The sequence below is a fragment of the Luteolibacter arcticus genome (assembly GCF_025950235.1).
GTDB classification, from domain to species: Bacteria; Verrucomicrobiota; Verrucomicrobiia; order Verrucomicrobiales; family Akkermansiaceae; genus Haloferula; species Haloferula arctica.
Genome location: NZ_JAPDDT010000001.1, coordinates 973,518 through 1,088,860, shown reverse-complemented (window position 1 = coordinate 1,088,860; position 115,343 = coordinate 973,518). Strand labels below are relative to the sequence as shown.

Genomic DNA, 115,343 nt, shown 5'->3' with positions numbered 1-115,343 from the left:
CATGCCAAGCCCGGACCGATGGGCTAGCCATTCCAATCAGAGCCGTCGATAGCACTGGCAGACGGAAAGCTCCATGTGAGATAGCCCGCCCATGCTGATGGCCATCCTCCTTATTCTCGCCAGCTGCGGATTTCTGTTTCTCGGCGCAGAACTGCTTGTCCGCGGTGGCTCCTCGCTGGCTTTGAAGCTCGGGCTCACGCCGCTGGTCATCGGCCTCACGGTGGTCGCTTATGGCACCTCGACGCCGGAGTTGCTGGTCTCGCTGAAGTCCGCGTTCGCCGGGCGTTCGGACATCGCGATTGGCAATGTCGTTGGTTCCAACATTTTCAACATCGCTGTGATCCTGGGGATCTCGGCCATGGTCTATCCGATCAAGACCAACCTCCAGGTGCTGAAGTGGGACGCTCCCGTGGTGCTGCTCGCCACCCTTCTAACGCCGCTGACCTTTCTCGATGGCGTGGTCAGCGCCACTGAAGGCGCGGTGCTGTTAACCCTCGCCGTAGCCTATACGATCTGGGCCGTGCGCATGGCCAAGCGTGATGAGAAGCTTGGGCACGAAGCGCATGTGGATGTGCCCGAGATCCGCCTCAAGCGCAGTCCGCTGGGAGATCTGGTAAAGATCGCGGGAGGGATGGCCGTGCTGATGCTCGCTTCCCGCCTGCTGGTCGACAATGCGGTGTTCGTTGCCAAAACCTTCGGGCTTTCAGACACGGTGATCGGACTGACGATTATCGCAGCCGGCACTTCCATGCCGGAGCTTGCCACCTCTCTCGTCGCCGCTTGCCGTGGCCAATCCGACATCGCGCTAGGCAACGTCCTCGGCTCTTCTTTGTTCAATCTGTTCTTTGTCCTCGGCGGGGCGGCGGTCATCTCTCCAATCAGCACCTCAGGCCTCCAGGCGTTCGACGTCTACGCCTTGATCGGTGTGACAACCCTCATGGTGCCATTTCTGATCACCGGCCAGCGCGTGAATCGCTTCGAGGGGGGCATTCTCTTCGCCTCCTATATCGCCTACGTGGTCGTCATGTGGCCGAAGTGAAGTGGCGACCACCGGCCGCCATTTTGCGCCGGTCCTCTGATCAATGGGCGCGTCGGGTGACGTCGTCCGACTTGGGCCCGAATCCATTCTTCTTGTAGAAGGTGGCAGCTTCTTTTTCGGACGCGGTGTAGAGCGGCGTGGTTACGACCAAGCCTTGGCGATTCACGTAGGCGATCTTTCCGATCCTCCAGGCTTTCCCTTCCCATGTAATGAGCGTCTCGCCGTAACCGTCCGAATCGACATGGACCCCCGCTTTGGCTCCCTTCGTGCCGGCGACGATCCCTCCTATCGCGCGATTCCGGTAAACCCAGACCGGTTTCTGTCCGACGGTGCTCCCCATTTTGCTCTTCACGGGCTCGGTGGTCAGCGTGCCTTCGCGAATGTCTCCGATCAGCCCGCTCCTGGCGTTCTGAAAAGCCTCCACGCTCACCATCATCGCTGCCTTCTGAACCTTTTCCGCGAACGCCTTGTCCGCTTCGGCTGCAGCGTGGGTGGCAGCGGCATCCTTCTGCTTTTTATTGGCGGCTCGGTCGGCGGCGTCGCGTTGGCGTTGGGCTTCGGCCAAGCGCTCCTGATGCTCCGCCGCCGTCGCCTTGTCATATCCATACTTTGTCTGGAGATCTTTCGATAGCATCTCGAAGGGGATCTTGGCGGTCCCCGAGTCGTGGAGGATGGAAAGGCCATCCGGCTCCACCTTCCGGATCGTCACGCCGGTGTACAGCTTCGCGTCCCGGGTGACGAGTTCCGCCAGTTTCTCTTCCTCGGCGGCCAACAGCACCGGAAACAACAGCAGGAGGGGGAGGAGGATTTTCACGTTCCAGTAAGACGACGTTTGTGCGTCCCCATTCAATCAGAAAACGCGTTCCGGAAGGGCCCGGGAACCGATGTCTTGACCCACCGGGGAGGTCCTCCATTTTGGATGAAACGACGAACTGCGAAGTGACCATGGCTAAGCTCGTGTTTGGAATGAACCAGTCCTTGGACGGCTACGTCGATCATATGGAGTTTGGGCCGAGCCCCACGCTCTTCCGCCACTTCATCAAGGAGGCTGAGGGGCAGGCGGGCAGTGTGTATGGCCGCCGGATGTATGAGATCATGCGTTACTGGGACGACGAACATCCTGAATGGGATGCGGATCGACGAGCGTTCGCGGCGGCGTGGCGGAAGCAGCAGAAATGGGTCGTCTCGCGCTCGTTGAAGTCGGTCGGCCCCAACGCCAGCCTTGTGGGGGATGATCTAGAGGGCGCGATCCGCGAGCTGAAGGCCGGTCGCGAAGGGGAGATCGAAGTTGCAGGCCCGGACTTGGCGCGGAGCCTCACCGAACTCGGCCTGATCGATGAGTATCGAATCTACTTGCATCCCGTGGTGCTGGGTCACGGCACGCCCTATTTCGCCGGACCCCGGCCGCCACTCCGCCTCGTGGCGCATGACCGGATGGACGAGGACGTGATCCGTTTGACCTACGTGCCTGCTTGATCTCGCGACTCGCGGGGTGGAAAGCGCAGATGGTCGCGGGAATGGCCTTTTTTGGGTCGCGAACCGCAGCGGCTGGAGGACTACCCAGCGTAGTAAAGAAGGTGGCGGACCGGGAGGGATTCGAACCCTCGGTACCCTTGTGAGGTACGCACCTTTAGCAAAGGTGTGCTTTCGACCACTCAGCCACCGATCCAGACTTGCGTCGCGCGGAGGTTGAACACAGCCGCCGGAGGTCGTCAACCATCCCGAAGCAGAAATCTCCGGCATCTTGGCAAGGCTTGAACGGGCAGGGGACTCGTGGCGCTATCTCTTCCATGAGACTGCTCCTCTTGCTGCTGGCCACCGTCGGGTTCTCGTCGTGCTCCCTCTTCAAGGATGACGAGGAAGAACCGGCGATGTCGGAGACCAAGCCGAGCCTGGTCGGTCGCATCGCCTCGGTGCAGGAGGGCAGCGGTTTCGTCCTGATCGAGGCCTATGGACCGTGGAAAGTTCCGGACGGCGGATTGCTCTCCGGGATCGGCACCGAGGGCCGGACTGCCAACCTGGTGGCGACCGGGGAGAAGCTCGGGCAATTTTCTGCGGCGGATATTCGTTCAGGGGTGGCGAAAGTTGGGGACTCGGTATATTATCGACCAATTAAGGAAGAGAACGCGACCGGGGGCTCCGTAGAAACCCCTAGTTCCAGTCCGTCTGCGCCAGAGCTTGAAACAAAAACGACTGCCGGTGAATTCCCGCCAAAGCCATGAATTTCAAAACGATCGGCCTAAATCGAGGGTGTTAGGCGATAAATTTGAAATTTGGTCTTGCTTACAGTCCGGCATCCTTGTTAGGTTCCTCTCCGCAAAGGCTGTGCTCCCTTACATGTCCCGAAAGATGAATACTACAACCAGCCATGAAACTGAGCACCTCGGGCGCCCCCGGCGCCTCCCTGCATGCCGATGCCGATCGCCTCGCTGACTTCGTCCTGTTCACGCAGCGTAGCTGCATCCTGAACCTCTCCAACGAACTCAACAAAGGCAACGTGTCGTTCCCCCAGTTCTTCCTTCTGACCTACCTTTCCAGCGAAGAATATCTGACGATGTCGGATATCGCGAAGAAGATGGGTCACTCGACCGCCGCGGCCACTGGCCTCGTCGATCGTTTGGAAAAGCTCGGATACGTCGAGCGCGTACATGCCGCGGAAGACCGACGCAAGATCATGGTCCGCATCACTACCAAGGGTGTGGATCTGGTCGGAAAAATGCGGAAGGAAATTGCCGCGGACCTCGCCAACATCCTCTCCGAAATGGACGAGGACCAGGCCGAGGCTGTCGAGCACACGAAGCGTGCCATTCGGGCGCGCGCTATCGCGTGAGCGACGAGTCCGCCGACGTCCCCCTTGGCGGATCGATCGCGCCTCCGTTACGATTTGTGCCCGTAACGGGGGCGCTCTCTTTCCTCAAGTCTCTCAATAGCCTGCCCGGCATCCGGGCAGGATGGATCGGTCGTCTAGAAGGTGTCGAGGTGACGACCGACCGTGATGAAACCCTCGGCAACTTGCGCCCGCTCCATGAGGAGATGATCCGGCGCGAGTTCGGTCGTGCCCAGTGGTGGCGGGCCGAGCAAGTTCACGGAAATGGCGTGGCCGTGGTGCCCGTCGATTCCGTGCCGACCCGGATGGCCGGGGACGGCCTGCCAGTGGTGACCGGCGTGGACGGATTGGTGACGGTGGCGCCCGGAGAAATCCTGGGCATTTACGTGGCCGACTGCGGCGCGATCTGGATGGCGGACCGCAAAACGGGAGCCGTCGGGCTGCTGCATTCCGGGAAGAAGGGCACCGAGCTGAACATCCTGGGCGAAGCGATTCGCCTGATGGGCGACAGATTTGACACCCGCGCGGAAGATCTGGTGGTGGTGCTGGGGCCCTGCATCCGGCCGCCGGATTATGAGATCGATTTCGCTGCCGAGATCGCCCGCCAAGCGACGGCTGCCGGCGTGGGAGAATTTCACGACGAGGGCGAAAATACCGCCTGCGACCTGACGAGGCACTACAGCTACCGCGTCGAAAAAGGCTGCACCGGGCGGATGCTTGCGCTCATCGTGCGCGAGGAAATCGCATGAGCGCCTTGACCGTCGAAGCCCCCGCCAAACTGAACCTCACCCTGCGCGTCCTGCGGAAGCGGGAGGATGGTTTTCACGAGATCGATTCCTGGATGGTGAGGCTGCCCGGCCTGCACGATTCGCTGACTCTTGCCGCCGCGGAGGCCGATGCTTTCACCTGCAACGATCCGGGTATCCCGGCTGACGGCTCGAATCTGGTGCTGAAGGCGTTAGCGGCCTATCGCGCTGCGACCGGTTTCGTCCAAACGCTGGCGATTCACTTGGAGAAGCGCATTCCTCACGGTGCCGGGCTCGGTGGCGGCAGTAGCGATGCGGCGGCAACGCTGGCGGCGCTCGACCGGCTCCACGACCAGCCGCTTGGCACGGAGCGTCTGATGGAAATCGCGGCGACGTTCGGCTCCGATATCCCGTTCTTCCTCGGCCCGCCGTCCGCCCGGTCGACCGGACGTGGGGAGGTCAATGTTGCGGCCGAGGTGCCACCGCCCTTGCCGGTGCTGCTCTTGAAGCCTTCCTTCGGTGTGGCCACCCCGGATGCCTATCGCAACTGCATGGAGGCGAAGCAGTTGGATGGGGTGCGCTATGACGCGCAGGTCTTCCCGTGGGGTGAATTGGTCAATGACCTCGAGCGCCCGGTGTTTTGGAAGCACCTCTTTCTGGCGGAAGTGAAGTCCTGGCTGCTGGCACGTCCAGAAGTCGCGGGTGCGCTGATGAGTGGCTCGGGATCTACCGTGTTCGCCGTACTTCGCGATCTGGCGATGGCCGATGCGGTGATCGCTGCGGCCCGTGCGGAACTCGATCCAACTCTGTGGGCGTGGAGTGGAGAGGTGGGGAGCTAGAGTTATACTGGCTCTCTGATCCCGGAAGGATCAAAGCGAGTAGCCGGTGGTCGAAAACCACCGGTTCGCATGGAGCGCGAAAGGAATCCCGGAGAGGATTCCAGCAGGGCGCGTCGGACACCGCAGCTTCTTGTAATCCCCATCGGAACGAAAGCGAGGATGCCGGGCGCGTCCGTTGTTCATACCCTGCTTGAACCCCATCCGGGGTTCCCTTCATGCGGCCTTCTATCCGGGGGTGGCGCTCGTGCCGAGCTTACCCCCGGCTACTGACTTTGATCCCTCCGGGATCGCGGAAGATATCTGCGACTTTCATCAGGGCTTGATCGGTGGCCGTTAGAGCGGGTTCGACCGCACGCGGAGCGTGCGGACCACGTTCATGCGTGATGCAGGAGGATCGAATTCGCTGCGAAGTGATCGGAGAGGATGTCCGACACGATCACCAGCGGCGTGCCGGGGCGGACCAGATCCGCGGCGCGGAGCATCTCGATGGCGCGCTGGATGGTCTCGTCGATCGTCGCGGCGAAGGGTAGCTTGAAGGCTTCGACATTGCGAGTCAGGGCGAGCTGGCGGCAGACCCGGTCCTTCGGGGTGAAGGCGTAGAAACCGTTGGTCCGCGGGCGCAGCATGGCGGTGTGGTTCGCCATCACGCCACGGCGGGTGAGCACGATCAGGCGCGCATCCGGCAGCGAATCCACCAGCATGACTGCGGCACGGGCGGCTTTCTGGCGCTCGTCGCGCAGGAGCACGCATTGGCCGAAGCCGAGGCCGCCGGTGCGCTCGATGCGCATGCTGATTTTCACCAGCGCCTCCACGCAGCGCAGCGGGTGCAGGCCCACGCTGGTCTCTCCGGAAAGCATCAGGCAGTCGGCCTCCTCATAGGCCGCGTTGGCCACGTCGGTCACTTCGGCGCGGGTGGGCGTCGGATTCTGGATCATGGACTCCAGAAGCTGAGTCGCCACGATCACGCGCTTGCCGAGCTCGTGGCAGCGTTTCACGAGGCGGCGTTGAAGGATGGGCAGTTCCTCGAACTCCACTTCCACGCCGAGGTCACCGCGCGCGACCATGATCACGTCGGTGGCCTGGATGATGGCGTCGATGTTTCGGATCGCCTCCTGGTCCTCGATCTTGGCGACGATCTGCGCGCCGCCTTCGAGGGCTTCCACCGCCTCGCGAAGCTCGCGGACGTGGGCGGCATCGCGGACGAAGGAGCCGGCGATGTAGTCGGCGTCGCACTCGACGGCGAGGGCCAGGTCGGTGCGGTCCTTCTCGGTCAGAGCGGGGAGATTGAGGCGGGTGCCGGGAAGATTGATGTGACGCCGCGAGCCCATTTTGCCGGCGGTTTTCACCTCGCAAATGATGCGGTCGTCCTTCTTGGTCTTGATCTCCATCAGCATGGTGCCGTTGTCGACGACCAGCGTGCGACCTTCGGCGACGTCGTCCATCAGGCCGCCGTAGTTGACCGTGGTGGAAAGCTCGATCGAGGGGGCGGCATCGCTTTTGCGAAACTCGACCAGATCGCCGATCTTCAGCTCGTAGGGCTTTTCCAGATCGCCGGTACGGATCGAGGGGCCGGTCAGGTCGAAGAGCACCCCCACGTGGGCGGAGCGTTCCGCGGCGGCCTTGCGGACCCGGCGGGCCATCTCGCGGGCCCACTCATGCTTGGCGTGGCTCATGTTGAGCCGGAACACGTTGGTGCCGAGGTCGATCAGTTGGCCGATGGTTTCCTCCGCCTCCGTTGCCGGGCCGAGGGTGATGATGATCTTGGTTCTGCGAGACATGAGGTCGGGGAGGAGCCTGAGATGAGGGCGGGGGAGAGTCCAGCCGTGAGCCGTGCATCTTCCGTGCCGGTTTCGTGGCCATCGTCTGCCCGCCTTTCCCGTGGACGGAGGAGGCTGCGTTGTCGCCTTCACGTCCCGGCCGGGAAGCTCAGTTTTAACCTTGGGTTCCGAGCCTTGGGCATCTCACGGTGCGGAAATGACCCGCACGCGGTAGAATCGTTTCCCGGGTAGCCCGCTGGTCAGGCTGCCGTCATCGGTCCATTGCTTCGCCGAGCCGTCGCCGGTGACCGCCGCCGGGCCGGAGGGCCACGCTCCGAGGGTATTGCTGTATTCGACCTGGTAGATCCTCCCGGCCAAGGTCGGGTAGCTGACAGTGACGTGGCCGTTTGCTGCTCTGGATGCCGTCCATGCGTAGCGGTCGCTTGCATTCGGATTCAGGCCGAAGAGGTATTCGGCCATGGTGTCGTTCCCGTCGTGGTCGTCATCGCCGTCGTCGGGAGCATTGGCGTTGCCCAGATTCTGGAGCTTCCAGCTTTGATAGGCGGTGAGGCTCAATGCGGTTGCCGTGACTGAGGGATCGGCTTCGATCAGCCCATTAACCGCGACGATCCGGTAATCGTAGGCGGTGGCGGGCACGGCCGTGGTATCGTCATGCGTCGTCGCGCCGGGACCTAACAGCACCAGCGAAGTCCACGCTCCGGCACCGGCGGGTCGCCGCTCGACGCGGTAGCCGGTTTCGACGCCGGAGTCATCGGTCCACTGGAGTTGCACGCCATTTGCGGGTTGAGCTGTGAGGTCCTTCGCCTTGCGGGGGCGGACGGGTTCGGCCGTATGCGTGTAAGTTTTCCACGTGGTGACGTCGGTCGCCGTGTCTGCGATTCGACCACGGTAGGTCACGCTTACAGTGCCGCCCGTATCACTGACATCCATGGTGCCGTAGCGGCCATCGCCTGCGCTGGTGCCACCGGAGTAAGGGCCTCCTTTGGTAGATCCGTCGCGGGCAAGCGCGGCCGCGTGGAATACGGGAATGCGGACACCGGCGACGTAGTTCGCGGTCGCCCCTCCATCATCGTAGGCCAAAGCATGCATGTCGCCGGAGAAGACGACCACATTCTGGATGCGCTGGTCGCGGATGAATTCCAGCAGTTCCGTGCGCTCGGTCGCATACGATCCCCAGTTGTCGCGGTCGTCGCCTTCTTGAATCAGCGGCACGCCACTCATCCACATGATCATCGGACACTCGGCGTCCCGCGCGGCGAGAAGCTGGTCCTTGAACCACTGCTTCTGGACGTCGCCCATCATCGACTTGTCCTCGTCGTCGTCGTCTGAATCTTCATCGCGCTCCGAGCGCAGGTCGGAGAGGATGAAGTGAATGCGCCCGCAATCGAAGGATTGATAGATGGCGGCATTCGGCCCGCCAGCTGGCAGCGGGAAATGCGGGACACGCTCGCGATAGACCTGTCGCGCCGCCTGGCGGCCGGTGCTGGTACTATCGGAGCCGTTGCCGGAGAAATCGTGATCGTCCCAAATGTAGAAGGTTGGCACATTGCGGAACAGGTTCGATTGTTCCGGCGACTCGGTGAGGACTTTCGTGTAGTTGGTCCGGTAGGGGGTGGGATTGTTCTGGTTGGTGTCCTCGTAGTGGAGGTCGCCCATGTGAACGAAGAAAAGCGGGTTCTCAAGGCGGACCGCGTCGTAGGCCTGCTGGGGATTGTCCCACTCACCGCAGGAGCTGAAGGCGAAGCGGAACGAAGCGGCCGCTCCCAGAGCGGGGAAGGTATTGAACTTGCCGCCATGGGCCGGCAGCAGCGTGCCATTCAGTTCGATCGCGTAGTAGTAGGTCGTATTCGCCGTGAGCCCTTCGAGCGAGAGGCGGACAGCATTTCCCGCAGCGGCCTGCGATACCACCGATGCGGAGAAGAAGGGTGAAGTCAAACCTGCCACCGTACTTACCCCGAGCCTCGTGGTGACACCGGCTTGGCTAAGCGGCACGGTCACGACGACCGAGCTATCGGTCACCGCTCCACACCATGGGGACGCGATCGGCAATTGGCCGCTGGCAATGGCGGCGACGAAAGTCCAGATGAGGAGGGGGAGTCGCATCGGTGGGGTGGACCGATTGCTGGCCCGCCCGGACTATGGACCCGGGGGCTGGCGAATCAAAGCAATCGTAACAAACCCCGCAGGTCGGGAGGGTCAGGCCATGAGATCTTTCATGACGTGGCCGTGCACGTCCGTGAGCCGGAAGTGGCGGCCGGCGTAGAAATAGGTGAGGCGCTCGTGATCGATGCCGAGGCAATGCAGGATCGTGGCCTGCAGGTCGTGGACGTGGACCGGCTTGTCGACGACGTGGTAACCGAGTTCGTCGGTCTCGCCGTAGCTCTGGCCGCCCTTGATGCCGCCGCCGGCCATCCAGACGGTGAAGGCGGAGGGATGGTGATCGCGGCCGAGGGCGCGGCCGAGCGTGGGATTCGTCTCGACCATCGGCGTGCGGCCGAATTCACCGCCCCAGACGACGAGGGTTTCATCCAGCAGGCCGCGTTGCTTGAGATCGGCGACGAGGGCGGCGCTGGCCTGGTCGGTGGCCTTGCACATGGTGCTGTGATTGCCCGCAAGGTCGGAGTGGGCGTCCCAGCCTTCGTGGTAGATATTGATGAAGCGCACGCCGCGCTCGACCATCCGCCGCGCGAGCAAGCAGGCGCGGGCGTAGGACGGCTTCTTGATGTCATCGATGCCGTACATCTTCAGCGTCGCCTCGGTCTCGCCGGAGAGGTCGGTGAGTTCCGGCGCGCTGTGCTGGAGATTGAAGGCCATCTCATGGGCGGCGATGCGGGTGGAAATCTCGGGATCGCCCACGCTCGCGAGCTGCAGGCGATTGAGCTTTGAAACGACGTCGATGGTTTCGCGCTGGAGCCGGTCATCGACGCCGCGCGGGCTGGCGGTATTGAGGATGGGGTCGCCGGAATTGCGGAAGCGCACGCCGGAATGCACGGTGGGCAGGAAGCCGCTGGACCAATTGGCCGCGCCACCGCTGACGCCGGCACCGGTACTGAGGACGACGAACGAGGGCAGGTTGTTATTCAGCGAGCCGAGCCCGTAGGTGACCCAGGAGCCGATGCTTGGCCGACCGGGCTGGAGGAAGCCGGTATTGAAGAAAATCTGAGCGGGAGCGTGATTGAACTGGTCGGTCTTGACCGATTTCACGAAGCAGAGGTCATCGGCGATCTTCGCGGTGTGCGGGAGCAGCTCGCTGACCCATGCGCCGCTCTGGCCATGGCGGGCGAACTTGAAGCGCGACGACATGACCGCGGCGTCCGGCCGGATGAAAGCGAGGCGCTGGCCATTGGTCACGGACGGGGGCAAGGGCTTGCCATCGAGCTTCGCCAGCTCGGGCTTCGGGTCGAAGAGATCGAGCTGCGACGGCGCGCCGGCCATGAACAGATGGATCACCGACTTGGCCTTGCCGGGGTAATTCGCGCCGATCGGGACGGACGATGTGGAAGTTGCGGCGGCAGCGCTCTGGATGAGCGCATCGCCTAACAGCGAGGCGAGTCCCATCTTGCCGACGCCGAGGCCGCACTCCCTGAGGAACCAGCGGCGGCTGACGTCGCTGCCCGGGAGGTGCTGTCGCGCGAAGAGTGAATCGTGGCAATTCATCGGGTCAGTTCCGGGTGATGGTTTCGTCGAGATTGAGGAGGATGCGGGCGACCGTCATCCATGCGGCTTCATCGTCGGTGGAGCCGGCGGGCATCAGTTCGCCGGTCTTGAGCTCGCCCTTCTTCAGCCGTTCAAGCTGGCTGTTGTAGAAGGTGACGAGCATGTCGACTTCGCCGGGCTCTGGCGGACGGATCAGGCAACGCTCGAAGATGTAGGTGGCTTTCTCCGCAGGCGTGGTGGAGAGGGCCGCGACTTTCTTGCCGAGCACTTGGGCGGCTTCGAAGAAAACCTCGTCATTGAGAAGCACCAGCGATTGCAGCGGGGTATTCGCCATCTCGCGGCGGGCGATGCAGGCTTCCCCGGTGGGCGCGTCGAAGGTGATGGAGGAAGCGAAGGGCGCGGAGCGCTTCGCGAAGATGTAGAGGCCGCGGCGATAGCGATCCTCTCCCTGGCTGACGTTCCAAGACATCCCGCCATAGGCGGCCTCCGTCACGCTGTTCGGCTGCGGTGGCCGGATCGGCGGGCCATACATCTTGTTAGACAGCAGGCCGGCGGCGCTGAGCGCGAGGTCGCGGACCATCTCGCCTTCCACGCGGACGCGCGGGCCGCGGGCGAGCAGGCGGTTCTGCGGATCCTTTTCTAACAACTCGGGTGTAACTTTCGAGCTCTGCTTGTAAGTGGCGCTGGTGACGATCTGGCGATGGAGCTTCTTCATCGACCAGCCATTGTCCATGAAGTCCACGGCGAGCCAATCGAGCAGTTCCTGATTGCTCGGCATCTCGCCTTGGAAGCCGAAGTCATCGAGCGTCTTCACGAGTCCGGTGCCGAAGAAGGCCTGCCACTGGCGATTCACGGCGACGCGTGCGGTGAGCGGATGGCTGCGCGAGACCAGCCAGCGGGCGAAGCCGAGGCGGTTCTTCGGCTGCTTCGGATCCATCGGCGGCAGGAAGGCGGGGACGTCCGGCGAGACGGCTTCCGCGGGCTGCGTGAACTCGCCGCGATTGTGACGGAAGGTTTTCCGCGGGTGCTGCGGATCCCGCTCCGCCATCGCGAGGGTGGGCGTGGACGAAAGCGGCTTGAGTAGCTCGCGGATGGGGTTGGTGTGGCTCGTCAGCTCCGGGGCATTCAGGAGGAAGTAGCGGAAGAGAGCCGGGCGCTGGCTGGCGATCTTGCTGACATTGTCACTGGCGAGGACTTCCTCCAACTCCAGCGGCAGGAGTTGGGCCGGTGCTTTCGCGAAATCACTGGTGGTGGCGGCGAGGCGGAATTTCCCGAGGGTGGCGGCGTAGTGCCGGCCCATCCGCAGCTCCACTGTCAGCTCGCGGGCGGCGGGCAAGGGCTCGGCCAGATTGAAGACGGCCTGGCAATCCTCGCCGAAGCGCCCGGCGGGGCCCCAGCCGGTGAGATCATCTTCATCGATGGCGAGCAGCGGATTGCCGCCGCTGCCCGCATTGCTAGCGCTCGCGGTGGCCACCTTCAGCTCGCGACCATCCGCCTTCACGATGATGTCGTAGAGTAGGAAGTCGCCGCTCGGGCCTTCGTAGTAGGTCTTGCCGGGTCCGTAGGCAGGCAGGCGCTTGTCGGTCAGCGCCTCCAACCGGATGGCCGATGCTCCCGCGGGGACATCCTTGAAGGTGAGGACGAAGCGATCGTCCTTCGTGGTATCGCCGGAGACGAAGACGGACTTGTCTTTCTCCAGCGTCAGCACGGGCTCATTCGAGTCCATCTTCACCGGCTCCAGCAGGGTCCATGGCACGGTGGTGGCACGGGTCCGCTCCAACCATGCATCGTAGGCGTCTCTAACAGCTTCCTTGTTGTCGCGCTTGTTGTCGTCGTCCGGTCCGCTCACGGCGAGGCGGACGCGACCGATGGTGTGCGAACTGCCGTGGGCCTGGACCAGCTTCACCATGAAATGCGGCGTGTGGTTGGTGGCGACGGGAGCCTTGAAGGTGAAGGTGGCGTCCTTGTCCGCCTTGAGCGGCGCACCGTCCTTCTGAACGGCCCAACCGGTTTCCAGCTTGCCATCGATCGCCGCGGCGACCGGGTAGCCCGTCTGCTCGACAGCAGCGCTGGCGGTGGCCAGCTCGACGGGTTGCCACTCCGAGCCGGTGGCCCTCGTGCGGGTGAAGACCTGGATCTCGCTGAGGACAAAGTTTCCGTGAGACGTCCGTCCCGGGCCGCCGGAGACGATCCCTGGATCGGCGAGGGCATCGAGCCGGATGCGATCGACCGCGCCGTCCTTCGCATCGAAGAAAAGGGTGTAGGTGTCCTTGTTCGCTCCGGGCCCGGCGAAGAGCGCGGATTGATCCGGCAGGATCTTCGCCGGCTCTCCGGACTCGCTGGTGACGGAGGAAAGTGTGGCTGCGGGCGGCGGGGACGCGGGCCACTTGGACGGTAGCCCTGCGATGAGGTCGGCCACCTGCTGGTCGCGGGCGGCCTGGCGTCCGGCCAGGGTGGGATCGGGGAGTTCATATCGAATCTCCTCCGTATTGTTCATGAAGGCCATCAACTGGAAGTACTCCGTGTGCAGGATGGGGTCGTACTTGTGGGTGTGGCACTGCGCGCAGCCAACCGTCATGCCCAGCCAAGTGGTGCCGGTGGTGGCGACGCGGTCTGTCATCGCGTGGTAGCGGAACTCGAGCGGATCGATGCCGCCCTCTTCGTTGACCATCGTATTCCGGTGGAAGCCGGTGGCGATCACGTCGTCGGGAGTGGCCCCCGGCAGCATGTCACCGGCGAGTTGCCGGATCGTGAACTGATCGAACGGCATGTCGTCATTGAGCGACCGGATGACCCAATCGCGCCACGGCCATATGCTGCGTTCGCGGTCCTTCTCGTAGCCATTCGTATCGGCATACCGCGCAAGGTCCATCCAGCGGCGTGCCCAGCGCTCGCCATAGGCGGGTGAGGCGAGCAATCGATCCACCAGCCGGTCATACGCGCCCGGGGTGGTGTCATTGATGAAGGCGCGGGTCTCTTCCTGCGACGGTGGCAGTCCGGTGAGGTCGAAGGACACGCGGCGGATGAGCTGGTATTGCCCGGCCTCCGGAGAAGGTGTCATGTTCTCCGCTGCGAGGCGCTTCCCGACGAGTTGATCGATCGGATGCTGCGAGTCACCGGCGGGGAGCGGTGCTTTAACCGGTGCCACGAAGGCCCAGTGATCCTTGTATTCCGCACCTTGGGCGATCCACCGGCGGAGCACCTCGCGCTCGCTCTCCGGCATCTCCATCTTGGCGCTCGCGGGCGGCATGATCTCGTCGGGATCGGTGGAGACGAGACGCTTGATGAGTTCGCTCTCGTCGGGCTTGTGCGGGACGATGGCGAGGTGACCGGACTCGCCCTTGCCGATGGCGGAGTCTCGGAGATCGAGACGCAGGCCGCCCTTGCGGGTTCCTTCGTCCGGGCCGTGGCACTTGAAGCAGCGGTTCGAAAGAATGGGCCGGACATCCTTGCTGAAATCCACCGGTGCCGAGTCCTCGGCCCGGAGGCCGGAGGGAAAGGCAAACAGCGGGATCGAGCAGATGGGTAGAAGGGCTTTCAAGATGGCAGGAAAACGGGGTGGCGTGGTCGGCGTCTCGAATACCAAAAGGAGCGCAAATCCCTTTCAACTGCGAGCTTTTCGGAAGGGGCGGGAGGGAGAACTCCCCGAATGGGAGCCGGCGCGAAACGGGCTTCGTGGAGGGTGGGAGGAGGATGGTTTCCTTCGATTCGCGGAGGGCGGGATGGCGAGCAACGGAGAGGAGGATCGACAACGAAATGGGCGAAATTGACGAAAGGAATGTCGCTGGAACCAGCATTTCGCGGAGGTTTGTCAGGCAGGTTTCGGGACGGGTGACGGAGAAATTGGGGTGGCGTGGGAGGGGACGGGGAAGAGGTTGGGAATCCTTTGATTGCCACTGTGTTCCCGTGGTTTTTGAGGGTTTTCCGAGTGGGCTGGTGGGCACCTCCAATTATTCATAGGTAGCGCCCGCAAAGGGATGAGAGCGGGATTTCGGGCGCGGCTTCGCACTGCCACGGAAAAACCGGGAAGGCATGCTAACCTTTTGGAATTTCCCGTATAGGTGAGGGAGACCCATCCATGGCGGACGATCCGGACAAGGACTTTGTGAAGCTGCTGACCGAGCACCAAGGGGTGATCTGTTCGTTTGTGATCTCGCTGCTGCCCGGGGCTCCGGGAACGGACGACGTGATCCAGGAGGTGAACACGCTGCTGTGGGCGAAGCGGGCGCAGTTCGAACTCGGCACGAACTTCCGGGCATGGGCGCTGACGATCGCGCGCTTCCAAGTGATGGCGCACCTGCGCGTGTTGAAGCAGCGACGCTGGGTGACGCTGGATGATGACGTGGCCGGCTTGCTGGCGGACGAAATGGAGGATGAAGCCGAACCGGAATTCACGGAGCGCCGGCTGGAGGCGCTGAGCGCGTGTCTGGGAAAACTGCGGCCGGAAGATCGTGACCTGCTGATGCAGCGCTATTGGCGGAAGAGCCGCTTGCAGGATTTCGCGGTGGATCGCGGGCGTTCGCTGAGCGGCCTGAAGGTGCAGCTTTTCCGGCTGCGCGCGGCATTGAAGCGCTGCATCGAGGACCGGATCGGCGGGGAATGTCTGCCATGAAATCGCGCCTCCCCGATTCCCGGCGATTGGAGCAGGCCTTCCAAGATCTGGAAGACGGCATCATCAGCGCGGACGACCATTGGTGGCTGATGTTGCAATTGCGCGAGGATCCGGAGGCACGCCGGGCCTATCGCGAGCACATGGCATTCGCCACGCTCTTGCACTGGTCCGCCGAGGCGTCGATCCCGGAAGATGGGCAGGACGAAAGTAGCGTGGTGACGTTTCCAAAGCATTCGCGGGAACCGCGACCACGACGGCTTATTTATGTGGCGGCTGCGGCTATGGTCGCGCTGCTGGCAGTGGCCGGGAGCCTGCTGATGCTGCAGACGAAAGAGCAACCGCCTGCCCAAGTCACCGCGGGCGCGAAGACACTGTGGGAGTACACCAATGGCGGCATCGGGCCCGATGGGGAATTCCGGCCGGGCACGCGCCTAGTCGTGAACCGGGGGAGTCTGGAGATCGTGACGCGGAAGCGCACGCGCATCGTCGTGGAAGGGCCGGCGATTCTAGAAATCAGCGATCCGCAGCGGGTGAGCGTTTCGCAAGGCAAGGCGTGGTTTGAGACAAGTGAGCAGGATACGGATTTCATGGTCATGACGGAGCGACTGAGGGCGAGTTGTTCCGCGACTCGTTTCGGTGTGGCGGTCTCGACCGGCAGCGACCGCATTCAGGTGGAGGCCGGCGAAGTACGACTGGAATCGAAGTTGCCGGGAATCTCTCCCACCACGCTCCGCACCGGCGAAGCGGCGATCGCGGATTTGGTCGGTCGATCCAGGCTGGCGCCTGCGGATCCGGGGCTATTCGTGGAGGAACTGCAGCGTGAGCCGGCCTACATCCATTGGAGCTTTGATGAGGAATCTGCCGGTGCCTTTCCGGCAACGGCGCGGGGCATGACTCCCGCTCCATTGCAGGTCCGGGGACTGGACGGGCAGGCGGTGACGCCGCGGCTTACGGAGGGCGCGTTTGGCTCAGGGCTGGATCTAACAGATGGGAACGCATTCGCGGAAAGTGCCTTTGCCGGCATCTCCGGCGGCGGGCCGAGAACGATCGCGGTGTGGGTCAAGGGGGCACCGATTCCACGCCGCTACACTACCAGCAATGTGTACTACACTCCCTCGGTCGTGATGTGGGGGGATGAATCGATCGAGGGGGGCAGTTGGACCCTACGGGCTCACTGCATCTCAGGGATCATCGGCACCCAGTGGGGAGCAAACGGTTTCCTAACAGCAGGCAGGATCGGTAGCCGGCGGGTGCTCGATGGGAAGTGGCATCACATCGCCTGCGTCTTCACCGGGGAAGTCAGCGAGGGCGGCGAGGTGAAGGTCAACCACTACATTGATGGCGAGCGGGTGCCCACCACCTGGGCGACGATGGGCACGGACGTGGACACGCGGGTCGGCAGCGGACCACAGACGCGGTTGCGCGTGGCCTATGATAGCATGATGCCCGGTGGACCGGGGAATGTGCCGGTGATGGTGGATGAACTGTTCATCATGCGCAGTGCGTTGAGCGATGAGCAGGTGAGGATTCTCTATCAGGAGAACCGGTTCGTCGCGGCGGATTGAAGGGAGCCGGCGGAATTTTCCGGGAAATCCTGCTAACCGATCGGTGGTTTCCGCATTCCCTAATGCCGGCGTGCCCAAGCGCTTGGTGCCAACCCATGAAACCCATCAATCCATGATCTCCTCCCGCCTGATTTCCTGTGCCGCCGTATTGCATGCCCTCCCTGCCACGGCAGGCGTATGGGCTCACTACTCATTCGACACCGACTACTCCGACGTCTCCGGCAATGCCCGGCACGGGACGCTGACGGACAATGGAACGGTGGGGAACAGCGGGATCGTGAGCGCAGCGGGGGACTTCAAGTTTGGAAATGGCGCGATGAATTTCCATGCGGACCGCGATTTCATTTCCATCCCGTCGAAGACCTTTAGCTCGGGCATTCCTTACACGGTCACTTTTTGGGCGAGGAAGTCTTCCGGGGATACCGGAGGGGCGAGCCAGTGGGACATGGTCATCGGCCAGCGGGATAATACGAACCACTTCATCGGGTTGAATGATGCGAGCGGCATCGGCATGCGCTGGCGGGGGTCGTCCAATGCTGCCGAGAGGGAAGCCGACTTCGCGGTGGCGAGGGATTATGATTGGCACCATTATGCGGTAGTGGGCTACGGCACCACCATCGCGGTGTACGTCGACGGACAGCCTTTCAGCACCGCCAACGGCAAGCAGACTGGCTTTATCGTGGATACGATTGGAGAGGCTTACACCGCTGCCAACGACTTCGACTTCAATGGCCACATCGACGAAGTCTGGATCTTCGACGAGGCCCTCGGGCCGGCTGAGATCAGCTCTCTTTACTCATCGAATGACCGGGATGCCGGATCGCCGTATGCGGGCTTCCACTACCGTTTCGACGGGAACCTCAATGACAGCGGTTCCGGCAGCTTCCACGGCGCGGCCCAGGGAAACGCCACCATCACCACCGCTCCCGAGGCGGTGGTGGAGGGGAGCGGCGCGCTGGCCCTGGATGGCGCGGATACGTCGCGCGTGACGCTGCCCGCGCCGGGCTACTACACGGCCACCCAGCCATGGTCGGCCACGTGGTGGGCACGCCGCGACGGCATCGGCACGAACAAGGGGATGGTGATGGGCCGCTCGGACAATACCAACGACTTCATCTGGCTCAACGACAGCAATACCGGCCTGCGCTTCCGCTCCTCGACCGGGACGACGCTCGACTTCACCTCACCGAAGGACAGCGAACTTCGCCACTACGCGCTGGTGGCTGACGGGACGGGCAACCTCACGCTCTTCATGGACGGTCAGGTGAGTGAGACCCTGGCGGGCAACACCTCCTTTGCCATCGACAGCATCGGCAAGGCGTATCCGACGACTTCGATGCACTACAACTTCCATGGCACGCTGGATGAAGTGCGGGTAACGCCTGCCGCGCTCTCGGCTTCACAGGTGACGGCGATCTATGACGAGGAGAAGCCAGCCACCACGCCCTCCACGGTGACCAAGGTCCGCATCATCCTGCTCGCCGGACAATCGAATGCCGATGGCCGGGCCATGGTGGCGAGCCTGCCGGCGAACCTTCAATCCCCGCAGTCCGATGTGGACTTCTTTTATCGGGTGGAAGGTGGCTCGGGCAGCTTGACCACGCTGCGCCCGGGCTTGAGCGAGACCTCGCAATTCGGTCCGGAGATCGTGCTGGGACGGCGGCTGGCGGACCTGCACGCGCACGAGGCCGGGACCCGCGTGGCGATCATCAAGTATGCGAACGGCGGAACCGACCTCAAGACGCAGTGGAAGGGAGGCGGAGATGCCACCACCACGAACGATGGCCCGGACTACGTGACCTTTCAACAGACCGTCACCGAAGGACTCGCCGCACTGGCGGCCAAGCATCCGTCCGCCACGCTGGAACTCGACTCGATGGTGTGGATGCAGGGCGAGGGCGATGCCTCCGCGTCCTCGGCCGGGCTCTATCAGGCGAATCTAACAGGTTTCATCGCGGACGTCCGGACGACGTATGGCGCTTCGCTCGCATTTGTGATCGCCCGATTGTCCAGCCAGCAGACCGCGATCAGTGCCACTTGGCTGGATCAGGTGCGGGCGGCCCAGGATGCCGTGGCCGCGGCCGATCCGCGGACGGCGGTCTTTTCCACCGATGATTTTGGCATGAATGGTGATGAGCTGCACTTCAGCGCCAGCGGTCAGCAGGCGATGGGCGGCGCCTTTGCCGAGGAATCTGCCTACTACTCATGGATGATGGAGAAGTTCTCCGCCACGGACATCGATGCCCGGAAGGCGGAACCGGATGCCGATCTGGATGGTGACGGGCAGAGCAACCGGACCGAATTCCTGGGGGTAAGTAATCCCTCCACCGGGAACTCTCGGTTCATGGCCACCTTCATCCGCACCGGTCCCGGCACGGGCACGATTTCCTATGTCTCTTCACCTGCACGACTTTATGCGGTGGAGCACTTTGCCGAGGGGAGCGGACTTTGGGAAATCGCACTGCCTTATACACCCGGGCAGGAAGGAACGACGATCCGCGCGCTGGACGCCACGGCGAGCCGGGGAATTTTCCGGGTGAGTTCGAGGCTGCCGTGAAAGCCTTGTTTGTTTCTGCATGGCCCGGTGCCACGGCCGGGTAAGTTTCTCACGGTGCAGAGCTCTCAATCCGCGGATTCCGAGGGCCGCGCCCAGCCGGGCCTAGCCTTGGCGGAAGCATGGAACGTCGGTCCTCCGTAGTCTCCCAGCGTTTCCTCTTTTCTCTCCTTTCGGGGAGAAATGAGGTATGGCGCAGCTTGAGATTGGGAGTGCGGCGAGGGCGTGGGAGAAACCAGAGAGACGTGAAGGGAGTCATTTCGAGACAGGCGCGGCTGGAATGGGGACGGGCCGGGGAGCGGCGGGCCGCGGTTGCCGGATGGCTGCTGTTCGCGCTGGTCTCGTTGGCGACGGTCGCGCGGGGGGAGCCGATGTCGTTGCGGACGCTGTGGGAGCGCTCGGTGGAAGAGGGAGACGTTCGCATTCCGGCACAGATTTCCGGTGCGGTCCTGGCCGCGGATTCCGTCGGCGGCCGGTTGGCGCTGGAGGATGATTCGGGCGCGACGATTCTGGAGGTCGCGCTTCCGGAGGAGGCGTGGAAACAGATCGAAGTGGGGAAGGGGATCGTGCTGGATTTTCCGCCGAGCCGCTTCGTGCGTCGAGGGTTCAAGATCGATTGCGGGAGCGGTCCGTTGATCGAGATCGACGGCCGTCACCCGCCGCTTGAACGCAGCGGTTCCTTGTTCCTGGCGAAAGGGAAGCATCCGCTGGAGTTGGAGTGGTTCAATGGTCGCGCGGCGTCGATCTTGCAGCTCGCGCTGGAGGGTCCGGGATTCCGTCATGAGATCATTCCCGGAACGTGGCTGTGGCATGAGGAGGGGAAGGCACAGGGATTGAGCTACGAGCGTTTCCCAGTGAAGGAGATCAGCTCGCTCGATGATGTGCCGGCGAGCGGCGCTGGCGATGCGACAGGCGTGGTTTCGCAAATCGATGCGACGCCGGTGGGACGCATGGAGGATGTGGCGTTGCGGTTCTCCGGACAGATCGAAGTGCCGACGGAGGGTAACTACACGTTTCGTCTGCGATGCGACGATGGGGCGCGGTTGAAGATTGGCGGCACCCGGCCGGCATGGCGGATCCTGCCGGAGCGGCCGCCGGTGGCGACCTCGTCGTGGCGGCAGATCGCGGGCAGCATTACCTACGCGGCGCTGGAGGGACAGCAACTTCGCCTGGAGGTGGCCACCGATCAGAAGCGCTCCGAGGTAACGGTGCTGAATCCCGCCGGGCTCGATGTGTGGAAGCTGGTCGGCCGGCGCATCACCGCCTCCGGCGTGGCTTATGAGGGTGGATTGTGCGTGCTGGCTGCGGAGCAAGTCCACTTCGAGGCGCCCTGGACGGATCCAGCCCGGCAACTGACGTGGGCCGGGCAGGTCCGCGAATTGCAGCCGGAGGAGGCGGGGAAATTGCAGCGGGTGCTACTCCAAGGGGTGGTGACGATGGCGAACTACCGCTCGATTGTCCTGCAGGATGAAAGTGGCGGCATCTTCGTCCTCACGGAAGACGCGCCGCCAACCCCCTTGCCGGAGTTGGGCGAGCGATGGATCGTGGAAGGGATCACCGCGCCCGGCGATTTCTCACCAATCGTGGTGGCGGAGCGGTGCCGCTTCCAAGGTCCCGGCGCGCTGCCGCCGCCGCGGCGACCGAATTGGGAAGAACTTCTCAACGGCAGCCTTGATGCCGAGTTGGTGGAGATCGAGGCAATCGTGATCTCGCACGAGGCGGAGCGGGTCGAGCTGTTGACGCGCGACGGCACCGCGGTGCTGCAATCGAATCAATTCTACCCGTTGCCGGTGGAGTTGCTGCGTGTGCCGGCAAACAGTCTGGTGGGAGCGCGGCTCAAGTTTCGCGGGGTGTTTGCCACCAGTTGGAGCCGCCAGCTCAAGCGGCTGAGTCCCGGGGTCTTCTCGCTGGGCAATGCCAGCCTTTCGGTGATCGAACTGGCTCCTGCCGATCCCCGCGAAGTGCCGATGGTGACGGTGCCGGACTTGTGGCGCTTCACCTCGAAGTCCACCGCGCTGAACCGTGTGCGATGGCGTGGCCAGATGATGGCGCGCAATGACGACACCTTGCTCGTCTCGGATGGCACGTACTCTTTGCGGATCGTGAGCGACTCCGCCCAAGGCACCGTGCCCGGCGACCAGGTGGAGGTCGTGGGCTTCGCCCGCACTGGCCCGATCTCGCCGGTGATCGTGCAGCCGGTGGTGCGGGTGCTGGCTCATGAGGCACTGCCCGAGCCACGCATGCCGGAGCCGTCGAAGCTGCCGGACCTCGCGCAGGATGGGTTCTTCATAAGAATGGATGGCCGCGTGATCAGCGACACGATCCAGAGTGGTGAGCGGAGGCTTGAGCTGGAGTCGGGAGAGCTGCGCTACTTTGCGGTGGGGCCCTCCGCTTCTGCCAGTGACGCGACCTTTCTTCGCGACTCGGTGGTGCGGGTGGACGGCGTTTACTTCGCGGCGACTTCCGCTCCTCTTGCGATGGGCCCCGGGGATTTCGAGATTCGCACGGCGGGTGATCAGGCGCTGCAGCTCGTCTCGCGTCCCTCGTGGTGGAGCACGCGCCGCCTGCTGCTGTTGGTGGCGGTGCTCTTGGGCGGGCTGTCGCTGGTGCTGGCATGGGCGGCGATTCTCCAGCGATTGGTGCGACGCCGGACCTCTCAGCTCACCATGGAGATCGCCAAGAAGGAACACGCGGAATCCGAGCGGGCGCTCGAGATCGAACGGGCGCGGGTCGCCCGTGACTTGCACGATGAGCTGGGCGCTGGTCTCACGGAGATCGGCCTGCTCGGCTCTCTGATCGGGAATCCCGCCATTCCCGCGACGACGAAGTCGAATTATTTGGGGACGCTTGGCGATGTCTCGCGGTCGCTTGTTTCCGCGCTTGATGAGATCGTGTGGGCGATCAATCCAGACTACGACTCGGTCGATGACCTTGCCGGTTACCTCTGGCTTCATGCACAGCGCCTGCTGAAGCCGGCAGGCATCCGTTGCGACCCCGTGAAGCCGGTGGACATTCCCAGCCGGAGCCTCGGCTCGCGCTCGCGGCACTCACTGTTGCTGGCGTTCAAGGAAGCACTCAACAACGTGATCAAGCACTCCGGTGCGGACCGCGTGGACCTCGGCGTCCGCGTGGAGAAGGACAACCTCGTCGTCAGCATCGCGGACAATGGCAGCGGTATTCTTGCCGCGGACCCGCCGCAGCCCGGCAGCCAGGGCATCACCGGGATGCACGAGCGAATGCACGACCTTGGCGGCGAATGCGACATTGCCACCCGTCCCGATGGTGGCACCGTGGTAAGCCTCACGCTCCCCTTGAGATCCTCATGAACGAAGCCCAATCCCCAACCTCGAAAACTCCGGTCGCAGTGGTGGAAGACAGCCACACTACGCGCGATGCCCTGAAGACGATCATCGAGCTGGAGCCGGATCTCGAGTGCGTGGTGACGTGCTCGACCGGCGAGGAGGCGCTCAAGATCCTGCCGAAACTCTCGCCGGCGATCGTGCTGATGGACATCCAGCTTCCCGGCATGTCTGGAATCGATTGCGTGCGACGTCTCCGCGAGACGATGCCTGACGTGCTGATCGTGATGGTGACGGTCTACGAGGACCCGGTGCGGATTTTCAGTGCGCTGCGAGCCGGTGCCAATGGCTACCTGCTGAAGCGCTCGACGCCGGATGAAATGATCTCCGCCATTCGTGAGGTGCGGCGCGGCGGCGGGGCGATGAGCGGCGGGGTGGCGATGAAGGTGATCCAGTACTTCAGCGAGCAGCAACAGCAGAGCCAGGAGCTGGGGTCCCTCTCACGCCGTGAGTCGGAGGTGCTGGAACTGCTATCCTGCGGGATGGGCAACAAGGACATCGCGAACCGGCTGGGCGTCTCCGTGGAAGCGGTGCGCTGGCACTTGAGGAGTATCTATACCAAGCTGCACGTGCACAATCGCACCGAGGCAGCGATGAAGTTCAAGGGGCTGCAGTGAGGGGAGTCTCGTAGCGGATGCTCCCGGCGGAGGCGGGTCCGCATCGTGGGGACGGATGCGCTCTCGGGGTGAATCCGCCGTCCTCAGCAGAAACGACGAGGTCGCTCCGCTACGAAGCTAGCCATCCAGGAGGCCGCGCTTTTCTCTCCGGTTGGAGAGGTAGGCAGAACGCGTTGGCGAGATACTGTCGGGATTGGTCGGGGACCAAATGCCGGCCGTATCGAGGAATGAATTTTCGTATCAATTCGTGGAAGCCGGCTCAGGCCTTGATTCTGGCGCTCGCTGCCCTGCTGGGCCAAGCGGGCGCGGGGCGAGCCGAGGGGCCGGACATCGTCAACATCATCAATTTCATCCGCGGGGTGGAACCTCGCAGCCACGTCGATCTGGTGGAGCCGGTGGAGCGGCAGATCAAGTTGGCGCGCCAGCACCGTTTGCCAACGACCTGGCTGATCCAGTATGACGCGCTGATCCGCCCGGACATCATCGAACTGCTGAAGCGCGAGATTGGCCCGGACGACGAGATCGGCGCGTGGATCGAGGTGGTGCAACCGCAGGTGGAGGCCGCGGGCATCAAGTGGCGCGGCCGCTTCCCATGGGACTGGCATGTGAATGTCGGCTTCACCCATGGCTATCCGGTTGAGGAGCGGAAGAAGCTGATGGATGTCTACATGGCGAAATTCAAGGAGGTCTTCGGCAAGCATCCGAAGTCCGCGGGCTGCTGGATCATCGATGCGCCGACGCTGAACTACCTGCACGATCAATACGGGGTTTCTGCGGCGTGCAATTGCAAGGACCAGAGCGGCACGGACGGCTACACGCTGTGGGGCGGCTACTGGAACCAGGCCTACTACCCGAGCCGACTGAATGCCTTCATGCCCGCGCAGACGGCGGAGCGTCAGCTGAATGTGCCGGTCTTCCGGATGCTGGGCAGCGATCCGGTGCATCAGTATGACCAAGGCATCGGCAGCTCGTGGCAGGGAGTGGTCACTTTGGAGCCGGTCTATCGTCCCGGTGGCGGCGATCCGAAGTGGATTGATTGGTTTTTCGACACGAACTTCAATCGCCCGAACCTCGCCTTCTCCTACATGCAGGCGGGGCAGGAGAATTCCTTCGGCTGGCCCGCGATGTCGGTCGGACTGACGTATCAGTATGCCAAGCTGGCGGCGCTACGGGACCAAAGGAAGATCCGCGTGGAGACACTGGGCGAGTCGGGGAAATGGTTCCGCGATACCTTCAAGACCACCCCTGCGAGCGCGGTGGTGGCGCTGGAAGACTCGAAGGGCGACGCGAACCGCAGCATTTGGTATGAGAGCCGGTTCTACCGCGTGAACCTCTGCTGGGAAGGCGATCAATGGCGAATCCGCGACCTTCACGTCTTCAATCAGGACTACGCCGAGCGATATCTGGAGAAGCACGAGACGACTGCGGTGGCGACCTACGACACGCTGCCGGTGATGGATGGCTTCCACTGGAGCAAGCCCGGTGACATCGCTGGTATCCGCGGCGTCGTCCACGCCTCCGGTGGCTCACAACCGCTGCGGACCAAGGGCGAGCCAAAGGTGCAGGATGCCGGCGCGGATTCACTGGTGGTTTCCTGCGAACTCGCCGCCGGGGGGGCGCTGCGGTTCCGCTGTGATCCGACGAAGCTTGCCGTCGAACTCACCGGCACCTCCGCGCCCGACGATTGGGGACTTGAGATGACGTGGGCGAAGGACGAGCAGCCTCCGGTGGTCAACGTCACCAGGCACGCGATCGGCTACCGGCATGAAGGCTTCGGCTATGCCCTGTCCTGCGGGGCGAGCGAGGTGTCGCGCGTGAACAGCGAGAACAAGATCCGGATCGAGGAGGCCCGCGGCTCGGTGACCTTCAGCTTCGATTCCGACGAGTCGTCCTCTTCCAACGATGAGCCGGGCAAGCCGCCACAGTCACCCGCTTCGGGTGATTCACCGGGCGCTCTTACCGTGCCGGAAACCCCTGCGCCACCCACCACGCCAGCGCAGGACTCTTGAGACTCTCTTTCCCCTAACAAGACCCAAAACCCCATGAACTCAAAACTAACAACCCTCCTCGCATTGGCGGCCTCTGCCTCAGTGGCGAATGCCGACATCCTGATCCAGGAGCTGTTCGACAACATCTCCTCCGGGAATGCCTCGCTCAACGTGGCCGCCGGCACCGCGACGTCCGTCGGCCTCACCGGCAATTGGGCCACCAACGGCAGCACCAACATCAACACCGCGAACAATTTCAACGTCAACGGTTCGCTGCCGGGGCTGGCGCCCGACGGCGGTGCGCTGGGCGGGGTGTGGAACGGCACCGGCAGCTATAGCACCAGCATCTATGCGACCCGGCAACTGGCGACACCGGTCAACTTTGCCGCGGAGCGCACGATCTTTTTCAGCGTCCGCCTGAACAATCCGGGGGACACTGCCATGGGTGTAGGACTGGCTTCGGGAAGCGCGACTTCCAGCTCGTTCGTAGGCGCCGGGTTCAGTTGGAACAATGCGGTTGCCATCGGCCAGACCCTGAATCAGGCGGGCAACTCGCCCTACATCAGCCATGGAGCGCTGGATCAGCAGAGCGGCGCTTACGGAATCCGCGCCTACGAAAGCGGGAACCCGGTCAATGCCCACGGCCTGCTGGTCGGGCGAATCAAGATCCACGCTACCGATCCCGATGAGATTCACATCAAGCGCTACGCGCCGAACCAGACGATCGACAACAACCTGACCGCGATCGTGTGGAGTGCCAGCAGCACGGTGAGTTCGTCGATGAGTGCGACCCACCTGCTGTTGTGGATGAATGGACAGGGCTCCGGAGAATTGGATGCGATCCGCTTCGGCGATACATGGACGGATGTGACCGGCGTGACGCTGGCTTCGATGGAGCAGCCGGCCATGTCTTCCGCCGCGGTGGCGAGCATCACCGCCAGCGGGGCTCAGGCGAGCGCGAATCTTTTCGTTACCCCGTCTGACGTCACCCTCTACTGGGACAGCGCCGATAGGGGCACGGATGCCGGGAGTTGGACCTTTTCTAACCTTCTCGGCACACAGGCGGTAGGACCCGTGACCGGCTCGATCACAAGCTTGGCACCGGACACCCGATACTACTACCGCTTCCGCGCGGTGAACACCGCAGCCGATCCGGATCTGGAAGGCTGGAGCGAGGAGAATCGCTCGTTCGTCACGCCGCCCACCGGCTTGTCCGTGGCGGACCTCGAAGCCGTTGCCAGCGCTGCCTATGAGGTGGATCTCTTCTGGAGCGATACCTTCGCCACCGAGACTGGCTTCACCATCCAGCGTTCGCCGGCGGGCGCCAATACCTGGGCAACGGTGGCAACAGTACCGGCGAATGCCACCCACCACTTGGACAGCCTGTCCGGACTCGTGGAGAACACCTCCTACGACTACCGGGTGATTGTCGTGAACGGATCCGGGACATCCGATCCCTCGAATGTCTCGACCACCACCACCCTGGGGATCTTGCCGCTAGAGACGAAGCTGCTGATCAACTTCGACGGCACGCTGGAGGGAACCACCTATACCTTGGGCGAGGATGAAGTGGACGCGACCGGCAGCTTCAAGGCCAATGGCGCACCGATCGTGAGCAGCGGCATCGCGACGCTCAATCCGGGAGCCGAGAATGGTCTCGACGGATTCGACATCAATCCGACCTCGCTCGGCGATCTGAGAGCGAAGAACTGGGTGGCGGAGGCCGTGGTGACCTACACCTCCTCTAACAGCATCACGACCAGTCCCTACCTGATCGACGTGCAGGGCGACACGAATTTCCGGCTGCGGAGCGAGACGGATCCGAACGTGCTCCAGTTGTTCTACTACAATGGCACCACGGCGCAGCGGAGCTTCAGCGCCCTGCCGCCCAATGGAGTGAAGGTCCACCTTGCGCTGGTGTGGGATGCCATCGCCTCGCGGCTGACCGGTTACGTGAATGGCGTTTCCGTTGGCTCGCTGAGTTCGGGGCCGTTCGCCCGCCCTGACCAAACGACCCTGAGCTTCGGCTACTTCGGTCGCACGAACTTCGAAGGCAAGGGCATCGATGGCACTCTGGATGCGGTGGCATTCCAGACCGGCACGGCCACGTTCAATCCGGAGACGGGCTTCGTGATCCTGCCGGAGACACAGAACTTCGCGGCTTGGATCGGTGGCTATGAAGTCGGCGAATTGGATGGCTTTGAAGAAGACGCGGATGGCGATGGCTTGAACAATGGACTCGAAGCCTTCCTCGGCACCGACCCGAGTGTCGCCACTCCCGCGGCGCTGACCCAAGTATCCACCAACGGCACCGTGACCACGTTCACGCACCCACAAGCCACCACGGCACTCAGTGATGTGACCGGCTCCTATGAGTGGTCGCAGGACCTCACCACCTGGTATGCAGGCGATGGCGTGGAAGGACCCGGAGGCGGACTCACGGTCAACATCCCGACGGTCTCGCCAGTGGAAGGTATCGCCACGGTGACGGCCACGGCAAGCCAGCCGATGGACAAGGTTTTCTTCCGCCTGAAAGCGGGACAGAGCCTGCCCGAATGAGCCGCAACGAATCCCCCAGTCCCAACCAGAGCACGAACATGAATTTCAAAACCTCCCGAGTCCTTCGCGTGGCGGCGTCCGCCGTCTTCCTCGCTGCGGCGACGGAAAGCCACGCCACGATCATCGTCCAAGAGTTGTTCGACAACGCCGGTGGCGGTGGTGACCAAACCTTGAATGGCCAGGGCAGCAACGCCTCGACGGTCGGCCTCAGCGGAAACTGGCTGACGAACGGCAGCACCGGCATCTACACCGCCTCCAACTTCGACGGCGGGACTTTGGCCGTTCCAGCGCTGCCCGGGCTCCCCGCTAACCAAGGCGCGCTCGGCGGCGTTTGGAACAACACCGGAAGTTGGAACACCACGATCTACGCGACGCGGCCGCTCGCCGGGACCATCGACTTCGGCGTGGATCAGGTGCTCTACTTCAGCGTGCGGCTGGACAATCCCCTCGATACCGCGATGGGGATCGGCCTGGCCTCGGGCACGGCGGCTTCCACTTCGACGGCATTCGTGGGCGCTGGCTTGAGCTGGAATAATGCGACCTCCATCGGCGGCACTTTCAACGATGCTCGAAATGCCTCGTTCATTTCGTACGGGACGTTGGGCGCGGATAATGGCCCGTATAGCATCCGCGCGCATGAGGCGCCAAACAGCGTGAATGGCGCGGCATTGATCGTGGGGCGGATCATGATCAGTTCGACGGTGGCGGATACAATCGACATTAAGCGCTATGGCCCCGGCACGACCATCGACCTGAACCCCGGGCTGGTGAGCTGGACGGCCTCGGACAGCTACAATACCTCGATGGTGGCGGATAATCTGCTGCTCTGGCTGAACGGAGGAAGTGCCGGCGGCGGTCAGGTGGACGCCATCCGCATCGGCACGACTTGGGCGGATGTTACCGGTGTTCCGGAACCGGGGGCCGCCGTGTTTGCCGCCTTCGTGGTGGGTGCGTGGTTCATCCGGCGCCGTCGGTGACGATTTGGTCCGCCATCAGAAATGCGAGTGCTTTCCCGGGTAATTCGAGTTTATTGACCACAGAGCGTAGAGGGTAAAAGAAGATCTTTGCGTCTCTGTGGTCCTCCTGCCTGAGGGAATCGACACGACCCTCTGATTCATCGCGGTCCCACGTCCCATGACATTGTTCTCAGACCTGAAATTTCCAGCCGCCGACTTACTGGGTTCCCGGTGGCTGGCCCAAGCGCTCATTGGCGTATTGTCCCGGTGGGCTAGGAGGTCTGCCTTGCTCGCCATCTGTGGGACGGCGTCAATGGGTGCCGATGGCCCGGGTCTGGACAGCCGCTCCTATGCGCCCAATCAAGTCGGCACGATCCTCTCCTTCGCGGACACCGGAGCGGCGATCAGCGGGGTTTCGATGCATCGTGGCTACCTGATCGTGCCGATGGGTGCGGACCACGGCGGCGGGCTCGGCGCAGGCTGCCTGACGGTCTTCGATGTGAGCGACCTGAGCGCTCCGGCGGAGGTCTTCGATTCGCGCGATGAACCGGCTCGGTATCAGACCTCGTCGTCGCCGGATTACTTCGGCGACTTTGCCGAGATGCACCACCTTTGCACGGCCGGCGATTTGATGCTGGTGTCGGAGCGGCATGGGTCGAATGGCGGCTTCTCGATCCTCGATCTCGGGCCGCTTTACGACGAATCCGCGGCCACCAAGCCGGCGATCGTCAGCCGCTACATCTATCCCGGTGGCTCACCGCCTTCGAACTACGACGGCTACTCCTTCGCGCCTGCCTGGCAGGGCTCGCGCTATGTCTTCGCGCCGACCGGCAGCGGCGGGCTCTACGTGGTGGACACCTCCGATCCGGAGAATCCGGTCCTGCTCCGCCACATGCCGAGGTCCGCGCTTTCCAACATGACGCTGCGTTCGGCGACCGTGATCGGGAATCTGCTCGTTCTGAATGCGGCGGCACTCGAATCGACCTTCAGCGCGCTGGTGATGGACGTGAGCGATCCTTCCGATCCAAAGCAGGTCAGCTCTTTCTCGGGGCCGCTCGGCTATCAAGGATTCGTCTATGGCGGCAGCTTTTACGGCCTGGGCAAGCCGCTCATCCGCCATGATTTCTCGAATCCGCAGAACATCGTGGCGACCACCTTGGCCTCCGGGTCCACCCTCGATCTGCTGGACCGGCAGGAGTATGGCTTCGGCAAGGACGAGCACCTCTACATCGGGCACTACCCGGGCGGCACCAAGTGGCTGCTTGCCGGAAACACGGCCAGCTTCGTGAACCGCGTGGATTCCGGTATCGTGCCCGCGGATGATCACGCCTTCATCACGCCGCTAGGGAACGTGCTGGCGATCACGACCGACCACAATAATCCGCGCAAGCTGACCTTTGGGGTTCATGACGCCGTGAAGGATACCCGGCCGCCGGTGCCTAATTTCCACTCTCCCTCGAGCAATGCCACCAATGTCAGCCTGACTTCACGCGTCGGCGTGTGTTTCACCGACTTCATCGATGCCGGGACTGCGGACACGAACAGCTTGCGGGTTCGCGTGATGGGTCAGCAGACTTCGATACCCGGCAGCTTGAGCGTAAAGGAGGGCATCGTGAACTTCGCACCCGCTGCCAATCTCGCGCCGGATACGACCTACGAGGTCTTCCTCGCTGCGGACGGACTGCGGGACTATGCGGGGAATGCGATCCCGGCGGATTCGGTGGTGTTCCGCTTTTCCACCGGTCAGGTCGTCAGCGAGTATGCGACGACCGTGGAGACCGGGACACCGGCGGTGACCGGGTCCACGGTGAGCCTTCATTTGGAGGTGAACAACATCGGCGGCCAGCCGCTCGAGCACTCGTGGGACTTCGGGGATGGTTCTCCTACGACGGCCTACGCCGCTGCCGTGGATGTGTCCCACACCTATGTCACTCCGGGCAATCATGTGGTCACGGTGCGCACCCGCATGACGGGGCAGACCTATTCCACGGCGGCGAGCAATGTGCAGGTGATCCACCGCCCGATTCCAGCGGAGGGGCCGGTGAGAAGCTCGACGATCGCCTTCGACGCCGCCAATGGCGTGGTGTGGACGGTGAATCCGGACAACGACTCGGTGACGGGAATTCGCACCAGCGACAACACACGCATCCACGAAGCCGGGGTGGGGGATGATCCGAAGGCGCTCGCACTTGCATCTAACAACACGCTGTGGATCGCGAATAAGAAGTCGGGATCGCTCTCCGTGCTGAACCGGACGATCGGAGCGGTGGTGGCGACGTATCCATTGCCGGCAGGTTCTTCGCCGCATGGCGTCGTGGTGCATCCGTCGCTGCCACGCGCCTATGTAAGCTTGGAGAGCCCCGGCCAAGTCGTGGAGATCGACACGGCGACTGGAGCGATTCTCCGCGCGGCGAATGTGGGTGCGTGGCCGAGAGCGCTGGCACTCGATCCGCTCGAAGGGACGCTGTGGGTCAGCCATTTCATTTCCCCGGAGGACGCGGGGAAGGTGACTGCGATCGATCTGGCGGGCTTCACGGCGGAGTCGGTGGTCGATCTTGCCCCGGTGCTCGATCCCGACACGGCGAGCGGCGGCATGGGGCTGCCGAACTACCTCGGCTCACTGGCGATCTCGCCGGACTACAGCCACCTCTACGTGCCGGCCAAGAAGGACAATATTTTCCGCGGCACGCGGCGCAATGGTCAGGACCTGACCTTTGAGCATGCGGTGCGCAGCATGGCCTCGAGCATCAGCCTGCCGGATCGCACCGAGTCGGTGAGCCGGCGGCTGGACTTTGATAACAGCGACTTCGTGACCTCGCTGGTCTACAGCCCGCAGGGGAACCAGGTGTTCTTCGTTTCCAGCGGCTCGTCATTCATCTGGGTGATCGATGCCTATGGCGGCGGGAGTCCTTTCTCGATCGGCACCGGCGGGCTGGCCCCGGATGGGCTGGCGATCAGCCCGGACGGATCGCGGCTCTACGTGCACAATTTCATGTCGCGGACGGTCACGGTGCTCGCGACTTCCACGGTGTGCTCCGGCTTTTGCGGGACCTCGCCGCTCAAGGCGATCGTGCCGACCGTGACGACTGATGCGCTGCCTGCCGATGTCCTGCTCGGCAAGCAGATCTTCTATAACTCGGAAGACCCGCGACTGTCCTCCGACAGCTACATGAGCTGCGCGAGCTGTCACCTCGATGGCGGTCATGATGGCCGCGTGTGGGACTTCAGCGGGATGGGCGAGGGCTTTCGCAATACGATCGATCTAACAGGGCGAGGCGTAGGCCACGGGCCGATCCATTGGTCCGCGAACTTCGATGAAGTTCACGATTTCGAGGGGCAGATCCGCGATCTCGGCGGTGGCTCCGGATTGATGAGCGACGCGGACTTTAACTCCAGCAGCGTGTCGCGTCCGCTGGGTCAATCGAAGGCGGGCTTCAGTACGGAATTGGATGCGCTGGCGGCTTACGTCGGCTCGCTGACCACCGTGGGACGCAGTCCCTTCCGTGAGGTCGATGGCTCGCTCTCGGCGGATGCGGTGCTGGGCCGCGAGATCTTCCGGCAGGAGAACTGCGCGTCCTGTCATGGCGGGACGGCATTCACCGATAGCGTCAGCCTCAGCCGCCATGACGTAGGCACTTTCACCTTGAATTCCGGGGGGCGACTGGGCGGGACCTTGGATGGCCTAGACACGCCGACGTTGCGGGGATTGTGGAGGACAGGACCGTATTTGCACGATGGCTCCGCGCCCACGATTCAGGCCGTGCTGATCGGTCGGGACATCAGCGGTCGCCACGCGCATTTGTTTCATCGCACGGGCACGGAGATCGGCCAGCTCGTGGCGTATCTGATGCAGATCGATGATCTCGAAGCGACGGCCCCGGGGGCCGGGAGCAATCCGCCGCCGGTGATGACGTCGCCGCCGCGACAGGTTTCCACGATCCAACAGCCGGTGAATCTGCCCATCGCGGGCTCGGATCCCGGTGGCGGGCCGGTAACGTTTTACGCGAGTGGACTGCCCGATGGTTTGTGGATGGATGGAACGACCGGGATCATTTCCGGCGCGCCGTCCACCGTGGCGATTTATACGGTGCACGTTTCGGCTCGCGATGCGGGTGGGGCCTCGGTGGCCTCCACCTTCGAGTGGGAGGTGATGCCCTACGCCTCCGTGCCACCCTCGGACCCGGCGGAAGCGGGTGAGTTCCGCTACGTGAAATTCGTCTCTCTCTCGACCCACGACAATTCGCTCTGGTCGGTGGTCTCCGAATTCAACGTGCTGGACGGCAATCTCCAGGCGATGAACCGAGCGGGCTGGGTGGTCACTGCAGACAGTGAGGAAACGGCCAATGAGAACGGCCGGGCGACCCGTGCCTTCGATGGTCTCTCGACCACCTTCTGGCACACGCGGTGGTCCGGTGGTAACCCACCGCCCCATCCGCACCAACTGGTGATCGACATGCTTTCCACCCGTGCGGTCGGTGGCTTCTCGATTGCCCCGCGGCAGGATGCGGTAGGTGGCCGCGTGAAGGATTGGGAATTCTACGGCAGCAATGATGGTGTGACTTGGACACCGGTCTCAACCGGCACGTTGGCATCCACCTACAGCACTCAGGAGGTGGAGACGCTGATTGAGGAAGAAGAGACGGGCGGCTACCGTTACGTGAAGTTCGACGCGCTGACTCCTCACGAAGGGTATTTGTGGTCGGTGGTTTCGGAGTTCAATGTGCTCAATGCGAACGGCCTGCCGCTGAACCGGACGGGCTGGGTGGTGACGGCGGATAGTGAGGAGACGGTGGGCGAGAATGGCCGGGCCAGCCGCGCCTTCGATGGTTCCTCTTCTACCTTCTGGCACACACGGTGGTCGGGGAGCAATCTGCCGGACTACCCGCACCAACTCATCATCGAGATGCTGTCGCCGCAGCAGGTCGGTGGCTTCAGCATCGCGCCGCGGCAGGATTCCGCGTCCGGCCGAGTGAAGGACTGGAGACTCCATGGCAGCAATGACGGCGCGACTTGGACGCTGTTAGGGACGGGCTCGCTTGCGTCGACCTTTGGCACCCAGAACCGGTTCATTGGCGGCGCTCGCGGGCATATCTCTCATGAAACATGGAGCGGCATCAGCGGCGGAACGGTGGAAAGCCTTCTGGATCATCCTGACTACCCGCACTACCCGGCCAGTGTCCAACTGAGATCTTCGTTCGAAGCCCCGGCGAACGCTGGGAGTTCCTTTGGATCGCGGATGCGTGCCTACCTGATCCCTCCAGTCACCGGGACCTATCATCTGTGGATTGCCAGCGACGATGACAGCGTGCTGCGGCTGAGTCCCACCTTTGAGGAATCGCGTGCGGTTCAGATCGCCAGCGTTCCAGGAGCGACGAACGCGCGGGAGTGGACCAAGTATGTCTCGCAGAAGTCCGCGGCCCTCGAACTTGTGGCCGGGCGGCTCTACTACATCGAGGCGCTCCATCGCGAAGGAGCCGGGAGCGACCACCTGGCCGTCGGTTGGACGGGTCCGGGCATTGCCAACCCGACGGTGATCGCAGGCCAGCATCTGATGCCGGTCGGAGTGGTTTCACTCCCGCAGCCACTGGAAACGGAGAATGCATCGCCGGTATTTGTGGTCGCCGAAGGCTCACTGCCGGGCACACCGGTCGGCACCGTTCACGCCATCGATCCGGCATCGGGAGAGCCACTTGCCTACCAGATCACCGGTGGAAATGTGGAAGGGCGGTTTGCCATCAACAGTGCTTCGGGTGCGATCACGGTGGCCGGTGAGATCGACTACGAGGCGAAGCCGCAATACCAGCTTACGGTCACAGCCCGGAATGACGCGGACGAGGCGATTTCATTCCCTGTAACGGTAACTGTTTCGAACTTGCTTGAGACGAATGAGGAAGCGGTGCGCATGTCATTGACCGGCACCGGCGGAATTTTTGAAGGTCACGGGAATCCGGCGTTGATCGGCTTCGCGAGCGATCCGGATGGAGATGGCATCGCCAATGCCTTCGAGGTCTTCTTCGGCGGAAATCCCGATCAGAACGATGCGCCTCGGCCGATCCGCTTCGTGCCGGTCGAGATGGAAGGTGAGATCCACATGGCCTATGAATTCGAGGTGACAGTGTCGGCCGCGGAAAGCTTGAGCTTCCACTGCATGGGTAGCTCCAATTTGGAAAGCTGGAGCCCGCTGGCCAGGGAACCGGAGGTCATCGCCGAAGCTGGTGGCCTGCGCACTTACCGCATCGTGGATGACGAGCCCTTGACCGAAGGCGGACGGAGGATGATGAGGATTGCGATCGAGCCGAATGAATAGCGGGGCGTATTCGCCTTTACCCGGCCGGGTACTTTTCAAACTTAGGCAACGCGGGATCCATGGTATCCCAAGGAAGGGCATCGCAGGTCCAGACATCGGCCTGCGGCGTGAACCAGCTCGGATCGTCGAGGCTCGCGGTCCGGATTGCGACGAATTGCGGGACCGCGTCCGGCTTGACCGCGACCGGCGATCCGCAGTCCGAGCAAAAGCCCCGGCGGGTCATGCCGCCCGCCTCGCTGGGCGAGGCATGGAAGCGGGGCGTGCCTTGCAAGAGCTTGAAGGCTTCCGTCGGCACGATGACGAACGCCGAGAACGGGCCGCCGCTGGCCCGCTGGCAGTCCCGGCAGTGACAGTGGAGCATCATCACCGGTTCGGCGGTGGATTCGTAGCGAATCGCGCCGCAAGCGCATCCGCCGGAGAAGGGTAGGGTCATCGTAGCCATGTGAATGTGTTTCGTGGTTCAATGAGGCAACGAACCAGCGGGCGATGTCAGGACAACTTTTTCGACCAGGGTTTTGGCAAAGGGGAATGGCATTCGATTCCACGCGCCATACTTCTTCAGGTGCATTGCCAGAGGAAACGGCCTTCGGTCGCGTTGGAATCGATGAAAAGATAGCCCACGCCATTGTCGCCGAAGTCGATGTGGAACGGCACCTCGGTAGTGTCGAATTGGAGGAGGAGATGCCATGTTCGCAGGTCATCCGGGAACTGTTCGGCCTGCACGAAGCCCGGTATTCCCCCGATCTTGTGGCCACCGCTTTGGCTTAGATAGGACTCTTGGTCCTCGTCGGGGAGCTCGAGAATCTCGCTGTCGGTCAGGAACGCAGGATCCTCGCCTTCCCATGCAGCGATGCCGAATTCAACCTCCTGAAGCTTTTCCATCTGCTCCGCACCCGCGCGGGGTTGGAGAGTAGGACCGGTCGCGACGCTCAAGAAGGGAGCGTCTGTCGTTCCGCTGGTCTGAAGAATCACCGCATTTTCGCCGCCGTAAGGTTCCGACGTCGCGGCTAGCAGCTCTTCACTATCCGTGACGAAGAGGTAGGCGATCTTCCTCGGCCCGGCAGGGAAGAGGTCGAGATGCGATTGGACCAGCGCATCCCGGTGGGCCGGTATGTCTCCGGTACCTGCGGGAAAGAGCGCTCGAGGCATCTCGATCTGGCAGATGAACCTCATTGGGGTGCCCAACTCCCTGCTGAGGGGCCACTGCGGCTCGTCGAGCCAATTTGGCTGACCACCAAATTTTGTGAGAGGATTCTCACCCGGCGCGAGATCCCTGAATTCAAAGGAGTGCTTGAAGGGCATCGTCAGTCAGCCTGTGTGCTCATGGTGGGTTAGGAAAGGATCACCATGCGACTGCGCTGCGGAAGAAAGAAGGCGCGGGTGGAGTGGCTTCCTCATTTCGCAGGCTTCTCCGTCTCTTTCAACACTGCGATGAATGAGCCGAAGGGGCCGCTTTCCTTCGCGAGGGCTTCGCCGGATCGCATCTGGCTGATGTCGCCATCGAGGAACAGGGCATCTTCGCAGCCGAGGCTGGCGAAGAGCGTCGCGAATTCATGGAGATTCGGATACTTCGGCGAGCGGAAATCGGTCATGGCGAGGACCACCGTGCCGTCGCGGGTCACGCCGATGCCATTGCGGTGGAGCCGGTTGGCGGAACCGGCGCGGAATTCCGGATGCACCTTGCCGCGTCGCAGCAGCAGCGGGCCGGACTGGACGGCGTGGGTCACCTTTACCCCGGCCGGAGGGTATTCGGTGGTGTCGATCACCGCGGCGCCCGTGTCTCCGATGAGGAAGATGCCGTTGGGCTTGAGGAAGAAGTTGCCCTTGCCGTCTCGGCGATTGACCGCGTGGAGTTCGCGGGTGTTCTGGATGAGCAGGCCGCTTGGAATGCCGCCGGGCTCGTAGATGCCGCCGTTCATGATCGTGTCGGGCGTTTCGCCGATGCCGGTGAGGTAGGCGTTTGCCTGAGGGAAGGTTTCGATCTGGCGTCCCTTGTCGTCCTTCCAGATCACGCGGACCTCGGCGGTTTTGGCGTGCAGGATGTGGTAGGTGACGCCATCGACGACCTTCTTTTCAGGGCCGGCGACCACCGGGAGAACGAAGGAGGAGAGAGCGATGAGCCAGCGGGTCATGGGGCGACTTTTGGTGCCAGGTCTGCGCCAGGCTAGCCGGGAATCATGAAAATCCGGTGAAAGATAGCACCGGTAGGCGCGCATGGGGGTGCCTACCTCTTCGGGGAGAATTGGGCCTATGAATTTAAGTAGGGTGCAATCGGCCTCCCACTGACGTAAACGCTCTTCACGCATGTTCCGCTTCCTGATCTTCGCCGGCTGCACTCTGGCCGCCACCGCCGCGCCGCGTTTCGAGTTCCGGGACGGCGACCGGGTGGCGTTCCTCGGCGATGGCTTCATCGAGCGCGAGCAGTACGAGGGCTGGATCGAGATCGCGGCGACCACCCGCTTTGCCGACCGCGCGGTCACGTTCCGCAATCTCGGCTGGAGCGGGGATTTGCCCGATGGAGCCTCACGCTGCGGGCTGAGCCTGTTGCAGGCCGGGATGGAACCGCCGGAGGAGGGGTGGCGTCAGTTGCAGAACCAGCTCAAGACCTACCAGCCGAACGTGCTGGTCACGGGCTACGGCATGGCGGCCTCGCTGCCGGGCGGGCCGACGCCGGAGGAATTCCGGAAGGACTTCGAGCGCTTGCTGGATCAGGCGAAGGACATGCGGGTGCTGGTCCTCGGCGTGCCACCGCGTTTTCAAGGGCCGGGAGCGACGGACGACTCGGTCAAGACCCATCAGGCGTCGCTTGCCGCGATCGACGGAATCCTGCGTGAGACGGCGGAGAAGCGTGGACTGCCGTTTGTCTCGCTCCAGCCGCTTGCGACGCAGAAGGGAATTTCCGACAATGGGATCCACCTGAACTCGGCGGGCTATCGCGCTGCGGCGCGCTTGATCGAGAAGGAACTCGGTTGGGGCGCAGGCAAGTGGGAGCAGGGCAAGCCGGCCATCGCGCTGCGTCGCGCGATCCTTCGGAAGAACGAGTGGTTTTTCCACCGCTCGCGCCCGGCGAACATGGCCTACATTTTTGGCTTCCGGAAGGCGGAGCAGGGGAGAAACGCCGGTGAGATCCTGGCCTTCGACAAGCTGGTCTCGGAAGAAGACGCGCGGATCGCCGAGATGCGCCAGCTTTCCAAGGTGGTGCCGGAGCCGGAGCCCCGCACGAACTCCGCAGTGGCCGCCCGCACGCCACAGCCGCATCCGGAATTCACCGTGGCCGATGGCTATGAAGTCACGTTGTGGGCGGAGAATCCGCTGCTCTTCAAGCCGACCCAGATGAACTTCGACACGAAGGGGAGGCTCTGGGTCACGAGCGCGGAGACCTATCCGCAGGTCGAGGTCGGACAGACGCCAAACGACAAGGTGCTGGTGCTGGAAGATCGCGACGGCGATGGCAAGGCCGAGACGTCCACGCCTTTCGCCACCGGCTTGCTGATGCCCACCGCGGTGTTGCCGGCTGACGGGGGATGCTATGTCGGCCAAAGCACCGACCTGCTTTACTTCAAGGACACCGATGGCGATGGCAAGGCGGATGAGAAGCGCCGCGTGCTGAGCGGCTTCGGCACCGAGGACACCCACCACAATCTTCACACGCTGCGTCGCGGGCCAGACGGGAAGATCTGGATGAACCAGAGTATCTACACGCGCACCGACACCGAGACGCCGCATGGTGTGATGCGGCTGAAGAGCGGTGGCGTGATGCGCTTCGATCCGCGGACGAGCAAGATCGAGACGGTCTTCTATGGCTGGTGCAATCCGTGGGGCCACCAGTTCGATCGATACGGGCAGTCCTTCATTACCGATGGAGCTGGCGGCGGCGGGATTAACTGGGCCGTGCCAGGCGCGATGTACTTCACCTATGCCAAGGCACCGAAGACTCTGGATAGCATCAGCCCCGGCAGCTATCCGAAATTCTGCGGGCTGGAGATCATCGAGTCGCCGCACTTTCCGGCAGACTGGCAGGGTTCGATGATCACCTGTGACTTCCGCGCGCATCGCATCGTCCGCTTCGCCGTCTCTGAGCAAGGCTCGGGATACGCGGCGCAGGAGGTCGGCGATGTGCTGCGCACGAACAGCGTGAACTTCCGGCCGATCGATGTGAAGATCGGCCCGGATGGCGCGCTCTACATCGCCGACTGGTCGAACCCGATCATCAATCATGGCGAGGTGGATTTCCGCGATCCGCGGCGCGACCGTGAGCATGGACGGATTTGGAGGGTATCGAGGAAGGAGGCCCCCAAGACGCGCGCACTCGATCTTGCGAAGATGCCAGACGCGACCCTGCTTTCGGTAATGACCTCAGATCATCGCCATGAGCGCGATGCCGCGCTGGCGGAGTTTCTTTCGCGCCCGGGTTCGCAAAAGCGGAGCAATGTGATCGAGAAGTGGCACGGCTCTGCGAGGAGCGGTCGCGAACGATTGGCGGCGCTGTGGCTGGCCGAGGCAATGGACCGGAGAAGCCCGGCTCTGCTGGACCAAGTATTGGGCGACGAGGATGGAAACGTCCGGGCTGCCGGCGTGCGAGTGATCGGAGACTGGATAGCGGTGATCGGTCAGGACGGGGCCTTTGCCCGGCTGTCCAAGGCGGCGGCCGACGAGCATCCGCGGGTGCGTCTGGAAGCCGTGCGTGTCCTTGCGAAGCTGGACCGGCCGGAAGCCACCGATGTCGCGTTGCAAGTGCTGAAGCAGCCGCGCGACCGCTTCCTCGACTACGCGCTGTGGCTCACGGTGCGCGACCGCGGCCCGGCATGGTTGGCGGCGTTGTTAGACGGCAAGCTGCCGCTTGATGGCCGTGAGGCGGCGCTTGAGTTTGCCTTGGCCAATCTGCCGGGAGGGCAGGGGATGCAAGGCATTCGCAAGCTGATGCCCAATCCATTGCCGCGCGACGGTTCCGGTCCGTGGATCGGGCTGGCGGTGAAGACGGCGGATGCCGTTTTGTTAGAGGAGGTTTACAAGCAGGCCCTGTGGGCGGGTTTTGAGGCCAAGGTGACGGCGAAAGTTCTTGCGGATCTCGAGGCTGCGGTGGTCGGGCGGGGCGTGAAGCTTCCGGCCAAGGTCGCCGAACTGCGGACAATGTTTGCCGCCGAGGATCCCCAGGTGGTCGCCGCGTCGTTACGGTTGGCTGGTGCGCTCCGGGCGGCGGAGCTTCAGCCCGATCTCGCTGGCGTTGCCGCGAAGGCGGACCAGCCGGAGTTGGTCCGCTTGGCGGCGTTCGATGGGCTTTCGCAGTTCTCCGATTCTCCGGCGCGCGATGCGCTGCTGGCGGTGGTGAATTCAGAGGCGCCGGTTCCGCTGAAACGACGGGCCGCCCTGGCGCTCGTGAAGCATCATCGGTCCGACGCCATTGCTGCGATCCGGGCATTGTTGCCGGAGATGAACGATGCGGGCCAAGCCCGCGAGTTCTGGCAGCAGGCACTTTCGCTCAGCGGTCTCTCTGCGGATCTCGCGAAGTCGTTTCGCGACCAGCCGCTCGATGCGAAGACCGCCGCGCTGAACCTGCCCGCGGTGCCGGACATCGACGAGCATGCGGGTTTGTTAGAGGTGCTGCGCGCGCAAGCCGGTGCCGCTCCCGGTGGCCCGGCCAAGGACTCGATCGAACGCCTCGTCGATCTGGCGACGGCGAAGGGGGACGCCGCGCGGGGTGAGCTCGTCTATCGGCGTCCGGCTCTTGCTTGTGCCACGTGTCACGCCGTCGGTGGTGCGGGCGGCAAGGTCGGGCCGGACATGACGTCGATCGGCGCCAGTGCGCCGCTCGATTATCTGGTTGAGTCGGTGCTGTTGCCGGGCGTGAAGGTGAAGGAGGGATACCACGCGGTAGTCATCGAGACCCGCGACGGTCGCACGATCATGGGCCGGCTGCTGAAAAGTGGCGGTGGGCAGACCGTGATAGCCGATGCCATTGGCCAAGAGGTCACCTTGGCGGATGAGGCCATCGTCAAGCGGACCGACTCCGGCAGCCTGATGCCGGCAAATCTGATTGGCAGCCTGTCCGATCAAGAGCAGGCAGATCTTTTCAAGTTCCTCTCCCAACTCGGCAAGCCCGGTGACTACGACGCGACCACGAGCCGAGCCCCGCGGGTCTGGGCCTTGCTGCCGGTGAAAGGCGACCTCTCCGCCGGTGCGGTGAAGGGAGATCCTTCGTTGCCATGGGCCCAGGTCAACGGTACGGTGAATGGTCGTCTGTTAGCCAGCGAAGCCGCTGCTTTTCTCGGTGACGCCAAGGAGGTTCTTGCGGCCGCGCGCTTCGAACTCGCCTCTTCCTCGGAGGTTTCGATCAAGCTGCCAGCGAATGCCTCGGCGGTGTGGATTGATGGAGTCCCTGTTGAGGGAGGGAAGGCCGCGTTGCCCTCGGGCAAGCATGTCGTCGTGGTGCGCTGTCAGCCGGATGGAAGCGACTTCCGCTTTGAGCTTTCAGCTGGAACGTTTTTGCCCGTCTGGTGACTCCGATGCTTTTGGTCGCTACGCGACCGAAGAGGTCGGGAATGCGGAAGCGGTCTCGAAAATGAAACGGCCCGGGACTTGCGCCCCGGGCCGTTTGGCACCCGTTGGAAGGTGACGTTTTGGCGGGCAAGCCCGCCTCCAGTCACAGAAGTTCGTTGAGGATGTTTTCCAGCAGCTCCTGGCGGCCGGAGGCGAGCACCGGTTCGGGCTGGCTTTTCACCCACTCGGTCAGTTCGTCGAAGCTGGCCTTGCCGGCTTCGATCTTGGCACCGAGGTCGGTATCCCAGGTCGCGTAGCGCTTCTTGAGCATGTCGCCGATGCGGCCGTCGGCGCGGACCGCGGCGGCGACTTTCAGGCCACGGGCAAAGGCATCCATGCCGCCGATGTGAGCGTAGAAGAGGTCGATCGGCTCGTGCGATTCGCGACGGCGCTTGGCGTCGAAGTTGAGACCGCCGGTGGTGAAGCCGCCCATTTCGAGGACCTTCAGCATCACCTTGGAGGTGCCGTAGAGATCGCTCGGGAATTGGTCGGTATCCCAGCCGAGCAGGGTGTCGCCTTGGTTGGCGTCGATCGAGCCGAGCGCGTTGGCCGCCATGGCGACGGTCAGCTCATGCTCCATCGTGTGGCCGGCCAGCGTGGCGTGGTTGGTCTCGATGTTGAGCTTGAAGTGGTCGAGCAGCCCGTATTCGCGGAGGAAATTCAGGCACGCGGCCGAGTCGGAGTCGTACTGGTGCGTGGAAGGTTCGCGCGGCTTGGGCTCGATGTAGAATTGGCCCGTGTAGCCGATCTTCTTCGCGTAATCCACGGCCATGTGCATCAGCGCGGCGAGGTGATCCAGCTCGCGCTTCATGTCGGTATTCAGCAGCGTGGCGTAGCCTTCACGGCCACCCCAGAAGGTGTAGCCTTCGCCGCCGAGCTTGTGGGTGGCATCCATCGCGGCCTTCACCTGCGCGCAACCGTAGGCGAACACGCGGGCATCCGGCGAGGTTCCGGCACCCTGCGAATAGCGCGGGTGGGAGAACAGGCAGGCGGTGCCCCAAAGGAGCTTTTTGCCGGTGGCCTTCTGCAGCCCGCCGAGGTGATCCACGACGGCGTTCAGCGCTTCTGTGGACTTGTTGAAATCGTTTAATTCCGGAGCGATGTCGCGGTCGTGGAAGCAGTAATAGTCGATATCGATCTTTTCGAGGAACTCGAAGAAGACGTCGGCGCGCTTCTTGGCGTTGTCCACCGAGTCGGAGTAGTCGTCCCACGGCATCACCGCGGTGCCGCCGCCGAAGGGGTCGGACAGGCTGTTACGCATCACGTGCCAGTAGGCGGCTCCGAAGCGCATGTGATCACGCATGGACTTCCCCTCGATCAGTTCGTCGGGGTTGTAGTGCTTGAACGCGAGCGGGTTCTTCGACTTCGGTCCTTCGTAGGCAATCTTGGGTATCTCTGGGAAGTGGGCCATGGGTGAGAGCGCCAATACGCGGTAAGCGGGGCGTCGTCCACCCCGGAATTGTGTATGTTTCCGATTTGGGTGTCGCCAAGATCAATGCGGTGCAACAGTTACACCGAAGCGGAAACGCTAAACCGGCGCTGCTCCGGCGACGTGGAAACTCAAGTCCCTCGAAAAAATTCCCTATAGAGATCCCACTGATGCGTCCGCTCCGCCTGATTTACAGCCTCTTTTTGGTGACATTCCTGCCATTGCAGGCGGATCCGGTGATCAGCGAGTTCTGCGCGAGCAACCAGAATGGGTTGGAGGACGAGGATGGCGATCGCCCGGACTGGGTGGAAATTTTCAATCCGGACGCGACGGCGGCGAACCTCACAAACTGGTATCTGACCGACAACGCCGACAACAAGACGAAGTGGCGGTTTCCGGCGGTTACGATCCCGGCGGGGGGGTATCTGGTGGTTTTTGCCTCGGACAAAAATCGCCGGGTGGCGGGTCAGCCGCTGCATACGAGTTTCTCACTGTCTGCGGGTGGTGAGTATCTGGGGTTGATCCGGGCGAACGGGGTGGGCGTGGCGTCGCAGATTTCACCGTCCTATCCGGAGCAATTCGGCGACATTTCCTACGGCACGCCGTCCAATATCGTGACGACCACGCTGGTGGCGGATACGGCGAACTGCCAATGGATGGTGCCCACCTCGGCGGCCAATCCGGCGGCGACGTGGACGACCGCCGGATTCAATGCGGCGGGCTGGAACAACGCCACGCAGGGGATCGGCTACGACCGGATCCCGACGGTCAATTTCCTCCCGGAGATTAGTGTCCCCGGAAACACCGAGGGGGCGATGTACAACATCCAGAACTCGTGCTACCTGCGGATTCCCTTCACCGTTCCGGCCGGGCTGTCGCCGTCGCTGCTGCGGCTGCGGGTCAAGTATGATGATGGCTTTGCGACATGGGTGAACGGACAGCCGCTGCTATCGGGGGGCACTCAGGTTCGGAGGAATGCCCCGACGCCACTGGCGTGGAATAGCCAGGCGACCCAGACCCATGAGGACCCCGCGGCGCTGGCATATGAAGACTTCACCGTCACGGAGAGCGCCGGCCAATTGATCACGGGGCAGAACGTGCTCGCCTTCCACGTCCTGAACCGGGGTGCGACGAGCAGCGATCTGCTCTTCCGGGTGAAACTGGAAGCCGAATCGCCCGGAGCAGGGACTTCGGCCCCGGCCTATTTCGCGGTGCCGACTCCCGGCGCGCGGAACCCTGGGTCAGCCGGCACGATGATTCCCCAGCAGGTGACCTTTTCCCGGGCATCCGGCACCTACACCACGAATTTCAACCTCACGCTGGGCGGTTCCATTTCCGGCCAGCAGATCCGCTATACCACGGACGGTAGTCTGCCGGGGCCTAGCTCCACGCTCTATAGCGGCGGCTTCCAGATCAATGGCAGCGCCCTCGTGCGCGCCCGGATCTATCATGCGGCGACCGGGGCGCTCGGCTTCGTGTCCGCGGCGAACTACGAGAAGCTGGATACCACCTTGTCCAACTACAAGTCGTTGGGCCCGGCTTTCAAATCCGCGCTCCCGGTCATGGTTCTGAACAACCGTGGCGGCGGAGACATCCCCAACGACAATATCGCCCGCAGCGCGCGGCTGCAGGTCTACGACCGGGATGGTACGGGCTACGCATCGCTGGCCGCCAGCTCGGTGCCGGCGCTCACGAAAAATGTCGGAGTGAAACTCCGCGGCAGCAGTTCATCCGGCTTTCCCAAGAAGTCCTATGGCATCGAATTCCTCGACGAGAGCGGGGCGGAGTCCGATGGGCCTTTGCTCGGCATGCCGGACGGCTCGGACTGGGCGCTGATCAGTTGCCACGACTTCGACCGCGCGTTCATGCGCAACGCCTGGATCTACGAGATCAGCCGCCAAGCAGGACGCTGGGCTCCACGCACCCGGCTGGTGGAAGTCTATTTCAATCAGGATGGCGATACGCTCGAGTATGCGGATTACCAGGGCGTCTACGTCCTCTGCGAGACCGTCCGCCGTGGCGATGATCGAATCGACATCACGGGTCTGGAACCGGCCGACATCACGACGCCGAACGTCACCGGTGGCTACATCTTCAAGGTGGATCGCAAGGACAGCGACGAATTCGCGTGGCGGACGAGCCGGTCCCTGCCGCTCGCTGGCACCGGCGGTGACGGGCTGGTGATCCATCGCCCCAAGCTGCCCGAGCTACCCACGCAGCAGTCGTCCTATTTGGTGAACTACTTCCAGAACTTCGAGAACACGCTGTTCAACGAGGCGTCCGCCAGCTTCAGCAGCAGGAACTACCGCTCCTACATCGATTCGACCTCGTGGGTGGACCATAACATCTTTTGCGCGCTGGCAAAGAACGTCGATGCCCTACGCCTGAGCGCCTATTTCTACAAGGACCGCGGCGGTGTGATGATGGCGGGCCCGGTCTGGGACTTCGATCGCTCGGCGAATTCCACCGACTCCCGTGACAACGACGCCTTCTCGTGGGTGGGCACGGGGGACTCGACCAACTATTTCACCTACGGGTGGTGGGAGAAGCTGTTCGAAGACGTTGAGTTCCGGCAGCTCTACGTGGATCGCTGGCAGGCCCTGCGTCGCGGACCGCTTGCCACCGCGAATTTCCAAGCGGTGTTCGACGGCTACCTCGCCGAATTCAAGACGGCCGATGCCGAGAACCCGGCGATGCGTGATTACGCGAAGTGGTATAGCTCGCCGACCTCGAACAACATCACGACGGAGACGGTCAACCTGAAGAACTGGCTGGCGAATCGAGCCAACTGGATCGACGGGCTGATGGCCGTTTCGCCCACGATCGTCCGTCCGCCCGGTGTGGTCACGGCGGGACAAACGACCACGATCACGGTGCCGTCCGGCACGACCGTTTACTACACCGTCGATGGCAGTGATCCGCGGGCATCGGGCGGAGGGCTCGCGCCCACGGCGACTGCCTACACCGGCTCTGCCATTTCGATTCCCTCCACCCGTTTGATCCGGGCGCGGGCCTATCGCTCCGGCAGTTTCGCTGTGCCTGCCACCAATTGGAGTGGTCCGGTCGAAGCGCTCTATCTGGTCAACGAGGCCTACGCGTCCGCCTCAAACCTCCAGGTCAGCGCGGTGAACTATCATCCACTCGAACCGACGCCCGCCGAATCGGGCGCCTTACCCGGCATAGAAGGTGGGGAATTCGAATGGATCGAGCTCAAGAACATTTCCGCGACGCCGGTGAATCTCGACGGCGTGAACCTGGTAGAAGGAATACCCGCCTCTGCGGTGACCTTGGGGCCTTTCACCCTTGCTGCTGGCGAGCGGGCCTTGATCGTGAAGAACCCGGCCGCCTTCACCTTGCGCTATGGCAACCTCGCGGCGGCGCGTATCGCAGGGCGATGGATAGGAAGCGCGAATCTCAGCAATAGCGGCGAGGAGATCGGACTGCTTGATCGCGCCGGTGTGCCGATCGCGAATTTCATCTACGGTGACGGTAGTAGTTGGCCCGGCCGTGCCGATGGGGCTGGCAGCGCCTTGGAATACGCCGGTAGTGGCAGCACTCTGGAGGACTACGAGAACCCGGCCAACTGGAACTCAAGCATGGCGGTCCATGGCAGTCCCGGCGTGAATCCGGCAGTGGCTTCGACGTCGGTCGTCATCAATGAGATCCTTGCCAATCCACTGTCGCCGGAGCTCGACCAAATCGAACTCCGCAACAACGGCGCGAGCCCGGTCGATCTCGGCGGCTGGTACTTGAGCAACGCCGGTGAAGCGATCACCGAGGACGATTACCGGCAATTCCGCATCCCGAACGGGACGGTCATCCCGGCCGGTGGCTACCTCGTTTTTGATGAGGCCGATTTCAATCCTAATGGTGGCTGGAACCCCTCGCCCGGCGCGCCCGGGGAAGGGGAGTTTTCGCTCGATGGGCATCGCGGCGGATCGCTTTGGCTCGTCTCGGCCCATCCAACCAGCGGGAAGCTGCGCCATTTCGAGCAGAAGGAAGATTGGAGTCCGTTGCTGCCCGGGACGTCCTACGGCCGATGGCCGGATGGAAGTGGAGCACTGGTTCCCTTGGCCACCTTCACGCCCTCCGCGGCGAACGGTGCGGCTCGGGTGGGGCCGGTGCAGGCCACCGAGATTCACTATCATCCGGCCATCGGCACGCCGGAGTTCGTGGAGATTTCCAATACGGGTGCCGCCGGTGAATCGCTCGCGGGGTGGACCTTGCGAGGGGATGTCGATTTCGATTTCCCGAGCGGGTTCACGATTGGGCCGGCGGAAGCGATTGTGGTGGTCGCATTCGATCCTTCGTTGCAGCCGACTCAGGCATCATCGTTCCGCAGTGAATATGACGTGGCGGCACCGGTTCGTTTGATCGGCCCGTGGTCGGCGGCGGACACGCTGGGCAATACCGGCGGAACCGTGCGCTTGCGCCGACTCGTGCCGCCGCCAGCGGATGAGCCGGGATTTGTCGGCTTGATGGTGGAGGATGAGGTGAACTACCTCGCCCAAGCTCCGTGGCCGTTCGCCGCATCCGGCACCGGTTCATCGATCCGCCGGACGGCCGTCCGCAAGCAAGGCAGCGATCCGACCGCGTGGACCGCAGCGACTCCGGGGCCGGGAGGCGGGGTGGGGGGCTATCACGCGTGGCGCTTGGCGGGCTTTGGCTCGTCACCCTCGGGTGAAGCGACGGCGGATCCCGATCGGGACGGGCTCGCGAACTTCGTGGAGTACTTGATGGGCAGTAGTCCTTCTTCGCGGACGTCGCTCGCTTCCGGGATCGATGCCAGCGGCTTGAAGTTCGAGCTGAACTACACGCTGCGCCGTGACCGGGATGATGGCGTGCTGTCCGCCTTCCAGGCCTCGGCCTTGGATTCGTGGCTGCCGGCGGAGAACGACGAGCTGATTTCCTCCGACAGCATTACCGAGCAACGCCGCGCGTGGTTGCCAGTTGGGGAGAAGGGTTTCCTCCGCCTTGAGACGACGGAAGCACCCTGAGCATTCCTACCTCCGGGCCGCGATCAATCCGTAGCGCGGGCTGAAAATCCACGCCAGCAGGAACAGCACGCCGAGCAGCATCACGATCACCGGGCCGGGGGCCATGCCGAGCGGACCGGACAAGAGCACGCCGGCTGCGGCACCGATGGCGCCGAGCGCTCCGCCCCCCCAAAAGAGCGCGGAGGTCCGGTCCGTCAGCAGCGAGACGGTGGCCGCCGGGGCGACCAGCATGCCGACGGACAGCACGCAGCCGACCGCTTGCAGCGAGGCGACCAGCGAAAGCACCAACAAAGCGAACATCAAGTACTGGATGAATCGTACTGGCACGCCCTGGGCTGCTGCGACGTTTGGTTCGAACATCGTGAGTAGCAGCGGTCGCATCAGCAGGTTCGCCACCAGCAGGGTGACGACGCCGATCCCGAAGGCCACCCAGATGTCGGCATTTCCCACCGCCATGATGTCGCCGAATAGCCAGTGCTCCAGCTCCTGCCGGGTATCCAGCCGTGGCAGCAGTGCCACGCCCGCGGCAAACGCCGTGGTATAGATCACCGCCAGCGCTGTGCCTTGCGAGACCCGATTGCCCCGCGCGACCGCGACCGAGCCGAGCCCGACCATCAGTGCCGCGAACAACGCGCCGACGAAGGCGCTGAACTGGGTCAACACTCCGGTGATCAGGATGCCGAGCGTGATGCCGGGCAGCATGGTGTGCGACAGCGCGCTCACCGACAGCGCATTGCGCCGCAGGATCACAATTCCGCTGAAGAAGCCGTTCGTGAAGCCGATCAGCACCGCAGCGGCGAGGGCGCGTTGGTAAAAGGGATTGGAGAGCAGGTCCAAGGATGACGGAGATTGGGAGATTGAGTGATTGGGAGAGTGGGGAATTGAGATGACGCGTTCCAATCAGAGTGCCGAAGCGCCAGTCGGCTGCGGAGCGGCCCGGTCTTCCCGGTCGCTGACGTGGCCGAAGGCGAGATCGATGTTGGCTTCCGCCAAGGCCTCGGCAGCAGGGCCGAAAGCAATCGGGCGGGTCTTCAGCAGCAGCGCCAAGTCGAACAACTTCGGCACGGTGGAAAGATCGTGGTGGGAGGCGATCACCAGCCGGCCCTCTTGGGACAACTTGGCTAACAGCTCACCGAGCTGCCGAGAGGCATTGCGGTCCAGCCCGGTGAAAGGCTCATCTAACAAGAGAACGTGCGCCTCCTGCGCAAGTGCTCTCGCCAGGAAGGCGCGCTGCTGCTGGCCCCCCGAGAGTTCGCGGATCTGGCGTTTCTGGAGATCGAGCAAATCCAGCGAGGCCAGCGCGGTATCGACGGCGGCATCGTCCTCGGGCCGGAAGCGCCGCCACATGCCGGTCTGCGGATAGCGCCCCATTTCCACCAGACCGCGGACGGTGATGGGAAAGGACCAGTCCACTTCCTCCCGCTGCGGCAGGTAAGCGAATTCGCGCGACCAGCGCTTCACCGCGCTGCCGCGCCAGCGGATATTGCCACCGGTGCGCGGGACGAGGCCGGCGATGGCCTTGAGCAGCGTGCTCTTGCCCGCGCCATTGGGACCCACCAGCGCGACGCGGTTGCCGCAGGAGGTGGCGAAGGAAACGTCATCGAGCGCCAGCGTATCGCGGTAGTAGACGCGCAGCGAATCGATCACCAGCTCGTGGTGATGCGCGTGATGGGCGCAGCAGTCGTGGTGCTCGTGGCTCATGGTTCCCAGAGGTCGTCGATGTTGCCGGGCGCACTGAAGACATGCTCGCGGGTTTCCTGGCCGGGCACCTCAAAGCGCAGCTTGGCGAAACGATGGCCGGCGGCGGCCTCGGCCCACTCGACCACGAGGAAGATCGTCGGCTTATCCGCGGAGAGCGCGAGCTTTCCGGTGAGCGGACCGGCCGTGTTTTCAAAGGTCAGGGGAGGGCCGCCGGCTTCAAGTGTCACGCGTTTCGCCGTGCCGGAGAGTAGCAGGTCAAAGGTGGCGGGGCGGATCGCGGACGATTCAGGCTCGTCCTGAGGCACCGAGGTGACGGTCGCTTGTGTCGCCGCGGGCGCTGTCAGCCGGGCCAGCCCGATGCCGGCCAGCAGCAGGGCGACTAGAACGGCCAGAGTTCGCAACAGAGGTGAGCCACGCATCGTCGCCGGAATCCTTCACGCGGAAAGGTCGCAGATGCAAGCGATTTGCGATATGGGTTACTCGCCGAAGGCCGTAAGCAGCGCTTCCACCTTCTCGAAATCCTTCACGCCGGGGCTTTCCTCGGCTCCGGAGGCGACGTCGAGAGCGGCGGGGCGGACGGCGGCGATCGCTGCGGCGGCGTTGTCGGGGGTGATCCCGCCGGCGAGGATGACCGGTAGCTCCTGATTCTCCTCCACAAAGCGTCGCGCCAAGGTCCAGTCGATTGTCTCGCCGGTGCCGCCGTAGACGCCGGGCGCGTGGGCATCGAGCAGGATGCCATCGGCACCGAATTCGTGGGCACGCTGCAAGTCGCCCAAGGCACGCACGCCGAGGGCCTTGATCACCGGAATGCCGGCCTCTTTCAGGCGGACCACGTCATCGGGCGTCTCATCGCCATGGAGTTGGACAACGTCGATCAATCCCTCGCGGAAAAGACGGGCGGGCAGCTTGAGATCGGGATTCACAAACACGCCGACACGGAGGATTCGACCCTCGAGTTCCTTCAGGAAGCCTGCTCGCTCCGGAGCGAGGTAGCGCTTCGAGTTCGGCCAGAAATTCGCACCGAGGGCCTCCACGCCGAGTTCTGCCAGACGCTCGGCGTCCTTGGCGAGGGTCACCCCGCAGATCTTCAGTGAGGCTGCGGCAGGAGAAAGGAAGCGGTCGGGGCTCACGGGCGGAAGATTGGCGCGGGATGCCTTGCTGCCAAGCCCGTCCTTCGGATAGATGGGGGAAGTTTCGCCTGCATGGAGCCGGGGAGCTTTGAGGATCGTCGTTTGCCAATCCCTCCTCGCGGTGGATGCTTGGATCCCGGCCATGATGTTGCGCGTTCTGCTCACCTCCCTATCGCTCCTGCTGCCCCTGGCGGCGGCACCCGAGACCGGCTTCACTGCTCTCTTCAATGGCACGGATCTGACCGGTTGGACGAAGGTAGGCGGCAATGGCCAGTTTTCCGTGGAGGACGGCTGCATCGTCGGCAACGGCGTGAATGTCGGGAGCAATACCTTCCTCCGCACAAATCTGACCGCCTTCGATTTCGACTTTCGCTTCGAGATGAAGTTCGACGATCTCAGCGGGAACTCCGGCGCGATGTTTCGTGCGGAGTTGGTAAGCGGCAGGACTACCGGATATCAATGCGAGCACGACAATAGCACCAGCCGTGCGTGGACTGCCGGGCTCTATGATGAGGCCCGCCGCGGTTGGCTGTTTCCCGCGGGGGGATCGACGACCACCGAGGCGGCCCGCGATTTCACGGCGCAGGGCAAGCAGCTCTTCCGGGCGGACGGCTGGAATCAGATCCGGGTGCTGTGCCAAGGCAGCCGCGTGCGCATTTGGCTGAATGGCCAGCCGCGGTCGGACTACACGGAGACTAACACGCTGTATCTGAAGGAGGGCTTCTTCGCCCTGCAGGTCCACTCGGGGGCCTCGTGCAAGGTCCGCTGGCGCAACCTACGCTTCAAGGCCCTCTGAATTCTCATCCTCATGAAGGCTGCTCTTTCGCTCCTGCTTCTCTTGTCGCCGTCCCTGTTCGCGGATGATGCCTTGCTCTCGTTCGAGCAGAAGATCCAGCAGAGTGATGGGGTGGCGCAGGATGGGTTTGGCAATGCTCTCGCGGTTTCCGGGACCACGCTCGCGGTGGCCGCGTGTTTCGATGATTCTTCGGTGGGCAATGACGTGGGAAGCGTGTCGGTGTTTGTCCGTAGCGGCGGCACATGGGTCCTGCAGGTGAAGTTGATGCCTGCCGACGCGGCAGCAGGGGATCGCTTCGGCTCCTCGGTGGCGCTAGTGGGCGATACGCTGGTCATTGGCGCGACGCATGACGACGCCTCGGCTTCGGTGCTCAACTCGGGAAGCGTCTATGTCTATACCCGCAGCGGCAGCGTGTGGACACAGCAGGCGAAGATCACCGCGGCGGACGTGGCGATGGATGATCACTTCGGTGTCTCCGTTGCGCTTTCCGGTGAAACCGTTCTTGTTGGCGCGGAGAACAAGGGCAACGGTACTGGTGCAGCGTATGTCTTTGTGCGGAGCGGCACGGCATGGAGTCAGCAGCAGAAGCTGACTGGACTCGCGACCCAGCCGCATGATCGCTTCGGCTGCGCGGTGGCGCTCGATGGTGATGTTGCCTTGATCGGTGCGGAGAGTCACGACAGCGGAGGGCTGTCTAACAATGGCAGCGTGTATTTCTTCCGCCGCAATGGGACGAGCTGGAGCCAGCTATCCGCATGGAATGCTACTGACCCGGTGACGGACGGTTTCTTCGGCACGGCGGTCGCGCTAAAGGGGGGCAAGGCGATCGTTGGTGCCACCGGCGCGGATGGCTATGTCGGATCCGCTTATGTCTTCCGTCTCAATGGTTCCGACTGGGTGCCGGCGGAGAAGCTGGGTACGGCTGCAGGCTTGGCTTACCATGCCTTCGGCTGTTCGGTTGCCCTTTCCGGGGACCGCGCGCTGGTCGGGGCATGTCATTCCTTGGAACCCCTCGTGGTGGGAGAGGGTATCTACCATGCCGGTAGTAGCTGGCTCTACGGCGAAGGTGATCTCGCATTTGCGGCATTGAATCGCTTCTCAGCCGTCCACCCGTCGGCGCAGGGCGAGTTTGGCAGCTCGGTGGCGATGGAAGGCGATGCCGTCATTGTGGCCGATCCGGGAGAGAGCGCCGCAGAGGGCAGCGCGCATTCGTTTCGAGCCGTCGTCAATCCCACACAGCCGCAACGCTGGCGTCACTCGTATTTCGCGAACGTCGACAGTGCAGGCGATGCGGCCGATGACGCGGACCCGGACCATGATGGCGTGGTCAACTTGCTCGAGCGGGCCTTTTCCCTCGACCCGACCAAGAGTGGCGGCGTTGTGCCGGTGACGGTCGGGCAATCCGGCAGTCTCCCGGTGATGCTGTTGTCGGAGGAGGAGGAGGGGAAGCCGGTGCTGAGCCTGGAGTATTTGCGCCGCACCAACGTGGTGGACCACGAACTGACCTATGCGCCGCAATTTTCAAGCACCCTGGAAGAAGGGGAGGGTTCCGGTTGGTTCACGCCGGCCGGCCCGGAGGTTGTCACGCCAATTGATTCCTTTTGGGAGCGCGTCACCATTCGGGACATTCCGCCGACCGATGCGAGCGCACGGTTGGGCCGCGTGAAGGTGACGACGCCTTGAGATGGCCCACCGAGCGCCGCACCGCTTGGCCCAGGTAGGACGTCCGTGAGTCAACCGATGCGGATGGCCTTTTCCAATAACGCTTCCGCGATCTCGAAATCGACCGCAGTGCGGGCGTGGATGCGGCACAGTGGATGGCCTTGGTGGATGTGCTCGCCGCATTTCACGAAGTGATCGAAGCCCACCGCATGATCGACGCCGTCCGTCGCTCGGGCGCGGCCGGCACCGAGTTGCAAGGCGGCTTGGCCTACGAGACCGGCATCGACCTGCATCACCGTGCCGGTGTCCGAGGCGGGGAAGTCGCGGATCACCGGGGCGTGATGGATTTGCGAGAGCTTCGGCAAGTCGGCGGGATTGCCGCCATGAGAGGCGACGATCTCATCGAACTTTCGCCGCGCGCTTCCGTCGTCTAACAATCGCTCCAAGTCCTTGCGGGAGACCGGGGCGATCTTCTCGGAAAGGTCCAGCACCAGCTTGCGCAGGTCTGCTGGGCCACGGCCTTCCAAGCATTCCAGTGATTCGATGACTTCGAGTGCATTTCCCACCGCGCGGCCGAGTGGCTCGCTCATCGGGTTGAGGACGGCGTGGACCTCGACGCCCATTTCCTTGCCGACTGCGATCATCGAATCGGCCAGCACCCGGGCCTCGGCCTCGGTCCTCATGAAGGCACCCGTGCCGAACTTCACGTCCAGCACCAGCGTGTCGAGCGACTCGGCGAGCTTCTTTGACATGATCGAGGCGGTGATCAGGGGGATCGAGGGCACGGTGCCGGTCACGTCGCGCAGGGCGTAGAGCTTCTTGTCGGCCGGGCAGAAGCGGTCGGTCTGGCCCATCATCACGACGCCGAGCTTCTCTAACAAATCCTGCGCCTCCGGGATCGAGATGCCGACCTTGAAGCCGGGAATCGACTCCAGTTTGTCGAGAGTGCCGCCGGTGATGCCGAGGCCACGGCCGGAAACCATCGGCACCCATACGCCGGTGCAGGCCACGAGTGGGGCGAGGATGAGTGAGACCTTGTCGCCGATGCCGCCGGTGGAGTGCTTGTCGACGACCTTCGGGTGGCCGTCGCGGTGGTGGAAGACGTCGCCGCTTTCCAGCATCGCGCGGGTCAGCGCGGCGGTCTCGACGGCGTCCATCCCGCGGAAAAAGACCGCCATCGCGAAGGCGGACATCTGGTAGTCCGGGATTTCGCCACTGGTGTAGCCCTCGATCAGCTTGCGGATCTCTGCCGGATCGAGCGTTTCGCCCTCGCGCTTGCGGGCGATCAGGGTGGGGACGTGGAGTTTCATGGCAGCTGAGGCCCGGATCCAAGCCGGTTAGAATCGGCTCAGTCCCGCCGGGAAGAGCATGTTCAGCAGCAGGGTCAGGAAGAAATTGAAGACCAGGATGGCCAGCGCGGAGTAAACCATCGCCTGGGTGGTGGAGCGGCCGACGCCGACCGCTCCGCCGCTGGCACGCAGGCCCTGGTGGCAGGAAATGGCGACGATAAGCAGTCCGAAGACGAGGCCCTTGATCAGCGCGATCGAGACGTCGGTCAGGTCGGTGTGCTTGCTCATCTGGCTCATCCAGTAGGCCGGGTTCACATTGAAGGGGCCGGTCCCGACCAAGACGGAGGCCCCGATTCCCAGCGCTGCCGATTCGCCGATCAGCAGCGGGATGGCGATCACCATAGCGATCACCCGCGGCGTGACGAGGTAATCCACCGGGTGCACGCCCATCGAGCGCAAGGCATCGACTTGTTCGGTGACCTGCATGGTGCCGATCTCCGCGGCCATCGCGGCGCCGACCCGGCCGGCCAGCATCAGGGCAGTGACCGAGGGGCCGAGTTCGCGGAGCATGGCCACGCTGACCAGCGCACCCGCCCCCGTTTCCATATTCAAGGCGCTGAACTGGAACAGCGACTGCGCCGCCAGCACCGCGCCGGTAAACGCACCCGTGAGCATCACCACCGGCTGGGACCGGTAGCCGATCTCGACAATTTGCTGCATTACGATCCGCCAGCGGATCTTTCCCTTGAGGAACGACTCGAAAATCCCGCTCACGAGGATCCCGACTTCCCCCAAATAGCGGAGAAAGCCCGTCACCAAGCCGCCGAGGAACTCCAGGAACGCCACGGACGCAGGCTAACGGAGCCAGCCGCCGCTTGGCTAGCGCGACCGTGAAATCCGGCGCTTTGGGAAAAATGACAGATCCGGATTTTTAGACTGCAATTTGCTGAAACCCCTCCGCGTAGTCGCCGGATCATGATCAACGACGACAAGGCGGCGGTCGAAAAGCTTCACGCGACCTACCGGCAGATGAAGAGCGAGCTCGGTCGCGTCATTGTCGGGCAGGAACAGGTCGTAGAGCAGGCGCTGATGGCGATTTTCTGCCGTGGCCATGCCCTGCTCGTGGGGGTGCCCGGTTTGGCCAAGACGCTGCTGGTTTCGACCCTGTCGCGGGCCCTTGATCTCGGTTTCAAGCGCATCCAATTCACGCCCGATCTGATGCCGGCGGACATCACCGGCACGGATGTGCTCGAGGTCGATCCCGAGACCGGCCGGCGCGGCTTCCGTTTCGTCCACGGGCCGATCTTTTCGAATCTGGTGCTGGCGGACGAAATCAACCGCACCCCGCCGAAGACCCAGGCGGCCCTGCTGGAGGCGATGCAGGAGCACCATGTGACCGTCGGCGAGCACACGCTGAATTTGCCCAAACCGTTCTTCGTCCTCGCGACCCAGAACCCGATCGAGCAGGAGGGCACCTACCCGCTACCGGAAGCGCAGCTCGACCGCTTCCTCTTTAACATTCTCGTCGATTACCCGAGCGAGGAGGAGGAGCGCGAGATCATCCGCCGCGTCACCAGCCCGAGCGATACCCAGATCACCCCGCTGATGAATGCTGAAGAGATCCTTCACCTCCAGCAGGTGGTGAAGCGTGTGCCGGTGGGTGATCACGTCATCGACTTCGCCGCGAAGCTGGCCCGCGCGACCCGCCCGAAGGATGTGTCGGCGCCGGACTTCGTGAAGGAGATGGTTGGCTGGGGGGCGGGCCCGCGTGCGGGGATCAGCCTTATTTCCGCGGCGAAAGCCCATGCCGTGCTGCGCGGTCGCTTTCATGCCACGACCGCCGACGTCGCGGCGATCGCGACTCCGGTGCTCCGTCACCGTGTGCTCACTACCTTCAATGCCGAGGCGGCCGGGGTGACCAGCGACGATGTGATCAAGCGGCTGGTGAAGGTCTTGGCTCCGCGTGAAGAATTGGTCGTATAGGCCCCATAAGACCCATTTTTCATGGATTCCCTGAAGCTTCCCGACTGCATGCGCCTGCTCCCCGCGGAGACGATGGGCGTGATGAAGCGGCTCGAGTGGTATGCCCGCCGCCGGATGCAGGGCACTCTAACGGGCCGCCACAGCTCGCCGGACAAGGGCTTCTCGGTCGAGTTCGCCGAGCACCGCCAATACGTCCCCGGGGACGACCCGAAGGACCTCGATTGGCGGGTCATGGCCAAGAGTGACCACAATGTCATCCGCCAGTACATCGAGGAAACCAACCTGCGTGCGACGCTGGCCGTCGATGTGTCCGGGTCGATGAAATACGTGGGCGACCACGCCGCGACGGTAGGGGATCAGCCGCTGTCGAAGCTCGACTACGCCAAGCACCTCGCCGCCGCGCTGGCGTATCTGTTTGTGAAGCAGGGGGATGCCGCAGGGCTGGTCACGTTCGACAAGGAGGTCCGCAGCTTCATCCGCGCCGGTAGCCGGCCTAGCCAGGTGCGGCGCATTCTGGAGGATCTCCATGCCATCGAAGCCGGGGCCGACACCGATGTCGGCAGCGTCCTCCATGGCGTGGCTGAGCGCATTCCGAAGCGTGGTCTAGTCATTCTGATTAGCGACCTCTTCGATGACCCGGCAAAGATCATCGAGGCGCTCCACCATTTCGACTTCCGGCAGCATGAACTGGTGATTTTCCACCTGATGGCCGAGGAGGAGCTGACTTTTCCGTTCAAGAACTTCCAGCGCTTCCGTGATCTGGAGGGCATCGAGGCCATGCTTCGCATCGACCCGCAGGCCGTGCGTGCGGCCTATCTTGAAAAGATCCGCGAGTTCGTGAAGCGCATCGATTCCGCGTGCGGCAAGCTCCGCGCCGACTACGTGCCCGTGAACACGAAAAACCCGCTGCGGGACACCCTGCTGCGCTACTTCGGAGGGCGGAAATAGATGCTTTTCCTTAATCCATGGCTTTTGGCCGGTCTCGGTGCGGTTGCGGTCCCGATCATCATCCACCTCGTCCGCCGCCAGGCCGCGAAGCCGATCGAGTGGGGTGCGATGCGGTTCCTCTTCGACACGGTCGCCATGCGCCGTCGCAAGATGGAGTGGGAGGACCTGCTGCTCATGGCCGCGCGCTGCCTCCTGTTAGGGCTGGTTGCGCTGGCCATTGCCCGGCCTTTTGTTCCGCCGGACTCCAGTGTTCCGTGGCTGTTCGTCCTACCCGCGGCGCTGGTAGGCATTGCCCTGTTAGGTGGATCCTTTGTTCTCGGGGGGAAGGCGAAATGGATCCTGCGGCTTTCCTCGGCCGTGCTCCTGCTTGCCGCGGTCGGGCTGATCCTCCTCGAACGCACGCTGAACTTGAAGCGCTTCGAGGCCAGTGGCAGGCGCGACGTCGCGCTTGTTATCGATGCCTCCTCGTCGATGGAGCTCTCCATGGACGGCAAGACGGTCTTCACCCGCGCCGTGGAGGAGGCGAAGCAGCTCGTGAAGGAAGCTCCGCGCGGCACCGCCTTTCTCGTCGTGCTCGGTGGACCGGCGCCCGAGGCGAAGACCGCGGCTCCGCTGACGCATCGTGCGGATGTTCTTGGCGTGTTGGATTCGCTCAGGCCCATCGGCGGCACCTTCCGCGCCCACGAGGCCCTCGGCGTTGCCACGCTCGGCCTTGCTGAGGGCACCAATGCCTCGAAGGAAATCGTGGTCTTCACCGATGCCCAGCGCACGGGCTGGCGCTTCGACAATCCGAATGCGTGGGACGGTCTCGGTGAGGCGTGGAAGGCGATGCCCTCGAAGCCAAAGCTGCTGCTCCGCGACTTCGGCGTTTCTAGCAGCTTGCGCAATGTCTCCATCGCCGGCGTCGAGACCTCGCGGAGCATTGTCGGCACCGACCGCGAGGTGACCTTGCGGGTGACCGTCGAGAATACCGGCACCGAAGCGGTTACGCCCGGTCCGGTGAGCTTGGAGATCGGCGGCGCGAAGGTTGGGGAGAAGCCGGTTGGTTTGCTCGTCGCCGGACAGAAGGAGACCGTCGAGTTCCGCCATAAATTCTCGCAGCCCGGGCCGCAGGCCGTCGCAGCCCGTCTCGATGCCCGCGACGATCTCTCTGCCGACGACAAGGCCGAGCGCGTGATCCATGTCCGCGGCAATCTCCCGGTGCTGTTAGTCGATGGGAACCCGGCCGGTTCCTTCTTCGAGCGCGCCGCCGGCTATTCCGCCTTCGCTTTGGCCCCTTCGTCGAACTTGCGCCGTGGGAGGACCGCCGGGGAAGGGTATCTGATGGACCCCGAGGTGGTCCCGGCACCGGAATTGAAGGAAGAGGATCTGGAAGACCGCGCGGTCATTGTGTTGGCCGATGTCCCGCGCTTGCCGGAGCGACTCGCGTCGAAGATCGCCGCCAAGATCGCCGATGGCACTGGACTCCTCGTCATTGCCGGACCTCGAGTCGAGGCCGCATTCTACAACCAATGGACGGGAGGCGACGGCCCCTTGCTGCCGATGCCCCTTGGCGAGATCGCGGTCGATGCCGAGGGCGTCTCTCCGTCGCCCGCCACCTTCCTTCATGAAGCGGTCGCGCTTTTCAAGGACGAGAAGAACTCCGACCTCGCCACCGCCAAGGTGAAGCAGTGGCACAAGACCGGCGAGCCGACCGGGGGCGTGCAGGCTGCGGCCTTTGCCAATGGCGATCCTTTCCTGGCTGCAAAGAACTACGGCAATGGTCGTACTTTGCTGGCGACCTGCGCCTTCGATGCCCGCTCGGGGAATCTCCCGGCGCTGCGCGGGTTCGTGCCGCTGCTCCATGAACTCGTCGCTTGGACCGCGGGCCGCGGGGCGGAGCTGAATGTCGACGCCGCGTGGAGCCCGTCGGTGGCCCTGCATGGCTCATCCGGTGGGCTGACCGCCAGCTACTGGCCGAACCGCGAATGGAAGGGGAAGCCGAAATTCGTCCGCACCGATCCCTCGATCGACTTCCGCTGGGGCGACGGAAAGCCGGACCAGCGCCTGCCGGGTGACCGATTCTCGATCGAATGGAGGGGCCAACTCGTCGCGCCGGCCACCGGCGAGTACGAGCTTTCGGCGGAAGTGGACGATGTGCTGCAGCTTCGTCTCGGTGACAGCCAGGCCTTCGAGACTGGCTGGGGACGGAAGGATCTGGGCAAGGTCATGCTGGAAAAGGGGAAGCCGGTTCCTGTCCAAGCCAAGTATTACGAGGAAGGCGGCGATGCCTACGTCCGGCTGTACTGGACTCCACCTGGCGGATCTCGCCAGGTCATCCCCGCGCACGCTTTCCGCCCCGAAAAGCCACGCGAAGCCGGCGAGCCGATGCGTGTGCTCGATCCCACCGGCCTGCCGCGCCAAGCGGTGCTGCGCCCCGCCCGCGTCGGTCGTGAACTTGCCATCGACGGAGCCGCCGTGCCCGGGATCTATCAGCTCACGCCAGACGAGGAACTCCAAGCTTTGCTCAGTCTGCCTGCCAAGGCTACCCTTCCAGTCGCGGTCCTCCGCGATCCCGGTGAAAGCCACTTCGAGCCGCGGACTCCCGATGACCTCGCGCTGGTCCGCAAGCACGCGGACCTGCTCCAGCCCGCCTCCGTCGGCGACATGATCGGCGTGCTTCAGGGAAAGGGCTTCGGCCGCGAAATCTGGAAGCTGCTCGCGGTCGCCGGCTTCATCCTGTTCCTGTTGGAGAGCGTGCTGGCCCGCTGGGTCTCCCGCAACCGCCGCACCGCGGAAGACGTCCGCGTCGATTTCGGGGGGGACGCCGTTTGGGGTGGCCGGCGTTGACACGTTCTCCCCTCCCGTTGGCGCTTGGCACTTGCTGCTTGGCTCTTCAGCTTCCCCGCCATGCGGAAGTGGTGGCTTCATCTCATGCTCCTCGCGGCGATTGCCGTCGCGGCGCTGGGAATCACGCGGTTGCGGTTCGACACCGACATCCTTTCGATGCTGCCCGGCGAGCTGCCGGAGGTGAAGGGGCTCAAGGCTCAGCATCAGGCTTTCGCCCGGCAGGATGAAGCCATTCTCCTGCTGGAGACGGGGGTCGCCGGCGGGGACCACGATGAAGAGCACAGCCCCGCCAAGCTCGCCCAGTCCCTCGCGGCGCATCTGGAGAAGGACGGCGTCGTCAAACGCGCCCGCTGGCAACCGCAGTGGACGGCCGATCCGCAGGGACTCTCCGAACTGCTTGCCTACCTCTGGCTGAACGGTGACCCCGCTGAGGTCCGTGCTCTCGCCGGTCGTCTCTCGGCGGAAAATTCCCAGGCCACGCTCGATGCCGCGCTTGAGGAAATCGCAACCTCCCTGTCCGGCCAAGACCTCGCGCTTCAGGCGCATGATCCTTTCGGGTTCCTCGCTCATCCCGCCGTGGCCGATGTCCTCGGCTCTTCCTCCGGTGGCGGCGGTGCGAATTTCTCCAGTGCCGACGGCACCGCGCATCTGATCTTCCTCGATGCTCCGCGCGAGATTCCCGGCTATCGCGAAGCGGGAGCTTGGCTCGATCAGGTCCGCGCCTCCATCGCGAACTGGCAAGCCGCTCAAGATACCGCCACCCACGATCCCTCTGCACCGGTATCACCCAGCACTCGCATTTCCCTGACCGGCGAGCCCGCCTTCTCCTCGGAAATCGGCCTGGCAATGGAGAAGGACATGAGCGGCTCCATCGGTCTCACCCTCACGCTCATCGCCTTGCTGTTCTGGTGGATGCAGCGCCGGTTGATGCTTCTTCACGGCTTGGTGCTCACCCTGTGCCTCGTCTTCGCGGTTGCCCTCGGCGTCGCCGGGTGGGTCTATGGCGAGCTCTCCATCATGGCGCTCGCTTCGGCGGAAATCCTCATCGGCCTCGCCACCGACTACGGGCTCGTCATCTGCCAGGAAGCGAAGGTCGCCGGGCACGATCGGAAGAAGCTCCTCCATGCCAGCGGCAGGCCGGTGCTCTGTGGAGCCCTCACCACCGCCGTCGTTTTCTCCGCCCTGAATCTCGGCGGCCTGCCGGGCATGGCCCAGCTCGGTTCCATCGTCGGCTGGGGGTTGCTCGCCGCCGGCGTTCTCATGATCGTGTTTTACCTCCCGTGGGTCGCGAGATTCGGCGTCGATCGCGCCCCGGCCGAGGACGAGGCGAAGTGGATTCCGGACCGCCGGAATTCCTGGCTCATCACCGCGGCCATCAGTGGCCTCGCCCTCGCGGTTCTCGCTTGGAAAGGGATGCCGGGCGTTGAGTTCGATTCCAAGATCATGCGCCCGCGGAACAGCACCGCGATGGAAGGTTTCGAGCGCATGCGCGAGAAGTTCCCGGACAAGGATCCGCGCCTTCTCCGCATCGTCGTCCAAGCTCCCGACGATGCCACCATGCTTGCCCGCCTCCGCGAGGCTGAGAGCCGGCTCGCTCAAGCCGGGAAAGATGGCGTCCTTCTCGAATCCAGCCTGCCCGCCGCCTGGTGGCCGGACCCCGTGAAGCAAGAAGAGAACCGCGCCGTGCTCCTCGCCATGGCACGCGATGCCCCGCGCCTCCTCGCTGCCGCGGATGCCACGGGCTTCACGGAGGAGGGCACCGCTCTCGGGCGGCAGATCCTTGGCTTTCTGGAGAAGGCCGAGCCCGGCTTCTATCCCGCTTCACCCGCCGCGCGGGAAATCATGCGCCTTTTTCTCCAACGCGATGAAACGCAGGGCGGAGGACTCGTCCTCGGCTCCGTCCTGCCCGATCCGTCGGTCGATCCTCTCACTCCCGGCTACCCACGCCTGCGCGCGCTGAATGCGGAGGGCATCTGGCTCAGTGGCTGGAGTCTTTTCAAGCCCGCCATTGCCGGCCTCGTGAAGGATGACATGACCCGCATGCTCGTCCCGATGGGCGTGCTTCTGTTAGGCATGATGTTCCTCATCTTCCGCCGTATCCGCGATGTGTCATTGGCCCTCTTCACCATGGTGATCAGCACCCTCGTCCTGCTCGCCGCCATGACCCTCTTCGGCCTCAAGTGGAACTTCGTCAACCTGATGGCCACCCCGCTCCTGTTAGGCACCGGCATCGACTACGCCATCCACGTCACCCTTACCCTGCGGCGCACCGGCATGTGCTTCAAGGAGCTCTGGAACGGCACGGGAAAGGCGCTGCTGTTCTGCGGTGCGTCGAACGTCATCGGCTTCGGCTCGCTGATGTTTTCATCCAGCGATGCCTTGGTGAGCCTCGGACAAGTCGCGGTCATAGGCATCCTGCTCTCCATGGCTTTCTCGATCTTCCTGCTGCCAGGGTGGCACGCCCGCGGAGTGGGCCCCGCGGATCGCTGAGAACAGGAATGCACCTTGTGAAGGCAACGGCCCGCAATTAGGCCCTTGTTCCGTGAGTGCCTTTCTCAACCAATTTCCCGCTACCGATCCCGGCGGCATCCTTGATCTGCGGGACCGTCAGTTTGCCGCGGAGCTGATCGCTACCGCCTTGCTTCACTTGGATCTGTTCACTTGGCTGGAGGCGAATCCCGGCGTGACGTCCGCTGCGATCGCGGAGCACTTCGGCATCAAGGAACGTCCGACCGACGTGATGCTCACGCTGTGCCGGGCCTATGGGTTCGTAGCAGGCGACCCAAATCGGGTAAGCCTTACACCGATGGGGCGCGAGCATCTGGTGAAGGGCTCGCCGTGGTTCCTTGGGCCTTACTTCGTGCCGGTGCGCGATACGCCGGTGGTGCGGGGGTTCCTCGATGTCCTGAGAACCGGCAAGCCCGGCAATTGGCAGGCGAAGAGCGATGGTAAGGGCTGGCACGAGTCGATGCTCGATCCCGAGTTCGCCCGCGAATTCACCGAGTTGATGAACTCCCGCGGTCTCGTCTTCGGTCAAGCGCTGGCCCGGGAACTGACGCCGCTGTTAGGCCCGCGTCGCACGCTGCTGGATGTCGGCGGTGGTTCTGGGATCTATTCGTCCACGCTTGTCGCTCACCATCCGCAATTGCGGGCGAGCGTGCTGGAGCAGTCACCGGTGGATGTCATCACTCGTTCGGAGATCGCGCGCCACGGACTCGAAGAGAAGGTGGAGGTGATCACCGCGGACATGTTCGCGAATGACTGGCCGCAATCGGAGATCATCCTGCTGTCGAATGTCCTGCACGACTGGGATTTCCCGGAGGTTCGTCTGCTACTGGAGAGGGCGGCAAAGGCTCTGGCGCCCGACGGCCTGCTGGTGATCCACGACGCCTTCATTCGCGATGACAAGTCCGGGCCGGTGGCAGTGGCGGAATACTCGGCGCTGCTCATGAACATCACCCAGGGGAAATGCTACACGCCGATGGAGCTGGGTGGTGTGCTGACGGACCTCGGGTTCCGAGTCGGTCTCTTTCACGACACCGTGGCACACCGTGGATTCCTGCACGCAATGAAAGGTGGATCGCCGTGAGTCGGGAAGCTGCTTGAAAATTCCGGGTGAGGTGAGAGTGCGGTAAGGCTGAGGTCCGCTTTGTTGGCGACCGGGAGCTGGCGCTGCATCGTGCGGAATGCGTTCACGGAATTGTCACGGTCAGGTCGTGGCGGCGTGGTTCCGAGTTGGGGATGGATGAAGTGTCGGCTCCGCATGAGGCGGATCGCCAGCATCGGAATCCGCTTCCTCCCGGCGCTCCATTTTCATTCCCATGAAACCACGCTACCTGCTTCTGACGGCCGCGATCATGCCCGCGGCCACGCTCTCCGCCGCCGAGCGGATCCTTGTCGACTTCGGCCAAGCCACGGAGACGACCGCCAGCCCAGACATCTTTGCCCAGCACTGGAACAATCTTCCCGGTGTCGGTCTCCAGACGAACAACGCCATCGTCAATGACCATGGTGCTCCCTCTGGCCTCACCATCGCGGTGACCGATGCCTTCAGCGCCGTATCCACGAACTCGCTCGGCGGTGAAACCATCTACGTGCCGAATGCCACCACCGACTTCGCCTACGTCAACAAGACCACCAATACTACGGCCAAGATCCTGGTCAGCGGCCTGAATGCGGCACGCGTGTATGACTTCAAGTTCTTCGTCTCCAGCAATCGTGTGGCTCCCCAGGTGTTCTTGACCAACTACACCGTGGCGGGAGCCACCACCGCGACGACATCGCTGGAAGCCATCGGCAATCGGAATCGTGTCGCTTCCGTTTCCAGCATGGTCCCCGATGCCTTGGGGAGGATTGAAATCACCTTGGCCGCCGCCTCCACGTCCACCGAGTTCGGAGGCATCGGGGTGCTGGAAGTGGTAGGTCGCGATCCTTCCGAACCCGTCGCACCGGATCCCCAGCAGGTCGATTGGTCCTTTGCTGGCCAGACGCCGAACCCCGCCGCCGAGCCGAACCCCGCCAATCCCGACGGCCTCACTGCCTATGTCTGGGAAGCCGCGGATGGCTTCAGCGGCCATGTCGGTGCCGGCGAATCGCTCCGCCGCGCCGGCTTCCACGTGATGCCGCTGCCGCTTGACCGGCCGCCCTTCGAGTTCTCCGATAATCCGCAAGATGACGTGGACCTCATCGTCTTCGGCTCCTTCGTCAGCCAGGATCCACGATACGCGACCTACATGGCCACCTATGGAGAGATCCTGGACGATTACGTGGACCGCTGCGGCTATCTCGTCCAGCTCGCACAGGCGGATCAGACCGAGGTGCAGCCCGTCTTCCTGCCGGACACGCAGAATGCCGCGCGCGTGGATACCGACTTTGCGGAGGCCTTCATCCTTTCGCCAACGCACCCGATGATCCAGGGCTTTCCGACCAATGCCGGGGGCAAGATCTTTTACACCCAGCCGCACATCACGCCCCATCTGGACGATGTCATTTGGGAAGCCTTCTCGTCCTTCGCCGGTTTCGAGGTGATCCTCGCCGGCGATGCGCGTGCCCGCTTCCCCGGGTTGATGGAGGGCGCCTACGGCCAGGGCCAGCTCCTGCTCGCCGCGATGGCTCCGGACAAGATCATTAGCGCTTCCACCGGTGCAGAGCAGGCAGACGCCGCCTATGGCCAGTTCAACGAGGCCTTCTTCGACAACCTCTACACGCACACCCGCAAGGTCCGCGACCGCGAGGCACCGCCGATCATGGTGACTCCACAGCCTGGCGACTCCGAGATCGCGGAAGGCGCGTGGACCATCGCGCTGCTTCCGGATACCCAGATCTATTCGCAGAATCGCCCCGGCGTCTTCTCCGCCCAGACGGCGTGGCTGCGCGACAATGCGAACCGCTACAACATCCGCATGGCGCTTCACCTCGGCGACATCGTCAATGTCAACTCACAGCCCGAGTGGAAGGCCGCGCGCGAATCGATGGCGCTGCTCGACGGTCACATCCCGTATGCCTTCGTTCCCGGGAACCATGACTACGGTCCGAGCGGCAATGCCTCTACCCGGGACACGTTCATGAATGACTATTTCCTCTACGATGACTACTCCGCCCGCCCGAACTTCGGCGGCGCGATGGTCGAGGGGGAAATGGACAACAGCTACCACTTCTTCCAGGCCGGCGGCTACGACTGGATCGTGATGTGCCTCGAGTGGGGACCGCGCGAAAGCACCATCGAGTGGGCGGATTCCATCCTCGCCCAGCATCCCGACAAGAAGGCGATCCTCGTGACCCACGCCTTCATGAACAACAACGACCTGCGCTACGACCACACCGACCCGGTCAACCCGCAGGCCTACAATCCGCATGCCTACAACACGCCTGGCGGCGTCAATGACGGCGAGCAGCTCTGGCAGAAGCTCGTGAAGAAGCACAACTTCGTCCTGACGGTGAATGGCCACGTGCTCGGCGATGGTACCGGCTTCCGCACCGACGCCAACACCGCCGGTCAGCAGGTTCATCAGATGCTGGCGAACTACCAGTTCCTCTCGCCGCTCGGTGGCAACGGCTACCTGCGCTTGCTGATCGTGAATCCCGACGGCCGCGTGGAAGTGAAGAGCTATTCGCCGATCTATAATGACTTCCGCGCGGAAGCCGACCAGACCTTCGAGTTCGACTTCGAGTGGTTTCAGCCCGCCGACACCAACGACAATGGCAAGGCGGACTACTTCGACCCCGAGCTCGACAGCGACAACGACGGGATCAACAACCGCGAGGAATTCGTCACGCTGCGCGCCAATCCCTACGGCACCGACAGCGATGGCGATGGGATTTCCGATGCAATCGAGAAGCAGATCGGCACGCGCCCGGCGGTCAGCGATCAGCCGGTGGCGGATTCCATCCTGCAGAATGCCGGGCTCTTCGGCTACTTCGCTCGGGAGCAACTGATCGATGTGAACCTCGGGCAATTCCTCATCGAGCCGGAAGGCGGCGTCTTCAAGCTGCGCCTCCAACTCGAAAGCACGAACCAACTTGGCATCCTCCCTTTCGCCCCCACCGGGGAGCCGGTCGAGTGGACCGTGCCGGCCACCGGTGACAAGGCCTTCATGCGAGTCCGCGGCGAGTAACCGCGGTACAGCGGCGCTGGCGGCGTCGCGTCCATAGCAAAAAGGGGAGGGACGGAAACGTCCCTCCCTTTCAATCTTTAGCGGGGTTGGCGATTGGTTGCTAACGCAAGAGGACCGCTTCGTCAGCGAGAGTGGCAGCCCTTTCCTCGCCGGATCACGAGCAAGCCGGCGAGCCCGATACTCCCGAGAAGCACGGCAGAGGGCTCCGGGACGGCCGCAGCGGAGGCCGCCGAGAGCCCGGCGGTATCGCGCAACGCCATCGTCAGCGAGCCGATCGATTGCGAGGCATTCGTCCCATAGGCTTCCGCGGCGAGGCGGGCGCCTAGATGAACGGTGTCGCCCGGATTCATCGTCCAGCTCAGGGTGCCCGTGAAGGCATCGTCGTCCGGCGTGATTCCTCCCGCGCTGAGCTCGGTCCCGGCCAGCAGCAGGTAAGTGACCTCGCCGCCCGCCTCGTGGTATTGGTAGGAGGTCGGGCCGAATCGTTCGAGGTAGGCCGGAAAATAGGCGTCAGGCGCGGGCAGCGGGTCAGCTTCGCCGCGGGGCGTTTCGGACCAGATCGAAACGCTTCCCGCAAAGCCTTCGGTGAATCCGCCGGCATCGGTGAAGCTCCCGTCCAGAACGACATCCAGGAAGAAGGTCTTCGGCCCGCTGCCGAGATAGGTGTAGGCGTCGATGGCTGTCACCCAGCCAGCGGCACTGTTGGTCCCCGGGTTGCTGGTCGCCGAAGCGGAGAGCGTGGGTAGCCCGATGTCGCCGGTGGTGCCGAACTGTCCGGCGGCGGTTGCCGTTCCCCTCGATTCGGTCACGGTGGCGGTATCGGCATTCGCTCCGAAGCCTCCGTGCCCGTCCACGGTATTGTAGGGAATGAAGCTCAGCCCGCCGTTCCGCAGACCGGCCACTTGCGCGGAGGCGGCCATTCCCCAATCCGGGGTCAAGGTCTGGGCGTGACCGTGCTCGAGTAGTGCCGCAAGCAAGGCGGCGGAGAGAACGAGGGATCTTTTCATGAGCGGGGGGAAGCTCGTCAAGGCGTGTAGGGGGGATGCTATCGAAAGCGAAAGCATCCCTTTCTAACAACGCCGCGCAGCCGACTCAAGATCCCAATTCCTCAAGGGAGCCGGGATTTCTGGAAATCCCATTCATCAGGGAGTAGCCTCCTAGTGGACGATCACCGCCATCCACCGGTTCAGGTTTTCGTCCCCCGAGCCGACACGCCCATAACTTCTCCATCGAAATGAAGATCCTGCTTCCCATTCTGCTGTTGCTTTCCTCGCACGGGCTCCGTGCCGACGAGAGTGTCGAGCCAACGCTTCACTACACCCTCAAGATCGGCGAACGCTCATATCAGATTTCGGAAGGGAAGCCGTTCGAGGTCGAGGGGGCGGCCGGGAAAGCGCAGGCGGTCTTGCAAGCCGGGGATCACCGGGTGTTTCCCTATCAGGAATTGGTCTTCAAGTACCCTGCCTACTTCACCTTCGAGGCTGACTTCTCCGATCCGACGGACAAGAGTTGTGACGGCACGATGACCAGCACGTCGCTGTCAGGGATCTTGCCGAGCTTCTTCAAGCTGCTCCACTCGAAGGTGGCGATGACGACTTCGCAGGATCTTAGGCCGCTTTGCCGGCGCCTCTGGCGGCCTGCCGATTCTGCCGATTTTCACCGGGGAGGTGGATCGATTCGGGGAAGTGCTGTGTGAAATTCCTCGGGCCCTCCCCGGATTTGCCCGCTTGACCCTTGCGGACCCGTCTGCGATACGAGCGCCCTATGAAAGCGCTTCTCACTGTGATGCTCTGCGGGGCCACCATCGCCATCTGTCCTGCGGCCGACAAGGCGCCGAAGCTGCCGCGGGGAGTTGTCTCCGCGGAAAAATATGCCGAAGCGAAATCATCGGCGGTCTCTGAAAAGAAACTGATCGTTTACATGTGGAGCGATCTCGAAACCACCTGCCCGAAGTGCCAGGCCGGCACGGAAGCCGCGATGAAGGCCTACAAGTCGAATAAGGACGTAGTGCTGGTCTTCGGCCAGGGCAAGGACACGAATCACGCCCCGGCGTCGCTGCGCGGGCCGCTGACGGAAGCAGTTTCCAAGGTCGGCAATGCGATCCCCATCGTGATGATCGTGGATCCCAGCAATGAGAAGCTGCTCGCGGCAGCCTGTTACAAGCAATTCGCTGAAGATGAGCGCGTCTTCAAGAAGATCCAGAAGGATGCGCAAGCCGCCACCGGCGCCGGCAAAGACGACAAGTCCTGAGTCACCGGCAGGAAGAGCGTAATCATGGGGCTCGCCGTCAAGGCGGGCCTTTTTGTTGCGGGGCGCTTCGCGGAAGTCAGTGGGTTGCGAGAAGGACCTCTTTGCGAGCCGGGATTCCGAGGAATTCGGCCCGGACGGTCATGTCGCTTTCGAGGGACTCGATGACGACTCGACCGGGGCCGGCGAAGGTGATCGGGCTGGAGGCGGCGAGTGCATGGTCATTCGCAGAGCCTTCCAAGGTGGCCCAGGCGATGCCATCGCGGGTGGTGAGCCGGAGACGATCGTATGCGGCGAGATCGAATGATCTGACCTCCCGGCGTTTCAGGGAGATTTGCATGACTTGAAGGGTTGATCTGTTAGATTGGCTCCGGATCGGGGTCCGGGCGGAAGATGTCGGGGTGCGGAATTTCATTCCCCTTGGGGCGGAGTTTCGGTTGCGCGGGTCCGAGGACGGCAACGAGGAGCTCTTCGGACCGGTCTGAAGACCGTCGCTCCCGGGATGGTCAGCGATGGCTCCGGCCTTTCGGGCGGGGCGTGCGGAGAGCACGCTCCCAAGCCGGTGGATTGAGGCTTTCGGGCTCTTTCTCCCACAGGCCGAGGATGACTTCGCGGGCCGCGGCGATGGCCGGACGGTCGGCGTTTTCCCTGAGGTAGCCGACGCAGAGATTTACCGTGGTGCGGAAGTGAGGGAGCGCGACAACGCGGCCGCGGAACTCCGGCGACTCGATGTGACTGACGGCAGCGAGCGTGAGGCCGAGTCCTTCCGCGACCATGTTCAGGACGGTGAGGCATTCATCCACCCGGAAGCGTTGTTGCAGGCGAAGTCCCTGGTCGGCGCAGATCGACTCGATGGCGCGGAAATAGGAGCAGGCGCGGGACACGAAGATCCACGGCTTGGTCTCCAGCAGTTTCCAATCGGGCGAGGCCAGTTCGCGAGCCCAGACAGCGGGCGCGGCGATGCAGAGTTCGACGGCTTCCAGCGCGTGCCACTCGATCCGCGGATGCTCGCAGGTGCCCTCGAAGAAGCCGATGGAGATCGAGCCGTCGTCGATTCCCTCGAGGATCGTGCCACTGCTGCCATTGACCAGACCGTAGCTGAGTTCGGGATGGGCAGCGGTGAGGGCTCCGAGGACCTCGACAATCTTGAGCACTTCGGGCCGGTTGTTGAGGCCGATCACGAGTTCACCGGAAACGGTGTCGCGGAGGTGCTCCGCGCTATGTTTGAAATCGCGAGCAGCCTCCACGATCCGGCGGGCTTTCTCTTGTAGCAGCAGACCCTCGCGGGTCAGCGCCATGCCGCGGGCGCTGCGCTCGAAGAGCTTCACGCCGAGTTCCTCCTCGAGCTGCTTGACCTGGGCGCTGACCGCCGGCTGGCTGGTGAAGAGCTTCTCCGCGGCGCGGGTCAGATTGCCCTCTTCGGCGATCGTGAGAAAGGTGCGGAGTTGGTAGAGTTCCATGACGAGGGTCCGGACGGCGGTTTGACCCCGGCACTCTTCACGATCCCGGCCGTTTCGCCCAATCGACTTTTTGGAACGGGGGTATCCGGCAGGGTGATGGCTGGGTCCGCGGGCTCCGGGTCACCGTCGCTTGACCCGCAGGAACCCCGCGGGCTGGGCCGGGCTGAAGAAGCCGCTGTGGCGGAGTTGCCGGCCATCGGCCTTGTAGAGTCCGGGCACCGGCGTGAAGAGGCTGAGGTCATTGCTCGTCTCCACCTCGAACTCCATTCCGAAGGGCGGACTCCACGTCACGTGCAGGCCACGGGGCGGACCGGGATCGGTTGAGAGCACCGTGAGGGCCGGCTGGTTTACTGGTGGGGAGTTCGGGGCGATGACGAGGTGATTGGTGACCACCTCATCGTAGTCCCGGGTGCGGCTCACCGGATGGTAAATGTCGATATAGACATCGCTGGGACCCGCTGCTTGCCACGTGTTCATGTCGCCGGGATCGCCGGTGAAATCGGTGCCGTAGGTCCAGCCGTTGGTGTCGATGATGTCCGGCAGCGGGGTGGTCTGCGTGGAGCGGAGGGTGCGCACGCGGGTCTGGCCAGCGACGACCGTCTCGCCGGGATCGGCCCACGCAAGAGCCTGCTGGATATCATGCGGGCTGAGGCCTTCGGGAAGGTCTTCTTCCAGATCAAGGGGACGGTTCAGGTAACGCCGGGTCACCCGCACGATGTCGCGCCCGACCACGGCATTCTCCACGCGGTGCAATTGGCCGGTCTGCCCTGGATCGCTCGATGCTTCCCGGTAGAGGACGTGCACGCGATGCTCCGCTTCTGTTCCGGTTGTCAGCGTGACGGTTTCCAAACGGTCCGCTACGACATCATTCGGGGTCAGGGCGGTCCACGTCGCGGGATTGGCCGGGTTGCCTGAGTAATCGACGCCGGCGACGGCACCGTGGGCATCGATGCTTTCCACGACCGTGCGCTCGGTAGTGCCGGGTGTGTCCACCGTCGTATGCAGGGCCATGCCGGCCGTGCCTGCCGTCACCTTGGTCGCCAGCACGGCGGCGTCTGAGGGTTCGACTTCGGGCGGGACATTGCCGGGGGTGAAGTAGTTCTTGTCCCAGGTTCCCGTGGTATCGGTTACCTCGGTGACGACGGTGATCTTGGGATTCTGGATGATCTGTCCGGTCCCGTCCGGCACGACCAGCCGATACTCCGTGGATTGATCGAGGAAGCGCTGACCTTGTTCCGTGATCAAGTGAGCGGAGACCTGAATACTGCTGTCGCCAATGGCGATCCACGTGAAATAGTCGTCAGGGTCCCCGATGTAGTCCACGAACAACTCCACGTCGTAGGCGTAAACCGTCTCCGTGGTTTCGCCTTCTCCGATGCCGAGCGGCAGGACGCCATAGCCGGTGGCGAGCGGAACCTCCTGCCCGGGCGTGGCTCCTGCGAGTGCCTGCTGGACCAGCTCCGTGGGAATGAAGAAGGGAACGGTGGAGGGGCTATATTTCAGGACCGGCGCGGCAGCTTCGACGAGGTCGGTGGCAAGTGTTTGGGTCCAGCTACTGATGTCCACGGTCGAGCCGATGGGTCCCCCGGAGCCAGCCCGTGGCTTGAGGACATATTCCCGTTCGGTGAAGTTGCGGCTGGTTCGCAGGCGGGTGGACCAATGGCGAACATCGACCGTGAGATCCGGAGCACCGGGGACGAGCCAACTTTCATGATCGAAAGGATCGCCGGTGAAGTCCACGCCGTGGAGCGCTCCATTCGGATCCACCACCGTGGTGGTCGAGGCCAGCGTGTCGCCGACGCTCCGGTGTTCCGTACTGGACCAAAGGATGCCCTTTTCCATGGGAGCAAGGCCGGCGAGCGCGGCATCGATCTGCTGCTGGGTATAGACGCCGGGTGGCGCGTGAGCAGGGTAGAAGCCGCGGTCGATGACGGCGTCGGGAAGGATCTCATGCTCGATGAGGTCCGGGAGAGCTTCGGGCTCGATCAAAAGGGTGCCGCCGAAACAGCGGGCCGAGAGGACCAAAAACAAGAGCGGACAGGCTTTCATGGCGGAGGGGAGGTAGGGCGCCGTCGCGTGAACTGCTGCTGTTTGACGCGGGGGCTTCCATGGATCGTAATCAAAAAATCCATCCATCGGGATGTCAAATTCCAGATCAGTGGAAGCGGTCGGCCTGCCTGCTCCCGAGGCGATAAGATCCATCTCAATTTGCAACCAGGCTCTGCAATTTGATTTGCGCGGTTGCCTTGGGACCAGAGCCAGAAAGTCGGCGAGCGCTACTCATGCGATCTCCCGGATCCTTCAAGGTTCAGGAATTTCAGCGGTTTACGAAGCATTCCGCGGGCAGCCAGGTGAGGCGAATCTGCGAGGCATGGGTTCTGCAAAAGGCCTGCCCGTCCGCGCCGGTTCAGCAGTGGCACGCGATTCAGGCCGGAGAACCGAACGATACCGACAACCATGAAAACAACATTCGCTGCGATGGGAGTGGCCGCCTTGGGATCGATCATCCCGCTTTCGGCCCAAGTGACGGAGACGCGGGAGACGACCGAGGTGCAGGAGCACGCCGACGGGTCCGTTACCGAGAAGACGACGACAACCACGACGACCTTCTCGCCGGAAGCGCGAACCAAGGTGGTGAAGTATTTCGAGCCCCACAAATCGGCTCAATACGGACTGCCGCCGGCATGGGTGACCAAGGTCAGGGTAAAGGAGATGCCGGCGACATGGCGAACCAAGACGATCGCTCGCGGCGTGGTGATCACGGAAAAGGAACGCCCTTATCTGGTGGAAGCTCCCTCGGATCTCGTCGGCGTCCTTCCAGCGCCGCCCGCTGAGGTGCGCTACTACGTGGCCGGTGGCAACGTCATTGCCGTCGACAAGAGCTACAAGGTAGTGGACTCGATTCAAATTCCGTCGGTGAGGATCGTGGTGGACGAATGAATGCCCGGAATGAGACCGGTTGGCCTCCAGCCGGTCGGGCTCTTGGGTCCACCCAGCCGCCCGAGTGGGTGCCATGGGTGACTTATTATCAGTTTAGAGCCGCAATTGCGTTAAGGAATAAGTGCGATTTGCATAGGATTACATTTTGATGTAAAACTTGCATTTTGCACATGATGACGCAAAGCGCTTGCATCACAACTTGACGAAATAAACAATCTCCTAAAAGTAACCAATGCTATGAAATACCACACACTGCTCGCAACGACCCTCGCCCTCGCCGTCCCGTCTGGACTCCAAGCGGGCGAAGCCGAAACCACCACTACACAGTCCTATCAGGCGCCGATGACGACGACCCAGCATCAAGGCTGGTACTTGGGCGGCGGGGTCGACTACATGGTCGATTCGGAAGAGCCGTTCTACAACGCCCACCTCGGCTATGATTTTGGCAATGGATCTTCCTTGTTCCTGGAATCGGGTTGGCTGGGTCAGGAGCAAGAACCATCCTTCTTGCTTCCCTTTGTTTCTGCGGATGTGGACATCGTGCCGATCACTCTCAACTACAAGTATGAGTACATGTTCACCGACGCCTTCGGCCTTTACGTCGGTGCTGGCCTCGGCGCTTCGAGCGTGGACGTCAGTGCAGGTTTGGTGAGCGATGACGAGTGGGTTTTCACCGCGCAGGCCTTCGCCGGCCTGGTGTACAACGTCACACCGAACTTCGAAATTTACGCGGGCGCGCGTTATTTGTGGATGGACGACATCAGCCTGTTCGGCGCGAACATCGATGATCTCGACGACGTCGGCGTGGGTGCTGGCATCCGGTTCAATTTCTAACCGGTATTTGGTATTCGGCGAAGAAGCCATTCCCTGCGGGGAGTGGCTTCTTTTTGTTTGGGCAGGCAAGACCCCTGCATCTGAAAGCTCGCCAATTTCGATCACCGCTTTTTAGAATGCGACCCGCATGAACGTCCCCCAACAAAGCGACGCCCCACCTCCTCACGCGCAACTCGTCCAGATGGCGATGGCCCACTGGGTGTCCCACGTGGTGCATGCCGCCGCGAAGCTGGGAATCGCCGATCATCTGGCCGGAGGACCGCAAGGCGCAGTGGCATTGGCGGAGGCAACCGGCACCCATGCGCCATCGCTTTATCGGCTGATGCGCACGCTCGCGAGCCTCGGCATTCTCGAAGAAGATGGAAGCAGCAGGTTCGCACTGACGCCGCTCGGTGAAGCGCTCAAGACCGGTGCGCCGGGCGCGGCACGGGCCACGATCCTGACGGTGGCGAGCGAGTCGTGGGTACAGGGATTCGCGCAGTTGCCGCATTCACTGGCGACCGGGGAAAGCGGCTTCGAAAAGCTGTTCGGCATGCCGATCTTCGATTGGCTGGCTCAGCGGCCGGAAGAGGCCTCGCTATTCAGCGAGACCATGGTCGGCATCCACGGTGGCGAACCCCCGGCGGTGATCGCGGCGTATGATTTCAGCGGGCTGGGGACGATCGTGGACATCGGCGGCGCAACGGGAGATTTGCTCACCACGATCCTCCAGCGCTATCCCAACTCACAGGGCGTTCTCTATGATCTTCCCCATGTGGTTCTCGACGCTCCCGCGCTGATCGCGGCGCGGGGGCTGACGGATCGGATCCTGATTGAATCCGGCAGTTTCTTCGACGACGTCCCGGCCGGTGCTGATGCGTATCTGCTCTCACACATCATTCACGATTGGTCGGAGGAGCAGTGCCTCACGATCCTCGGTCACTGTCGCCGCGCGATGCATCCTGGCAGCCGCTTGCTGCTCATCGAAATGGTTTTGCCTGCCGGGAATACTCCCCATCCTGGCAAGATGCTCGACATGATGATGCTCGTCGGCCCGGGCGGACAGGAACGCACGGAACCGGAATACGCCGCGCTCCTTGCCAAGGCCGGCCTGCAATTGAAGCGGGTGGTGCCCACGGCATCGCCGGTCAGCGTCGTCGAGGCGCGGATCGCCCAGGTATGATGGAGCCGTCCCTTGCGGACCTAGTTTCAGGCGGAGCGGCGGCGGCGGAGCAACCCTCCAGCCAAGGCGAATGACAGCACCGCGACAGCGGTCGGCTCCGGCACGACAGTGGCGTTGGAGATGCTCACGTTGTCGTAGCGGACGGTAGGGAATGGATAGCCGCCGGTGGTCGCGGCGAAGAAGAGTGCGATGGTACTAGAGCCATCGTAGCTGAAATCCAGGGTGATGGCGTTGCCAGCGGCCGAATAGGTGGAGGAGGCCAGCAGGCTTGATGACGCGCTGCCCAAGGCCTGCAACTGGCCGGTCTGTGAATTCAGGATGAGGGCGCTTCCGCTGGAATGGGTGAGATCGTAGCCGGAACCTGACCACACGCTCACAGTGGCAGTGTCATTCGCGTCGCCAGAGTACGTGGTGATGTCGAAGGTCACCTTGTAGTTCCCGGCCGATGGAAAAAGGGTGGGGGAGAGCAGGACCGCTGCGCTGCGGAAGCCGCTGTCGCTGGAGACCTGCAGGCTTTCGGAAGGCAAGGTGATGGTGGGACCGGAGCGGACCCATTCGCCGAAGCTCAGATGGGAGCCGTAGTAGCCGCCCAGGTAGGAGTTCGGTTTGTCGGCGAGAACGGTCGTCGTTGGGAAGTTCTCGGTGAATACCGTGGCGGCATTGGTGGCTGAGCACGCGACAAGCGTGGCCATGGCGGTGCCCTTCAGAGCACCCGCAAGGGGGATCGTTTTCATGTTCTGGGGTGGAGTGAATGCAACAGCGGGTGGGGAGGAAGTGGGGAACCCGCGCCCCGGGATCTATTTAAAATTTACTAATAATCAAGTTGAAATTTTGGAATTAATGAATGTTTGGATAGCTGTAAAATGCACGAGTTGCAGGGATTGTCCGACCTCGGACGCGGGTCGGATGGGGGCGGCTACTGATCGATATCCCGCGTGCGAATGGTGAATTGAGAGGTCCGATGTTGGTGGGAGAGAGTGGAGCTCGTGGGGACATGGCTTGACTCCGCGGAAAAGTAAAAATATCAAGAGTTCATGATATTTTTAAAATGTCCCGCGGTTGCCGCCGTCCTCGCCGCCAGCCTTTTGTCCGGATGTGATCGGCTGAAATCCGCGGCGGGCGCGACAGCGTCTCCCGAGGTGGTGGCGAGCGAGACGGTTCCTACGCAACCGCAACTCGATCTGGATACATCGCGCGAGGCTTTTGCCACGGCTGGAAATGGCGGTTCACCGCACTTTGCCAAGGTGATCGGCCGCCTCGATGTCGGGGGGAAGATGATCCAGTTCCAAGATCACGAAGGCCGCCGGGATATCTTTATCGAGGTGCTCAAAGCGGTTCTCGCCGCGGTGCCCGATCGGCAGGTCCAAGCGAGCATCAATCCCGCGGCGATGGTCGATGCCTCCGGTCTCGCGGCGGCCGCTGCCTCCGGCCGAAGTGTGATCAAGGATGATGATGCGTGGTTGATGCGCGGATACGACTACCTGCCGGATGGACCTCAGGGCCTTTCCAGGCTGGTGGGTAAGGAGCCTTTCCCTTTCCAGAGTCCCGCGCTGATTCCTGCTGCCACTGACCTGGTGGTGGAAACCCGTCTGGATGCGTCATTTCTACCGGAGCTGATCACCCGGATCTGCACGGCTGCCGGCAATCCCGCCGCCGCCGGCCAGTTCTTGGAGGTGAAAGCGCCGACTGGCTATACGGTTCAGGGGCTCATGGAAAAGGCCAACCTCCACGTGATCCTGGCCGTGGACGTTTCCTCATGGGCGGACAAGCCGGTGGTGCCGAAGCCGGTGGACTACTTCCTTCGCATCGATGGCGGAAAGGATCTTCTCACGATGTTGCTTCCAGAGATTGAGAAAGCTCTCGGCAAGCCTTCCGCGATCGGCACTCGCAAGGGTTGGGAGCTTCCGCTGCCAGCGATCGGCATGGAGACCAAAGGCCTGGTGCTTTTCGATGACGCCGGCACGGTCACGGTTGCCAGCCGGAGTGACTATCTCAAGTTCGTGGACACCGCCGCGATGAAGCTTGCCGGTTGGAAGGAGTACCAGGCCGCCACCAATCATTTCCCGCAGGGAGGCAATCTGCTGGTCTACGCCTCCCCGCAAGTGCCGGTGGTGCTGGGTTGGCTGATCCGTCAGGCGGCCAAGCAGAGCAAGGAGGAGGGTGCCGAGTTCATCGTGAAGGCGACGGAGTATCTACAGCCGCGCTCGTATTCGCTGTGCGTGGCGCATGAGAAGGACGGCACCGCTTTCACCGCCGAGCTCCCCTTTGCCGCGGAGATGGATCTCGGATCGACCTTGCCCGTGCTCACCGCCACCAGCACCCTGTTCGTCGGTGCCCGGGCGTGGAAGAAGGGCTCCGACCGCGCTGCGTGCGTCATCAACTGCCGCAATGTCCAGCAGGCCGTGCGCGCCCATCAGAACATGAATGAGCTCAAGCCCGGCACGCCGATTCCGTGGGACCAGATCTTCGGCAATCATCTCGATGCGCGCCCGCTCTGCATCCCCGGGGCGACCTATACCTACGCGAAGGGCATTCCGGCGATCGGAAAGCTGGCCTGCACCTGCAGCGATCCTGACCACGCCATTCCGGATCACGCGAATTGGTGAGAGCGTCGCCGTTCTACGGCCGTCTGCAAGGCATCGACGAGGCGTCGCCGCAGAAGACCTGCGGGACGCCTCGCGAGTTGTCCTTCGAAATGACTCAGAGCTTGGCTTGGATCTTGGAGATCAAGTCTTCCACGGCGCGCCGGTAGGCTTCCTCCCAATTGCCGGAGGTGGCGGTCTGGCAGAGATTCTTTCCGTAGCCCTCTGCGCGCACGCTCTTGCCGCCGACGGTGACGACGGTTTCGATCCGGGCTTCCAGGGAGATGGCCCACATGCCGGGGGTCATCCAGCCCCAGAATTTCTTCACATCCACGCTGACGGAGTTGCCTCCGTTGCCAACCTGGTAGCCTTCGCGGGACAGTGCCTCCGCGACGATCTCCTTGGCCTTCTCCGGCACGGTGGCCGAGCCGCCCAGAGCGACATCGCCCATGCCCTTGCCATAAGTGTTCCGCTGGCGGCCGACATAGCGGCTCCGTTGCGCGGCGCTCATGGACGAGGCATCTCCATCGACCGAGGGAGTCGAAGGATCGGTGGGATTGTTCTGGAATTGGCGGGAGTCGCTGACCTTGCCGATCGTTGCCGCACCGCGTCCGCCGGGGCGACTTCCTTGCGGGACGTCGATCGCGATCTCACGGGTGCCGACGACACAACTTACCTGAGTGAAGGCGATGCAAGCGGCGAGCGGGTAAAGTGCGAGGCGTGATTTCATGGTTGGGAAAACAGGATAGCAATGATGTGACCGCGGGGAAGACATCAGGATGGATGACTTGAGGCAAGCAGTGTTACCAGCGCTAGGAACGGCCGCATCCGGAACTCGTCCGAGGGGCCGGTGCGATGCCAGGATTTCGCCTGCGGCGGGCTTGTTCGGCGGCGGGATGCTCCCTAGCGTCGCGGCGACCTAACCTACCCATGAGCGACCCTATTTTCATCGGCATCGATAGCGGAGCGACCACGTCGAAAATCGCGGCGGTGCGAAGCGACGGCTCGATCTTTCCCAGCGATCTGCTCCAGCGACCCACCTGCTCCGAAGGCGGTACTGCCGCGGTGATCGCCGCCTGGATAGGCGCGATCAACGAGTTCCTCGCGCAACACGGCTTGGCGTGGTCGCAAGTGGAAGGCGTCGGGCTTGCCGTGCCCGGGCCGCGCCGCAGCTATGGCGTGCTCGATACCTCGCCGAACCTGCCCGCCGAGTTTGACGGCTGGAATGTGGAGAACGACTTGCGTGTCGCGCTGGAGCGTGAGTCCGGCCAAATCCTGCCCCTTGCCTTGGGCAATGATGGCAACCTCGGCGGCGTCGCCGAAGCGCATCGCGCCCGCGGCAATGACCCGTGCAGCGTGGTGATGCTCGCCCCTGGCTCCGGTCTTGGAGGTGCCTATGTCGATGTCGCTGGCGTGCCCCTCGATGGCGATACGCTGGCAGGCATGGAGGCCGGTCACTTGGCCGTGCCCCTCCATTTGCTCGGTGCGGATGCCCTGACCTGCGGTTGCGGGCGGGACTGGGGATGCTACGAGATGTACACCAGCCTCGCCGGCCTGCCGGGATTGCTGGAGCGTGCCCTTCCTCGCTATCCCGGCCACGTGCTGGCCGATCCCTCCCTCGGCAAGAAGGAGCGGGTGCTGAAGCTGCGCGGTCTGGCTCAGGAAGGCGACGCGCTGGCGCTGGAGCTGTTCGATCTACAGGCGAAGGCGATGGGCTTGCTGGTCGCGGAGCTTTCGATGGCGGTGGATCCCGGTTGCTTCGTCATCGGCGGCGGATTGATCGATCCCGATTCGACCACCGTCGAATTCCGCGAGCGCTACCTCGGCGGCATCCGCGAGACCGCGCTCAAGTACCTCTGGCCCACCCAGCAGAAGACGCTGCGCATCGTCCCGGCGACGCTCGGCGAGCTGTCGCAGGCGGTCGGTGCGGCTTTGGTCGCACGGCACGTCGCCCGCGAGCAGTAAGGGGGCGGCCCATCCGCCCGGCTGCTATTTCAGCTTGGTCGGGGTAAACCGGCCGGTGTCGGTTTTCTGCCGGCTGTCTTCACTATCGAGCTGCTTGCCCTGCGGGGTGTGCAGCTCGCTGGTGTAGTCGTTGTAAACCCAGACTTCGCGGGTGAAGGGGACCTTCGCGGTCACGTCGAAGGTTTCGGTGTGGCCGTCGGGCACCACGTTGTTGACCCTGAGCTGGGCGGCGCAGTTGGTCAGCGCCTTGAACTCGACCCGCTTGATGCCGGTCTTGTAACCCACGATGCGCGCGGTGAGTTCGCCCTTGTCGGCAGGGGCTTTCCCCGGAGCTTCGGGGGAGGCGGGCGCGTCCTTCGATGGCGAGGGCGTCGTGGAAGGGGTTGCCTTCTCCTCTTTCTTGATCTTGCTCAACTCGCGCTCGAGTTGGTTTTCCTGCGCGGTCAGTTTGTTGTCTTCTTCCGCGCGGTGTTTCTTCGCCTTCTCTGGATCGAAGCCTCCGACCATCTTGCGGAGGTCCACGGGTAACTCTTCATAGGGGAGCGTGGCAGTGCCGCCTTCGTGGATGATCTTGATGCTGGAAGGCGTGACCTCGCGAACGGTCAGGTTCTTATAGGTCTTGCCCTTGGAAGTGGTCAGCGTCTCGAGCTTGAGCGGCTCTGCGGGAAGCTGACCGTGGGCGAGACCACCCATGATGATAAGCGACAAAGCGACAAGTTTCGGGGAGGGGAGGAGTGTTATCACAGATACAAGATGGCTCCCGCCCGGGCAGAAAAGTCAAGGCTGCGGGACGCGGACTCCGGGCGGTCGTCGGCTATGCCTACACTGCTGGCGAGCCTGCCGCTCTTCGTGCCGATACCCCGTTCTGGCGTCAGGGTAATGGATAAAAATGTCATATGGTTGGAGCCTGATGGGAGTCAGATCGCGGCTCTAAAAGATTCTTTTCGCCGAAAAATAGGCTAAGATTGCGACTTTTCCTGTCGTTGGTTAGGTGTCGAGATTGAATAAATTGTCATGAATACACCTCCTCACCGTCGTGGTTCATTGCCTGCCGCTTCCGGGCAGGTGCCGGAGGCACCCCGGGTGGCAGGGGCTTCCAAGAGCGGGTCAGTCAATCAGCCCGACGCGCCGGAGCGGATTCGGGGGATGGTTTTCAAGCAGCGTCGCGAATCCACGGTCCAGTCGCCGCCCGCGCCCAGTCCACTGACACCATCGATCACCGGAGTTGCGCCTGAAAGACGGAGGAGTGCGTGGCAGAGATTGGGTGGTTCCGCGATCTCCGTGTCGCTGCTGTTACACGCGTTCTTTATCATCCTCGCGATTTTCTTTTTCGTCCGCTGGATCGAGCCGCCCCCGGAGGCGGTCCAGTTCGTGCCCGGTGGGGGCGGAGGAGGCGGCAACGAAGGTTCCCAAGTGGCTCACCGGATCCAGCAACGGGTGCACCAGCAGGTGACCTCGCCGCAATTCAACAAGCGGATCTCGTCCACCAGTACCACTGCCTCCTTCTCCTTGCCGGACACGACTGCGGAACTACCGGAATTGAGTTCGCCGATGGAGGCTGGAGCGGCGAGTGCCGGGAGTGGCACGGGCGCCGGTGGTGGCCATGGCGCGGGCATCGGCACGGGAACCGGGAGTGGCACGGGGCCGGGAAGCGGGCCGGGCTATGGTCGCGGGTTCATTGCCACCAATCCATTTGGAGGTGCCGGCGGCGACGGATTGGTCGGCACGTTTTATGACTTCAAGCGCGACTCGAAAGGAAAGCCTACCGAAGTGAAGGCCTACAACCGGCCGGTTTTCACCGAGATCGTCAGAGGGTTTACCAAGAGCAGCCGGTGGGCACCGCCACGCAAGTTCAAGCACTTCACCTCGCAAACCCGGCTGGTGGCGAAGACCTTTGCCTTCAAGGGCATCCCCGATGTTGAAGCCGGCAAGGCCTTCCAATGTCCGGAGGCGGGGGCAGGTTCGTGGATCGCGCACTATTCCGATGACGTGAAGGTCACTGAAGCGGGGACCTACCGGATGGTCGGCTGGGGCGACAACTGCCTCGTCGTCGGAATCGACGGCAAGGTGGTGCTCGATGCCTCTGACGTCGGATACACCGGTGAGGGACGGGCATCACTGGGAGCCATCAACGTGCCGGGCAAGCCGGCTGCCTCCTTGTTCCATGGGGAGTGGTTCACCTTGCGCGCCCAAGATAGCGTGCGTCTGGACATCATCGTCGGCGATGAAGGCGGGATCTTTTCTGCCACGGCGATGCTGGAGAAGAAGGGGGCAACCTATGCCCGCGGACCGGGCGGAATTCCGCAGTTGCCGGTGCTCACCGTGGCGGATCTGGCACCGACGGAAGTGGCGCTCTATCCCTTCATCCGTCCGGAGCACTTGCAGCGCACCGTCTTCCAGGCGGGCAAGCAGTCTCTTGGACTTGGAAAAGACTGGCGCATTGACTGAAAGCAAGACGCCCCGCCTTCGGGTGAAGGCGAGGGCGCAGACAGGGCAGTGCGGAATCAGCGCAGATCCCCTGTTAGTCACGCCGCGGCGATCCGATGAAATCCGGAACATGACGAGCCGTTGAAAAATGGTAGGAGTGAATCGTCTGCTCGCTTTGCCCATGATCCTGCGCCCGCTGCTTTTGCTCCTTCTGCTTTCCACTTTTGCCGTCGCGAAGTCGCCGCCGAATATCGTCGTGGTCTTGATCGACGACATGGGGTGGGGGGACTTTTCGTGCTTCGGCAACAAGGAGGCCACCACACCCCATATTGATCGCCTCGCCTCCGAGGGGTTGCGGTTCCGGCAGTTTTACGTGAATTCGCCGATCTGTTCGCCGTCGCGTTGTGCGCTGACTACCGGGCAGTATCCGCAGCGCTGGAAGATCACTTCATTCCTAGAGAACCGCGCTGCCAACGAACGCAGGGGCATGGCGCAGTGGCTAGATCCGAAGGCTCCGGTGCTCGCCCGTTCCCTGCAGAAGAAAGGCTATGCCACCGGTCACTTCGGCAAGTGGCACCTCGGCGGCCAGCGCGATGTGGACGATGCTCCGGCGATCACTGATTACGGCTTTGACCGCAGCCTGACGAACTTCGAAGGGATGGGGCCAAAGCTGTTGCCGCTGACCCTCAAGCCCGGCGACAAGGAGCCCGGAAAGATTTGGCAGGATGCGGAACGCCTCGGTGAGCCGGTCACCTGGATGCTCCGCTCCGAGATCACCGGCGGGTTCGTGGATGCGGCGATCCCGTTCATCGACGCGGCGGTGAAGGAGAAGAAGCCCTTTTACATCAATCTCTGGCCGGACGATGTCCACTCGCCCTTCTGGCCGCCGGTGGAGTCGTGGAAGAAGGGCAAGCGCCCTCAATACCTGGCCGTCTTGGAAAACATGGACCGCCAGCTCGGCAAGCTCTTCGACCACCTGCGCACAACGCCGGAGCTGCGAGACAATACCGTGGTGCTGATCTGCTCCGACAATGGACCGGAACCCGGTGCGGGATCTGCGGGGCCTTTCCGCGGGTCGAAGGGGACCTTGTTAGAGGGTGGGATCCGCTCGCCGCTCATCGTGTGGGCACCAGGTTGGATCGCGGCGGACAAGAACGGCAGCTTGAATGATCGCTCGGTTTTCGCCGCCTTCGACCTTGCCCCGTCGTTGCTCAAGCTCGCCAATGCGGACGCACCGGAGGGTGTTGCGTTCGATGGAGAAGATGTTTCGGAGACTTTGTTAGGTAAGTCCGAGGCGTCCCGGAAAGCGCCGGTGTTCTGGCGTCGGCCGCCCGATCGAAAGGTCGCTGGCGAACCGGCCCGCCGCCAACCCGACCTCGCGGTGAGGGAGGGGAACTGGAAACTGCTGTGCGACTATGACGGCTCGCAAAGCCAGTTGTACGATTTGGCCGCGGATCCTGCGGAAGGGACGGACCTCGCCGGGAAACAGCCGGAGATCGTCGCGCGTCTCTCGAAGGCCGCGGTGGAGTGGCATGGCTCGTTGCCCGCCGATCAAGGACCGGCCCTCGGTGCCCAGAAACGGCCGAAAGCTGGAAGGTGAGCGATTTCGCGACCTGACGGGAAATGCTGGCCGAGAGAGTTCTTGGCACGGCCACGCGGTCTGCTGTTGTTGTTTCGATGGATCAACCCGGTTTGGAACTTATCAGTCCGCCGGCGGAACCCATCCATCCGCCCGCAAACCTATGAATCGACTTTCGCTCTTGCTGACAGGTCTTGCCCTTGCTCCCGCCGCGCTACAGGCAGGCTGGCCGGACGGCACGCTCTTCACCGCGCCTTTCGGTCCCGGAGGGACATGGAACCTCTACAAGACGGTGAGCGTGCCGATGAGCTGGACGGAGGCCCAGTCGGCGGCCGAGCGCAGCGTCGACCCGCTAGGAAAGACCGGAAAGGCGGGTCATCTCGTGTGCATTGGCAGCGCGGCGGAGAACATGTTCGTTTATCAAAAGGTGCAGGGGCACTACATCTGGATCGGCCTGACGGACAGCGAGAAGCGCGGTGCAAAGGAAGCAGGCAGCGATCGTGAAAACGGTTGGCGCTGGCTCACGGGAGAGCCTTCCACTTTCAGCGCGTGGCGCAGTCCGGAGCCTAATGAATTCAACGCGATGGGCGAAGACGCCGTGGCGATGGAATCGTCCGGCCGATGGGCGGATTGGCCGAATGGAGCCGATGGCCAGACGGAGGCCCGGCACGCGTCGATGATCGAATGGGAAACCCGCTCGCCCGAGCCGGTGCCCGGAGCGATCAAGATCGAGCGCGTGCTGCCGGAGAAATGGTCGGTCGATTTTTCGAAAGGAGAGGTGCTGGGCGAGGGGCCGTGGTCGGCGGTCAGTGTGGTGGGACTGGATACCTTCAGCATCTGGACGATGGTGAGGGACTTTCAAGCGATGGCTCCGAGCCAAGGTGCCGTCCACCGCCTGTCGCGAATGAACTATCACGTCGAGCGTGGCAGCTTCTTCGCCGGCGGTTGGGCGGAGATTAAGGACAATCCGGCTTTCCCCATGATCATGGGACCTTGCGCGGCGCTGCATGTGGCCAAGGTGAAGCTGGACAAGCCGGGAACCTGGAGCATCAACGTCCACGGTGACGATTACTTCGCGGTGCGCTTTCCCGGCCACAAATGGAAGTCGGCGACCGGGCTCGGTGGCATTGATCCCTTGGATGCCGAGACGCTCTATTTCGAGTGCGAGTCGGGCGACGGTTGCGCGATCGGCGTGATCGACTTGCCGGCTGGCGAAAGCACCGTCGAGGTGTTCCTGGGCAACCGCATCTTCGACGGAATGATCCAGATGCTCGCGGCACCCGGCGAGCACACGCTGGATGGCTCGACCGACCAGTGGCGCGTCCCCGGCCACAAGGCGGCAGGTGACCTTGCCTGGCCTGGCGTAGGCAGCAAGGGGTGGGCGGTGATCCGCAGGGATCTGCCAGCCGGGGCCAAGCCGATGGAGTTTCTGAAGGACGGGATGTCGCTTCCCGACAGCGCCCCGGCGGTGACGGTGGAGGGGGTGGAGAAGATCAACTACATCGACTCCGGTGCGGCGAGTGACGTGGAATTTCCGAACCCTGTGGAGCTGCCCGGTGACGCGCCCGGCGGTCAGAACCAGTTCGTGGTGATGGCACAGGCGGAACTCGTGATCCCGCGCGACGGCCTCTATCACATCGGCATTCACTCCGACAACCGCGCCGCCTTGCGCATCGCAGATCAGAAGTGGTTGCGCTTCGTTCGCGACACCACGTATCGCGGCCAGATCGAAGGCGACACGATGCACACCGAGGATCCGGATCGCATGGGCACCTATGGTCAACTCTTCGGCGAGGTCGAGCTCAAGAAGGGCACCTACACGATCGAGGCCTTTTACGTGAATACCAAGGGCCCGACCGCGCTGTCGGTCTTCGGCGCTCCCGCGGGATTTGCGCCGAGGCTGTTAGTGAAGGACGGCGGGAAGATCGAGCCGGACATCGACGGCATGCCGCTGGTGATGCCCGCGCCTGCGAAGTGATTACTCCAGGCTGAAGCTAGCGGTTTTCACCTGGGTGGAGTTTCCGCCGGTCATCAAGGTGAAGGTTCCTGGCTCGATGAGGTATTTCCCTTGCGGCGTCCAACAGCCGAGGTCCTTCGCCGGGATCTCGAAGTCCACGACGACGTTCTTGCCCGCCGGCACGGAGACGCGCTTGAACGCCTTCAGCTCCTTCACGGGGCGTGTGACGAGCGAGACTTCGTCGCGGATATATACCTGCACGACTTCGTCGCCGTCCCGCTCGCCTTGGTTCGTCACCGAGACTTGGAAGCGAACGCTCCCGTCGCGCGGAACGGTCCGCGTTTCTAACAGCGGCGGGGAAATCTGGAAGCTGGTGTAGCTCAGCCCATGACCGAACGCCCACAGCGGGCTGTTCTTGATGTCGGTGTATTTCGAAGTCCACTTGTCGCTTTCGACGAGGGGGCGAGATGTCGGCGTGGAATTGTAGGTCAAGGGGATCTGCCCCACGCTGCGCGGAAAGGTGACCGGAAGTTTGCCGGATGGGTTCACGTCGCCGAACAGGACATCGGCAATTCCCGGTCCGCCCATGGTGCCGCCATACCATGAAAGCAGGATCGCGGGACAAGTCTCCGCGAGCCAAGTGGCGGTGAGCGGACGCCCGGTCATCAGGATCACGGCATAGGGTTTGCCGAGCGAGTGGACCTTCTGCACCAGATCGAGCTGGGGCTGCGGCAAGTCCAGCGAGCTCTTTGAGGTTGCCTCGCCGGTCATGTCGCCAGCTTCGCCGATGACTACGAGCACGTAGTCCGCGTCCTTGGCCGCCTCGACGCCATCCGATGGCTTGCGAAAGCTGAAGCCGGAAGTCGATCCCGCCGAGCTATGGATGACCGTCCCGGTGTCGCCCAGGCGCTGGCGGACGGCTTCCACAAGAGTCACTGCATCTTCCGGTCGGCCGTCGCCGGTCCAACTCCCTAACAGCGTTGCCTTGTCATCTGCCATGGGGCCGACGATGGCGATCTTCTTCGCGGTCGGCGGGATGGGCAGGGTATTGTCGCTGTTCTTCAGAAGCACGCACGACTTTGCCGCGGCTTCGCGCGCGAGTTTGAGATGATCAGGGTGAAGGATTGCCTCCTTCTCTCGTGCGGCGTCGCCGAATGGTTTGTCGAAAAGCCCGAGCTGGAACTTCATGCGCAGGACCCGTCGCACGGCATCGTCCACCAGCTTCAGGTCCGCGGCATCGTCCAGCAGCCCCTCGGCCTGCATCAGGCAACTGCCCCAGATCTCCATGTCGAGGCCCGCCCGTAGCGCGATCTGCCCGGCCTCGGGCCAGTCCGGGGACACGCGGTGATTCACCAATTGGCCGACGGCATCGTAGTCGGAGACGACGACACCTCCGAAGCCCCACTCCTTCCGCAGCACATCCTGGAGCAGCCAGGGATTCGACGTCGCGGGCACGCCATCGATGGCGCTGAACGATGGCATGATCGAGCCGGCACCGGCCTTGAGCCCGGCAAGGAAAGGCGGAAAATGGGTCTCGCGCAGCGCTCTCACCGAGACATCGGCGAAGTTGTAATCGCGGCCGCCTTCGGCTTCGCCCGAGCCAGCGAAGTGCTTCAAGCAAGCCATCATGCGATCCGGCGCGGAAATGTCCTTACCTTGGAATCCGCGGACCCGCGCCGCGGTGAAGGCGGAACTCAGCACGGGATCTTCTCCCGAGCCTTCGACGATGCGGCCCCAGCGTGGGTCACGGGCGATATCGGCGACCGGGGCGAAGGTCCACGAGACGTTCGCCGAGCGGGCCTCCTTGGCAGCCACTGCCGTGCAACGCTCGGCGAGATCCGGATCCCAGCTCGCGGCCTCGCCCAATGGCACGGGAAAGATGGTGCGGTAGCCGTGGATCACGTCGAAGGCGAAGACGAGCGGGATCTTGTGCCGCGTCGCGAGCGCCGCCCTTTGCATCTCGCTGGTCGGACCGGTGCCGCGGACGTTGAAGGTGCCGCCCAGCACGCCGGCCTGGGCCAGCGCCATGTGCTGTGGCTTCCAACCACCTCCTGCGTGGCCATCCACCAGCCGGAGCTGGCCGAGTTTTTCCTCCAGCGTCAGCTTTGAGAGAATGGCCTCGATCCGCTCGCTGGTCTCGTCCCCAGCCGCCGGAGAAAGGGTGGCGAAGAGCAGGGGTAGAGCAAGATAGAGGGGACGGGTCACACTAGGCATGTCATGTGAGGCCGCGGCGGGTGTCAATGTCCCTCGGGTTCAGCAGCGGGGCATCATTTGTCCAAATGAATCCGACTCGGGACTTGGCAGTCCCGCAATCCAGCGTACCGATCAGGCTGTGGGTGCCGGAACCATTCAAGACCCGTCGTATGTCCGCGAAGCCTTCGCGCGCATCGCCGACCGCTACGTGACCACCAATCACGTCCTCAGCCTGGGCACCGATATCCTGTGGCGGCGCAAGGTCGCCCGCATCGTTCGCGCATGGCAGCCGCGACGCGTCCTCGACGTCGCCACCGGCACCGGCGATCTCGCCCTTGAGATTCAAGACTCCTGTCCTGATGCCGAGGTCACTGGCAGTGATTTCTGTGCGGAGATGCTCGCCCACGCCAGCCGCCGGGGTCTCTCTCGCACCCTCGTCGCCGATGCCCTTGCGCTGCCGTTCCAAGACGGTGAGTTCGACGTTGTCACCGTTGCCTTCGGCCTGCGGAACATGGCCGACTACGCCGCCGCCATCCGCGAAATGCGCCGCGTTCTGCGACCCGGCGGGCACATCCTTGTCCTCGACTTCTCGCTACCGGAAGGTGTGATGAGAAAGCCCTACCGCTGGTATCTCCACAACGTCCTGCCGAAGATGGCCGGCTACCTCACTGGCCAAAAGGATGCCTACGAATACCTCGGCGGCTCCATCGAGGAGTTCCCGATGGGGAAGGAGATGTGCACGCTTATCGAAGTCCAAGGCTTCCGCGATGCGCAGGCCAGTCCGCTCACTTGTGGCGTTGCGAGCATCTACTCGGCGGAAGCGGTTTAGGCGGAGAATCCCGTGGCAAGCCGGGACCGCTTCGGGTAGGTTCTCCACGATGAAGCTCGAAGAAATCGAAGCGGAAACCGCAAAGCTCAGCGAGGAGCAGCGAGCCGCCTTGGCTTCTCGCTTGCTGCGGAGCTTGGAATCACCGGTTTACGAGGTGAGCGACGAGGAGGTGGAAGCCCGCCGTCGGGAAGCGGATACCGATCCGTCAGTGTGGATCACCTTCGAGGAATTGGTCGCTGGGTTGAAGAGCCGTGGAGCTTAGGTTCCATCGACGGGTCCAAGGCGACTTGGATGCGATTCTGGAGAAATACTATCAGGTTTCGCCGGAGTTAGGGGACGACTTCTTCGCGGAGTTCCAGATCGGAGTCTCCAAAATGCGGAGCCATCCGAAGTTCTTTCACTTCGATGCGAGCGGACTACGTCGCTGCAATTTCGACCGCTTTCCTTACCACCTGCTCTACGATCTCCACGAGGGAGCGATCCGCGTGTGGGTGCTCCGGCATGATCATCGTCGTCCCGGCTTCGGCTTGCGGCGGTTCCGGCGTTAGCAGCCGATGCGCAAATACGCCACTGCTTCCGCCAGATCCTCCGGCGTGACTTGGTCGCTGAGATAGGCATCGCCGGGAGCGCGGAGGAGGACGAACCGGATATTGCCGGCTTCGAACTTCTTGTCGCGGCCGAGTTTCTCTAACACGCGTTCGCCGGAGATGGTATGGTCGAGCACGAGCGGGAGTTCGAACTTTTTCAAGAGCGCGAGGATCTCCCGCGAAGTGTCTGGAGAAAGGCCAGCGTGCTTTTCGGAGAGAAAGAGGGAGGCGCGCAGGCCGAGGGAGATGGCTTCGCCGTGGAGCATGTCGCCATAGGGGACGGCGGCTTCGATGCCGTGGCCGATGGTGTGGCCGAGGTTGAGCAGGGCACGCAGGCCGAGAGTCTCGTATTCGTCCGCCTCGACGATGCGAGCCTTGATGGCGATGTTCCGGGCGATGAGGTCGGCCGGGACTTCGCGGGTGGCGGGGTCGAGCGCGGCGATCTCGGCGAGCATGGAGCCATCGCGGATGGCAGCGTGCTTGATGACCTCTGCAAAGCCTTCACGGTATTCGCGGCCGGGCAGGGTTGCGAGCACGGCGGGATCGACGATGACGAGCCGCGGCTGGTGGAAGGCGCCGAGCAGATTCTTGCCCTCCGGCAGGTTGACGCCGGTCTTGCCGCCGACCGAGGAATCGACCTGCGCGACAATCGTGGTGGGGATTTGGACGAAAGGGATGCCGCGGTAGAAGACGGCAGCGACGAACCCGGCGAGGTCGCCCACAACTCCACCACCGAGGGCAATGACAAACGAGCGGCGATCGTGCCCGGCGGCGGCGAGGGAGGAACAGACGGCATCGACCTGCGCCATGGACTTCGACGCTTCCCCGGCGGGGAGGGTGTGCAGAGTCGGAGTGAATCCCTGGGCGATCAGCGCCTGGGTGAGGGCGGCGGCATGGAAGTGGCCGACGGTTTCATCGGTGATGACGGCGGCCTTTCCGGAGAGGCCGGCGGAGCGGATGGCGTCGCCAGCGCGGGCGAGCAGGCCGTTTTCCACGCGGACTTCATAGGACCGCTCCCCCAGATCGACATACACGCTCGGCATGCGGCGGAGCATGGGAGGCGGGGGGAGCGGGAATCAAGAGCGGAGCCGGGCAGGTCATCTGTGAGACCGAGGGAAGCATGGGTGAAGATCGCTTTTCCGGTGGCTTCCGCGGTGTCACCACCGCGCCTACGGAGAGCCAGGCTAGCGCCTGAGGCGGTGCCAAGTGGCGGTGTCCGGCCGGAGCAGGGTATCGAGCGGACGTCCGGCGAGGTCGTGGTGGGCGATGAGGTGCTCAAGCAGCAACAGGGACGCGAGGGCGTCGTAGAGAGCATCGTGCCAACGGCCGCCGGAATGGTGGGATTCGAGGACCGGAGCGAGACCGCAGCCTTCGCAGAGGGCGGAGAGGGAGTGGTCGGGCAAGTCCGGCCACGCGGCGCGGGACAGCAGCAGGGTATCGACCCACGGGCCGAAGCCATGACCGGGGAAGGCCCGCAGGAAGCGCTTTTCGGTGCCCTTGCCGTGGGCAACGACGACCGCCCCGGCGAGGTGCTTTTTCATTTGGGGCCACAGGGCGAGGAGGGGGGGGGCTCCGTGGAGGTCTTCATCACGGATGCCGTGGACCTTGCGGGCGGACCAGGTAATGGGGGCGTCCGAGGCGAGGTAGGACATGAAGCGCTCGCCGTGGCCCGCGGCGGGCGACCAGGTGGCGAGGCCAACCTGCACCGGGACATCGGTGCGGCCGCGGGCGGCACCCGCGGACTCGAAGTCGATGGCAGCAAAGCGGCAGTCCCCGATGGTCACGGGCGGAAAGGCAGCATGGGCGCAGGCGGCTTGGCGATGGGAAAAGCAGCGGATGGGGGCTTGCCAAGGGCGGCCGGGTCGCGAAAGTTCCGGCGCTCCCGAATGGCGGATCGCCGCATACCCCTTTGGCTCTGGCCAAATTTGCTCAGCTTGGACGCACCGATCGTCGCCATGGTGTGGCTGGGGATGTTTGCCCGGGTGTGGCGGGTGGAATACTTGGAGTGGCAGAACTATCTGGCCCTCGGGCTGGCGGTCTGGGTGATCTACGTGGTGGACCGCTTGCTGGATGTGAAGCTGTTGCACTCGGACGATCCGCGGCTGGGACCGCGGCACGCATTCGTGAAGCGGCACCAGAAGAAGCTCGGCTGGCTGGCATTGGCGGCATTAGCGGGCTCGGTGTTCATGGCGTTTTTCGTGCTGCCGTTCCGATTGATCGGTCTGCCGATGGAAATCGGCTACCTCCTGCCGGCGGGGATCCTGACCTTCGTGTTCTTTTCCTTGAACCTGGCGTCCGCGGGAAATCCGGAGATCCCCCACCTGCGGAACCTCCTCGCTGGCGTGACCTTTTCCTTCGGCACGGCGATGCTCGCTCACTTGCACATCGGCTCGGAGGGGGTATTCCACCTGTTCCAGTCCCGGGAGATGCTGTGCTTCGCCCTGCTGTGCGCGGTGAATATTTCCGCGATTCACTTCTGGGAGCAGTCGCGGCAGTCGCGGGACCAGGACTTTCAGGCGGCGCATGAGTTGGCGCTGACCTTGCCGCTGGCGGTGTTGGGCGCGGCCTGCATCCTGTCGGCGGGGATGGATGAGGAGACCACGCGACGGCCGTTTTTCTATGCGGTCCTGATTGCGGCGGCGCTGTTGTTCGTGCTGAACCGCCAGCGCGAGCGCTTCTCCATGGATGCGCTGCGAGTCCTGGCAGATGTGGCGTTGGTGGCACCGTTCCCGGTTTTCTGGCTGCTTTCGAGTGCCACATAGCGCTTGCTGCGGCTAGCCGCGGTGCCTATGTCACGCGTCTCATGTCGAAGGCAGTCGATATCAAACGCCCCGCTTTCCTGATCCTCGGCGCGCCGGGGTCGGGCAAAGGAACCCAAGGAAAAGTCCTCGGCTCGATCCCGCGCTTTTTCCACTGCGCCTGCGGGGATGTTTTCCGCTCGCTCGACACCCGCACGCCGCTCGGGCAGCGCTTCGTGCACTACTCGAGCCGCGGCGAATTGGTGCCGGACGAATTGACGATCGAGCTGTGGAAGGCGCAGGTGGACAACTGGCGCGAGTCGCACGTCTACAAGCCGGACATCGATTTCCTGGTGCTGGACGGCATCCCGCGCAATGTGCCGCAGGCAGAGATGATCTCGGAGTTTTTGGAGATCCATCAGGTCTTCCATCTTTCCTGCCCGGATCGCGAGGAACTCGCACGGCGCATGCGCAAGCGGGCGCTGAAGGACAACCGGATGGATGATGCTTCCGACCGCGTGATCGCCCAGCGGATCGCGACCTATGAGGCAGAAACGAAGCCGATCTTGGAATACTACTCGCCGGCGCTGGTGACTGACATTGATGCGACGCATCCGCCGGTGCAGGTGCTGAACGACATCATTTCCAAAGTGGTATCGCTGCCGATCTATCAGGAAACCGCGAAGGTGGTGGTATGAGCGGTGCGGAAGTCCGGGTGGTGTTTTTTGGCAGCGGTGAGATCGCGATCCCTGCATTCCGCCGGTTGATCGCGGACGGGCCCCGGCCTTTGGCGCTGGTGACGCAGCCGGACAAACCGGCGGGGCGGCATCGCGACCTCACGCCACCGCCGATCAAGCGGGTGGCCTTGGAGGCGGGTATTCCGGTCCTCCAGCCGGAAAGCGTGCGCGATGAGGCGAGCTTGGACGAGCTGCGCGCGCTCGCGCCGGACGTGATCGTGGTGATGGCCTACGGGCAGATCTTGCCGAAGGCGCTGATCGCCATCCCACGGGTGGCTTGCATCAACCTGCACGCGTCGCTTTTGCCGCGGCACCGCGGGGCCTCCTGCCTGCAAGCGGCAATCGACGAAGGCGATGCCGAGACGGGAATCACGGTGATGCACGTGGTGCCGAAGCTTGATGCCGGCGACATCATTCATGCGCTGGCGACGCCCATCGGCGACGAGGAGACGGGTGGCTCGCTGCACGACCGGATGGCGGATGTGGCGGCGGAGGCCTTGGCCCAGGCATTGCCGGGGATCTTGGACGGATCTGCAACGCGGACGCCGCAGGACAGCGAACTTTCGACCTACGCTCCGAAATTGGACCGCGAGCACGGCCGGATCGATTGGACGTGGGACGCGCAGCGGCTGGCCCGGCGCATCCGCGCCTACGAGCCGTGGCCGGGGACTTGGACGACCTTCGAAGGCAAGCGCGTGAAGATTTTCCCGGCAAAGGCAGGGCAGGGAACTGTGGGCGAACCGGGTGTCCTGACGGTGGAGGAGGGCGAGGCCCGGGTCGGCTGCGGGGACGGTTTTCTGGTGCTCGGAGACATTCAGCCGGATGGCTCGCGGCGGATGCCGGCGCGGGACTGGGTGAAGGGACTGCGCAGTTTGCCGCGGTTTGTCTGATCGCTGGCTCCTTGTTTCTCCCGCGCTTCAGGGCATGCTGTCGCCCGTGAAACCGCTGCTGCTCTTGCTTGCCCTTGCCGTGCCCCTCGCGGCCACGACCATTTCCGTGGTGCCCGTCCACGAGCCGCTCAGCATGCACGGGACGGATGTCGATGAAGGCATCACCGAGACCGGAGAGGCGTTGCAGGCCACGGTGGCCGCCCGCCCGATGGCGCTGACCGGGGCATTTCCAGAGGTGCTCGTGGATGCGATCCGCAGCCCGCACAAACTCCCGACCAACAATCCCAACTACAAGATCGAGGAGGTGAACCTGCTCGTCCTGTGCAACATCGGGATCACCGCGGAGACCAAGGAGGACGGCCTGCACGTGGCGCTGAACGTTTCGCAGCTCGCCGTGCCGGAAGGCGTGGACCTCACTGCCCGGCAGGTGTTGAAGCTCGCGCTCGTCGCGATCCGCAAGACCTTGGAAGACTATCAGCGGCCGCAGTCGGAGCCGCTCCAAGTGCAAGTTGCCATTGCGGGCGTGGATGATGGCACCGCTTCGTTGAAGGACTTGGAGACGACCTACAAGCTTGGCGGCGAGTGAAACCGCCTTTTGCCTTTTCAAAAGCCGCGGCAGCCTGTTTGGATCGCGCAACGCCAGCCATCGAATGAGTTCGTCCCCTCCCCGCTATAAAAGAGCCATCCTGAAACTGAGCGGGGAAGCCCTCCGCGAACCCGGTAGCACCGACAACATCTCACCGGAGATCGTCGAGCGAATCGCCCGCGAAGTCCGGGAGGCCTTGGCTCCCGGTGATGTCCAGCTCGGCATCGTGGTCGGTGGCGGTAATTTCTGGCGCGGTGCCTCCGCCAGCGCCCGCGGCATGGATCGCGCCACTGCGGACTACGTCGGCATGCTGGCCACGGTGATGAACTCTCTCGCACTTCAAGGCTCGCTCGAGCACCACGGTGTGCCCTGTGTGGTTCAGTCCGCCATCGAGATGAAGAACGTCGCCGAGACCTTCATTCGACGGAAGGCCGAGCGCCACCTCAACGAAGGCCGCGTGGTGATCTTTGCCGCCGGCACCGGCAGCCCGTTCTTCTCCACCGACACGACCGCCGCGCTGCGGGCCAGCGAAATGAGCGCGAATGTCGTCTTCAAGGCCACCATGGTCGATGGCGTTTACGATTCGGACCCGAAAAAGAACCCGAACGCCAAGAAGTTTTCCCGCGTTTCCTTCCACGACTGCATTTCGAAGCAGTTCAAGGTGATGGACGCCACGGCGTTCAGCCTGTGCATGGACAATCACATCCCGATCGTGATCTTCGATCTTGGGGAAGTGGGCAACATCACCCGTGCGCTGCGCGGCGAGTCGATCGGCACCTTGGTCAACGGCGAGGAGACCGTGGCCGCCTGAATTTTTCTACCATCCGCAATGGACCCGGAAACCGCTATTCTAGAGACCGAAGATGCCATGGAAAAGGCCGTGGAGTACCTGCAACACGAGTTTGCCACGGTACGCACCGGCAAGGCTTCGCCTGGCCTCGTGGAAAACATCGACGTGCACGTGCACAGCTACGGCAGCACGATGAAGCTCAAGCAGCTTGCGATGATCACCGCGCCGGAAGCGAGGTTGCTCGAGGTGAAGGTGTTCGATCCCGCCACGACTCAGGATGTGGAGCGTGCGATCCGTGAATCGCGCCTCGGCCTGAATCCCGCCGCTGCCGGTATTTCGCTGCGCATCCCGATCCCGGAACTTTCCGAAGAGCGTCGCTTGCAGATGGTGAAGCTCATCAAGCAGATCGCCGAGGAAGCCAAGGTCCGTGTGCGTTCCAGCCGCAAGGAAGGCATGGACGCGGCCAAGAAGATGAAGGCCGACAACGTCCTCACCGAGGACGGCCAGAAGGATCACGAGACCGAGGTGCAGAAGCTGACCGACAAGTACGTCAAGGTCATCGACGAAGTCGTCGCGGCGAAGGAGAAGGAAGTGATGAAGGTCTGACGGGCGACGTCAGCTTCGCGCGAACAGCTTTTCGAATTGGGGGACAAAGGCTGCGGCGAATTCGTCCACCGTCACCGGCTTGCGAGCTTCCTGGGCCACGCTGCTCATGATCACGCCGTCGATCCCGCATGGCGTGATGGCGAAGAACGGCAGCAGCGACTCCGGCGTGATGTTAATCGCGAAGCCGTGCATGGAGATCCACTTCCGTACGCCCACGCCGATCGAGGCGAGCTTGCGGTTCTCGACCCACACGCCGGTCAGTCCTTCGCGGCGGCCGGCGGGAATGCCGAAGTCATGGCAGGTGAGGATGAGCGCTTCCTCGATGCCGCGGAGGTGGGCGTGGAGGTCGCGGTTTCGCTCGCGCAGGTCGAGGATCGGGTAGCCGACGAGTTGGCCAAGGCCGTGGTAGGTCGCCTGGCCGCCGCGGTTGGTTTCGAAGACCGGAGCAGGGAGAGTCGAGGGGTCCCGGAGCGACGATTGGTCGCGAAGCCGGCCGATGGTGTAAACCGGGGCGTGTTCTAACAGGAAGAGCGTTTCTTCCCCGGAACCGTTGAGCAATGCGTCCACGGCAGCGTCCTGTCTCTTCAGGCCGTCTTCATAGCCAATGCCGGAGCCGAGGTGAATGGTTCTCATGCGCCTCGAATTACGATGTACGTAGTTCCGGCTTCAGCCGGACAATAGTGGTCGGGAATAAGTCCGGCTAAAGCCGGGACTACATGCAGCTTGGGAATCATACCTGACGTCGTTCGAGCATTTTTGCCTTGAGCGGATCGGACGCCTGTAGGTGCGCGAGGCCGATGGCCAATGCGTCCGCCGCGTCGTGCGGTGGCGTTTCGGGAAGTCCTAACAGCGCCCGCACCATGAAGGCGACCTGCTGCTTGTCCGCCCTGCCTTTGCCGGTGACGGCCATCTTCACCTTCATCGGTGCGTACTCATACACCCTTAGGCCCGCGTCGGCTGCGGCGATGAGCGCAGCTGCGCGTGCGGCACCCATCGAGATGGCGGTGCGATGCGACTGCACGTAGATGATTCCTTCCACCGCCACTTCGTCAGGCTGGTGCTTCTCGATCACATTCCGCAAGTGCGTGCGGACCGCGGCCAATGCGGCTGATTGCGGCAGGCGATCGGGGATTGATATCACATCGAATGCGAGCGCCACCGCCTTATGCCCGTCGCCCTCGACGACGGCATAGCCGGTATTTCGCACCGCGGGGTCAATGGCGAGGACACGCATGGATTAGAACAAGCCTTTGAGCTTCCGCTCAATCCATTTGGGATCCCGCCGGAGATCCAGAACAGCACGGACGAGTGCCGTATGATCCTCCAGTTGATAGTAGATTGCGTAGGGAAAGCGCTTTGAAAGCAGGCGGTAGAAGCGAGTGAAGTGGATGGAGTGAATGCCCGCGAAAAGCTGGAGGGAATCGATATCGGAAAACAAGGAATCGAGGAAGTAGGCACCTAGCCCTGTCTCTTGCCCTTCGTAGAAACGGAAGCCTTCACGAAGATCGCGCAGCGCCGATGGCTGGACATCGATTCTCACGTCAACTCATCGCGCAGTTGTTTCTTGGCCGAGTCCCAAGGGATGAACTTTTCCTCGCCGGACGCGGTGAGACGTTCTCTCTCTGCGAGGACATCGCCATGCCAATCCGGCGAAACAATTTCGTTCTTCTGCGCGGAAAGGTCCTGCCAGATGTCCTCCATGAGCCGGAGCTTGTCGGCAGTGGTCATGGTTTCCAAATCGACTGTCGTCGCCATGGCGGAGTTTCGCTCGTCTCGGCGCGGGAATCAACGCTGCTTTTCAGCAGGGCCGAGGGCGAGGATGCGCATGAGAACTCTGTTAGCTGGAGTGGCCTTCGTTGCGAAGCTTCTTGAACATGAGCAGGGTGCGAAGCTCGTTCTGCGCGGAGACCACCGTGGCCAACTGCTGAACGCTCATGGACACCATCAGCGGAACGACAAAGGCCATCGGACCTACCTCCCGACTCTTCATGTAAACACCAATTCCCACGAAGAAGGTAAAGAAGAACACCGCGGTCGCGAACCAGTGGAGGACCAGCGCCCTGCGCCGGTCCTTGGTCAGCGAAGCAAGACGACTTTCGAGCAGCTCGGGGTTCTCGAGCGCAGCCACAAAGCCTTCGTCCTTCGAGAGGAACATTTGGAACTACCTCCGCTTCTTCTTCCCGCCCATCGGCTTCTTGCGGATCGGCTTGGAAGGGGAGTCGTCGAGGAGCGCGGTGTAGATGTAATCGAAGCCCTCGAGCTTCCGGCGCGGGATCTTCTGGTCGACGTAGATCTCAACCGACTTCGCGTATTCCAGTTCGTCGGCGGTGAGGATCGTGAAGGCGTCGCCCTCGGCCTCGGCACGGCCGGTACGGCCGATGCGGTGGACGTAATCCTCGGCGTTTTCCGGGACGCGGTAGTTGATGACGTGGGAGACGCCGGAGATGTCGATGCCGCGCGCGGCGACGTCGGTGGCGACGAGCACTTCGAACTCACCGCTCTTGAAACCGGCGAGGGCCTTCATGCGGTCCACCTGGCTGATGTCGGAGTGCATCGCAGCGACCTTCTCGTGGCCGCCATCCCGCTTGATGAGCGCGCACACTTGGTCGGCCTCCTTGCGGGTGCGGGTGAAGATCATCACCGAGTGGTAGTCGGTCTTGCTAAGCAGCGCGATGAGCAGGTCGTCGCGCTGGTCCATGGAGACCGGATAGAAGGCGTGGGTGACGGTGGAGGCGACCGCGCGGCGGGCGATTTCCACGCTGATCGGGTTGATGAGGCACCACTGGGCGAAGGTCTGAATCGCCGGCGGCATGGTGGCCGAGAAGAAGAGCGTCTGACGGCCTTCCCACGGGCAGAGGTTCACGATCTTGCGGACCTGTGGAAGGAAGCCCATGTCGAGCATGCGGTCCACCTCGTCGAGGATCAAGGTCTTCACCTCGTTGAAGCGCATGGTCGCACGGTAGAAATGGTCAACCAGGCGGCCGGGAGTCGCGACCACGATGTCGGCACCGTTTTGAAGGGCCTTGAGCTGATCGCCGAAGCCGACGCCGCCGTAGAGCAGGGCGACTTTCAGGCCGGTGTGCTTGCCGTATTTCTCGAATTGCTCGGCCACCTGATGGGCGAGCTCGCGGGTCGGCTCCAGCACCAGGATCTGCGGCTTACCGAGAGGCTTGAGCTTACTCAGCGTGGGCAGCGCGAACGCCGCCGTCTTGCCGGTGCCGGTCTGGGAGGCCCCGATCACGTCGCGCCCTTCCAGAATCAGCGGGATGGCCTGGGCCTGGATCGGCGTGGGGTTTTCGTAGCCCGACTCCGTTACGGCTTCGAGAACGGCTTCGGAGAGGCCTAGTGTGTCAAATCCCATGTGTGCGGGGATTGCGTAGGGCTCAAGCCCCCCACGGTCAAGGGACGAGTACCCTGTAAGAAAGAACTTACGTGGCGGCAGGCCCGGCGGGCGAGTGGATCAGCAGGCATTCCTCCAACAATGGTTGCAATTCCTGCAGCAGGGGGTGGCCCTGCACGAATTCGCTCCGGTAGCGTGTTTCGACCCGCTTGAGGGCGAAATCGAGGTCGGCTTTGACCAGATCGTTCACGTCGCCGCGAATGACCGCAACCAAGAGGCAGTATTGCCCGCAGCGGACCAGCGTGCGCCGGCCTTCGCCCAATTCGAAGCCGAGCAGCAGCGCGCCGGATTCGTCCCGCACCCGCAGCGCGAGCTGGCGCGCGAACGAGCCAACCTTCCTCGGATGGGCGTGACGCACGGGATCCGAGCTGGCGTAGGAGATCAGCGAGAGCTTGTCGCGATCGAGCAGATAAACCTCCTCCACATGGAAGCGGCGGATCTTGTCGGAGAGGATTTCGTCGTAGCTTCGGCTGGTGAAGAGCGCCTGCAAGCGCCACAGGGCCCGGTGACTGACCCCCGGTGGCTGAAAAGGGCCACCGTGGTGCTCGGCCAGGGCGCGGCGGAAGGTCGAGCGCAGCATTGCCTCCAGTGAGGCATCGTCGCGGAAGGATTCACCGGCCATGGCCCCGGCCACGAGAGGGGCGATCGCAATGCGGAGGTCCTCGTCGGTGAAATCCACCGGAGGGCTTGGCATCGGCGGCGTTTTTGGCGGCACCGGCATGTCCTCGGCAGTGAAGCGGGCGAAGTTGCCCAGCTCCGGCAGAGGTATGCGGCGGGGGGCCTCCGGCTGCGGACTGCCCGGCACGGGCAGGCTTTCAACGGAAAGGCCCGGTCGCGTCGAATGGCCGGACATGCCCTCGAGCGGCGCGGGCAGGGGAGGAATGGCGGTGGTCATCGCTCACCACCTTCCGGTTGGCCGGCTTGGAGCGCGGCGGCTTCGGCGATCGCCCGGGCGGCGTTGGCCAGTTGCAGGAAAGACTCCTGGAGGTGAGCTTGGTCGGAGCGACCGCGGTCGGAGGTCTCGACCTTCGAATTCACCCACTCGCGGGTCTTGTCCAGTTCGCCCCGCAGTTCTGCAATCAAGTGTTCTTCGCGTTGGTGGAGATACTGGCGGAATCCTTGGTTCCATTGATCCAGCCAGCGGGTGAAGCGTTGTTCCAACTCCAGTTGCGCCTCGAGCCCGGAATCCGCCCGGCTGCGCGCCGCGGCTTGGATCTGGCCCGCAAGGCGGTGGGTCTCTTCGACACGGCGCGCCTTCTCGGCGTCGATCTCGTCGCGAAGGGCAGCGAACTTCTCGTTCTGCCGCTTTTCAAAGGAATCCAGCCGGATTTCGAACACATCTCCCCCGGCCTCGGTGGGCATGGGGCGCAAGTTCGCTTCCAACCGGTCAAGGCGGCGTTCGACGCAGTCCATCTGTCGGCCCACGAGTATCTCGCGGATCCGTTCGACTTGGCGTGACGGATTAATGTCGGGGGGGGCGGGGGGCATGGGGGGACTCGCTCCGTGGGTGATCCGGCGGGGGTGATTCCGGAAAGGAGAAAGCAATAAACAGCAGCAGAGGCTATGCCGCCCGCGAACGCTCTGTAAATGCCAAGATTGATCCTTAAGTTTTCTTAACTATCTCCCGCCACGAACAAAATTCCCTACGGCCGTGGAGGCTCGCGAACTCCGTGAAAGACACCCTTGATCGGGTATGGTAAGGGGGAGCCGATGTCCGACCAAGAGTACGACAAGGAGCGCGACCAAGTGCTCGCCGCAGCCTACGAGAAGACCCGCAAGAGCCTGATCGCGCGGCTGGACAATTGGGAAGACCAGAAGACCTGGGATGAGTTCTATCAGACCTACTGGCGGCTGATCTACGCCGTTGCCATCAAGGCCGGCCTGCGTCCGGACGAGGCTCACGACTGCGTGCAGGAGACCGTCCTTTCCATCGCCAAGCAGTCCAAGAAGAAGCTCTACGACCCCGAGCAAGGTTCCTTCAAGACGTGGCTGATGAACATGACCCGCTGGCGGATCAACGACCAGTTCCGCAAGCGCAAGAAGGACACCGCGATGGCGGGCGGCGAGTGGGAGGACGACCGCAAGACCGCAGTCATCGACCGCTTCGAGGACCCGAAAGGCGACATGCTTTCCCGGCTTTGGGACGTGGAATGGAAAAAGAACGTCGCCGACGCCGCTTTAGCCCGTGTGAAAGCACAGGTGTCGCCCAAGCAGTACCAGATTTTCGACTGCTACGTCGTCCGCCAGTGGGACGCGAAGAAGGTCCAGGACCACCTCAATGTCAGCATGGCCCAGGTGTACCTTGCGAAGCATCGCGTGGGGGCTGTCTTGAAAAAGGAACTCGCTCGACTGGAGGAGGATGCCGACGAATAGGCCGCGCCCTGATCCGGTCATTCCCGACCACGAGGTCCTGCGGAAAATCGGCGGCGGGGCCTACGGTGAAGTTTGGCTCGCACGAGGCGTGACCGGTGCCCTGCGTGCGGTCAAGGTCGTCTGGCGTGAGGATTTCGAGGACGAGCGCAGCTTCGAGCGTGAATTCGAGGGCATCCTCAAGTTCGAGCCGATGTCCCGCGATCACCCGGGGCTGGTCAATATCCTCCACGTCGGCCGCAGCACCGATGGTGTCTCCTTCTACTACTACGTGATGGAGCTGGGGGATGACGTGCTCACCGGGCGCGACATCAATCCCATCGAGTATGAGGCGCGCACTCTGCGCAGCGACGTGAAACGCGTCCCGGGCAAGCGCCTCGACACCGAATTCTGCATCGATGTCGGCGTGCGCCTGGCGGAATCGCTGCGCCATCTCCACGACAATGGCCTGGCGCACCGCGACGTGAAGCCGGCGAACGTGATCTTCGTCGGAGGGAAGGCGAAGTTAGCCGATATCGGGCTGGTCGCCACCCGTGGCCAGCGGACCTTTGTCGGCACCGAGGGCTTCGTTCCGCCGGAGGGCCCGGGTTCGGCGCAGGCGGATGTCTATAGCCTCGGCAAAGTTCTCTACGAGATCGCCAGCGGCAAGGATCGCATGGATTTCCCGGAACTGCCGGACGACATGCCGCCGAAGCCGGAGCGCAAGCGCTGGCTCGCGCTCAACCAGATCATCTGCGACATCTGCGAACCGCAGCTTTCCAAGCGCCGCGTCTCCACTGCGGGCGACCTCGCCGATGCGCTGCGCCGCTTGCAGGAGGGGAAACGGCGCAAGCGCCGTCGTCCGGTGGGCGCGTTTTTCGCGACCGTCCTCACGGCCGCGGCACTCGTTTTCGGCACGTGGGAAGCCTTCAAGGGCAGCCCGTGGATGAGCTTTTCCAACCAGTTCGCGAATCTCCTGCCAGAAGTGGGAGGTGGAACTCCGCCCCCCACGGGTGGCGGAGAGGTGAAGAAGCCGCCCGCCCGCGCGCTGATCAAGGTCAACAGCCGGCCCGAGGGCGCGGTGGTCATCGACTCGAGCGGGGAGATCCTGGGGACCACTCCGACCGACCTCATTTCCTCCCACGTCGGCGAACAGGTTTCATTCCGGCTTGAGAAGGAAGGCTTCGCGCCTGCCAGCTTGCAGGCCGAGGTGCCTGAGTCCGCATCGGAAGAGCCGCTTTTGTTAGAAGCGGAGCTGAAGATCTTTTCCCCACCCCAGCCGAACGAGCCGTGGGTCGATCATCTCGGGCAGCGCTACGGTCCGGTGGGCGAGGGGCACCAAAGCCGCCGTCCGGTGGGTCAGGAGGAATGGGAGCGCTATCGCGCGGCGAAGGAGCGTCCTGCGGATGTGGCCGAATTTGTCGAGGTCGAGGAAGACGGCATCAAGCGCAAGGTCGTGGTGACCAGCGAGGGGGAGGCCCAGGCGTTCTGCTGGTGGCTCGCGGAAACCGGGATACAGGCGGGCTTCCTCACGGTGAATCACCAGGGCCGCCAATTGATGGACGTGACTTTCTCAAACACCGGCCTGAGCGAGCGTGCCCGCAAGGAGAACTTCCGGCCCTTCCGTTGTCGCGTGGAGCCGATCCCTTTCGCCAAGATCGTGCTCACCACCGAGCCTGCCGGTGCGGAGGTCTTCCTGAAGGCTGCTGACTCCGCCTTTAACAGCAGCATCGGCCTGACCAATGGCCCGCTCACCTCCGACCCCTTGCGGCCCGCGGGCTATGAGTTGCTGGTCTTGTTAGAAGGCTACAAGCCGCTGTCCCGCAAGGTGACCCTCAAGTCGAATGAGACGCTGGAACTCCACCTGAAGCTCCAGCTCAACAACAGCGTGGTGATGGAGAAGCCGTGGGAGAACGGGCTCGGCATGAAGTTCGTCCCGCTCGGCGCGGATCTCATGGCCTCCATCTGGGAAACGCGGGTGAAGGACTACGACGCCTTCGTCCGCGCCCGCAACCTGCCGAATCCTTCCACGGACTTCCAACAAGGGCCGGATCATCCCGTCGTGTTCGTTTCCCGCGAGGATGCCGAGAGTTTCTGCGCGTGGCTCACGGAGGTCGAGCGCAAGCAGGAACGCCTGACGCAGGTCCACGAGTACCGCCTGCCCACGGACTACGAGTGGAGCCTGATGGCCGATCTGAAGGAGCCGATCGAGCTTTCGCCGGCGAGGCGGGACACCCTCCGAGCCAAGGTTTTCATGTGGGGGGCTGCATGGCCGCCGGGAGTCGGTGGCGTGAAGGTCGGCAACCTCGCCGATGCCACGGCCTCGATCATTTTGCGCGCCGAGCGCGTGATCCCCGGCTACAACGATGGCTTTGAGAAGACCGCGCCGGTCGGCTCCTTTCAGCCCAATGCCCTGGGGATCTACGACCTCTGCGGCAATGTCCATGAATGGGTCTCGGACAACTACAGCCCGACCTCTCCCTCCGCCGTGCTGCGCGGCGGAGGCTGGAATACCTATCAGCCGCAGAACCTCTACATCGGCGCCCGCAATACCCAGCCGAAGGAATTTCGTGACAGCATCTACGGCTTCCGCGTCGTGCTTGCCAAGGTGCCGCCGATTCCCGAAACCTCGCCTGCCGAAAACGGCACCACTACCGATGGTTGAAATCAAGATCGACTACCAGGGCGACCTCCACTGCTCCGCCCTTCACGTTCCGTCCGGCACCACGCTCGAAACCGATGCGCCGGTGGATAACAATGGCCGCGGTGAATCCTTTTCTCCCACCGATCTCGTCGCCACCGGACTGGGGGTCTGCATGGCCACCGTCATGGGCATCGTCGCCAAGCGGAAGGAGATCCCGCTCGAAGGGCTGAAGGTCGCGGTAAGGAAGTATATGACCACCGAGACGCCGCGGCGCATTGCCAAGCTGGAAGTGGATCTCGATATGCCGCTACCGGCGGATCATCCGGAGCGGCGGATGTTAGAGAACACGGGGAATGGCTGTCCTGTGCATCACAGCCTGCACCCGGACATCGAGGTGGTGCTGAATTGGCGGTGGCAGTAGGAGCAGTAGCTATTGACGGGCGGAGGTCACTCTCGCCCTCGGAAGACGTTCTTTTTCGCATACATTAAGGCCTGAGCAACTCGGGGCCGACAATATTGGGAGGGACTTCCATAGATCTCCCATTCGTAGGCGTCTCCGTGTTCCATTGTCCGACACTGCAGGGCAATTACACGGGGACTTTTCAACAGGCTGCTAGCCGCGGAAGCGTGACATCCGCAGCGGAAGCATCCCCGAATTCAACCTGTCGCCGTAGTTTGCCTGTCCCGCTGATTCGGCGCGCGGGCAGTGAGCTATTCAGGATCTCTTCTTGCTTTGTAGGTTCCCTCGCGTCTATTGCCACCGATTGGGGGATTTTTTTTACCTCCGGCGACGACCCTTAATGAAATCAACCATAGAACCCGCAGCTGATGCGTCCAAGGCGCGCACCGGCATCGCGGGCTTCGACGAGATCACCCATGGAGGGCTGCCCCATGGACGGACCACCTTGCTGGTCGGCGGTCCTGGCTCCGGCAAAACCATCATGGCCTTGCAATCGCTGGTCAATGGGGTGCGACTTTACAACGAGCCGGCGATCTTCGTGGCTTTCGAGGAGGACACGAAGCGCATCCTCGCCAATGCCAGGAAGTTCGGCTGGAAGCTGGCGGAGCTGCAAAAGAAAAAGCTGTTCTTCCTCGACGCCCAACCGCCCTTCGACCTTTTTCAATCGGGAGATTTCGACCTTAGCGGAATGCTTGCCGCCTTGGACTCCAAGGCGAAAGAGATCAACGCGCGGAGGATCGCCTTCGACGCGATCGATGTCGTGCTCATGCTGCTTGAAGACCCCGCGGCCCGGCGACGGGAGATCTATCGGCTGCACGACTGGCTGCTGGACCGGGGATTCACCGCCATCATGACGGCGAAATCCGGTGACTACGAGCGCGGCGGGGAAATCGAGGCGAGCATGGGCTTCATACAGTTCATGGTCGATTGCACGGTGGTGCTCAACCACGAGGTGGTTCAGGGAGTGTCGCAGAGGAACCTGCGGGTGGTGAAATACCGGGGCTCGCCGTTCTCGGAGAATGAATCGCCGTTTTTGATCGGTTCGGACGGCCTTGAGGTTTCGGGAGCCCGGGGTCTGGGCGATCAAAGCGAACCAGATCTACCTGTCACAGGGGAGCGCGTGTCAAGCGGTGTGGCCCGGCTCGATGCCATGCTTTGCGGAGGCTATTATCGCGGCGCGAGCGTGCTCGTCACCGGCGTTCCCGGCACCGCCAAGTCCACCTTGGGAGGATGCTTCGCGGAGGCGGCCTGCCTACGCGGCGAGCGTACGCTGCTCGTCAGTTTCGATTCGGATGCGAACGAGATGGTCCGCAACCTCTCTTCCGTGAACATCCGTCTGGCACCCCACGCGAAGAAGGGCATGCTCCGGCTGGTGTCGGCGCGGGCCGTCACGGGCAGCGCCGAGATCCATTTGATGCGGATCAAAAAGCTCGTCACCGAACACCGCGCCCGCTGCCTGGTCATCGACCCGATTTCGGCACTTTGCAATTCGGGCAATGAGGTCACCGCGCACGGCGTGGTGGAACGATTGATCCACTGGACGAAAACCTCGGGGATCACCATCATTTGTACCAGCCTGCTCGACGACGCCGGGACCCAGATGGGAAGCACGCCGCTCGAAGTCTCGACCATCGCGGACACGTGGATCCACTTGAACTATCTGGTCCATGCCGGCGAGCGAAACCGCGGCCTTTCCATCGTCAAATCCCGCGGCACCGCCCATTCCAACCAGGTGCGAGAACTGATCCTGAGCGACACGGGCGTCACGCTCGCCGACGCCTACACCGCCGGAGGCGAGGTGCTAATGGGCACTCTGCGTTGGGAAAAGGAGCTCGCTATCCGAGTCGCCCACGATGAGGCCGAGGCCTCGAAGGAGCTTAAACAGGTCACGCTCGAATCCGAGGAGGCGCTGATCGAGGTGCGGCTCAAGGCGGTGCAGCTCGAGCTCAAGGTGAAGCGCGCGGAGAAAGTCGCACTTACCCGCTCGACCACGGACCGCTCCAACGAGCGGGCCCGGGGCCAGAGCCACTTGCAGGAGCTGAGAGGAGTGGACGAGACATGAGCGGGCCCGCCCATTTCAAACTGCGGCTTCACGTCGCCGGGAACGCTCCGAATTCCGCGCGGGCCATCGCCAACCTTCACGCGCTTTGCCAGAAACATCTGCCGGAGCGCCATGAGATTGAAATCGTGGACGTGCTCCGCGAACCGGGCCGGGCGCTGGCCGATCATGTGCTGATGACGCCTCTGCTCGTGAAGCTTTCACCGGCACCGGTGTGCAAGATCGTCGGCAACCTGAGCGAGACCCCCCCCGTCCTTGAAGCGCTGGGGCTACCTTCCTTGACCCGATGAAATTATATCCCGCCGCGGTGACGGAGGAATCCGCCGAGGAGATTGCGACCCTTGTCCGCCAGCTCCATGAAATCCAGCAACGTCTCCGCTATCTGACCGGGGGGGAGGTGGACGCGGTAACGCATCCGGACGGCCAATCCTATCTTTTGCACGAGGCGCAGGAGCAACTGCGGACCAGCGAGGAAGAGCTGCGAAAGCACCAGACCGAACTGCGGGTCCTCTTCGACTATCTGCCCGCGATGATCGTCTTCAAAGATACCGGTAATGGGATACTCAGGGCAAACAAGCAGCTCGCGGAGACCGTCGGAATGTCCGTGACGGAGATCGAAGGGAAATCAGCGCATGAAATCTTCCCCGTCGAAGCGGCTAAATACTTCGCGGACGATCGGGAAGTGATCCGTTCGGGGACGCCGAAACTGGGAATCGTTGAGACGATGCACGACAAGGAGGGCCGGGAAATCACAATCCAGACGGACAAGGTCCCGGTTTGTGACGGAAGCGGGATGGTGACCGGAGTGGTTGTCATGTCGGTGGACATCACCGAGCGCCGGCTTGCGGAGTTAGCGATCCTCTTCAACGAACAACGATACCGCAACCTGGTGGAAGCCACGACCGCGATCGTCTGGGACACTCCCGCTTCGGGGGAATTCCAAATGGAGCAGCCCGGGTGGAGCGCCTTCACCGGTCAAAGCTTCGGAGAGTATCGCGGCTGGGGCTGGCTGGAGGCCATCCATCCGGACGACCGGGCCGAGACCGCGCGAATCTGGTCTGCCGCCGTTGCCAGCCGTTCCATCTACCAGGTGGAACACCGGCTCCGCGCGAGCGATCACAGCTACCGCGATATGGTCGTGCGTGCCGTGCCCATTCTCGCGTCTGACGGGACCATCGTCCAATGGACCGGCATCCACACCGATGTGACGGAGCGCAAGCTGGTCGAACAGCAGCTCTTCCGGGCGCAACGAATGGAAGGCATCGGCACGCTGGCCAGCGGCATCGCCCACGATCTGAACAACGCGCTCGCGCCGATCATCATGGCACTCGACCTGTTCAAGATGAGGTTCCCCGATCAAGCCAGCCGGGAATTGATCGAAACCGTGGGCACCAGCGCCCGCCGCGGGGCGGACATGGTCGGGCAGCTCCTCTCCTTCGCCCGCGGCGACGAGGGACGGCGTGTGGAAGTGCGGCTCACGGAGGTTCTCGGGGAGGTCGCGAAGATCGCCAACGATACGTTTCTCAAGACCATCCGGGTGCGGTCGATCTTCCCACAGGATCTCGGGACGGTCACAGGCGATCCCACCCAGCTCCACCAAGTGCTTCTGAACCTCTGCGTCAACGCCCGCGACGCCATGCCCGACGGCGGCAAGCTCACCCTCTCCGCGGAGAACATCCAATTGGACGAACACTCTGTCGGATTGAACCCCGAAGCCAAGGTCGGCACTTACGTTATGCTCCAAGTTGAAGACAGCGGCGCAGGGATGCAGTCGGAGCTGATCGAAAAGATCTTCGACCCTTTCTTCACCACCAAAGAGGTCGGCCAAGGCACGGGCCTCGGCCTCTACACGTCGCTCGGCATCGTCAAAAGCCATGGCGGCTTCCTCCGCGTCCGGAGCGATCCGGGCAGGGGCACATGCTTCCAAATCTATCTCCCCGCGCGGGACGAGGTGTCTTCCGATCATGCGGAGGAAATCGCCGCCGAGATCCCGCGGGGTGCGGGCGAGCTGATCCTCGTCGTCGATGACGAGGAGGCGGTCCGCCGGCTCACTCGCCTGACGCTCGAGGCCTATGGCTATCGGGTTATCCTCGCGTCCGAAGGAGCCGAGGCGGCGACGATCTATGCCGCAAGCCACGGAGAAATTGCCGCCGTTCTAACTGACGTCATGATGCCGGTGATGGGGGGGGCGGCCTCCATAAAGGTGATGCGCCAGATCAACCCATCCGTGAGGATCGTTGCCGCGAGCGGCCTGGCGGAAGGCTCCCCATCGGCGGACGCTTGCGGCCCCGGCGCGTATCTCTCCCTGCCAAAGCCCTATACCGCCGCAAGTTTGCTCAAGGCAATCCGGGCCGTGCTTCACCCTGCCCCATCTCACAAACTGCCGTATCAGCATGAAGATCGTGGAGTCCAGCGCGGCCAGTGCTCCGGCGATCAGCAAGAAAGTGTCATGAACGGCTGACGATTCTTCCTGCTCTGCCATCCTTCCGTCCTTGCTCCGGGACGCGACAGCGCCACCGGCCCGGCCACCGATCGACGCAAGATTTTCCCCCGCACACTCGCTGCCTCACATCTTCCAATCCGATGAATCCGAAATCCTATCTTCTCATCATTGTTGACAATGAATCTTTTCTCGCCGTCCTCGAACAGACTTTGAAAGGGGAAGGCTATCCTGTAGCCACGGCGGCGAACGGCGAGGAGGCGGTGGAGCTGGCGAAGAACAAGCAATTCCAGGTAATTTTGATCGACCTGGTGCTCCCGGGAAAAGGCGGCTTTGAGATCATCGAGACCCTGAAGGATTGCCTGCCCGAGGTTCGAATGATCGCCATGACGGGCGGCTTGAAAGGCCGCTCCGACTCCTTCCTGCGGATGGCGGAGAAGATGGGGGCATGCCGAACGCTAGCGAAGCCATTCTCGAAGGAAGAACTGCTCAATGCCATTGAGGGGAGAGTCGCCGGTCCGACGTAAAGCGCGGAGGAGGAAAAGCCGGATTCCCGGGACTTTGTGAAATTTTTCACAAAGTGCGCTTGCCGCTCGCCGGGGTGTTTTTCATAGTCCGCCCCGCCTCGGGTCTTCCCGTGCCCTTCCTTGCCCCATGAGCGATCAAGCCGCCACCGCCGAAGCCAAGCTTCCGAAGGATCTCGCCGCCGAAAAAGGCCTGGTAAACGTGCAGATCGACGGGGTCTGGCTCCAAGTCCCGCGTGGGATGCGGATGATCGAGGCCTGTAAGCTGGCGACGCAGGAAGTCCCGCACTACTGCTACCACCCGAAGCTTTCCGCACCGGGAAATTGCCGGATGTGCCTCGTCCAGATGGGCATGCCGCCGCGTCCGGCCCCCGGCCAGGACCCGACCTACGACGCCGAGGGCTACGTGCCGATCGGCTGGATGCCCCGCCCGGTGATCGCCTGCGCGAATACGGTGGCGGAAAACATGGGCATTCGCACCACCGGGGAACTGGTCGAAAAGTGCCGGGAGGGCGTGATGGAGTTCCTGCTCATCAATCACCCGCTGGACTGCCCGATCTGCGACCAGGCCGGCGAGTGCCGCCTGCAGGAGTTTTCCGTGGAACACGGGCGCGGCGAGTCGCGCTTCGTGGACATGAAGGTCAAGAAGCCGAAGAACGTGGACATCGGTCCGCGGGTCCGGCTCGATGACGAGCGCTGCATCATGTGCAGCCGCTGCATCCGCTTCATGGATGAGGTCGCCGATGACGCCGTCCTGGGCTTCACCCAGCGCGGCACGCACACCACGCTGACGGTCCACCCAGGGCGCAGGCTGGACTCGAATTACTCTCTCAATACCGTCGATATCTGTCCGGTCGGGGCATTGACCTCCAATGACTTCCGCTTCCAGATGCGGGTCTGGTTCCTCAAGGAGACCAAGAGCATCGATGTCAACTGCGGCACGGGCGCCAACATCACCATATGGACGCGCGGCAACAAGATCCACCGGATCACCCCGCGCCAGAATGACGACGTCAACTCGACGTGGATGCCGGATTCGCACCGGTTGAACTTCCATTACATCGATGGCGAGACCCGCCTGACCGAGCCGATGATCCGGGCCGGCTCCAGCCACCAGACGAATTCGTGGTTCCACTCAATTCGCACCACCGCGGAAGAGCTGAAGAAGTTCCAGGGCGGCGAGATCGCTATCATTGCGTCCGCCCGCATGACCAATGAGGAGCTTTTCCTCGTGCATGGGCTGGCCAGCGAACTCGGTACCGGGCAATTCACCACCGTTCCCCGCACCGGCGAGAGCGACGGCATCCTGATTTCCGAGGACCGCAACCCGAACACCACCGGCGCGAAGCTGGTCTGGCAGACGCCCGATCCCCATGGCGGCCTGTTCGCCATCCGCGAAGGGGTTCGGTCCGGTGCCATCAAGGCGCTGCTGGTGCTGGGCGAAGACCTCTTCGAGGCCGGATTCACCAAGGAAGATCTTGAGAAGCCCGCCTTCATTGCCTCCATCCAGCTTCTTGCCGGTGCGACCGCCGAGGTCAGCGACGTGGTGCTTCCCGGTGCGGCCTTCTCCGAGAAGCGCGGCTCGATGGTCAATGTCACCGGCCGCCTCCAGCGTCTCAACCGAGCCGTCGAACCTCTGGGCGATGCGAAGGACGACTGGGAAATCCTCCGCGATCTCATTCTGGCGCTCCAAGGAGCGAACCCGACCGATGGCCCCGCGATGATCGAGGATGTCTTCAAGTCGATGGCTGCAAGCGTCACCGAGTTCAACGGCCTCTCGCTCTCGAAGATTGGCGATCTCGGCCAGCCAGTCACCGAAACCGGCGTGAAGATCCCGCTGCTCGAAAATGAACGCGCCCGCAAGGCCGCCGGCCTGATCAACGGCTAATCACCCGCTTCCATGGATCTCGTCTCCCTACTTGTCATCCTCGCCAAGGTCATCGGCCTCACCTTCATGGTGGTGCTGCCGCTGGTGCCGATCTCCGTTTATTTCGAGCGCCGCTTTTCCGCGATCATCCAGGACCGCGTCGGCCCGAACCGGGTGGGCGTCCCGCTCACGCTGTTTGGCGCCAAGAAGGATTTCTCGTTCTTCGGCCTGATCCAGCCGATGGCGGACGGCGTGAAGCTGTTCCTGAAGGAGGACTTTACCCCCTCGCACGTCCGCAAGGCCTTCTACTGGCTGGCCCCGGCATTGACGGTGATTCCGGCGTTGGTGACCGTATGCGTCGTTCCCTTTGGTGGTGACATCGTCGTGAATGGTCAGGCCCACAAGCTGGTCATCGCTGACCTGGATGTCGGGCCGCTGTTCATCTTCGCGATCTCTTCGCTGGCGGTCTATGGCATCACGCTCGCCGGCTGGTCTTCGAACTCGAAGTTTCCCTTCATCGGTGGGGTTCGGTCGATGGCGCAGATGATCTCTTACGAGATCGCCCTAGGCCTATCGGTCGTGCCCGTGCTGCTGTACTACGGGGATCTCAACCTCTCGAACATCGTCGAGGAACAGTCCAAGAACGGCTGGCTGCTGCTGCCTCTCTGGGGCGAATCCGCTCCATGGAACAACGGCGGCGACTACACCGCCTGGCTGTTCTGGATCCCGGCGATGATCGCCTTTGTGATCTTTACCACCTCGGTCTTCGCGGAGACCAATCGCATGCCCTTCGACCTTCCGGAGTGCGAGACCGAACTCGTGGGTGGTTATCACACGGAATACTCCTCGATGAAGTTCGCCATGTTCTTCATGGGTGAATATGCCGCCATGGTGATTGGCTCGGCGATGGTCGTGACGCTGTTCCTCGGCGGCTGGTCACTTGGCCCGTGGTTCGACAACTGGGCGGCAGGCCTTGCGATCGGGTCGGTGAAGATCGGCGGGCTCCTGAACATGGCCGTCTTCATGGGCAAGCTGGTGGCCTTCATCCTCTTCTTCATCCTCGTCCGCTGGACGGTGCCGCGGTTCCGCTATGACCAGCTCATGCGCCTTGGCTGGGTGATCTTCTTCGAAGCCGCCCTGATCAATGTCTTCCTCGCCGCGCTGGTCATTGCCGCGCCGCAATTCGGTGCCGCCATTACCGTCGGCGGATTGGTCGTCCTGGCTATCGTCACCGGGGCCCTCATCTGGGTGCTCAAGGTATCCGAGAAGAAATCCATCCCGGTCTCCATCTAACTTTCCCACCCATGGCCGTCGTCAAAGTCACACGTCCGAAACTGAACGCTGGGGAGAAGATCTACCTCGGCGCAGTCATAAAGGGCTTCTTCATCACGATGAAGCACGCCGTCGCCTCGCTGCGCGGCAAGACCCGCGGATCGAAGGCGATGGAATCGTCCGGTCTCGGCATCACGATGCAGTATCCCGAGCAAAAGTGGGACGAGCATCTGCCAGAGCACTACCGCGGCGCACCCGCGTTGGTCACCGATGAGCAGGGCCGCGAGCGCTGCGTATCCTGCCAACTCTGCGAATTCATCTGCCCGCCGAAGGCGATCAAGATCATCCCGAGCGAGATTCCATCCGATGACCCGTGGGCCAAGGTCGAGAAGCGCCCGTTGGAGTTCGATATCGACATGATCCGCTGCATCTACTGCGGCATGTGCGAGGAAGTCTGTCCCGAGCAGGCGATTTTCCTCCGCAAGGACTACGCGATCACCGGCTTGAAGCGCGCCGACATGGTGCACGACAAGGAGAAGCTCTACGAAATCGGCGGCAAGCGCGTCGGCCTCGTTAACAAGTGGAATGAGCTGAAGTGATTGGGTTGATTTAGATAATTGGGAAATTGAGTGATTGAGGAGATGGCAGCGGAACCGGCGAAAACATTCGAAGATCTGGAGGCGTGGAAAGCGGCTCGGGAACTACGCGTGTTCGTGTTTCGCAGGGTGGTTCCCGAACTGAGACAGCATCGTGAGTTTGATCTTATGGATCAGATCAAACGTGCTTCGCGCTCTGTTGGGAACAACATCGCAGAAGGCTACGGTCGCTTCCACTTCCGCGACAATTACCGCTTCTGTTCCAATGCCCGCGGTTCTCTTGCGGAAACACTCGATCACTTGATCACCTGCAACGATGACGATCTGATTTCTGCCGAACTCCTGGCCGAAGGACGCGAGCTCTTTGAGCAAGCGTTAAAAGTCCTCAACGGCTACATGCTCTGGCTGAAGCGTTCCGCCGACCCTGCGGGTCACTCCCGAGACCCCAATTAACCGAATTTACCCAATCTCCGAATTTCCATGCCTTTGGTCTTATTCTGGTTCTTCGCGGTCGTCATGCTTGTCGGCGGCATCGCGGTGGTATCGTTGCGAAATCCGGTCGCCTCGGCCTTGTCGATGGTGGCTTCTTTTGTCGGTCTCGCCGGCCTGTTCATCGGTCTGAACGCTTTCTTCGTCGGGATCATCCAGATCCTCGTTTATGCGGGTGCAATCATGGTGCTGTTCATCTTCATCATCATGCTCCTCGACCTGAAGATTGAGGAGAAGCGGGCACCGAAGCTCGCCCCGCTGCTGGGCGGACTGGGCATCGTGCTGGCCTTCACCATCCAGCTCATCGGCATCCTGTCCAAGACTCCCGATGTCGAATCGAAGCCTCTCGATCTTACCATCGCCTCAACCCATTTCACCCACAGCAGCCCGGGCATCTCGACCAAGCTGGCTGCCGGCCACCTGCCTGACGTCAACCTGATCGGCGACATCCTCTTCAAGGGCTACAACCTGCCGCTGCAAATCGTCGGCGTGTTGCTTCTCGTCGCCACCATCGGCGTCGTCGTCCTCTCCAAGCGCCAACCGACCTGAGCCATGGCCTCCCTTCACGACTATCTTCTCGTTTCCGGACTGCTGTTCGCCATCGGCCTTAGCGGCGTGGTGCTGCGGCGGAACATCATCGTGGTCTTCATGTGCCTCGAGCTGATGCTCAGCGCCGCGAACCTCACGCTGGTGGCTTTTTCGCGCTTCCACGGTGCGAACGGCCTGCCGGACTACCATGGCCAGATGCTGGTCTTCTTCGTGATCACCGTTGCCGCCGCCGAGGTGGCGGTGGGCCTAGCCATCATCGTCGCGCTC

90 protein-coding genes and 1 tRNA gene (1 of these 91 only partly in view) are annotated in these 115,343 nt (G+C 63.0%); 57 read left to right on the top strand and 34 right to left on the bottom strand.

Annotated features, from left to right (window positions below):
- Positions 1-97: 97 nt before the first annotated feature.
- Positions 98-1,039, top strand: coding sequence for a calcium/sodium antiporter (locus OKA05_RS04490; RefSeq protein WP_264485907.1), 942 nt, complete (start codon positions 98-100; stop codon positions 1,037-1,039).
- Positions 1,040-1,079: 40 nt separating this feature from the next.
- Here OKA05_RS04490 and OKA05_RS04485 read toward each other — a convergent pair whose 3' ends face one another.
- Entirely contained in the window at positions 1,080-1,853 is a 774-nt protein-coding gene (locus OKA05_RS04485) for a hypothetical protein (RefSeq protein WP_264485906.1), read from the bottom strand.
- Between the two features lie 131 nt (positions 1,854-1,984).
- Here OKA05_RS04485 and OKA05_RS04480 point away from each other — a divergent pair, with 131 nt between their 5' ends.
- Positions 1,985-2,515 (top strand): dihydrofolate reductase family protein, encoded by a 531-nt coding sequence (locus OKA05_RS04480; RefSeq protein ID WP_264485905.1) that lies wholly within the window; start codon positions 1,985-1,987, stop codon positions 2,513-2,515.
- Positions 2,516-2,617: 102 nt separating this feature from the next.
- Here OKA05_RS04480 and OKA05_RS04475 read toward each other — a convergent pair.
- Positions 2,618-2,708, bottom strand: a tRNA-Ser gene (locus tag OKA05_RS04475).
- Positions 2,709-2,829: 121 nt separating this feature from the next.
- Between OKA05_RS04475 and OKA05_RS04470 the strand changes: the two genes are divergently transcribed.
- The 4 genes from OKA05_RS04470 to ispE all read left to right on the top strand — a co-directional run bounded on the left by OKA05_RS04470 (position 2,830) and on the right by ispE (position 5,451).
- Positions 2,830-3,261 (top strand): hypothetical protein, encoded by a 432-nt coding sequence (locus tag OKA05_RS04470; RefSeq protein ID WP_264485904.1) that lies wholly within the window; start codon positions 2,830-2,832, stop codon positions 3,259-3,261.
- Positions 3,262-3,407: 146 nt separating this feature from the next.
- Complete coding sequence (locus OKA05_RS04465) at positions 3,408-3,869, top strand: MarR family winged helix-turn-helix transcriptional regulator (protein WP_264485903.1); 462 nt, start codon at positions 3,408-3,410, stop codon at positions 3,867-3,869.
- On the top strand, positions 3,866-4,615 hold the full coding sequence (locus tag OKA05_RS04460; protein ID WP_264485902.1) for a purine nucleoside phosphorylase YfiH/LACC1 family protein: 750 nt from the start codon (positions 3,866-3,868) through the stop codon (positions 4,613-4,615). The genes OKA05_RS04465 and OKA05_RS04460 overlap by 4 nt, the downstream gene beginning before the upstream one ends.
- Complete coding sequence (ispE, locus tag OKA05_RS04455) at positions 4,612-5,451, top strand: 4-(cytidine 5'-diphospho)-2-C-methyl-D-erythritol kinase (RefSeq protein WP_264485901.1); 840 nt, start codon at positions 4,612-4,614, stop codon at positions 5,449-5,451. The genes OKA05_RS04460 and ispE overlap by 4 nt, the downstream gene beginning before the upstream one ends.
- Before the next feature lie 374 nt (positions 5,452-5,825).
- Here ispE and pyk read toward each other — a convergent pair whose 3' ends face one another.
- The 4 genes from pyk to OKA05_RS04435 form a co-directional block, all read right to left on the bottom strand.
- Complete coding sequence (gene pyk / locus OKA05_RS04450) at positions 5,826-7,229, bottom strand: pyruvate kinase (RefSeq protein ID WP_264485900.1); 1,404 nt, start codon at positions 7,227-7,229, stop codon at positions 5,826-5,828.
- 183 nt (positions 7,230-7,412) lie between these two features.
- Complete coding sequence (locus tag OKA05_RS04445; RefSeq protein ID WP_264485899.1) at positions 7,413-9,332, bottom strand: alkaline phosphatase D family protein; 1,920 nt, start codon at positions 9,330-9,332, stop codon at positions 7,413-7,415.
- Between the two features lie 93 nt (positions 9,333-9,425).
- Entirely contained in the window at positions 9,426-10,886 is a 1,461-nt protein-coding gene (locus tag OKA05_RS04440; protein ID WP_264485898.1) for a DUF1501 domain-containing protein, read from the bottom strand.
- A gap of 4 nt (positions 10,887-10,890) precedes the next feature.
- Positions 10,891-14,427 (bottom strand): PSD1 and planctomycete cytochrome C domain-containing protein, encoded by a 3,537-nt coding sequence (locus OKA05_RS04435; RefSeq protein WP_264485897.1) that lies wholly within the window; start codon positions 14,425-14,427, stop codon positions 10,891-10,893.
- 537 nt (positions 14,428-14,964) lie between these two features.
- Here OKA05_RS04435 and OKA05_RS04430 point away from each other — a divergent pair.
- The 9 genes from OKA05_RS04430 (at position 14,965) to OKA05_RS04390 (ending at position 35,403) form a co-directional block, all read left to right on the top strand.
- On the top strand, positions 14,965-15,498 hold the full coding sequence (locus OKA05_RS04430; RefSeq protein WP_264485896.1) for a sigma-70 family RNA polymerase sigma factor: 534 nt from the start codon (positions 14,965-14,967) through the stop codon (positions 15,496-15,498).
- The gene (locus tag OKA05_RS04425) at positions 15,495-17,063 is read left to right on the top strand and encodes a LamG-like jellyroll fold domain-containing protein (RefSeq protein WP_264485895.1); all 1,569 of its coding nucleotides are present in this window, start codon (positions 15,495-15,497) and stop codon (positions 17,061-17,063) included. The genes OKA05_RS04430 and OKA05_RS04425 overlap by 4 nt, the downstream gene beginning before the upstream one ends.
- A 112-nt stretch (positions 17,064-17,175) precedes the next feature.
- Complete coding sequence (locus OKA05_RS04420; RefSeq protein WP_264485894.1) at positions 17,176-19,620, top strand: LamG-like jellyroll fold domain-containing protein; 2,445 nt, start codon at positions 17,176-17,178, stop codon at positions 19,618-19,620.
- Between the two features lie 242 nt (positions 19,621-19,862).
- Positions 19,863-22,943, top strand: coding sequence for an ATP-binding protein (locus OKA05_RS04415; RefSeq protein WP_264485893.1), 3,081 nt, complete (start codon positions 19,863-19,865; stop codon positions 22,941-22,943).
- A complete protein-coding gene (locus OKA05_RS04410; protein WP_264485892.1) occupies positions 22,940-23,593 on the top strand; it encodes a response regulator transcription factor in 654 nt (217 codons plus the stop codon). The genes OKA05_RS04415 and OKA05_RS04410 overlap by 4 nt, the downstream gene beginning before the upstream one ends.
- 227 nt (positions 23,594-23,820) lie before the next feature.
- Positions 23,821-25,602, top strand: a complete 1,782-nt coding sequence (locus tag OKA05_RS04405) for a hypothetical protein (RefSeq protein ID WP_264485891.1) — start codon at positions 23,821-23,823, stop codon at positions 25,600-25,602.
- A gap of 33 nt (positions 25,603-25,635) precedes the next feature.
- Entirely contained in the window at positions 25,636-28,140 is a 2,505-nt protein-coding gene (locus OKA05_RS04400) for a fibronectin type III domain-containing protein (RefSeq protein ID WP_264485890.1), read from the top strand.
- 38 nt (positions 28,141-28,178) lie between these two features.
- The gene (locus OKA05_RS04395) at positions 28,179-29,117 is read left to right on the top strand and encodes a hypothetical protein (protein WP_264485889.1); all 939 of its coding nucleotides are present in this window, start codon (positions 28,179-28,181) and stop codon (positions 29,115-29,117) included.
- 265 nt (positions 29,118-29,382) lie between these two features.
- Entirely contained in the window at positions 29,383-35,403 is a 6,021-nt protein-coding gene (locus tag OKA05_RS04390) for a discoidin domain-containing protein (protein ID WP_264485888.1), read from the top strand.
- Positions 35,404-35,419: 16 nt separating this feature from the next.
- Here the strand turns inward: OKA05_RS04390 and OKA05_RS04385 are convergent, their stop codons facing one another.
- From OKA05_RS04385 to OKA05_RS04375, 3 genes are all read right to left on the bottom strand, one after another.
- On the bottom strand, positions 35,420-35,836 hold the full coding sequence (locus OKA05_RS04385) for a GFA family protein (RefSeq protein WP_264485887.1): 417 nt from the start codon (positions 35,834-35,836) through the stop codon (positions 35,420-35,422).
- 125 nt (positions 35,837-35,961) lie between these two features.
- A complete protein-coding gene (locus OKA05_RS04380) occupies positions 35,962-36,552 on the bottom strand; it encodes a DUF1963 domain-containing protein (protein ID WP_343226938.1) in 591 nt (196 codons plus the stop codon).
- Between the two features lie 245 nt (positions 36,553-36,797).
- Positions 36,798-37,535: a phosphodiester glycosidase family protein gene (locus tag OKA05_RS04375; protein WP_264485885.1), complete on the bottom strand. Its 738-nt coding sequence runs from the start codon at positions 37,533-37,535 to the stop codon at positions 36,798-36,800.
- A gap of 172 nt (positions 37,536-37,707) precedes the next feature.
- On the opposite strand from OKA05_RS04375, the gene OKA05_RS04370 reads away from it, so the two are divergent.
- Positions 37,708-41,901, top strand: a complete 4,194-nt coding sequence (locus OKA05_RS04370; protein WP_264485884.1) for a PVC-type heme-binding CxxCH protein — start codon at positions 37,708-37,710, stop codon at positions 41,899-41,901.
- Positions 41,902-42,043: 142 nt separating this feature from the next.
- Here OKA05_RS04370 and xylA read toward each other — a convergent pair whose 3' ends face one another.
- Complete coding sequence (xylA, locus tag OKA05_RS04365) at positions 42,044-43,351, bottom strand: xylose isomerase (protein ID WP_264485883.1); 1,308 nt, start codon at positions 43,349-43,351, stop codon at positions 42,044-42,046.
- 188 nt (positions 43,352-43,539) lie between these two features.
- Between xylA and OKA05_RS04360 the strand changes: the two genes are divergently transcribed.
- Entirely contained in the window at positions 43,540-48,366 is a 4,827-nt protein-coding gene (locus tag OKA05_RS04360) for a lamin tail domain-containing protein (RefSeq protein ID WP_264485882.1), read from the top strand.
- 6 nt (positions 48,367-48,372) lie between these two features.
- Here OKA05_RS04360 and OKA05_RS04355 read toward each other — a convergent pair whose 3' ends face one another.
- The 4 genes from OKA05_RS04355 to OKA05_RS04340 all read right to left on the bottom strand — a co-directional run bounded on the left by OKA05_RS04355 (position 48,373) and on the right by OKA05_RS04340 (position 51,197).
- On the bottom strand, positions 48,373-49,203 hold the full coding sequence (locus tag OKA05_RS04355) for a metal ABC transporter permease (RefSeq protein ID WP_264485881.1): 831 nt from the start codon (positions 49,201-49,203) through the stop codon (positions 48,373-48,375).
- A gap of 63 nt (positions 49,204-49,266) precedes the next feature.
- Positions 49,267-50,067 carry a metal ABC transporter ATP-binding protein gene (locus OKA05_RS04350; RefSeq protein ID WP_264485880.1) on the bottom strand — a complete coding sequence of 267 codons (801 nt, stop codon included), beginning with the start codon at positions 50,065-50,067 and terminating at the stop codon, positions 49,267-49,269.
- Positions 50,064-50,486 carry a hypothetical protein gene (locus OKA05_RS04345; protein ID WP_264485879.1) on the bottom strand — a complete coding sequence of 141 codons (423 nt, stop codon included), beginning with the start codon at positions 50,484-50,486 and terminating at the stop codon, positions 50,064-50,066. The genes OKA05_RS04350 and OKA05_RS04345 overlap by 4 nt, the downstream gene beginning before the upstream one ends.
- Positions 50,487-50,543: 57 nt before the next feature.
- Positions 50,544-51,197 (bottom strand): phosphoribosylanthranilate isomerase, encoded by a 654-nt coding sequence (locus OKA05_RS04340; RefSeq protein ID WP_264485878.1) that lies wholly within the window; start codon positions 51,195-51,197, stop codon positions 50,544-50,546.
- Positions 51,198-51,339: 142 nt separating this feature from the next.
- Between OKA05_RS04340 and OKA05_RS04335 the strand changes: the two genes are divergently transcribed.
- Positions 51,340-51,993, top strand: coding sequence for a 3-keto-disaccharide hydrolase (locus OKA05_RS04335; RefSeq protein ID WP_264485877.1), 654 nt, complete (start codon positions 51,340-51,342; stop codon positions 51,991-51,993).
- A gap of 12 nt (positions 51,994-52,005) precedes the next feature.
- Positions 52,006-53,676 (top strand): FG-GAP repeat protein, encoded by a 1,671-nt coding sequence (locus tag OKA05_RS04330; RefSeq protein WP_264485876.1) that lies wholly within the window; start codon positions 52,006-52,008, stop codon positions 53,674-53,676.
- A 50-nt stretch (positions 53,677-53,726) separates the two neighbouring features.
- On the opposite strand, the gene OKA05_RS04325 is transcribed toward OKA05_RS04330, so the two are convergent.
- Both OKA05_RS04325 and OKA05_RS04320 read right to left on the bottom strand, forming a co-directional pair.
- Complete coding sequence (locus OKA05_RS04325) at positions 53,727-54,965, bottom strand: thymidine phosphorylase (protein ID WP_264485875.1); 1,239 nt, start codon at positions 54,963-54,965, stop codon at positions 53,727-53,729.
- Between the two features lie 27 nt (positions 54,966-54,992).
- Complete coding sequence (locus tag OKA05_RS04320) at positions 54,993-55,790, bottom strand: MlaE family ABC transporter permease (RefSeq protein WP_264485874.1); 798 nt, start codon at positions 55,788-55,790, stop codon at positions 54,993-54,995.
- Between the two features lie 129 nt (positions 55,791-55,919).
- On the opposite strand from OKA05_RS04320, the gene OKA05_RS04315 reads away from it, so the two are divergent.
- From OKA05_RS04315 to OKA05_RS04290, 6 genes are all read left to right on the top strand, one after another.
- Complete coding sequence (locus OKA05_RS04315; RefSeq protein ID WP_264485873.1) at positions 55,920-56,927, top strand: AAA family ATPase; 1,008 nt, start codon at positions 55,920-55,922, stop codon at positions 56,925-56,927.
- A 21-nt stretch (positions 56,928-56,948) separates the two neighbouring features.
- Positions 56,949-57,875, top strand: a complete 927-nt coding sequence (locus tag OKA05_RS04310) for a DUF58 domain-containing protein (protein ID WP_264485872.1) — start codon at positions 56,949-56,951, stop codon at positions 57,873-57,875.
- On the top strand, positions 57,876-60,704 hold the full coding sequence (locus OKA05_RS04305; protein WP_264485871.1) for a PA14 domain-containing protein: 2,829 nt from the start codon (positions 57,876-57,878) through the stop codon (positions 60,702-60,704). It begins immediately after the preceding gene.
- A 60-nt stretch (positions 60,705-60,764) separates the two neighbouring features.
- Entirely contained in the window at positions 60,765-63,194 is a 2,430-nt protein-coding gene (locus OKA05_RS04300; protein WP_264485870.1) for an MMPL family transporter, read from the top strand.
- Positions 63,195-63,246: 52 nt separating this feature from the next.
- Positions 63,247-64,293 (top strand): methyltransferase, encoded by a 1,047-nt coding sequence (locus OKA05_RS04295; protein ID WP_264485869.1) that lies wholly within the window; start codon positions 63,247-63,249, stop codon positions 64,291-64,293.
- Between the two features lie 232 nt (positions 64,294-64,525).
- The gene (locus OKA05_RS04290) at positions 64,526-67,318 is read left to right on the top strand and encodes a metallophosphoesterase (RefSeq protein ID WP_264485868.1); all 2,793 of its coding nucleotides are present in this window, start codon (positions 64,526-64,528) and stop codon (positions 67,316-67,318) included.
- Between the two features lie 122 nt (positions 67,319-67,440).
- On the opposite strand, the gene OKA05_RS04285 is transcribed toward OKA05_RS04290, so the two are convergent.
- Positions 67,441-68,325, bottom strand: a complete 885-nt coding sequence (locus OKA05_RS04285) for a PEP-CTERM sorting domain-containing protein (protein WP_264485867.1) — start codon at positions 68,323-68,325, stop codon at positions 67,441-67,443.
- Positions 68,326-68,552: 227 nt separating this feature from the next.
- Between OKA05_RS04285 and OKA05_RS04280 the strand changes: the two genes are divergently transcribed.
- Both OKA05_RS04280 and OKA05_RS04275 read left to right on the top strand, forming a co-directional pair.
- Positions 68,553-69,014, top strand: a complete 462-nt coding sequence (locus OKA05_RS04280; protein ID WP_264485866.1) for a hypothetical protein — start codon at positions 68,553-68,555, stop codon at positions 69,012-69,014.
- Between the two features lie 68 nt (positions 69,015-69,082).
- Positions 69,083-69,568 carry a hypothetical protein gene (locus tag OKA05_RS04275; protein ID WP_264485865.1) on the top strand — a complete coding sequence of 162 codons (486 nt, stop codon included), beginning with the start codon at positions 69,083-69,085 and terminating at the stop codon, positions 69,566-69,568.
- A 76-nt stretch (positions 69,569-69,644) separates the two neighbouring features.
- Here OKA05_RS04275 and OKA05_RS04270 read toward each other — a convergent pair whose 3' ends face one another.
- From OKA05_RS04270 to OKA05_RS04260, 3 genes are all read right to left on the bottom strand, one after another.
- Entirely contained in the window at positions 69,645-69,905 is a 261-nt protein-coding gene (locus OKA05_RS04270; protein ID WP_264485864.1) for a DUF2917 domain-containing protein, read from the bottom strand.
- A gap of 166 nt (positions 69,906-70,071) precedes the next feature.
- A complete protein-coding gene (locus OKA05_RS04265) occupies positions 70,072-71,025 on the bottom strand; it encodes a LysR family transcriptional regulator (protein WP_264485863.1) in 954 nt (317 codons plus the stop codon).
- Positions 71,026-71,145: 120 nt separating this feature from the next.
- Entirely contained in the window at positions 71,146-73,074 is a 1,929-nt protein-coding gene (locus OKA05_RS04260; protein ID WP_264485862.1) for a hypothetical protein, read from the bottom strand.
- Positions 73,075-73,482: 408 nt separating this feature from the next.
- Between OKA05_RS04260 and OKA05_RS04255 the strand changes: the two genes are divergently transcribed.
- From OKA05_RS04255 to OKA05_RS04245, 3 genes are all read left to right on the top strand, one after another.
- Positions 73,483-73,965, top strand: coding sequence for a hypothetical protein (locus OKA05_RS04255; protein WP_264485861.1), 483 nt, complete (start codon positions 73,483-73,485; stop codon positions 73,963-73,965).
- Between the two features lie 237 nt (positions 73,966-74,202).
- Positions 74,203-74,799, top strand: a complete 597-nt coding sequence (locus OKA05_RS04250; protein WP_264485860.1) for an outer membrane protein — start codon at positions 74,203-74,205, stop codon at positions 74,797-74,799.
- Positions 74,800-74,926: 127 nt separating this feature from the next.
- Complete coding sequence (locus OKA05_RS04245; protein ID WP_264485859.1) at positions 74,927-75,961, top strand: methyltransferase; 1,035 nt, start codon at positions 74,927-74,929, stop codon at positions 75,959-75,961.
- Between the two features lie 26 nt (positions 75,962-75,987).
- Here the strand turns inward: OKA05_RS04245 and OKA05_RS04240 are convergent, their stop codons facing one another.
- Entirely contained in the window at positions 75,988-76,695 is a 708-nt protein-coding gene (locus OKA05_RS04240; protein WP_264485858.1) for a PEP-CTERM sorting domain-containing protein, read from the bottom strand.
- A 300-nt stretch (positions 76,696-76,995) separates the two neighbouring features.
- Between OKA05_RS04240 and OKA05_RS04235 the strand changes: the two genes are divergently transcribed.
- A complete protein-coding gene (locus tag OKA05_RS04235) occupies positions 76,996-78,567 on the top strand; it encodes a hypothetical protein (RefSeq protein ID WP_264485857.1) in 1,572 nt (523 codons plus the stop codon).
- Between the two features lie 94 nt (positions 78,568-78,661).
- Here the strand turns inward: OKA05_RS04235 and OKA05_RS04230 are convergent, their stop codons facing one another.
- Positions 78,662-79,273, bottom strand: a complete 612-nt coding sequence (locus OKA05_RS04230; protein WP_264485856.1) for a hypothetical protein — start codon at positions 79,271-79,273, stop codon at positions 78,662-78,664.
- A gap of 200 nt (positions 79,274-79,473) precedes the next feature.
- Here OKA05_RS04230 and OKA05_RS04225 point away from each other — a divergent pair, with 200 nt between their 5' ends.
- On the top strand, positions 79,474-80,508 hold the full coding sequence (locus tag OKA05_RS04225) for an ROK family protein (RefSeq protein ID WP_264485855.1): 1,035 nt from the start codon (positions 79,474-79,476) through the stop codon (positions 80,506-80,508).
- A 24-nt stretch (positions 80,509-80,532) separates the two neighbouring features.
- On the opposite strand, the gene OKA05_RS04220 is transcribed toward OKA05_RS04225, so the two are convergent.
- Positions 80,533-81,216 carry a hypothetical protein gene (locus tag OKA05_RS04220; RefSeq protein WP_264485854.1) on the bottom strand — a complete coding sequence of 228 codons (684 nt, stop codon included), beginning with the start codon at positions 81,214-81,216 and terminating at the stop codon, positions 80,533-80,535.
- A gap of 573 nt (positions 81,217-81,789) precedes the next feature.
- Here OKA05_RS04220 and OKA05_RS04215 point away from each other — a divergent pair.
- From OKA05_RS04215 to OKA05_RS04205, 3 genes are all read left to right on the top strand, one after another.
- Positions 81,790-82,956 carry a hypothetical protein gene (locus OKA05_RS04215; protein ID WP_264485853.1) on the top strand — a complete coding sequence of 389 codons (1,167 nt, stop codon included), beginning with the start codon at positions 81,790-81,792 and terminating at the stop codon, positions 82,954-82,956.
- A 160-nt stretch (positions 82,957-83,116) separates the two neighbouring features.
- Positions 83,117-84,535 carry a sulfatase-like hydrolase/transferase gene (locus OKA05_RS04210; RefSeq protein WP_264485852.1) on the top strand — a complete coding sequence of 473 codons (1,419 nt, stop codon included), beginning with the start codon at positions 83,117-83,119 and terminating at the stop codon, positions 84,533-84,535.
- 142 nt (positions 84,536-84,677) lie between these two features.
- Positions 84,678-86,492 (top strand): lectin-like protein, encoded by a 1,815-nt coding sequence (locus OKA05_RS04205; RefSeq protein WP_264485851.1) that lies wholly within the window; start codon positions 84,678-84,680, stop codon positions 86,490-86,492.
- Here OKA05_RS04205 and OKA05_RS04200 read toward each other — a convergent pair whose 3' ends face one another.
- Positions 86,493-88,676 carry a glycoside hydrolase family 3 N-terminal domain-containing protein gene (locus OKA05_RS04200; protein WP_264485850.1) on the bottom strand — a complete coding sequence of 728 codons (2,184 nt, stop codon included), beginning with the start codon at positions 88,674-88,676 and terminating at the stop codon, positions 86,493-86,495.
- Between the two features lie 127 nt (positions 88,677-88,803).
- Here OKA05_RS04200 and OKA05_RS04195 point away from each other — a divergent pair, with 127 nt between their 5' ends.
- The 3 genes from OKA05_RS04195 to OKA05_RS04185 are packed head-to-tail and all read left to right on the top strand — an operon-like array spanning position 88,804 to position 90,041.
- Positions 88,804-89,493 (top strand): ubiquinone/menaquinone biosynthesis methyltransferase, encoded by a 690-nt coding sequence (locus tag OKA05_RS04195; protein ID WP_264485849.1) that lies wholly within the window; start codon positions 88,804-88,806, stop codon positions 89,491-89,493.
- 49 nt (positions 89,494-89,542) lie between these two features.
- The gene (locus OKA05_RS04190; RefSeq protein WP_264485848.1) at positions 89,543-89,755 is read left to right on the top strand and encodes an addiction module protein; all 213 of its coding nucleotides are present in this window, start codon (positions 89,543-89,545) and stop codon (positions 89,753-89,755) included.
- Positions 89,745-90,041: a type II toxin-antitoxin system RelE/ParE family toxin gene (locus OKA05_RS04185; RefSeq protein WP_264485847.1), complete on the top strand. Its 297-nt coding sequence runs from the start codon at positions 89,745-89,747 to the stop codon at positions 90,039-90,041. The genes OKA05_RS04190 and OKA05_RS04185 overlap by 11 nt, the downstream gene beginning before the upstream one ends.
- Here the strand turns inward: OKA05_RS04185 and aroB are convergent.
- Both aroB and OKA05_RS04175 read right to left on the bottom strand, forming a co-directional pair.
- Positions 90,038-91,135, bottom strand: a complete 1,098-nt coding sequence (gene aroB / locus OKA05_RS04180) for a 3-dehydroquinate synthase (protein WP_264485846.1) — start codon at positions 91,133-91,135, stop codon at positions 90,038-90,040. The two genes, OKA05_RS04185 and aroB, sit on opposite strands and share 4 nt — an antisense overlap.
- Before the next feature lie 129 nt (positions 91,136-91,264).
- On the bottom strand, positions 91,265-91,864 hold the full coding sequence (locus OKA05_RS04175; protein WP_264485845.1) for a 3'-5' exonuclease: 600 nt from the start codon (positions 91,862-91,864) through the stop codon (positions 91,265-91,267).
- Between the two features lie 150 nt (positions 91,865-92,014).
- Between OKA05_RS04175 and OKA05_RS04170 the strand changes: the two genes are divergently transcribed.
- The 6 genes from OKA05_RS04170 to frr all read left to right on the top strand — a co-directional run bounded on the left by OKA05_RS04170 (position 92,015) and on the right by frr (position 96,427).
- The gene (locus OKA05_RS04170; RefSeq protein WP_264485844.1) at positions 92,015-92,842 is read left to right on the top strand and encodes a hypothetical protein; all 828 of its coding nucleotides are present in this window, start codon (positions 92,015-92,017) and stop codon (positions 92,840-92,842) included.
- A gap of 41 nt (positions 92,843-92,883) precedes the next feature.
- Positions 92,884-93,516 (top strand): adenylate kinase family protein, encoded by a 633-nt coding sequence (locus OKA05_RS04165; RefSeq protein ID WP_264485843.1) that lies wholly within the window; start codon positions 92,884-92,886, stop codon positions 93,514-93,516.
- A complete protein-coding gene (gene fmt, locus OKA05_RS04160) occupies positions 93,513-94,445 on the top strand; it encodes a methionyl-tRNA formyltransferase (protein WP_264485842.1) in 933 nt (310 codons plus the stop codon). Before OKA05_RS04165 ends, fmt begins: the two co-directional genes overlap by 4 nt.
- Positions 94,446-94,491: 46 nt before the next feature.
- Positions 94,492-95,031 carry a hypothetical protein gene (locus OKA05_RS04155; RefSeq protein WP_264485841.1) on the top strand — a complete coding sequence of 180 codons (540 nt, stop codon included), beginning with the start codon at positions 94,492-94,494 and terminating at the stop codon, positions 95,029-95,031.
- 64 nt (positions 95,032-95,095) lie between these two features.
- On the top strand, positions 95,096-95,842 hold the full coding sequence (pyrH, locus tag OKA05_RS04150) for a UMP kinase (protein WP_264485840.1): 747 nt from the start codon (positions 95,096-95,098) through the stop codon (positions 95,840-95,842).
- Positions 95,843-95,860: 18 nt separating this feature from the next.
- Positions 95,861-96,427, top strand: coding sequence for a ribosome recycling factor (frr, locus tag OKA05_RS04145; RefSeq protein WP_264485839.1), 567 nt, complete (start codon positions 95,861-95,863; stop codon positions 96,425-96,427).
- Between the two features lie 9 nt (positions 96,428-96,436).
- Here frr and lipB read toward each other — a convergent pair whose 3' ends face one another.
- From lipB to OKA05_RS04105, 8 genes are all read right to left on the bottom strand, one after another.
- Positions 96,437-97,060 (bottom strand): lipoyl(octanoyl) transferase LipB, encoded by a 624-nt coding sequence (lipB, locus tag OKA05_RS04140; protein WP_264485838.1) that lies wholly within the window; start codon positions 97,058-97,060, stop codon positions 96,437-96,439.
- A 97-nt stretch (positions 97,061-97,157) separates the two neighbouring features.
- On the bottom strand, positions 97,158-97,661 hold the full coding sequence (gene ruvC / locus OKA05_RS04135; RefSeq protein ID WP_264485837.1) for a crossover junction endodeoxyribonuclease RuvC: 504 nt from the start codon (positions 97,659-97,661) through the stop codon (positions 97,158-97,160).
- Positions 97,662-97,664: 3 nt separating this feature from the next.
- A complete protein-coding gene (locus OKA05_RS04130; protein ID WP_264485836.1) occupies positions 97,665-97,967 on the bottom strand; it encodes a hypothetical protein in 303 nt (100 codons plus the stop codon).
- Complete coding sequence (locus OKA05_RS04125) at positions 97,964-98,182, bottom strand: addiction module protein (protein ID WP_264485835.1); 219 nt, start codon at positions 98,180-98,182, stop codon at positions 97,964-97,966. The genes OKA05_RS04130 and OKA05_RS04125 overlap by 4 nt, the downstream gene beginning before the upstream one ends.
- Before the next feature lie 82 nt (positions 98,183-98,264).
- Positions 98,265-98,582, bottom strand: a complete 318-nt coding sequence (locus OKA05_RS04120; RefSeq protein ID WP_264485834.1) for a hypothetical protein — start codon at positions 98,580-98,582, stop codon at positions 98,265-98,267.
- Between the two features lie 6 nt (positions 98,583-98,588).
- On the bottom strand, positions 98,589-99,788 hold the full coding sequence (locus OKA05_RS04115; protein WP_264485833.1) for a DEAD/DEAH box helicase: 1,200 nt from the start codon (positions 99,786-99,788) through the stop codon (positions 98,589-98,591).
- 67 nt (positions 99,789-99,855) lie between these two features.
- The gene (locus OKA05_RS04110) at positions 99,856-100,722 is read right to left on the bottom strand and encodes a hypothetical protein (RefSeq protein ID WP_264485832.1); all 867 of its coding nucleotides are present in this window, start codon (positions 100,720-100,722) and stop codon (positions 99,856-99,858) included.
- Positions 100,719-101,189, bottom strand: coding sequence for a hypothetical protein (locus OKA05_RS04105; RefSeq protein WP_264485831.1), 471 nt, complete (start codon positions 101,187-101,189; stop codon positions 100,719-100,721). The genes OKA05_RS04110 and OKA05_RS04105 overlap by 4 nt, the downstream gene beginning before the upstream one ends.
- Positions 101,190-101,537: 348 nt before the next feature.
- On the opposite strand from OKA05_RS04105, the gene OKA05_RS04100 reads away from it, so the two are divergent.
- From OKA05_RS04100 to nuoK, 13 genes are all read left to right on the top strand, one after another.
- The gene (locus OKA05_RS04100) at positions 101,538-102,200 is read left to right on the top strand and encodes a sigma-70 family RNA polymerase sigma factor (RefSeq protein WP_264485830.1); all 663 of its coding nucleotides are present in this window, start codon (positions 101,538-101,540) and stop codon (positions 102,198-102,200) included.
- On the top strand, positions 102,187-104,841 hold the full coding sequence (locus OKA05_RS04095) for an SUMF1/EgtB/PvdO family nonheme iron enzyme (protein WP_264485829.1): 2,655 nt from the start codon (positions 102,187-102,189) through the stop codon (positions 104,839-104,841). The genes OKA05_RS04100 and OKA05_RS04095 overlap by 14 nt, the downstream gene beginning before the upstream one ends.
- On the top strand, positions 104,834-105,241 hold the full coding sequence (locus OKA05_RS04090) for an OsmC family protein (protein WP_264485828.1): 408 nt from the start codon (positions 104,834-104,836) through the stop codon (positions 105,239-105,241). Before OKA05_RS04095 ends, OKA05_RS04090 begins: the two co-directional genes overlap by 8 nt.
- 379 nt (positions 105,242-105,620) lie before the next feature.
- The gene (kaiC, locus tag OKA05_RS04085; protein ID WP_264485827.1) at positions 105,621-107,342 is read left to right on the top strand and encodes a circadian clock protein KaiC; all 1,722 of its coding nucleotides are present in this window, start codon (positions 105,621-105,623) and stop codon (positions 107,340-107,342) included.
- Complete coding sequence (locus tag OKA05_RS04080; RefSeq protein WP_264485826.1) at positions 107,339-107,629, top strand: circadian clock KaiB family protein; 291 nt, start codon at positions 107,339-107,341, stop codon at positions 107,627-107,629. The genes kaiC and OKA05_RS04080 overlap by 4 nt, the downstream gene beginning before the upstream one ends.
- Positions 107,626-109,800, top strand: coding sequence for a PAS domain-containing hybrid sensor histidine kinase/response regulator (locus OKA05_RS04075; protein WP_264485825.1), 2,175 nt, complete (start codon positions 107,626-107,628; stop codon positions 109,798-109,800). The genes OKA05_RS04080 and OKA05_RS04075 overlap by 4 nt, the downstream gene beginning before the upstream one ends.
- A gap of 122 nt (positions 109,801-109,922) precedes the next feature.
- A complete protein-coding gene (locus OKA05_RS04070) occupies positions 109,923-110,306 on the top strand; it encodes a response regulator (RefSeq protein WP_264485824.1) in 384 nt (127 codons plus the stop codon).
- A gap of 127 nt (positions 110,307-110,433) precedes the next feature.
- Complete coding sequence (locus tag OKA05_RS04065; RefSeq protein ID WP_264485823.1) at positions 110,434-112,191, top strand: NADH-quinone oxidoreductase subunit G; 1,758 nt, start codon at positions 110,434-110,436, stop codon at positions 112,189-112,191.
- A gap of 12 nt (positions 112,192-112,203) precedes the next feature.
- The gene (locus OKA05_RS04060) at positions 112,204-113,463 is read left to right on the top strand and encodes a complex I subunit 1/NuoH family protein (protein ID WP_264485822.1); all 1,260 of its coding nucleotides are present in this window, start codon (positions 112,204-112,206) and stop codon (positions 113,461-113,463) included.
- 11 nt (positions 113,464-113,474) lie between these two features.
- Positions 113,475-114,041 carry a NuoI/complex I 23 kDa subunit family protein gene (locus OKA05_RS04055; protein WP_264485821.1) on the top strand — a complete coding sequence of 189 codons (567 nt, stop codon included), beginning with the start codon at positions 113,475-113,477 and terminating at the stop codon, positions 114,039-114,041.
- Positions 114,042-114,071: 30 nt separating this feature from the next.
- A complete protein-coding gene (locus tag OKA05_RS04050) occupies positions 114,072-114,491 on the top strand; it encodes a four helix bundle protein (protein ID WP_264485820.1) in 420 nt (139 codons plus the stop codon).
- A 27-nt stretch (positions 114,492-114,518) separates the two neighbouring features.
- Positions 114,519-115,076 (top strand): NADH-quinone oxidoreductase subunit J family protein, encoded by a 558-nt coding sequence (locus tag OKA05_RS04045; protein WP_264485819.1) that lies wholly within the window; start codon positions 114,519-114,521, stop codon positions 115,074-115,076.
- Between the two features lie 3 nt (positions 115,077-115,079).
- On the top strand, positions 115,080-115,343 hold the 5' portion of the coding sequence (nuoK, locus tag OKA05_RS04040) for an NADH-quinone oxidoreductase subunit NuoK (RefSeq protein WP_264485818.1). Its footprint extends 54 nt past the window's final position; 264 of the gene's 318 nt are visible here — the first part of the coding sequence; the start codon lies at positions 115,080-115,082; the stop codon falls past the right edge of the window.

Excerpts from the sequence above, each read along its gene's own strand:
- OKA05_RS04490 (WP_264485907.1), top strand. The coding sequence starts at position 98 with ATGGCCATCCTCCTTATTCTCGCCAGCTGCGGATTTCTGTTTCTCGGC.
- OKA05_RS04480 (WP_264485905.1), top strand. The coding sequence starts at position 1,985 with ATGGCTAAGCTCGTGTTTGGAATGAACCAGTCCTTGGACGGCTACGTC.
- OKA05_RS04470 (WP_264485904.1), top strand. The coding sequence starts at position 2,830 with ATGAGACTGCTCCTCTTGCTGCTGGCCACCGTCGGGTTCTCGTCGTGC.
- OKA05_RS04465 (WP_264485903.1), top strand. The coding sequence starts at position 3,408 with ATGAAACTGAGCACCTCGGGCGCCCCCGGCGCCTCCCTGCATGCCGAT.
- ispE (WP_264485901.1), top strand. The coding sequence starts at position 4,612 with ATGAGCGCCTTGACCGTCGAAGCCCCCGCCAAACTGAACCTCACCCTG.
- pyk (WP_264485900.1), bottom strand. The coding sequence starts at position 7,229 with ATGTCTCGCAGAACCAAGATCATCATCACCCTCGGCCCGGCAACGGAG.
- OKA05_RS04445 (WP_264485899.1), bottom strand. The coding sequence starts at position 9,332 with ATGCGACTCCCCCTCCTCATCTGGACTTTCGTCGCCGCCATTGCCAGC.
- OKA05_RS04440 (WP_264485898.1), bottom strand. The coding sequence starts at position 10,886 with ATGAATTGCCACGATTCACTCTTCGCGCGACAGCACCTCCCGGGCAGC.
- OKA05_RS04430 (WP_264485896.1), top strand. The coding sequence starts at position 14,965 with ATGGCGGACGATCCGGACAAGGACTTTGTGAAGCTGCTGACCGAGCAC.
- OKA05_RS04425 (WP_264485895.1), top strand. The coding sequence starts at position 15,495 with ATGAAATCGCGCCTCCCCGATTCCCGGCGATTGGAGCAGGCCTTCCAA.
- OKA05_RS04420 (WP_264485894.1), top strand. The coding sequence starts at position 17,176 with ATGATCTCCTCCCGCCTGATTTCCTGTGCCGCCGTATTGCATGCCCTC.
- OKA05_RS04410 (WP_264485892.1), top strand. The coding sequence starts at position 22,940 with ATGAACGAAGCCCAATCCCCAACCTCGAAAACTCCGGTCGCAGTGGTG.
- OKA05_RS04405 (WP_264485891.1), top strand. The coding sequence starts at position 23,821 with ATGAATTTTCGTATCAATTCGTGGAAGCCGGCTCAGGCCTTGATTCTG.
- OKA05_RS04400 (WP_264485890.1), top strand. The coding sequence starts at position 25,636 with ATGAACTCAAAACTAACAACCCTCCTCGCATTGGCGGCCTCTGCCTCA.
- OKA05_RS04395 (WP_264485889.1), top strand. The coding sequence starts at position 28,179 with ATGAATTTCAAAACCTCCCGAGTCCTTCGCGTGGCGGCGTCCGCCGTC.
- OKA05_RS04385 (WP_264485887.1), bottom strand. The coding sequence starts at position 35,836 with ATGACCCTACCCTTCTCCGGCGGATGCGCTTGCGGCGCGATTCGCTAC.
- OKA05_RS04380 (WP_343226938.1), bottom strand. The coding sequence starts at position 36,552 with ATGCCTCGAGCGCTCTTTCCCGCAGGTACCGGAGACATACCGGCCCAC.
- OKA05_RS04375 (WP_264485885.1), bottom strand. The coding sequence starts at position 37,535 with ATGACCCGCTGGCTCATCGCTCTCTCCTCCTTCGTTCTCCCGGTGGTC.
- OKA05_RS04370 (WP_264485884.1), top strand. The coding sequence starts at position 37,708 with ATGTTCCGCTTCCTGATCTTCGCCGGCTGCACTCTGGCCGCCACCGCC.
- xylA (WP_264485883.1), bottom strand. The coding sequence starts at position 43,351 with ATGGCCCACTTCCCAGAGATACCCAAGATTGCCTACGAAGGACCGAAG.
- OKA05_RS04360 (WP_264485882.1), top strand. The coding sequence starts at position 43,540 with ATGCGTCCGCTCCGCCTGATTTACAGCCTCTTTTTGGTGACATTCCTG.
- OKA05_RS04350 (WP_264485880.1), bottom strand. The coding sequence starts at position 50,067 with ATGAGCCACGAGCACCACGACTGCTGCGCCCATCACGCGCATCACCAC.
- OKA05_RS04345 (WP_264485879.1), bottom strand. The coding sequence starts at position 50,486 with ATGCGTGGCTCACCTCTGTTGCGAACTCTGGCCGTTCTAGTCGCCCTG.
- OKA05_RS04335 (WP_264485877.1), top strand. The coding sequence starts at position 51,340 with ATGATGTTGCGCGTTCTGCTCACCTCCCTATCGCTCCTGCTGCCCCTG.
- OKA05_RS04330 (WP_264485876.1), top strand. The coding sequence starts at position 52,006 with ATGAAGGCTGCTCTTTCGCTCCTGCTTCTCTTGTCGCCGTCCCTGTTC.
- OKA05_RS04325 (WP_264485875.1), bottom strand. The coding sequence starts at position 54,965 with ATGAAACTCCACGTCCCCACCCTGATCGCCCGCAAGCGCGAGGGCGAA.
- OKA05_RS04315 (WP_264485873.1), top strand. The coding sequence starts at position 55,920 with ATGATCAACGACGACAAGGCGGCGGTCGAAAAGCTTCACGCGACCTAC.
- OKA05_RS04310 (WP_264485872.1), top strand. The coding sequence starts at position 56,949 with ATGGATTCCCTGAAGCTTCCCGACTGCATGCGCCTGCTCCCCGCGGAG.
- OKA05_RS04305 (WP_264485871.1), top strand. The coding sequence starts at position 57,876 with ATGCTTTTCCTTAATCCATGGCTTTTGGCCGGTCTCGGTGCGGTTGCG.
- OKA05_RS04300 (WP_264485870.1), top strand. The coding sequence starts at position 60,765 with ATGCGGAAGTGGTGGCTTCATCTCATGCTCCTCGCGGCGATTGCCGTC.
- OKA05_RS04290 (WP_264485868.1), top strand. The coding sequence starts at position 64,526 with ATGAAACCACGCTACCTGCTTCTGACGGCCGCGATCATGCCCGCGGCC.
- OKA05_RS04285 (WP_264485867.1), bottom strand. The coding sequence starts at position 68,325 with ATGAAAAGATCCCTCGTTCTCTCCGCCGCCTTGCTTGCGGCACTACTC.
- OKA05_RS04280 (WP_264485866.1), top strand. The coding sequence starts at position 68,553 with ATGAAGATCCTGCTTCCCATTCTGCTGTTGCTTTCCTCGCACGGGCTC.
- OKA05_RS04275 (WP_264485865.1), top strand. The coding sequence starts at position 69,083 with ATGAAAGCGCTTCTCACTGTGATGCTCTGCGGGGCCACCATCGCCATC.
- OKA05_RS04270 (WP_264485864.1), bottom strand. The coding sequence starts at position 69,905 with ATGCAAATCTCCCTGAAACGCCGGGAGGTCAGATCATTCGATCTCGCC.
- OKA05_RS04265 (WP_264485863.1), bottom strand. The coding sequence starts at position 71,025 with ATGGAACTCTACCAACTCCGCACCTTTCTCACGATCGCCGAAGAGGGC.
- OKA05_RS04260 (WP_264485862.1), bottom strand. The coding sequence starts at position 73,074 with ATGAAAGCCTGTCCGCTCTTGTTTTTGGTCCTCTCGGCCCGCTGTTTC.
- OKA05_RS04255 (WP_264485861.1), top strand. The coding sequence starts at position 73,483 with ATGAAAACAACATTCGCTGCGATGGGAGTGGCCGCCTTGGGATCGATC.
- OKA05_RS04250 (WP_264485860.1), top strand. The coding sequence starts at position 74,203 with ATGAAATACCACACACTGCTCGCAACGACCCTCGCCCTCGCCGTCCCG.
- OKA05_RS04245 (WP_264485859.1), top strand. The coding sequence starts at position 74,927 with ATGAACGTCCCCCAACAAAGCGACGCCCCACCTCCTCACGCGCAACTC.
- OKA05_RS04240 (WP_264485858.1), bottom strand. The coding sequence starts at position 76,695 with ATGAAAACGATCCCCCTTGCGGGTGCTCTGAAGGGCACCGCCATGGCC.
- OKA05_RS04235 (WP_264485857.1), top strand. The coding sequence starts at position 76,996 with ATGATATTTTTAAAATGTCCCGCGGTTGCCGCCGTCCTCGCCGCCAGC.
- OKA05_RS04230 (WP_264485856.1), bottom strand. The coding sequence starts at position 79,273 with ATGAAATCACGCCTCGCACTTTACCCGCTCGCCGCTTGCATCGCCTTC.
- OKA05_RS04225 (WP_264485855.1), top strand. The coding sequence starts at position 79,474 with ATGAGCGACCCTATTTTCATCGGCATCGATAGCGGAGCGACCACGTCG.
- OKA05_RS04210 (WP_264485852.1), top strand. The coding sequence starts at position 83,117 with ATGATCCTGCGCCCGCTGCTTTTGCTCCTTCTGCTTTCCACTTTTGCC.
- OKA05_RS04205 (WP_264485851.1), top strand. The coding sequence starts at position 84,678 with ATGAATCGACTTTCGCTCTTGCTGACAGGTCTTGCCCTTGCTCCCGCC.
- OKA05_RS04190 (WP_264485848.1), top strand. The coding sequence starts at position 89,543 with ATGAAGCTCGAAGAAATCGAAGCGGAAACCGCAAAGCTCAGCGAGGAG.
- aroB (WP_264485846.1), bottom strand. The coding sequence starts at position 91,135 with ATGCTCCGCCGCATGCCGAGCGTGTATGTCGATCTGGGGGAGCGGTCC.
- OKA05_RS04165 (WP_264485843.1), top strand. The coding sequence starts at position 92,884 with ATGTCGAAGGCAGTCGATATCAAACGCCCCGCTTTCCTGATCCTCGGC.
- fmt (WP_264485842.1), top strand. The coding sequence starts at position 93,513 with ATGAGCGGTGCGGAAGTCCGGGTGGTGTTTTTTGGCAGCGGTGAGATC.
- pyrH (WP_264485840.1), top strand. The coding sequence starts at position 95,096 with ATGAGTTCGTCCCCTCCCCGCTATAAAAGAGCCATCCTGAAACTGAGC.
- frr (WP_264485839.1), top strand. The coding sequence starts at position 95,861 with ATGGACCCGGAAACCGCTATTCTAGAGACCGAAGATGCCATGGAAAAG.
- lipB (WP_264485838.1), bottom strand. The coding sequence starts at position 97,060 with ATGAGAACCATTCACCTCGGCTCCGGCATTGGCTATGAAGACGGCCTG.
- ruvC (WP_264485837.1), bottom strand. The coding sequence starts at position 97,661 with ATGCGTGTCCTCGCCATTGACCCCGCGGTGCGAAATACCGGCTATGCC.
- OKA05_RS04125 (WP_264485835.1), bottom strand. The coding sequence starts at position 98,182 with ATGGCGACGACAGTCGATTTGGAAACCATGACCACTGCCGACAAGCTC.
- OKA05_RS04120 (WP_264485834.1), bottom strand. The coding sequence starts at position 98,582 with ATGTTCCTCTCGAAGGACGAAGGCTTTGTGGCTGCGCTCGAGAACCCC.
- OKA05_RS04115 (WP_264485833.1), bottom strand. The coding sequence starts at position 99,788 with ATGGGATTTGACACACTAGGCCTCTCCGAAGCCGTTCTCGAAGCCGTA.
- OKA05_RS04110 (WP_264485832.1), bottom strand. The coding sequence starts at position 100,722 with ATGACCACCGCCATTCCTCCCCTGCCCGCGCCGCTCGAGGGCATGTCC.
- OKA05_RS04105 (WP_264485831.1), bottom strand. The coding sequence starts at position 101,189 with ATGCCCACCGAGGCCGGGGGAGATGTGTTCGAAATCCGGCTGGATTCC.
- OKA05_RS04100 (WP_264485830.1), top strand. The coding sequence starts at position 101,538 with ATGTCCGACCAAGAGTACGACAAGGAGCGCGACCAAGTGCTCGCCGCA.
- OKA05_RS04095 (WP_264485829.1), top strand. The coding sequence starts at position 102,187 with ATGCCGACGAATAGGCCGCGCCCTGATCCGGTCATTCCCGACCACGAG.
- OKA05_RS04090 (WP_264485828.1), top strand. The coding sequence starts at position 104,834 with ATGGTTGAAATCAAGATCGACTACCAGGGCGACCTCCACTGCTCCGCC.
- kaiC (WP_264485827.1), top strand. The coding sequence starts at position 105,621 with ATGAAATCAACCATAGAACCCGCAGCTGATGCGTCCAAGGCGCGCACC.
- OKA05_RS04080 (WP_264485826.1), top strand. The coding sequence starts at position 107,339 with ATGAGCGGGCCCGCCCATTTCAAACTGCGGCTTCACGTCGCCGGGAAC.
- OKA05_RS04075 (WP_264485825.1), top strand. The coding sequence starts at position 107,626 with ATGAAATTATATCCCGCCGCGGTGACGGAGGAATCCGCCGAGGAGATT.
- OKA05_RS04070 (WP_264485824.1), top strand. The coding sequence starts at position 109,923 with ATGAATCCGAAATCCTATCTTCTCATCATTGTTGACAATGAATCTTTT.
- OKA05_RS04065 (WP_264485823.1), top strand. The coding sequence starts at position 110,434 with ATGAGCGATCAAGCCGCCACCGCCGAAGCCAAGCTTCCGAAGGATCTC.
- OKA05_RS04060 (WP_264485822.1), top strand. The coding sequence starts at position 112,204 with ATGGATCTCGTCTCCCTACTTGTCATCCTCGCCAAGGTCATCGGCCTC.
- OKA05_RS04055 (WP_264485821.1), top strand. The coding sequence starts at position 113,475 with ATGGCCGTCGTCAAAGTCACACGTCCGAAACTGAACGCTGGGGAGAAG.
- OKA05_RS04045 (WP_264485819.1), top strand. The coding sequence starts at position 114,519 with ATGCCTTTGGTCTTATTCTGGTTCTTCGCGGTCGTCATGCTTGTCGGC.